Origin of the sequence: Acinetobacter sp. YH16038, from assembly GCF_013417275.1 — a bacterium.
In the GTDB taxonomy this organism is placed as follows: Bacteria; Pseudomonadota; Gammaproteobacteria; order Pseudomonadales; family Moraxellaceae; genus Acinetobacter.
The window spans coordinates 1-115,088 of record NZ_VPEG01000007.1 but is presented as its reverse complement, the minus strand read 5'-3'; the positions used below and the strand labels follow the sequence as shown (position 1 = coordinate 115,088).

Here is a 115,088-nt window from a genome sequence, read left to right as displayed (position 1 = left end):
AAAAACCCTGTGAAATCACAGGGTTTTTATCATTTTCAGCTTAAAGGATTAAGCATCAAACGGATGGCGAAGAATAATGGTTTCTTCACGGTCTGGACCAGTTGAAATGATGTCGATTGGACATTCAATCAATTGTTCAAGACGTTTCACATAGTTAATTGCCGCTTGTGGCAATTGATCTAGTGATTTCGCACCGAAAGTAGATTCTTTCCAGCCTGGCATAGTCTCGTAAATTGGTTTTAAAGTTTCAAATGCAAGCGCATCAGAAGAACCAACACAGCCAGAATCAGCAGCTTCGTAACCTACACAGATTTTCACTTCTTCCAAACCGTCAAGAACGTCAAGTTTAGTCAAGCAAATACCAGACAGTGAGTTCACTTCTACTGAACGACGCAGGATTTCAGCATCGAACCAGCCACAACGACGTTGACGGCCAGTAGACGCACCAAATTCTGAACCTACAGTACCCAGGTGTTTACCAATTGCATCACCTGTATCTGTTGCAGCGTCATACACCAACTCAGTTGGGAATGGACCTGAACCTACACGAGTAGTATACGCTTTAGTAATACCAAGAACGTAGTCAAGGTGTAATGGACCAAGACCTGAACCTGAACTTACGCCACCAGCAGTCGTGTTTGAAGAAGTCACGTACGGATATGTACCGTGGTCAACGTCAAGCAATGAACCTTGCGCACCTTCGAACATGATTTTCTTGCCAGCTTTACGGTAAGCGTGAAGTTCACCAGTCACGTCCATGACCATAGGCTCGATCACTTTGCGCCATTCGTCGCAAAGCGCAAGTACGTCTTCAACTTTAACTGCTTCAACACCGAAGAATTGAGTCAATTGGAAGTTGTGGTATTCAAGCAATTCTTCAAGCTGAGCTTTCAGATGTTCGCCACCACGTACCAGGTCAGCAACACGGATTGCACGACGCGCTACTTTATCTTCATAAGCAGGCCCGATCCCACGACCAGTTGTACCGATTTTCGCATTACCACGTTTTTTCTCACGAGCTTGGTCAAGTGCGATGTGGTGCGGAAGAATCAATGGACAGTTTGGAGAAATGCGTAGACGTTCACGTACTGGCACGCCTTCTTTTTCAAGAATATCCATCTCTTTGATGAGCGCTTCAGGTGAAAGAACCACACCATTACCAATTAAGCACAATACGTTTTCACGTAAAATACCTGATGGAATGAGGTGTAATACAGTTTTCTTACCACCAACCACGAGAGTATGACCTGCGTTATGTCCGCCTTGATAACGAACTACTGCAGCCGCTTGATCTGTGAGCAGGTCGACGATCTTACCCTTACCTTCGTCGCCCCATTGGGTACCAAGTACCACAACATTCTTGCCCATAATAGCCTCATTACATCATGCTGTTAAAGTTGAAAGTCCCACTCAGCGACATGAACACTGAGTAAAACAATTAAAGCGATTAAATCGTTTTGATGGTCCACTCACCGTCCACATTCACTAGCTGGTGAGTTGCATACGGTACCGAGTTTAAATCATCATTACCTAATAACTGAATTACACTTAAGCCTTGTGCACGGGTTGCCTGAATCGCATTTAACAGCGCAGCATCTGTACCCTTAGGTGCTACCACAACTTTAGCTGTAGCAAACTTGCCTGCACTTAAAGCATATAAGTCACAAGAGAAACCAGTTGCCGGACGTGCACGACCAAAATGCTCACCAATGCCATCATAACGGCCACCTTGTGCCAGTGCCGCAGCACGGTTTGGTGCATAAACTGCATACATCAGGCCGGTGTGATAATGGTATGAACGTAACTCGACGACATCAATCCCAATATGCAGATTCGGCCAACGTGCCTGAACTTCATTTTTGGTGGTTTGCAGTGCATCAAACGCCTGTTTGAAGGCTGGATTTTCTAATACTTCAGCACTTAAATTCGTTTTTAAGGCATCCAGGTCACTTGCAAATCGACCAAGCGTATAGAAGTCTGAACCAAACTTAAGATTTGCAGTAAACTCAGCCAGTTCTGGCAATGCTTTACGTTGATAAAGATCAGACAATTGGCGTTCAGTTGCTTTGCTTAAACCGGCTTGTGCAATCAGACTACGGAACAGACCCACATGACCTAAGTCAAGATGGATACCGTCGGCCAGACCCGCTTCTTGAATCAGGCTGATCATCAAGTCAACCATTTCCACGTCAGCATCAATGCTGTCTGAACCAAATAATTCTGCACCTAATTGCAATGGTGCACGTGTGGTATTAAATCCTTGAGGTTTCGTATGTAAAACCGTACCCGCATAACAATAACGAGCTACACCTTCCACTGGATGTACATGCGCATCGATACGAGCCACTTGTGGTGTCATATCGGCACGCACACCAAGCAAACGGCCAGACAGCTGGTCGATCACTTTAAAAGTGGCTAAGTCTAAATCCTGATTCGATTCTGAGAGAGAAGATAGAGATTCAATGTATTCAATAAATGGCGTGTACACCAGCTGATAACCTCGAGATGCGAGGAAATCCAGTGATTGACGGCGCAGGCTTTCGATGACTTGCGCTTGTTCTGGTAATACATCAGCTACACCATCAGGTAATAACCATGTCTCTGAAATGGGCATGTTGTAAACCTAAATTCTTGTCAGCGCGGAATAAACCGCATAAAAAAATCGGGAGCACACCCGATTTCTCCTAGTCTAGCACGATCGTTTAGGCTGTGCATCGCAATTTTGATAATTTTCTCTGACTGAACAAAGGACTTAGATAGATAAACCAAATTATCTCCCTCTTATTAAGAGAAGACAGGTTAAATAGAAGTTAATATACAACTTATTTATTTGATTTTTTAATGTATTTCCCCACCAAAACAATGACAAAAAACTGATTCTTGATTCAATCCTCATCTATCCAAGGGTAAAAATTTATAAAATATCAGGACTAGATACTTAAAAATAATCCTATACAAAAACCCAATATGGGAACTTAAATGACCAAGAAAACAGCATCATTCTGGTAGAGTTTAAAGGCACTGCAAAGACTCCTATATTTCTTATAAACTTTCTTTCTCCTTCTAGAATAAAACCTGATCATCTCATGCCTCCCTTTCAGCCACGTATAACGCCTTCTGATGCCACTCCTCTGAGTGAGTTTCAGCGTGGTGTGAAAGACTGCATACCTTTATTATTGGGTGTAATTCCTCTGGCGCTGGTCTTGGGCGCAACAGCAGCACAAAAAGATTTTAGCCTGCTTGAGGTTCCCTTGCTGACCGGGCTGAACTTTGCTGGCGGTTCCGAGTTTGCAGTTTTAGAAGCTTGGACTGATCCACCGCATCTGCTTACCTTAATCTTTATTAGTTTTCTCATTAACAGCCGCTATATTCTGCTCGGTGCCAGTTTAGTACCTTATTTAAGACATCTTCCAAATCGAAAAGTCTTTCCGGCATTATTCTTTATGGTCGATGAAAACTGGGCCTTAAGCCTGACCGATGCACAGCGTCGACTGGCACAGTTTGGTTATCGATATGCTTTTAGTCTGCCTTATTATGCCGGGCTATGTATTGTTCTTTATCTGGCCTGGGTCGGCTTTACGACACTCGGTGCCCTGCTTGGACCTGTGCTAGGTGATATTAACCGTTTTGGTTTTGATATGGCTTTCCCCGCCATTATGCTGGTCTTACTGAAAAGTATGTGGAAAGGCTTTACTGAAGCCAGACCTTGGCTAATCAGTTTTATTTGTGCTGCTCTGGCTTATAGCTATCTACCAGGTAACTGGTACGTACTAATCGGTGCACTTGCAGGCATTGCCTCTGCCTTCTGGCTCATTCAGGAGAATGAAGCATGATTCAGATGAGCACTTTTATTGCAATCTTATTGGTGGCGCTAACGACTTACTGCACTCGGATACTTGGCTATGTCCTACTCAAAAATAAAACTTTGAGCAAACGTCAGCGTAAAATTCTGGAAGTGATTCCGGGTTGTGTACTGATTTCGATGATCACCCCATATTTTTTACGAGATGATCCAGCTGATCTGATCGCTATAATGGTGACACTATTCGTTGCATCACGCTTTGGCATGCTGCCGACCATTTTGATTAGCATGGCCTCGGCAGTTATTTTAAGAACGTTACTGGTTTAAATCCTTTATATAAGGCTAGGCCAGCATAAAAAGGTCTTATGACTTTGGTTCTACTACTTTAGCGAGCAGATTTACCAGTTCTGCATTTTGCAGTTCAACTTTTTGCAGTTTGGCTGTAGTCTGATCCAGTACTTCCTGCTGCACATGCATCTTTTTCGCCAGATCCTGCATAATTTCCAAGGTCTTTTTTAAATTTTCTTCCAGATGTGCCACTTTTTCCTCAACTGGCACGCCTTCCACACTTTGTGAACTCTCATTATTATTAAATTGCAGCCAGATCAAAAAGATTACAGCCAAGGTTAGTAATATAATAAATCCCCAGATCAACATCATGTGCTTGCTCTTATTCCATTTAATTATCTTTATCTTAACGAAAAAATATCCAGATCATAGAAATATTCGGCATAAATCCAAAGCTTTTCGATCAATTACGTCCAAGTTCTTATTCATTTTCCTCTAATTTTTTAATCTTGCATAAAAAAGCACCCCATTTGGGATGCTTTCAAAATAGCTTAATCTGTGTAAAAGGATTCACAGAGATCCAGTAACCGGTTGGCATAACCCCATTCATTATCATACCAGGCAAATACTTTGGCCTGATGCCCCACTACCAGGGTTTGGGTCAGATCCACAATTAATGAATAAGGCGAATGATTAAAATCGCTAGAAACCAAAGGCTCATCTGTCACAAACATGATTTCAGCAAAATCCTGACGTGCCGCATTAATTAATACTTCATTCAACTGATGATCAGTAATGGGTGACTGAGAAATAAAAGTCAGATCAATGGCCGCGACATTAATGGTTGGAACACGAATCGAATAACCATCAATCCGGTTCTCCATCTTCGGCATTACGCGTTTTAAAGCACCCAAAGCTGAAGATGTGGTTGGAATAATATTTTGCCCGGAAGCACGGGCACGTCTTAAATCACGATGGGCATGATCCAGTACTGACTGATCCGCAGTCACCGCATGAATTTCAGTCATCAGTGCAGTCTCAATCCCAAAGGCATCATCAATGATTTTGACTAGCGGTACCAATGCCTGCGTAGTACAAGACACGCTAGAAATAATCTGGTCACTTTCTTTGACATCACGATGGTTGACGCCATAGACAATTGCAGCATCCACCGTATCAAACGGTGCAGCGCCGATAATCACCCGTTTTGCCCCGGCAGTAATATGCTGAGTCGCTGCTTCACGCGAACGGAACAGGCCGGTACATTCCAATACCACATCAATATTCAATTCCCGCCAAGGCATTTCCACCGGATTCGCCTGTCTTAAAACCTGAACTTTCTGATAAGCATCGCGATAAGTGACATGCAGGTAGGCATACTCATCTTCATACGTCAGATCAACCTGCCCCGGGAAACGGCCATGAGTAGAATCATATTTAAATAGATGCAATAAGGTTTCAACGTCGGCAACGTCATTAATGGCAACGATGTCAAAATTAAAATCTTTCGGATTCTCAAACCATGCACGCAACACATTGCGTCCGATTCGTCCAAAACCATTAATTGCGATACGTTGCATCGACCTTCCCTACTGCGGCATAAAACTTTGTGCGCCTATATTAATGGAATTATCCAGCTGACTGATAACTATTCAGCTAAATCCACTAAAAATTACACAGAATGTCCAATATTTCATCGAAAAATTCATGCTTTAATGAAGGCAATCCGAAGTTTCTGTTACTGAGATTTGAAATAAATTACTGTAATGACAATAGCTTTTGATTTTGCAGGGCATTTTTCTGATTTTTCCAATATTCATTCCTTATAGTTTTATGATCTATAAATATGAAAATCATTGGTTGAACAGGCATTTTCCGTTATAATTTGGCGTTTTTAAATATTTAAGCCCCGCATTGCAGCAAAGAACCAACCTTCTTGTCAGACTGTGATGTTTTTAGCCAAATCGGAAATTATGGAGTGACTTGGTTGTGAGTACTCGTTTTATGACATCAGCTGAAATTCGCGAAGCTTTTTTAAGCTACTTTGAATCGCAAGGGCATACACGTGTCGCGTCGAGTTCTCTGGTTCCTGCCAACGACCCAACATTATTGTTTACCAATGCTGGTATGAACCAGTTTAAAGACTGCTTCCTGGGTCTAGAAAAACGTGATTATGTTCGTGCAACATCTTCACAGAAATGTGTACGTGCAGGTGGTAAACACAACGACTTAGATAACGTTGGCTACACAGCTCGTCACCACACATTCTTTGAAATGCTGGGTAACTTCTCGTTTGGTGATTACTTCAAACGTGATGCGATTAAATTTGCCTGGGAATTCCTGACCGGCGATAAATGGCTGGCACTGCCTAAAGATAAATTATACGTGACTGTGTATCACACTGATGACGAAGCGTTTGACATCTGGAATAAAGAAGTTGGTCTAGATGCCAGCCGTATCATCCGTATCGGTGACAACAAAGGCGAAAAATACGCTTCTGATAACTTCTGGGCAATGGGCGATACTGGTCCTTGTGGTCCATGTTCTGAAATCTTCTATGACCACGGTGAGCACATCTGGGGTGGCCTGCCTGGCACGCCTGAAGAAGATGGCGACCGTTTCATTGAAATCTGGAACAACGTATTCATGCAGTTCAACCGAACTGCGGATGGCGTACTGCACCCTCTTCCTGCACCTTCTGTTGATACAGGTATGGGCCTTGAGCGTATTTCTGCGGTTCTGCAACACGTCAACTCTAACTATGAAATCGACCTGTTCCAAAACCTGTTAAAAGCTGCTGCTGAAATTATTGGTCTTGATACACGTGATTTAGAGGTTGCTGCTCAATTAAAAAATGCACCGGTTGAATACCCTGCTTCACTTAAAGTGGTTGCTGACCATGCACGTTCATGCTGCTTCCTGATTGCAGATGGCGTGAACCCTTCAAATGAAGGTCGTGGTTATGTATTACGTCGTATCATCCGTCGTGCAGTTCGTCACGGTAACAAACTGGGTGCGACTGGTTCATTCTTCCACAAAATGCTTCAGCCTTTAATCGATGTGATGGGCGCAGCTTATCCTGAACTTGAAGCAAACAAAGCACGTATCGAAGCGGCACTTCTTAAAGAAGAAGAACAATTCGCCAAAACACTTGAGCAAGGTCTGAAATTGCTTGAAGGCGAATTAGCAAACCTGAAAGGTTCTGTAATTCCAGGTGAAGTGGTATTTAAACTTTATGATACTTACGGCTTCCCAACTGACCTGACTGCGGACATCGCACGTGAACGTGACTTAACCATTGATGAAGCTGGCTTTGAAAAAGAAATGGCGGCTCAACGTCAACGTGCACGTGATGCCGGTAAATTCGCAATTGACTACAACAGTGTCGTTAAAGTTGAAGGCGAGACTCAGTTTGAAGGTTATGACGCAACAGCAGGTCAAGGTCAAATCATCGCGATTTATAAAGATGGCGAGCAAGTTGACGAAGTAGTTGAAGGCGATGAAGCACTGATCGTATTGAACCAGACTCCTTTCTATGCTGAAAGCGGTGGTCAGATCGGTGATACAGGACTCTTCAAAAACGATACGGGTATTTTCGAAGTTCAAGATACCAAAAAATCTGGTGGTGCATTCGTTCACCAAGGTATCGTGACTATGGGTAACTTGAAAGTTACTCAAAACGTGGAAGCAACGGTTAAAGCCGACATTCGTGCCGCAACTGCACGTAACCACTCTGCAACTCACTTGCTACACGCTGCCCTACGTCAAATCCTGGGTTCACACGTACAACAAAAAGGTTCATTGGTTGCGTCTGACGTATTACGTTTCGACTTTGCTAACGATCAGCCTGTAACGTTTGAGCAACTGCAAGAAATTGAACGTCTGGTAAATGCCGAAGTGATTGCCAACACGCCTGTTACCACTGAACTGCTCGACATCGAATCTGCGAAAGCCAAAGGTGCGATGATGCTGTTCGGTGAGAAATACGGTGAAGAAGTTCGCGTATTGTCTATGGGTTCAGTGATTGACGAAAAAAACTTCTCAATCGAGCTGTGTGGCGGTATTCACGTGAAACGTACAGGTGACATCGGTCTGTTCAAAATCACTTCTGAAGGTGGTGTCGCAGCAGGTGTACGTCGTATTGAAGCCGTAACCGGTACTAAAGCGGTTGAAGCCGTACAGAAAGTCGATCGTGATGTTCAATATATCAATGGTTTGTTAAAAGCACAGAACCATCAAACAGTCGAAAAAGTTGAAGCTGTGGTGGACACTGCGCATCAATTGCAAAAACAGATTGAACAGCTGAATCAAAAATTGGCAAGCCTACAAGCCGGTGAACTTTTAAGCCAGGTTCAAGAGCTTGCTGGTCGTAAAACATTAATCACGACTGTTCAGGGTATGGATGCGAAAGCACTACGTAACCTGCACGATGGTGTGAAATCAAAATTAGAAAATGCAGTCATTGTTCTTGCAGGTGTAGAGGGTGACAAGGTTAGCTTGATTGCATCTGTAGCTAAAGACTTTACTGCTTCTATTAAAGCGGGTGACATCATCAAACACTTGGCAACTGAGCTAGGTGGTAAAGGTGGTGGTAAACCTGACTTGGCACAAGGTGGCGCGCCACTTAACGAGAAGTTTGCTCCAGTGATGGCTGATTTAGCAGCTTGGCTTGAAGCAAAATAAAAACTTCATTTTGTGTAACTGACCCTGATCGGAAAATTAGGGTCATGGTTTATATGGAACAACTATGGCATTAATCGTTCAAAAATATGGCGGTACCTCAATGGGTACTCCCGAGCGCATTCTCAATGTTGCTCGTCGTGTGAAGCGCTGGCATGACCATGGCCACAAGGTGGTTGTAGTCGTATCTGCTATGAGTGGTGAAACCAACCGCTTGCTTGCTCTCGCGAAAGCCATTACCGAAACCCCTGACCCACGTGAACTTGACCAAATGGTTTCTACGGGTGAACAGGTAACGATTTCCATGTTAGCTATGGCGCTGAATTCAATTGGCGTTGAAGCTAAATCTTTAACTGGTCGCCAGGTTGGTATTAAAACTGACAGCGCATTCACCAAAGCACGGATTGAATCAATTGATACTGATGTATTGACTGAAAACCTGGATGCAGGCCGCGTGATTGTAGTTGCAGGTTTCCAGGGCTTTGATGCTGATGGCAATACCACAACTTTAGGTCGTGGTGGTTCAGATACTTCAGGTGTTGCACTTGCTGCAGCGCTTAAAGCGGATGAATGTCAGATTTACACAGACGTTGATGGCGTATATACGACTGACCCTCGTGTTGCTCCTAAAGCGAAAAAAGTAGACCGTATCTCTTTCGAAGAAATGCTGGAAATGGCATCTTTAGGTTCTAAAGTTCTTCAAATTCGCTCTGTAGAATTTGCAGGCAAGTACCAAGTGCCTTTACGTGTACTCTCAAGCTTCGATAATGACACTGATGGCGCATTTGACGAAGACTTCAAAAACAACGTCGGAACTCTTATTACTACTGAACTGGAAGACAACATGGAACAGCCAATTATCTCTGGTATCGCGTTCAACCGCGACGAAGCTAAACTGACTATTCTGGGTGTTCCAGATGAGCCAGGTATTGCATCTAAAATTCTTAAACCAATTGGTGATGCCAATATTGAAGTGGATATGATTATCCAGAACGTTGAAGAAGATGGTACGACTGATTTCACGTTTACTGTAAACCGTGGTGAACTTGCTAAAGCCAAAAAAATCCTTGAAGAAACCGCTCAAGCGATTGGCGCACGTGAAGTTGCAACTCGTGATGACATCGTAAAAGTGTCGATCGTAGGTGTAGGTATGCGTTCTCACGCAGGTGTAGCGAGCAAAATGTTCACTGCTCTTGCTGATGAAGGCATCAATATCCTGATGATCTCTACTTCTGAAATCAAGATTTCAGTAATTATCGAAGAGAATTATCTTGAGCTTGCAGTTCGTTCACTTCACACGGCGTTCGGTTTAGACCGTGAACATGGTGAATCTAGCGCACGCGCTTAAGAGAACTACAAAATACCGTCATTGTCTGACAGTATTTCATTAAATCTCTACAAAAATGCAGGGCCACTATAGTTTTTTTTATAGTGGCTCTGTTATATTAAGCCTAAGGATTTTCAACAGTCTGGATAGCTAACCTCTTCATTTCATGGACAGGACTTTCTATTCAAACTTTAATTATATAATTTTAGGTTGTGTTTTTTTATTACATTCAATAGATTGCAGGTTTTGCATTTTGCAAGGAGAGAAACATGCTGATTTTGACTCGACGCGTCGGGGAAACTTTAATGATCGGAGACCAAGTCAGCGTGACTGTACTTGGCGTAAAAGGCAACCAGGTTCGTATTGGGGTAAATGCTCCGAAAGAAGTCTCTGTACACCGTGAAGAGATTTACCAACGTATCCAGCATGAACGTGCAATGCATGAGCATCTTCAGCATATTGACCAGGATTATCAGCCTTCTTCTTATGAAGATGATAACCAGACACAAAATAACTTTAATCGTTAATTTTGTATGAATATAAAAGCGGCTTTTAAGCCGCTTTTAATTTGTCTAATTTTCAACTGCATAGCAAAATAAACAGACTTTATCCCGCCTGTTGCTGATCAAGTAACGCTGCCAGCACTTTTTTCACTGGTCCAAAACTGCGACGGTGCTCATCAATCACCCCGTGTAAGGCAATCGCTTCAAAATGTGCTTTGGTCGGATAACCCTTATGCTTGGCAAAGCCAAATTGTGGATACTTTTGATCCATCTTCACCATCTGGCGATCCCGGGTTACTTTAGCCAGAATACTGGCTGCTGAAATCTCAGGATGCAAGGCATCACCACCTACGACTGCATCACAGCTCATCGCAAGACCCTGAGGAATCTTGTTGCCATCGACTAGCACATGTTCCGGCTGAATGCTTAATGCTTCCACAGCACGGCGCATTGCCAGCAAAGAGGCTTGTAAAATATTATGCTCATCGATTTCTGCTGCAGAGGCTTCAGCAATGGCCCAAGCCAATGCTTTTTCCTGAATCTCAATAAAAAGTTTTTCGCGCTTCTTCTCGCTTAGCTTCTTGGAATCATTTAAGCCCTCAATCGGGTTATTCGGATCCAATATCACAGCCGCAGCCACTACCGATCCTACTAATGGCCCACGCCCTGCTTCATCTACACCAGCAATATTCATTTTATTTCCCATAAAAAATAGGCTGAACCAGTCAGCCTATTCAAATTTGAATTTGACTTAGTTTACCGCTTCAGCCACACAAGCGTTAATAGTATTTGCAACGACATTGCCTACAATAGTTGCACGTGCTGCTGGGTCAATTGCTGCAGTTGCCAAATCCACCGCAGTCACGTTTTGTGGTGCTTTTTCACTCACGCAACCACAGATTTCAGACTGGATATTCTGTTTTTGTGTTTCTGTCATTAAGCGTGTTGCAGTCTGCCAAGCTGGAATATTGTTCAGTTCAGTGACACATTTTGCGTTGATGGCAATTTTAATGGCTGCAGAACCGAGCTGCTGACCTGTACTTGCTTGAGTTGTGGTGCCTGTACCTTGTGGTGCTACGCAGGCAGAAAGAACAAGTGCTAATGGAGCAACAACAGCCAATAATTTTTTCACGGATTTTATCCTTTTTTCAACTTTTAAAATATGCGGCTATTGTGCCGAAGTTTATCGCAATAAGAAATCTAAAAATGAGTCATGATGTCTAATCTGCACGCAGCCAGACTCATAGCCATCACAGGAAAGAAAACTCACTACTAATTTAAGAGTAAAGTCTGGATAATCCAGCACCCAAAAAATCTTTAATTAATAAACTCGCCCATACAGCCTTTTAAGCTATTGGCAATTGCTTTGCGGGTTAGCTCCTTTTTGGTTTCTTCATCAACAGTTGCTTTTAACAGAGTTTTGGCCGGCACACCTTCCAAGGCATGTTCACCCACACAGCCACATACTTTTTGCTGTAAATGCTGTTTATTGGCTTCAGCCATGAAATAAGTCCCCATTTTCCAGACTTTGGAATCTTTCAGCTCTTGGCCACACTGATATTCAATCACAGGTTTCAAGGCTTTCTGAGTCATTGAGGTATCTGCACAAGCAGGATTGATTAAGCTAACAGCCAGAACAGGCCACAGGAATTTTAATTTCATCTTCGGTTCACAGATCAGATTAAATAAAAAGGCAGAGCGAACTCTACCCTCTTTGGGCTAACAAATTTGCTGAAATGATATTTTAAGCGAGTGCCTGAATCAGGCTGACCCATTTCTGTTTTTCAGCATCAGAAATAAATGAAGCTTCAAAAGAATTAATTGCCAGCTGTTTAAGTTCTTCATTGCTTAAATCCAAAGCTTCAGCAATGGCAGTGAAATTGTCATTCATATAACCACCGAAATACGATGGATCATCTGAATTCACTGTGACATGGACACCCTGCTGCAACAGGCGACGGATATTATGCTGCTGCATATCATCCACAACACACAGCTTTAGGTTTGAAAGTGGACATACTGTAAGCGGCATCTTCTCTGCAATCAAACGCTGCATCAATCCTGGATCTTCTTCAGATCGAACACCATGATCAATACGGTTTACTTTTAATAAATCCAAAGCTTCCCAGACATATTCTGCCGGACCTTCTTCACCCGCATGTGCAACCACCAGAAAACCGGCTTCACGTGCTTTAGCGAAAACACGTTCAAACTTAGATGGTGGATGCCCGACTTCACTTGAATCCAGCCCTACTCCAATGATTTGATCTTTATAAGGCAGTGCTTGCTCTAATGTCTCAAATGCTGCCTCTTCACTAAGATGACGCAGGAAACACATGATCAGATGTGAAGTAATGCCTAATTTAGCTTTTGCATCATCACAGGCTTTCTGCAAGCCATTAATCACGGTTTCAAAGGCAATGCCACGATCAGTATGCGTTTGCGGATCAAAGAACATTTCAGTATGCACGACATTATCATCCGCACATTTTTCAAAATATGCCCAAGCCAGATCATAAAAGTCCTGTTCATGAATCAGAACATTGGCACCTGCGTAGTAGATATCCAAGAAAGATTGCAGATTATGGAAATTATAAGCCTGCTTCACTTCCTCAACTGATTTATAAGGAATGCTAATTTCATTACGCTGTGCAATCGCAAACATTAACTCAGGTTCAAAGGTACCTTCGATATGCACATGCAGCTCAGCCTTTGGCAAGGCCTGAATCAATTCAAGACGGTTCATCGCTACTCCTGATTAAACCTGAGAAAAATAAAAAAGGGTGCAAACTGAGTTTACACCCTTTTGATATTCGACAAAAATTAGCCGCCAAACATCCAGAACTTCAATGCCCATAGTACTGCGATGATCCATACCATGTATGGAACAGTTTTCGCTTTACCTGTCAGCAGTTTAATCAGCGCATAGCTGATAAAACCCATTGCGATACCATCTGCAATTGAATACGTAAATGGCATGAATACAATGGTCAGGAACGCCGGAACCGCTTCAGTAATATCATCCCATTCAATATGAACAATACCCTGAATCATCAATACACCGACAAATAGCAATGCTGGTGCAGTTGCAAAGCCTGGTACAGATTGAGCCAATGGAGCCAGGAACAGGCAGGCAATGAACAGCAAGCCAACCACAACTGCAGTCAGACCGGTACGACCACCTGCTGCAACACCCGCTGATGACTCAATATAAGGTGTAGTTGAAGAAGTACCCAAAGCAGCACCTGCAACAATCGCAGAAGAATCGGCAAATAATGCTTTTTTCAGACGCGGCAATTTACCATCTTTTAACAAACCTGCACGATGTGAAACACCTACTAGCGTACCAGTAGAGTCAAACAGATCGACCAAGAAGAATACGAAGATCACACCGATCAGGCTGGCTGTAAACAGACCTTGAAAGTCCATTTGCAGGAAGGTTGGTGCCAGTGAAGGAATTTGACCCACTACACCTTGGAACTGGTTATAACCTAAAGCAGTAGAAATCGCAGTGATTACCAAAATACTGATAATGATCGCACCACGTACTTTGAAGTGATGCATTACCACCACTAACAGGAAGCCAAGTAGCGCAAGCATAACAGTTGGCTGTTTCAAATCACCCAGACCCACCAAGGTCGCTTGATTATCAACAATGATGCCAGCATTTTTCAGTGCAACCAGGGCCAGGAACAGGCCAATACCACCGCCAATCGCCAGTTTGAGTGACATTGGAATGGCATTGACAATCGCCTCACGTATTTTGAACATACTGATGGCAATGAAGACCAGACCAGATACAAATACTGCACCTAATGCAGTTTGCCAAGGCACACCCATTCCCAGACAGACTGAGTAAGTAAAGAAGGCATTCAGCCCCATACCCGGTGCAAGTGCAATTGGATAATTGGCAATAAGCCCCATTACCAGACAGCCAATTGCGGCTGCAAGACAGGTGGCTACAAAGACAGCCCCATGATCCATCCCGGTTTCGGATAAAATCATCGGATTAACAATAATGATGTAACACATTGTCAGGAACGTGGTTACACCTGCCAGAACTTCTGTACGGAAACTGGTTTTGTTTTCACTCAGTTTGAACAGACGTTCCAGCATATTTTCTGAAGATGGATTAGGAGTCGTCATGACCTAGCCCCTATTGAGTAAACTTTATGCTTTAAGCATGCCGCCGGATTCAGGAAATTTTATAGAAAACTTCATGAATTTTAAGGATCTGTTAGCAACGAATATGCCAGCTTCGCCATTTAGCGGGTCAAAATGTTTCAATAGCGAACAGTAAGAAAACTGCGCTAGAAAAACTCAAAAAACAATCTAAACAAAAAAGCTGCATAACCCCTATGCAGCTTTTTTCATCATTAGAATCAAATACTTAATTTAAGTAAATTTGATCTAACTTTATCTTTTGCAAATTATAACACATTGATTTCTGATTGCTTCTTAGAATTTATATTTTATTAAAAATTAATATAAGTTAGCTCTATTATTATTAAATTTTCTTTTATTTATTATGATTTTATTTTTATCTTTTTACCTGGTTCTCCTGATCAAAGAGCTTAGTGCAAATCTATTACGGTCTGGGCCGATTTGCATTCAGCAATTTAGTTGAATGTTGTACTTCTTTCAGAATCTGATGAAGCTCTTCATGTTTTCTTGTTTCGGCCTGTTGGTGAACACAATAACCGAGTAAACCCACCATCAGCACAAAAATAGGAATCGTATAAATTTTCATTTTTGTAGTTGAGTTGTGTAACAGCATTGAAATTATGCTAACAAAATAACAATAAAATTGTGACATAGTTTACAAATAACCCGATAAAATGCAGTTTTTCAATTATTTAGAGTTTTTATATTCTTCATTTTTTTATACTTCTTATTCAATTAATCATAATTTTTTGAGCCATATTTTTTTATTTTTTAGTCATTTTTTGAATATTAAAAGAAATTAATTGATTGATTCTATTTTTTATTTTTTTAGAAATTTGTCTTTACTATATAAATTTATCGAGTGAAAAATATCTTTTAAAGCTCACTATAGCTTTCATTATATTATTTAGCTTTTCTTCTAAAAAATTTATCCATTTCCTGTCAAAAATTCTTCTAAATAAATGATATTTTGAAAGTTCCTTCCCTATTTTTTAATTTTTATTCAATTCAACCTAATATTGCTAAACTTAAATTTACCCAAGACTTTTAAGAAAATTTCTTCATTCAGTCTTGGGTGAACCTTTTATCTTTAAGCAGCTAGCTGCTCATCACGTTTAAATACCAACTCACCTTTTAGTGAACTTTCAGCATCAAAATAATACCCATCGGTATTAAAGGCTTTTAAGTCTTCAGTTCGTTTAATCTGGTTTTCAATGATAAAGCGCGCCATTAAACCACGAGCTTTCTTGGCATAGAAGCTGATGACTTTATATTTACCATTTTTCTGATCTAAAAATACCGGCTTGATGATTTCAGCCTGAATTTTGCTTTCTTTCACTGCCTTGTAATATTCATCCGAAGCAATATTGACCAGAATTTCAGACCCTGCTGCTGCCAGGTCATGATTGATCAGATCAGTGATGGTATGTCCCCAGAACTCGTAGAGATGAGCACCACGTGGGTTAGTCAATTTGGTTCCCATCTCCAGACGGTAAGGCATCATTAGATCCAGCGGACGCAATAAGCCATAGAGGCCGGATAACATACGCAAATGGTTCTGTGCGTAATGAATCTGATCCTGCTTTAACTGGTAAGCATCCAGACCGGTATAAACGTCCCCTTTAAAGGCAAAGATTGCCTGACGAGCATTGGAAAAATCAAAATCTGGCTGCCAGTCTCTGAAGCGTTCCGCATTCAGATTGGCAATTTTTTCACTGACGCTCATTAAGCTGGCAATTTCAGTTGCTGATAACTTGCGGGCAACTTCTATCAATTCCTGGGAATGTTCCAGCAATCTTGCCTGAGTAAATTGATCTGTAGGTAAAGGCGTTTCGTAATCTAGAGTCTTGGCTGGAGAAATTAAAGCAAGCATAGCAACCTGGTTAAAAAATGATTAATCAAACTATATCAGTAGACTTATTTTAATTCCAATTCATGTTTTTATTTATCATAATCGTTAAAATAGAAAATTCTCCTGCAATTTATCGGTTTTCTATGTCCGAACCAATCTTCCTCCAAGGCCCTGCTGGCCAACTTGAGGTTTTTGTGGATTATCCTCAGGGTGAAGTGAAAGGATTCGCGATTGTTTGTCATCCCCATCCATTACAAGGTGGCACACCACAACATAAAGTTCCGGTGTTACTGGCACAAATGTTTTTAGAGCGTGGTTGTGTTGTCTATCGTCCAAGTTTCCGTGGTTCTGGTCAAAGTGCCGGTCTGCATGATGAAGGCTTTGGCGAAACGGATGATATACTTGAAGTAATTAAATATGCGCGTCGCCAGCATATTGGCCTGCCTTTCTTTGCAGGCGGTTTCAGTTTTGGCGCACATGTCATGGCCAAGTGTTACGCTGCCCTGCCCGTTGAACTGCAACCTTCAAAAGTGATTTTGTGTGGTTTACCGACTGCGACCGTAGCTGGCCTACGTCACTATGTTACCCCACCGATCAAAGGTGATATTTTATTTATTCATGGTGAAGCGGATGATGTCACACTTTTATCCGACATGATTGAATGGGCCAAGCCTCAACGTCATCTGGTCACGATCTTGCCTGGCGCAAACCATTTCTTTACCGGTTATTTAAAGCAGCTTCGGATTGCGATGAGCCGTTTCCTCGCATTAAGCTAATCAAAAAAACCTCATCATTTGATGAGGTTTTTTATTCAGTCATAAAATCTTTAGCGTGTATTTCATAAATTACAGCCCGATATTTAGGCTTATCTAGGTGGCTGGTAATTTTTCCACCCAAGCGCTCTGCAATTTTCCGGCTAGACCAGTTTTCTTCTGCTACCGGATAGCTCAAAACCTTGATCCCTAATGTATTGAAAGCATAGTCCACAATACAACGTACTGCCTCATGTCCATAATGATGACCATGCGCCGTTTCACGAATCCAGATACCCACTTCAGGTATTTCATCATGCAGTCGATGCAAACCACATAGTCCGATAAATTCATGTCTTTCAATATGACGAATCACAAAGATATATTCTTTATGATCAGCCATATTGTTTAGCCAGTTTTGCCAGACTGTTGCAAATACCTGTGTAGATTCCGGTGCATCCCATGCCATAAAACGGGTCAAACTCGGGGTAATCGAGGCATAGGCTTCCGCAGCATCGGATGACTTAAAATAATCTAAAACAAGACGTTCAGTTTGTAGTATTGGTGAAAGCCTTTGAATCGGTTGAACTAGTTTTTCCACTCAAACTCACTAAAACTTTCTTGTTCTTTCAGCGATGCTTCAACGGCTTGTGCCAACTGATTTAATAAACTTTGTTCTGTAATCCGATCCAACCAGTCCTGCTCTTCATCCGGGTAAGAGGCAATTTCACAAATCAGGTGTCCTTCCTGATCTCGTGTCTCACAGCTCACTGATAATGGCAACTCGTGTTCATCGACACTTACGGCCACTTGTGCGCCACTTTGCGCCAAGGTTTTAAAGCCATATTTACAGAGTTCTTCCGTCAGCAGATGTGCCACATATTCCTGAGCCTGCTGACTGCCCTGTAACTGTTCCTGGCTCTGAGGGTTGGCCATAAATTTTAATTTTCGCATTGCTACATCCAAATGGCTTTTTTGTTGTATGGTTTTAGCATAAGCCAATATAAACAAAACAGCCAAGCAAAAGCTTGGCTGTTTCATGTAAATTTTAGAATTATTCTGTCACTTCAATCGTCAGACCGGCTTGAGAAGTCAATTCAGTGAATGTTGGGAAGCTGGTTGCGACGGTTTCAGTCCCAACAATCTTAATTTCACCTGAGTTACGCAGACCTGCAATCGAGAAGCTCATTGCAATACGGTGGTCATGATGCGATTCAATTTCACCGCCAGTAAAGATTGGTGACCAGTCGCCTGTCTTACCTTTACCTTCGATGATGATGCCGTCATCAGTTGGTGTGCAATCAATACCCATGGTTTTCAAACCATCAGCCATCACCTGAATACGATCCGATTCTTTGACACGCAGTTCAGCAGCACCAGTTAGAATCGTTTGGCCTTCTGCACATGCAGCAGCAATGAACAATGCCGGGAATTCATCAATTGCTAGTGGCACTTGGTCTTCCGGCATATGAATGCCTTTTAAGGTACGTGTACCGCGAATACGAATATCTGCAATCGGTTCACCGCCAGCGATGCGTTCATTTTCAACGCTGATGTCGGCTCCCATCTGTTTTAGGATTTCAATCACACCAGTACGGGTCGGGTTAATGCCTACCGCTTCCAAAGTCACGTCAGCATTTTCAGTAATCGCTGCACCGACCATAAAGAAAGCAGCAGATGAAATATCAGAAGGCACCTGAATGTTAGTACCCACCAGTTTTCCACCACCTTGCAGGGAAATACAGTTAGCTTCAGTTTTTACTTCATAACCAAAAGCACGCAACATACGTTCAGTATGGTCACGGGTTGGTTCAGGTTCAGTCACTGAAGTTTCACCTTCTGCCCACAAACCTGCCAACAAAATCCCAGATTTCACCTGAGCAGATGCCATTGGCAAGTCGTATTGAATACCTTTCAGGTTTTGATTACCGGTAATCGATACTGGTGGTGTACCACGTTCACCCGTAGTTTGAATCTGCGCGCCCATCAAACGTAATGGTTTTGCAATACGCTCCATTGGACGTTTAGACAGGGATGCATCACCCGTCATCACCGAATCAAATTTCTGTGCGGACAGCATGCCAGCCAGCAGGCGCATCGAAGTACCAGAGTTACCCATGTAAAGCGCAGACTTCGGTGCTTTCAGACCTTGCATACCCACGCCATGAATGGTCACTTCACCATTTTTAGGGCCTTCAATGCTTACGCCCATATCACGGAATGCCTGTAAAGTTGCAAGTGCATCTTCACCCTCAAGGAAACCCGTCACATGCGTTGTGCCTTCAGCGATGGCACCAAACATGATGGAACGGTGTGACACAGATTTGTCACCTGGCACGGTAAATTTACCCTGGAACGTCTTGGCACCTGGTTGAATGGTAAATTGTTGTGTCACTTTATTTTTCTCCATGAGAGGTTTCTTGGCGAGCATATGATTGAAGTGCTGACGCGCAGCCTGCGCATGCCCCAATAAGCCCATTAAGGCTTGTGAATCTTCATCTTCAATCAGCTTGCGGATAATCGCGAGTTGAGCTTCAAAGCCGTCCACGGCATTGAGAATCGCCTTTTTATTGGCAAAAAAGATGTCATGCCACATTTGTGGATCACTGGCAGCAATACGCGAGAAGTCGCGGAAGCCACCGGCAGCATAACGAAAAATATCCAGATTGTCTTCGCGCTTGGCCAGTTGTTCGACCAAGTTGAAGGCCATCAGGTGCGGAAGATGACTAGTATGTGCCAGCACTTCATCGTGCTTTTCCACATCCATACAAATCACTTCCGCCTTTGCCGCCTGCCACAGTTGAATCAGTTTCTCGACCGCCCATTGTCCGCTGCTTGGCAACGGTGTCAAAATCACCTTGTGATTAGCGAACAGATCCACCTTACCCGCATGTACACCAGTATGTTCTGCACCCGCAATTGGATGCCCCGGCACAAAACCGGCTGGTAGATTTTCACCAAATACGGCTTTGGCTGCTTCTACCACATTACCTTTGGTACTACCCACATCGGTGATAATGGCGCCCTCAGCCAGATATGGCTTGACGGTTTCCAATACCTTTTGCGTTGCACGAACAGGTAAAGCCAGCACCACCAGGTCTGCACCTTGAACAGCTTCTACAGGATCTGCATAGCCGTCTGAAATCAGACCAAGTGCCTTGGCATCTTCTAAGGTTTTTTGTGAGCGGGTCGATGCCACGATGTCATTGGCTAAATGCTCGGCCTTAATGACACGCGCCAGGCTTGAACCAATCAGTCCAAGTCCGATAAAGGCAACTTTTTCAAACAGTGGCTGCGACATAACTTAAGCTTTCGCCTCTAAGCCAAGTACTTTACCTAATGCAGCAAGAAATTTGGCATTTTCAGCTTCAGTACCAATCGATACACGCAGGTGATTTGGAATACCCACTGGACGTACGATCACCCCTTCTTTCAACAACTTGTTAAATGTTTCTGCTGGGTCAGCCTGTACATCGACCAAGATGAAATTCGCGCGTGAAGGTACATAGTTCAGGCCCAAAGCTTTGAAGCCAGCTTCAAGCTGTGCCATACCTGCTTTATTTACTTCACGAGATTTCTCGATGAATGCTTCGTCTTTTAGTGCAGCAACCGCAGCCACCATCGCTAAATGGTTGACGTTGAATGGCTGACGGATACGGTTCAAGTAATCAGTCACTTCAACAGATGCCAAAGCAAAACCAACACGCAGCGCAGCCAGACCATAGCACTTAGACAGCGTACGGCTGACAATCAGGTTTGGATACTGTTTCAGGAATTTCAGGCTATTGAAGTTTTCCGGGAAATATTCCACATAAGCTTCGTCCAGTACCACGATCACATTCGCAGGCACTTTCTGCATAAATGCTTCAAATTCAGCTTCTTCGAACCAGGTGCCTGTCGGGTTGTTCGGATTGGCAATAAAGATCAGTTTGGTGTTGTCTTTTACCGCAGCTGCCATCGCTTCAAGGTCATGCGAAAAACCTTTTGCTGGCACTTCAATCGCTTCAGCATGGATCGCTTGAGTTACCAGAGCATATACTGCAAATGCATGCTGGCTGTAAATCACAGAATCGCTTGAAGAAACGAATGCGCGGGCAAATATTTCAAGTAAGTCGTTTGAACCATTACCCAAAGTAATCTGGTTATGATCAAAACCGAATTGTGTCTTGATCTGATCTTTCAGGATAAAGCCACCGCCATCAGGATAACGGCCAATTTCCGCCAGTTCCGCAGCCACTGCTTCTTTGACTTTATCTGAACAGCCCAGCGGGTTTTCATTTGAAGCCAGTTTCACGATATCAGTGATGCCCAACTCACGCTCAAGTTCACTGATCGGTTTACCTGGTTGATATGGCTTTAATTTAGAGATGCCTTCATTGGCTGGGACAAACGACATTTTATACTTCCGATTTACAGATGAAACAGTGGTTAGCACCCTCGCACTAACCACGAAAGGCTGCTTTTATAAAACAGCTGCAGGATATGAACCAAGCACGCGGACTTCTTTCACAAACGGACGAATTTCTTCGATCGCAGCTTTAACATTTTCCTGCTCAATATGACCTTCAAGATCGATAAAGAATACATAAGCCCATTTTTCAGGAAGTGCAGGTCGAGTTTCAATACTGGTTAGACTAATGTTGTGTTTGGCAAATGGAGCTAAAATTTCCAGCAATGCACCGGCACGGTCATGCGCAGACACCAATAATGAAGTTTTATCATTACCGCTTTGTGGCACTTTCTCGCGACCAATCACCAGGAAGCGTGTTGTGTTCTCTGGATTGTCCTCAATATTGCTGTGCATAATCTCAAGATTATAGATATTCGCAGCAATTTCAGAAGCAATCGCAGCAGAATGCCATTCATTCTGAATACGGCGCGCAGCTTCAGCATTTGAACTGAGTGCCACACGTTCTACACCTGGATAATGAGCATCCAGCCATTTACGGCATTGAGCCAGAGTCTGCTGGTGTGCGTAGATCTGCTTAATACTGTCTTTACGGGTATTTTCAGAGATCAGGAACTGGTGATGGATGGGTAATTCTACTTCGCCAATCACATTCAGATGCGAAGTCTTGAAACAGTCTAAAGTGTGGTTCACTACACCTTCAGAGGAGTTTTCAACAGGCACCAGACCATAATGCGCACTGCCCGCTTCTACTTCACGGAATACTTCATCAATGGTGGGTAATGGACGAACCACAGCATCATGACCAAAATGTTTCAATACTGCTGAGTGTGTGTAGGTACCAACAGGTCCCAAAAATGCAATACTTTGCGGTGCTTCAAGCGCCAAACAAGCCGACATGATCTCGCGGAACAGACGTGCCATCGTCGTATCTGACAATGGTCCTTCATTGCGCTCCATAACATTGCGCAAAACCTGTGCTTCACGTTCCGGACGGTAAAACAGCGGATTTTCTTCAGATGCGAATTTCGCTTTTGCTACAGCCTCAGCCAAACGTGCACGACGGTTAATCAATTGCTGGATTTGTTGATCAACTGAATCGATATCTTCACGAATTTTAGCCAAATCTAAAGAAGCCGTTGTGTTTTGATCGTCGTTGATCATCGTGATGTCGCCCTTCATAAACCTTATCTGTGCAGTATAACAATTAGTGCGCTGCAAATGTTACACAATATAACTTTAGTAGATTAATTCTTAAAAACAGGGATTTGATTTTAACCGTTCATCGCTTTAGTCATATCTGGTAACATTTCTTTCAGCATTTTCGCATCTTTTACATTATCAAATTGTAAACTTTGCCCGCCCATCTTAACTGATTTTTATCAAGATGAAATATCACTATTTCTTAATCTACATAACGATTTTAAGCATAAGAAAATAAAAATAAAGCCATCTCGATTCCTCTAGTTTAACTACTTAAAATCTGAGTGACAGTTCACAATAAAATGCACATAGAAAACTGTTTTTTTGATCATTTTCCTTTGATTTAATTGGATTTTTTACACTAAATCACTATTTGGTTACAAAGCAGAGACGTTTTTTAAACCTTAAATCGCTAGTCTAATTTAAAACTATATTGGGGTGCCTACAATGCCAAAAAGAATAGCGGTACTTGTAACGAATAATTTTGAAGATCTTGAATATACTGAGCCTGTTGCGGCCTTACTTGCTGCAGAGCACAGTATCTGTAATATTGAACTGCATGCCGGAAAAGTCGTACATGGACTCCATGGCCAGTCGAGTGTAATCATTGATCGGGGAATTGATCATATCAGTATTGAGGATTTTGATGCCCTACTCATTCCAGGCGGTGAATCACCAGTGTCCCTCGCCAACGATACGCGAGTCTTACATTTCATTCAGGCTTTTAATGAGGCCAAAAAGACCATCTTCAGTCTTTGTGATGCCTCCTTACTCCTGAGTGAAGCCGATGTTTTAAAGAACCGCATCATTACCAGTATCCGTGCGCATGCACCTCGGGTACAACATGCGGGTGCGACGTATTATGATGTTGAACTGGTCAATGACAATAATCAGCTGATTTCATCTCGAGTGCCAAATGATTTGCCAATTTTTATTCATGAATGTCTGGATGTACTAAAATCTTAAAATAATAAAATATCTAGATTTCAAGAATATTCTTTCTATAAAAAAAGAGTCCATTTCGGACTCTTTTTTTATCTGTTGATTTTTAACGTCCAAGCAGACCACGTACAACAATTTCTTTCATGATTTCATTTGTACCGCCATAGATCCGTTGAATGCGGGCATCAACAAAGAAACGCGAAATCGGATATTCAGTCATATAGCCATAACCACCAAAGAGCTGAAGCAGATTGTCAGCAACTTTCATCTGCATATCAGTAGAGAAACTCTTTAGCGCTGCTGCAGTTTCAACATCCAGCTTGCCTTGCATATACAACTCAACATTCTGGTTATAGAAAGCTGCTGTTGCCAGCTCGTCAATCTTGGCCTGTGCCAGTACAAAACGGGTATTCTGGAACTGGCCAATCGCCTGACCAAAGGCCTGACGCTCTTTGACATATTGAGTCGTTACATCAATCGAGCCACGAATCGCCCCCAGTGCGGTTGCCGCAATAGCGGTACGTTCACGTGGGAGTTCCTGCATCAGATAGACGAAGCCCTGACCTGGCTGACCCAGCAATTGATCTTTCGGTACTTTGACATTATCGAAGAACAGCTCTGAAGTATCCTGTGAATGCAGACCAATTTTGTCCAAGTTCTTGCCTTTTTTAAAGCCTTCCAGATGCGTATCCACCAGCATCAAAGACACACCTTTGGCGCGTGCTTGTGGATCTGTTTTCACGGCTAATACGACTAAGTCAGCATGCTGACCATTGGAGATAAAAGTTTTAGAACCATTTAACAGATAATGGTCACCCTGCAAGATGGCATTGGTTCGCATGGCTTGCAAATCAGAACCTGCACCCGGCTCAGTCATGCCAATCGCACCGACCACTTCACCAGATACCATTTTCGGTAACCAGTATTTTTTCTGTTCTTCAGTACCAATATGCAGGATATACGGCGCTGCGATATCCGAGTGACAAGACAGGCCGGTTGAAATGGCGCTATAGCCTGCTCGAGCTGACTCTTCAATCAACATTAGGGAATAGTGAGTCGGAACACCATAGCCACCATATTCTTCCGGAACATCTACACACAAGAAGCCATTTTCACCCATCGCATTCCAGACTGAACGCGGCATCATGCCTTCACGCTCCCACTCTTCATAGTAAGGCGCTACATGTTCATTCATAAAGCGTTTGAAATTGTCGCGGAAAAGTTCCAGGTCAGCATCGTAAGCCAGCATTCTTTTATCCTTATCGTGTTTATCGTTTTATTTCCTGTGCACAGGCTAACTATTTTTAGAAAGGCTGTCATGTGCCTGACCTGTTTTTTCGCTAACTTCACAGTCAGATAAAAATAAAAAAGGAAGCCGAAGCTTCCTTTTTATGACTTACAAGACAAACTCAAACTTAATGAGCATTATTGCCTTCCTGCGCCATTTTTTCATCAATTTCAGCCGGATTTGCTAATGCATAGTTCAGCTTGTCCATGTCTAACTGACCGACCCATTTTGCTACAACCAGAGTCGCCAAAGAGTTACCGACCAGATTGGTCAAGGCACGGGCTTCAGACATAAAGCGGTCAATACCGAGAATCAAGGCCAGACCTGCAACCGGAATATTACCTACAGCGGCTAAAGTTGCTGCCATCACGATAAAGCCTGAACCAGTTACACCGGCTGCACCTTTAGAAGAAATAAGCAATACGAGAAGCAAAGTAATCTGGTGAGACAAATCAAGTTGCGTATTGGTCGCCTGTGCAATGAAGATTGCCGCCATTGTCAGGTAAATCGAAGTACCATCCAGGTTAAATGAATAACCGGTTGGAATGACCAGACCTACCACTGACTTTTCAGCACCTGCAAGCTCAAGTTTTTTCAACATACGTGGCAATACAGATTCAGATGATGAAGTACCGAGTACAATCAACAGCTCTTCGCGAATCAGGCGAATCATCTTGATAATGCTAAAGCCGGTAAAGCGTGCAATTGAACCCAGCACAATAAAGATGAACAGAAAACAGGTGATATAGAAACAGATGATCAACTGGGCCAATTGCGCCAGAGAACCGATCCCATATTTACCGATCGTGAAAGCCATCGCACCAAATGCACCAATAGGCGCAAGTTTCATGATCATGTTCACGATATTAAAGAACACATGTGAAATCTGATCTACCAGTTTGAGAACTGGCTTACCTTGTGCACCCAGCTTGTGTAATGCAAAACCGAACAGGATCGCAAATAAAAGGACTTGCAGGATTTCGCCTTCAGCAAATGCTCCAACCACCGTATTTGGAATGATATTCATAAAGAAATCAACGGTAGACTGAGAAGCACCCGACTCTACATATTTAGAAATCCCGGCAGTGTCCAGCGATGCCGGATCAACATTCATCCCAACGCCTGGCTTGGCAATATTAATCACCAGAAGACCAATGATCAGCGCCATCGTTGATACGATTTCGAAGTAAAGTAGAGCAACACCACCAGTTTTACCGACTGATTTCATGCTCTCCATGCCTGCGATCCCGCTAACTACGGTACAGAAAATCACAGGTGCGATGATCATTTTAATTAAACGGATAAATGCATCACCCAGCGGCTTCAGTTGTTCGCCCAGACCTGGAACATATTGTTCTGCACCATTAATGATTTGTGTACCACTTGGCGAGAAATGTCCGACGAGGATACCCGCAATAATGGCTACAATCACTTGAAAATAAAGCGACTTATAAATTGGTTTTTTAGCCATAACCTTACTTCACGATATACTTCTAACCAGAAGCAATATTCAGTTTTCACTTATTTTTAAAAAACAAGCGTCCAATACTTCATTGTCTGAAACAAAAAAGTGCCTATGTATCAAGAAATTAATCTGATACTGAAATTAGAATGTGTATGTACGTTTAACAATCACAGGAACACCGATCTTTAAGAAAAATCAGTGCATTGATCAGGAGATGAAGCAAACACAAGAATTGCGTGAAATTTTAACCGCTTTTTAGACTTTTGTTTAACCCGAAATGTTAAATTTGCCTAAATACTAAACAATACCTCTTAGACTATAGTCTTATAAAACTATAATAATTCTGCAAAATAAGAAGGTGAAATACCAATATCAGCGTAAAATATGCCAATACTTGATGAACATGATTGATCTATGCCCATGACCACAAAGCGAAATATTTATAAAGATGCCGAACATCCTTTTGCCCAGTTTATTCGTATTATTGGCAAGGGAAAAAATGGTGCACGTTCTTTAAGCTATGAAGAAGCCTATCAGGCTTTTAGCATGATCCTGAAAAATGAAGTAATGGACGTACAACTGGGCGCTTTTCTGATGCTATTACGCGTCAAAGAAGAATCCGTTGATGAACTCGCAGGCTTTGTGCAGGCGACCCGTGACCAACTGAATTTTAAGGCTCTTGATGTTGATCTAGACTGGTCTTCTTATGCAGGTAAACGCAAACATTATCCCTGGTTCATTCTGGCTGCGCTTACCCTTGCTAAGCATGGCTATAATATCGTGATGCATGGTGCTTCAGGTCATACCTTGAATCGGGTCTATACCGAACAGGTACTTAACTACTTAGGCTATCCGATCTGCCAAAATGATGTTGAGGTGGAACAGCAGCTTAAAGACAAACATTTTGCTTACCTGCCATTGGAGGTGATCTCTCCAATTCTGGCTGAGCTGATCGGGCTACGTAATGTCATGGGCTTACGCTCTCCGATTCATACGCTGGCACGTCTGATTAATCCATTTAATGCCAAAGCAACTTTACAGGCTATTTTCCACCCTGCTTATCGTAGTTCACACCAACAGTCCGCTTATAAGTTAGGTTATCAAAATAGTGCGGTCATTAAGGGTGAAGGTGGTGAGTTCGAACGTAATCCAGATGCCAAAACTTTAATCTGCGGAATTAAGAATGGCGAACTTTATGAGCACGAATTACCAAAACTGACTGACAACCGTAGTCCGATTGAAGAAGAGCTGGATCTGGCTGTATTTAAGCAAGTGTGGGAAGGTCAACGCTTACATGAATATGGGGAAATCGCAGTGGTTGAAACTATGGGCATTGCACTGTATACCATGGGCGAATGTGACAGCTATGAAGCAGCGATGCAAAAAGCCAGAGAACTCTGGAATACCCGTCTTTCAGTTTAATCAAATTCCTATGGCAGATATTAAAAAAGACCACATTTGTGGTCTTTTTTTCGGTTTCGATTAAACGAAACGGATTGGCTTGAATTCCGGCTCATTTTTGTGATGATCATCATCACATTGTTCACCTTCTTCTTTAGTGCCGCGGTCGATATAACCGCTGCGTTCGGTTTCTGGCAGGTTTTTCATTTCCCAGGCATAGACAGCCTGCATACAGGTCTGACGCTGCTCCTGAGTCAGCGCTACACCATTTGGCCACTTGCCAATTTCAATGGCTGTTCTTAAGCGTTCTACAATCTCAGGATTGAGTACGGCAAGCATTTGTTCAATATTCATATTTAATCCTGCTTAAGATAGTCGAAGTCCTGATTCCAGCCCAGTTTGGTTCGACATGCATTATAGAAGTCATAACCTGGCGGATGCAGAAGATTCAGTTTAAAGGGATGCTTACGAATATGGACGCTATCGCCAACATTCAAAGACACACTGTGTTGTCCATCCGCACTCACCATCGGCAGTACGCGATTTTCACGAATCATCAGTTTAATTTCACTATGCCCTCCGACCACAATCGGACGTGAAGACAAGGTATGCGGATGCATCGGCACCAGCACAATTGCATCCATACTTGGATGCACAATCGGTCCACCACCGGAAAGTGCATAGGCTGTCGATCCGGTCGGTGTAGATACAATCAGACCATCACTATGCTGGCGATAGACATATTGTCCATCAATATTCAGCTCGAAATCAATCATGTGTACCGATTTGCCCGAGTGCAAGACCACATCATTCAGGGCAATCGCATCATAGATGATTTCACCTTTGGAGCGAACTTCCATTTCCAGCAAGAAACGGCGTTCTGCCTGAAAATCACCTTTTAATACCTGATCCAGTTTAAAGATGACTTCAGTTGGCTTGATATCTGTCAGGAAGCCCAAACGACCACGGTTCACCCCGATCACTGGCGTATTGTATTTTACCAATGCCCGCGCTGCATGTAACAGTGAACCATCCCCACCTACCACAATGACTAGATCAACCACTTCACCCAACAAGGCGCGGCTAACTGTTTGGGTATTCTGATAAGGAACCAGTTCAGCTGTATCTGCATCAAAAACAGGATGTAGACCTAAATTGAGCAGATGATCGTGGATCAGGCATAAGGTTTCAACCACTGAAGATTTATCCGGGCGTCCAATCAACCCGATATTTCGAAATGTCTTGTGGGAAATTTGCACCAGTGTCGTCGCTCCGCTTCGAATCCTGCTTATCATAACATTAAGCTTGAATAGGATGACAATTTATAACATGACAAAGCTGTGCAGGATTGAATTGAAATAGATTGAAATTAAGGAGAAAATGTGAAGTTTAATTTTAATTTTAATCTCAATAATTGATTAAATATTGCAAAATAATGAAAAGCTTCGCATGATTAGCACAATTTCACAGGGTCTTATCGTCATTTATGAAATCTGAACGAGGTATGGGGTTCATTGCCTTAATCTTCTCCATTCTAGTCATTTCTGCATTTGTAGCATTTAGTATCTATTTGATTAAATTAGATAATATTGTGCGTGAAAAATTTGAAGGCCAACGCTGGGATATTCCGGCCAAGGTTTTCGCACGCCCGATGGAAGTGTATGTAAATGCCCCTGTCAGCCAACAGGATTTCCAACAAGAATTAAAATTACTGGGTTATAAAGGTTCAGACAGCTATACCAAATCGGGCAGCTTTGTCAGCACTGGCAATACCATGTATGTGCATACCCGTGGCTTTGATTTTGGCGATCGCGTTGAACCTGAACAGGTATTGAAAGTCAGTTTTAGTGGCGATCAGATTGCTGAAGTAAGTGCGACCAAGCCCTCTTCTAGCGGGATCGCCCGTCTGGAACCTTTATTGATTGGCGGTATTTACCCGCAGCATAATGAAGACCGTGTGCTGATTAAGCTCAATAAAGTGCCTAAACCGTTAATTGACGCTTTAATTGCTACCGAAGACCGTAATTTCTACAATCACCATGGCGTATCTCCACGCGGGATTGCACGTGCAGTGGTGAGCAATATTACTGGTGGTAAGCGTCAAGGTGGTTCAACCCTCACCCAGCAGCTGGTCAAGAATTTCTACTTAACACCAGAACGCACCTTAAAACGTAAGGTGAATGAAGCCTTTATGGCGATGCTGATTGAATTACATTATGGCAAAGATGAGATTCTGGAAGCTTATTTAAATGAAGTGAATCTGGGCCAAAATGGCAACTATTCTGTAAATGGTTATGGCCTTGCTTCACAATTTTATTTTGGCCTCCCGTTACGTGAACTGAATATTTCTCAACAGGCCTTTTTAGTCGGTCTGGTACAAGGTCCAAGTCTGTACAACCCATGGCGTAATCCTGAACTTGCGAAAAAACGTCGTGATGTGGTTCTGAATAATATGCTGGTAATGGGTAATCTGACTCAAGATCAGTATGAAACAGAAACTGCCCGTCCACTGAATGTCATTTCCAAGCCAACTTTGGGCCCTGCCCGCTTCCCGGATTTTCTGGACATCGTTCGCCGTCAGTTGCGTACCGAATATCAGGAAACTGATTTAACCAATCAGGGTCTGCGTATTTTCACAACCTTAGATCCATTGGCACAAACCCGAATTCAAGACAGCTTTAAGGAAAGTGTAGCCCGTTTAAGCAAAGCCAATCCAGGCCGTCTAAAAGATTTGCAGGGCGCTGTTCTGGTCGCACACCCTGAAAATGGCGAACTGGTTGCAGCGGTAGGTTCTACCCAGGACTTTACCGGTTTTAACCGTGCTTTAGATGCCAAGCGTCAGGTGGGTTCATTACTCAAACCGGTGATTTATCTGACAGCGCTAGAATCGAATCGTTATCACTGGGCAAGTCCAATTGAAGACAGTCAGATCACCATTCAAAGTGATGGCAAACCCTGGACACCGAAAAACTATAGTGGTAGCGCACATGGTGTAGTACCGATGTCTCTTGCCCTGTCACAATCCTATAACCTGTCTGCGGTGCGTTTGGCGCAGGAATTTGGCCTGTCGACCTTTATTAACCATCTGCAAAAATTCGGTGTGACTTCTGACATACCAAATTATCCATCTATTTATTTAGGTGCAGTAGACATGTCACCGATGGAAGTGATGAATATTTACGGTAACTTCGCAACAGGTGGCTTTAAATATCCGGTGAAATCGATTCGTTCTGTAGTCGATGCGAATGGCCGCTCGCTTGAACGTTACAGCTTAAGTGTTCAGCCGACGATTGATCCAGCATCAGCCTATGCTCTGAATTATGGTTTACAACAGGTCATGTCGAGTGGTACTGGTCGTTCTGCCTATAACAGTTTGCCACGCAACCTGAATCTGGCGGGTAAATCGGGTACGACAAACGATACCCGTGATTCATGGTTTGCAGGTTATTCTGGCAACTATATGACAGTGGTCTGGTTAGGTCTGGATGACAACAAAGTCACTGGATTAACCGGTTCTTCAGGTGCACTTCCGGTCTGGACCAATGTCATGAAACAGCTGCATCAGAAGCCGGTGAATCTGGCTCAGCCTAATGAAATTGAATGGCACTGGCTGGACCGTTATACAGGTAAACTGACTGCCCAAGGCTGTGATGGTGCCATGTATATTCCGATTTCACGTCATGCCTTGCCTAATCAGGCAACTGCTTGTGGCATCTCGCATTACGCCACTGAACCTTATACGATTGATTCAGAACCTTCACCAGAAGATGAGGAAGATGATGATCTCAGTCGTTATATACAAGAAAGTGAAACAGAAATAGAACGCGAAGTTGCTAAACAAACCCGTATTATCGCGAGTGGAAGTTATAGCCAATAATTGAGTCTATGTTTATGTTAAGAAAATTGATTCCTGGTCTGCTCATCCTCGGTCTGGTGGGCTGCCAAAGCATGTCGGAGCCAGAACAGCCTGCGGCTCCTACTAAACCTCCGGTTCAGCAGAAACCAAAACCCTCTACACCTGATGGTGTAGTGATTACGCCCTATGATCGACCGGAGATTAAACGTCAGAAGATTGTGATCCCTGAGCAAAAGCCTCAGGCACAAAAGTTTGATGATGGACGTAACTTACCTGCATTTAAAAAATTGATGCAGCAAACTCAGCAGGCCTATAGCAAGCAGCAATATAATCAAGCTGAAACTTCTGCAGTACAAGCTCAGCGTTTGGCGCCCCAAGCTTCAGAAACTTATCTGTATCTTGGCTTGATCGCAAACCGTAAAAACCAGCCGGCCCGTGCAGATGCTTTCGCCTTACGTGGTTTGAGCTATGCGCAGACCAATGCAATGAAAAAGCAGCTCTGGCAGGTGCGCCTGAAAGCAGCTCAACTGCAAAAAAACACCAAAGCCATTCAGCAAGCTCAGCAGGCCTTAAAGAAATTTTAAGGCCCTGGCGTGAGCCCGGTTATTTATAATAAGTTTCTGACTTAAACATAACGGATCCCTGCAATCCCATAAGCATGCTGGTTTTGAGCATGGTCTAGATCTTCAGCTTTTATACCGCCTAAGGCAAATACAGGAATCTGTACCTGTTCAGCCATCTGTTTAAATTTTTCCCAGCCTAAAGCTGCGGTATCAGGATGTGTTTCTGTTGCCAGTACCGGGCTGAGTAAAGCTGCTTCACAGCCTATGTTTTCTGCATGTTTTAATGCTTCCAGATCGTGACAGGCTGCAAGATAACGATAGCCACCAGCTAACTCCCCTTTTTGCAGTTGCATCAATTGAGACTGTTTCAGGTGAAGCGTACGAATGGTTTGCTGCTGCAATTCATTCAATTGTGACCAAAGTTCCTGATTAATGATCAATCTGGATAACTGATCGACTGGAATCTGCTGTAACTGGCTAATGTGTTCAGGGCTGGCCATTACTCGCCAATACAGCATCTGGTCTGTTTCCAGATTATTCAGGTGACTCAAGTCTTCAGAAATTTTGATCTTTCTCGGCCATTGCAGCTTTTGAATCATGGCCTGATTGGCTTTAGGAAAATTTAGTTCACTGAGTTCATCCCGGCTATACCAGCGCCAAGGCTGCTTGATTCCAGCTAATTGTTCTGGCTGAACCGAAGCATGGAAAATATGCAGATTGACGATGACATCTTCATATTCATGCGAAATAAAATCAAAAGCCTGCCATTGTTCGATGTCAATTCCGACTTCTTCAATCACTTCACGTCGACATGCCTCTATAGGCAATTCGCCCTGTTCTACTTTTCCGCCTGGAAACTCATATTTATTGCCCTGATGCTGTTTAGCTTCACGCCAACCGACCAGAACCTGATTGTGATGAAATAAAATAGCGATTGCGACATGAATTGTGGCTTTAGACATAATGTTCTGAACTATTGAAGTTTTACAGATTGTAAGCAAATTAGAGTTTTTTATAAATGCAGCAATTATTCGTTGACAGATCTATTCGATAATGATTATCATTTAAATCAATCCAAAACACACCACGGAGTCGACGGAATGAACGCACCATTTAGCCTATTTACCCGCAATAATGATACTCAGCATGCGCTACCGATGTTGCATTCGAACAATTTATTTGCGCTAGGACGAGAAATCCGGATCATGCATGCGGGTGAAGAATACCGTCTACGTTTGACTCGTAACAATCGTCTCATCCTGACTAAGTAATTTAAATACTCCAAAAATAATAAACGTGGGAACAGGCAGTATGAATCAGCGCATACTGCTTTTTTTAATTGCTATATCTAATATCTTTATTCTTCAGATTGAAAAATTAATGAAACTTTAAGCCCACCCAAAACTGACGGCGCATAATCAATCTTGGCCGTATGTAACTGCATAATCTTTTGACAAATCGACAATCCCAAACCTGAACCTTGTGTTCGCGTGCCCAAGGCGCGGTAAAAACGCTCACCTAAACGTTGAACAACTTCTTCCTGAATTCCCTCTCCCGAATTTTCAATCATAAGTTGTAGATTCTGACCTTCAACTATCGTCCTGATTTCGACCTGTCCCTGCATCGGCGTATAACGAATGGCATTATCAACCAGATTGCGGATACAGCTAAAAATCAGCTCTGCATTTGCTTCAATCACTGCATCTTCAAGTTTTAAGTTCCAGTGGATCTCTTTTTCCTGAGCAAAAGGTTGTAAAGCTTGTAAAACCTCCTGAACCAGAACTTTAAGATTAACCTGTTGTTTGGGAAGCTGCTCTGCATGTTCTGGATCGAGCCGAGCCAATAGCAGTAAGTTTTCCAGAATCTGCGTACCACGGTTGACGTCATTCTGGATCATCTGTAACGCTTGCCTAAGTTGGGCATCTTCCTGATATTTACGTTTAAGCACCTGTAAACGCATTTGAATGGCAGACAATGGGGAACGCAACTCATGTGAAGCATCGGCAGTAAAACGTTGCTCGGCAGCCAATGACTTTTCCAGCCTGCTCAACATGGCATTCAGCTGACGGATAATCGGTTGCAATTCAGTAATCTCAGGATCAGGACTTTGAACCGGAGTGAGATCCTGTGCAGATTTAGAACCAATTTCTCGGGAAATTTTATTTAAAGGTCTTAATTGCCGCTTAATGGCAAAACGTAAAATCAGCCACTGTAATATCCATAGGATAAATAAAATCCCGGCGAAACCTAAAGTCGTTTGCCAAAGCTCATCAAAGCGTACCGAAAGCGGTTGTACCACTTTCACTTTCAAGTCTTGATCTTCAGCAATCAGAATTCGAATAAAATGACCATTTTCATAATCAAAGTGAAACCCGTTTTTCTGTGCAACTGGTATCTCATTAATCAGTTCATCATCAATTGAAGTGGTCAGTACCTGCTGATTCAGTAGTAAGGCATATTGAATATCAAACTGCTCACTGATTTCATCAACCTGCGTATTTTTGGCTTGATTAACATCTCCCAGAAGTAACTCTGAAATTTCCTCCATCAGGTCATCATGCAAATCAATCGCCTGATAGCTGGAAATTCCCAATAACAGCAGCCACGCCAGAAATCCTGCCAGTATGGAACTGAACATGGCATGTTGAGTCAGCCGACTTTGCAGGGAAATAGGTGCCTTCATATGGAGGCCTCAGGTTTATGCATCCGGTAGCCCAAGCCACGAATAGTTTTGATCATCTGACTGCCGATTTTTTTACGTAGCTGATAAATAAAGACTTCAATCGCATTGCTTTCGATTTCGTCTCCCCAGGCATAGAGTGATTCCTCCAGCTGTTCCCGGGTAATGATATGTTCTGGTTTTTGCATCAGCTTATATAAAATCTGGAATTCTTTTGCAGTCAGATTAATGCTCTGTCCCGCCTTCATTACAGTCTTGGCTTGGGTGTCCAGACTAAGATCCTGCCATTGCAGGATATGATTTGGCATTTGCTGTTTTTGTCTGAGCTGGGCACGCACGCGAGCGGAAAGTTCTTCCAGACTAAAGGGTTTTACCAGATAATCATTGGCACCCAAATCGAGTCCTGCGACCCGGTCATAAATACTGTCCTTGGCGGTAATAAATATAACGGGCGTATCTTTCTGTTTATTGCGCAAGCTTTTAAGAATGTCATCTCCAGTTGCATTCGGCAAGCCACGGTCCAGCAAAATACAGTCGTATTGATGCTGTTCAATCGCCAGAATGGCATGATCTCCACGATCAACCCGATCAATCACATAACCATCCATTTCCAGCCAGGTTTGAATACTTTCCGCCTGAGATTCATCATCCTCTGCCAAAAGAATACGCATGCTATGCTCCGCTTATTTTATCTTTCTATCTTGCCTTGAAAAAGTTCCAGACTCAAAAAAAAACCACATGCTTTTTGGTAACTTGCATGTGGTTTTTTGTTGCTGTCTTCAGATTCAGTTCAGGAAATTATGCTGAAATTAGAACTGAACTTGGTCGACATCAATTTCAACACGTTTCGCAGGTTTATAGTCAATGTCTACTTCACCAATGATTACCACAGGTGTTTTAGCTGATACAGGTTTACCCTGCCAAAGTTCATCATCAATTTCGACAGTGATGGTGCCAGTATTGTCACGGAACTGGTATTTTTCATCACCGACAGCTTTTACCACATAACCTTTCAACTGAACCTTGCTGTCATCTTTCATGGTCAACGCTTGCTTAACTGTAGTCGTTTTAGCAAATGCAGCCTGATTCACCGCAGTTTCACTACTCGCAACTGCGACAGTCCCAATTGAACCCATTAATGCTGCTGCTAAAACAGTATTCATCATCATTTTCATTGCAGTTACCTCTTTTTAAAGTCTTGCCCTGTTTCGATAATGCTATTAAAACAGCTGAAGATGAATTGAATCTTAAGAAATCTTCATTTTTTAAAAATGTGTTTTAAAAATTAATTCAGTGGCACCACACGCAGCACTTCTTCAAGCGTCGTCACGCCTTCAATGACTTTTCGAGCACCCGCGATTCTGAGGGGCTCTACACCCTCTTTTTTCGCCTGAGCACGCAACTGGTTCAGGTTAGCATCTGCACCAATGAGTTGCTTGGTTGCCAAACTGAGTGGCATAAACTCATAAATTCCTACACGTCCTTTATAGCCAGTATGACGACATTCTTCACAACCGACTGGACGGAACACGAATTCTGGGCGGGCCAATGGATAATCGGCAGTTAAATGCTGCCACTCCTGCTCATCCATAAAGCCTTCTTCTTTACAGTGTGGACAGAGTTTACGTACCAGACGCTGCGCCAATACACCCAGGATCGTCGCTGCAGTCAAGAACGGTTGCACACCAAGATCATGCAAACGAGTCAGACTCGACGGCGCATCATTAGTATGTAAGGTGGATAATACCAGATGCCCAGTCAAAGCTGCCTGAATTGCCATATTCGCCGTATCCTGATCACGAATCTCACCGACCATGATGATGTCTGGATCCTGACGCATCAGCGCCCTTACACCATCGGCAAAGCCCAGCTCAATTCCGTTATTGACCTGCATTTGGTTAAAGCTTGGCTCTAGCATCTCAATCGGATCTTCAATGGTACAAACGTTAACCTCTTCCGTTGCCAATTGCTTTAAAGTCGAATACAAAGTCGTAGTTTTACCCGAACCGGTCGGTCCGGTGACCAGAATAATCCCATGACTATGACTGGTTAACGCGTTCCATTCATTCAGTAAATGCCCTTCAAAGCCGAGTTGCTGGAAGCTGCGTACCAAGACTTCCGGATCGAAAATACGCATCACCAACTTTTCACCAAAAGCTGTCGGTAAAGTCGATAAACGCAGCTCAGTTTCCTGCCCTTTAGGTGTACGAGTTTTTAAACGACCATCTTGCGGCTTACGCTTTTCGGCCACATTCATCCGACCGAGAATTTTAATCCGCGAAATGACGGCAGTCAGCGTATTGGCTGGCATGTTGTAAATGGTATGCAGAACGCCATCAATACGGAAACGGATTTTCCCGGTATCTTTGCGTGGTTCCATATGAATATCACTGGCACCCTGCTCAAAGGCAAACTGCAGCACCCAGTCCACCAGTTTAACAATATGCTGATCATTGGCATCTGGGTTTTGTGAATCACCGAGCTGTAAGAGTGCTTCTACACCTTTGTTTTCACGGTCATAGGCTGAAGATTTCTGTGATCCACTGACTGCCCGACTAACCTGATAATATTCGACAATATAGCGCTGCAACTGTTCTGGATTGAGCAGTACCCGCTCGATGCGGCGTGGGCTGATATTCTGCTGCAGATTCGACATCCATTCAGTTTTATAAGGCTGATCTGTAGCAATCAGAATTTTATCGGGTTGGATTTCAACAGCGAGAATACGATTACGCAGTGCATATTCCTGTGACATCACTGCGGTCAGTGCCTGAACATCCGCTTTTAAAGGATCAATAATATAAAAAGGCAGATTGGTTTTTTCTGACAGCCATTGGCATAAACGGTTCAAAGTAAGGGTGCTTTGAGGATGGGAACGATCGACCAGATTAAAATTGGCAATCCACTGTAAAGGATGCCATTTCAGTTGTTCACGCTGACGATGTGTGGTCTGAACTCGCATCCGGTCACGTTCAGTTATTTTTCCGTCTTTTAAAAGCTGATCCAAACACCAGCCTGTATCAATTTCAAAATCAAATTTCATGATCGATGGTCCCCAAAACTGCCTCCACTATAACAAGTTTTTCCTGTTTTTCGCATTCCATCGCGACTTCCAAACTTAAAAGCAATATTGTTTCTCATAAATGATAAACACATCACATGGGTTTTAGGTCATAACCTTTTTCTGCTTGTCGATGTGTCAATTTTTCGCCTATATTTCAATCAGGATATCTTATTCAATCGCTGAGACCGGGTATGGATTTAAACGTAGTTCCCTTAAATGAAAGTAGTTCCTTTCATGAGCTGCTTACCCTCCTGACCGCCGCTTTAGGATGTGGCTTATTGATTGGTCTGGAACGTGAACGGCATAAACAGCGTGAAGAACAGGCCAGTTTTGCCGGGCTACGCTCTTTTGCGATCTGTGCTTTATTAGGCGCATTGTGCTTTTTATTCGGAATGGCAATGGGTCTGGCCGGTGCACTCATTATTGGCGGTATTGTCATTTTTTCTATTAGAAACCAGATAGAAGATCCGGGGATTACCACCGAATTGGCCTTTATCATGACCTATTTTATTGGGGCGATTTGTTTATGGAATATTCCTCTGGCTGCAGGACTAGCAGTTCTGATCACGATAATTTTAATGGCCAAACACTCTATGCATAATATTGCCGGACAGTGGATTACTGAGGCTGAATTTAGGGATGGATTACTATTATTAGCCTTGATTCTGATTGGTTTACCGCTAACCCCTGACCGGCCTTTATGGGGTGAAGTGCTGAACCCTTATCTGATTTTAAAATTAGTAACTCTAATACTGGTAGTTCAAGCTTTGGCACATATCGCTAAACGTTTCTTTTCAACTAAAAATGCTTTGATGCTGTCTTCAATTGCTTCAGGTTTTGTTTCCAGTACCGCAACTATTGCTCAACTGGGGATACAGGTGCGCAAAGGTGAAATGGATGCAAAATCCAATGCTGGCGCTGCCCTGATGTCATGCATTTCGACATTAGTTCTATTGTTTATTGTAGTAGGAGGCGTTTCCTGGGATTGGCTAAAAATTCTGCTCCTCCCTTCATTGGTCGCTATGCTTATTCTGGCTGCATGTGCATTTATATTATTACATAAAGCTGAACCTGCTAAAAATCAGGAGTCTCCGGAATCTTCTGACAGTAAGATGTTTAGTCTCAAAGAAGCTGTGATTATCGCTGCCGCATTAACCCTGATTCAGGCTGGAGTTTACGGTCTGGAAATATTACTGGGCAATGCTGGTCTTCTTGCTGGTACTTTATTTGCATCCTTATTTGAAATTCATGCCGCAATGGCAAGCGTGGTCATTCAAGGAGATCCATCCAATACCCGGCTGATCTATGCCCTGCTTTTGGGGCTGGGCGCACATGCTGTAGCCAAGTCAGTCAATGCTGCTGTAACAGGTGGTTTCAAATTTTCCCTGTACTTTGCGCCAGTACAGATTTTGCATATGGCGGTGTTGATTGGTATTTTGTGGTGGATGGTATTTTGATTGTTAAGTATATTTAAATAGTTAATTTTTATATATTTTGCAAATTTAATTTTTATATTTATTCGCTATAATTAGTCTGCTTTATTTTAAAAAACAATTTTATTACTACGATTTTTTATAGGGATTTTTATGAAATTTAAGAATTTATCACTCGCAATTTTTAGTGCATTCATGCTAAGTGCTTGTGGTGGGGGCTCCTCTTCTTCTGATTCAAACCCTGGAACTGGAACTGGAACTGGAACTGGAACTGGAACTGGAACTGGAACTGGAACTGGAACTGGAACTGGAACTGGAACTGGAACTGGAACTGGAAATACTACAACAAATGATTCTGAATGGTCTGCCTATTCTCCTTCATATTTTACTGGCTCCGATTATTTATTCGACAAACTCACTTTTACGAGTAAAGGAGATACGCAGTATGTCCGTGTAGACTATTTAAGCAACCTAAAAGATATGGAAAATCTTGATATAAATGAACTGTATATTTTTGGTGATTACTTAACCAATGAAGGTCTGTACGAATTAGAGTTAAATAAAGATCCTGAATTAGGCTATAAAATTGGATCACTTCTAAAAAACTCGGTGACTGAGAAAACTTATATTCCATCCTCTAAAATTGGACATACAGGCCTTCAATTAACTGAAAAATATGAGTTAGTCGATCTATCGGGTAAACTATTGGGTGAATACATAGATACTCATCTGTATCTAGTCTCTTTAGAACCTAAGCTGGATAATTATGGTGATTTCGCACAATTTTATCTTTCCAAACTTAAAGGCAAGACATTTCCAAATGGCTCAAAGTGCTTAAGAGGATTAAGTTTATCTTCGAGTAAAGACTTCATTATGATGTATAAAAATCCATATGAGACTTATGATAGTTTCCAGAACATATTCTCTGAAGGATATAAAACTATAAATTTAGGTAGTTATAACGCTTTCATCTCGAATTCAATTTACCCAAATGAATATATTAGTGCTCTTGTGCAAGTTGATAATAAATATCGTATGGGCGAGTACAATAAATCAGGTATCTATTACTCTTTAAATAAAGAAATTGAAATTGAAACACAAATTTTAAAAGACCTTAAGTCTGATAAACTTACAGATGCAGAAGAAATTTTAGAACAAGAGTTATATATTCAATCTTTACAAAAAGAATGTACTGTTTTCAACTCTACTGCTAGTCAAGAAATTGATAAATATCGTAAATTGAAGTAAAATATGACTAGAGATAAGCGTATATAAGATACGCTTATCTTAGTTTCTTCAATCACAATTCAATATATTCTATTTCTGATATATAAACAGATAACTCTCTTACCAAAAACCTCACATCTAAATCCGCAAACTTCATTCCATAAACCCGTTCCTGATCATCCTGATAAGCAGGTCTCGGATCTAAAGAGAGAACTTCTTCGAGTTCTTGCAGTATTTGTGGAGAAACTTTTCCCTTATTCATGAACTGCTGTTTTTGCTGCTCCGCCTCTTCTGTCCAAATTACCGATTTACGTTGTGGCTCATCCTGTGCATAACCACTTTGTGCCTCAATCACGGCATCTGAATACTGAATATAGGGCTTGATATCGACAATCGGAGTACCATCTAATAAATCACTACCATTCACATATACACGTATCGATTTCCCTACTTTTCTAACTTCTTTAAGCTTTACCACAGATAAACCAATGGGTGCAGGACGGTACATACTACGTGTCGCAAACACCCCGATTTTCTGGTTTCCGCCTAAACGGGGTGGACGAACCTGCGGACGAAATTGCTGGCTCTGCTGATTTTTATTGTCATGAAACTGCCAGACTAACCAGAGATGACTAAACTCTTCGATGCCTTCAAATGCGAGTAAATCATTATATGAACCGGTCATTTCAATATAGCTTTCAACCTGTACCAAATTAGGCTGACGCGGGATGCCAAACTTTTCTTTATAGGGAGAATGCATATAGCCAATAATCGGCAGAGTGAGTTCGGTCATAATCACTTTTTTTGATAAGCTCAATTAAATATATTCAGTTTATAGAGAATGAATTTAGATTAGAATAGCAACCTGTTCTAATTTGATAACTTATTGAGACCTTTAATGGCTGCTTTTAACGTCGAAAAGATTACTCACGTCCACCATTGGAATGACACTTTATTCTCTTTTAAAACGACTCGTGATACTGCATTACGTTTTAAAAACGGTCAGTTTGTGATGATCGGTCTTGAAGTCAATGGCAAGCCGTTAATGCGTGCATATTCAATTGCAAGTGCAAACTATGAAGAAGAGCTGGAATTCTTCTCAATCAAAGTGCCAGATGGTCCTCTTACTTCTATCTTGCAAAAAGTAAAAGTTGGCGACGAAATCCTGGTTTCTAAAAAACCTACAGGCACACTGGTTCTTGATGATTTAAACCCAGGTAAAAACTTGTACCTGCTTTCTTCGGGTACTGGTCTTGCACCTTTCCTTTCTGTAATCCGTGATCCAGAAACTTATGAACGTTTTGAAAAAATCATCGTGGTTCACGGTACACGTTTCATCTCAGAACTGGCTTATCAAGATTTGATTCTTAACGAAATTCCAAACCACGAATTCTTTGGTGAATTGGGTGCTAAAGAAAAATTAGTGTATTACCCAACTGTTACTCGTGAAGAGTTCCATACGCAAGGTCGTGTAACCACTGCGATTGAATCTGGTCAATTATTCGAGAAAATCGGACTACCACGTTTCAATCCTGAAACTGACCGTGCAATGCTCTGTGGTTCTCCTGCATTCCTGGACGACGTTGCTGCACTGCTAGATCAACACGGTCTGAAAGAATCTCCACGTATGGGTGTTCTGGGCGATTACGTGATTGAACGTGCATTCGTAGAAAAATAATCTGCAAAAATGCTTTTGCAATCCTAAAACGCATGCTTAAAGCATGCGTTTTTTATATCCAGTAAGTCTTAATCTGAAAGAATTAACCCAAGCTATTCTTTACTTAAAATTTCTTATAATTAGCGTATTTATAAAAATTTAATTACTTAAAACAGTAAAATAAATGATAAATATCAATACTCACATTATATTTTTTAGTCAAAAAATCTTCTTAAATGTTAGAATATGTAACTGTAATTGATTTCTCCTGAGGATTTATCCTCGCTAAAAACTTAGTTACATAAACTCTGTAAACTTTTAATTCGATCTGTTTTGATCCCATTCTCCTGTTTCACCGTTTATGCAACCAAGCCGTTTTTTATAGGCAAGGTATGAGCACTGAACAACCCTCCTCTATCGAGCGTACAGGGTCTAAAGTCTATCGATATTTTGTTGTCGTACTGACTTTACTTGTTGCGCTGTACTTGATCATTCAAGGCGCTAAATTACTCAGCCTCGGTGGTACAAGCTATTATCTCATTGCAGGGATTGCCTATGTTGCAATCGCCATTTTATATGCGATGAAAAAAGCCTTTGGTTTCTGGCTTTCTATTGTTACTTTTATTGCAACCCTCCTCTGGTCTATTGCTGAAGTTCAAGGTTTGAGCTTCTGGCAATATATCCCACGTCTGGTGGTTCCAACTATTCTGTTTGTCCTCAGCATGTGGGCAAGCAAAAGCCTGCCAGCACTCAATGCTGCAAAAATCAAAGCTGCCAATCTTGTTGGCTTTGCCGGTTTCTTTGCCTGTGTCGCAGCCCTGATTGCTGCGTTCTTCCCACACGGCAAAATCCTCAATCCTGTTGATATCGTACAAGACCCTGCACTGGCTAAACCGAATGCAGAAAACCCGGACAACTGGGAATATTTCGGTCGTAATGGTAACGGTACCCGCTTTGCACCGTACACTGACATTACCCCTGAAAATGTCAAAGATCTAAAAGTGGCTTGGACTTATCACACTGGTCGTGATACTTCTGCCGGTGTCGATGAAAATACACCAATTCAAATTGGTAGTACTTTATATTCATGTACACCGACTAACATCATTTCAGCAATTGATGGTGACAGTGGTAAAGCACTTTGGAAATATGATCCACATGCAAAAACTGCAGAGCATATCACTTGCCGTGGTGTTGGTTACTATGATGCAACTACAGACAAATCTTTAACTGCAGCAGACTTACAAGCACCGGGTATTAAAGCTTGTCCACAACGTATCCTGACTTCTACTGTTGATGGCCGTTTAATTGCTTTGAACGCCAAAACAGGTGCTTTATGTCCTGAGTTTGGTGTGAATGGTCAAGTCGATGTCTTGCATGACATGGGCTCAACTGAACAAAGTAAACGTTATCACCCAACCTCGACCCCACTGATTGCGGGTCATGTCGCTGTATTAGGCGGTTGGGTACGTGATATTGTGCATGGTGAACCTTCTGGTGTTGTCCGTGCTTATGACGTTCGTACTGGTCAATTGGCTTGGGCTTGGGATGTCGGTAATCCTGAACTGGTTGGTGAACCTAAAGATGGCAAAGGCTTTACTTTAGAAACACCAAACATGTGGACCATCCCGACTTATGACAAAGACCTGAATCTGGTTTACTTGCCTACAGGTAATGGTCCTCCTGACTACTGGGGCGGCGACCGTGACGCAGCCAAAGAAAAATTTGGCTCTGCCATTGTTGCGGTAAATGCTTTGACTGGTAAAACTGTTTGGTCTTATCAAACTGTTCACCATGATGTCTGGGATTATGACTTGCCGTCACAACCTGTGCTTTACGACATGACTGATGATCATGGCAAAAAAGTGCCTGCGTTGATTCAAACTACCAAAATGGGTCAAATCTTCGTTCTTGACCGCCGTACTGGTAAACCAGTCACTAAAGTTGAAGAACGTCCAGTCGACACCAATGGTGCTGAAGGTGAAAAACTTTCTCCTACCCAACCATTCTCTGTTGGCATGCCACAAATTGGTAATGCGACATTGACTGAACAGGATATGTGGGGCATCTCAACCTTTGACCAACTGGCTTGTCGTATAGACTTTAAAGACTCTGTCTACAACGGTTTATATACTGCACCTGGTGAAAAACCATATATCGAATGGCCTAGCCTGCTCGGTGGCTTCAACTGGGGCGGTATCTCCATTGATGAATCTACTGGCATGATGTACGTCAACGATATGCGTATGCCACTTCGTATGTCATTGGTTCGTAAAGAAGATATGAGTAAATATCATATCTCAACTGACGAAGTACCAGGATTCATGGGTACAGTACGTCCACAACTGGCTGGTCCTTATGCGGGTGTGAAAATTGACATCATGCAGTCTAAACTGGGTGTTCCTTGTAACAAACCACCGTTTGGTACCATGACTGCCATCGACTTAAAATCTAAAAAAGTCGTTTGGGAAGTACCAATGGGTACAGCCAAAGAATTAGGTCCATTAGGTGTGAAAACCCATATGCCAATTCCTTTAGGTATGCCTACACTGGGTGGTCCTACTTCAACCGCTTCTGGTCTGGTGTTCTTCGCAGGTACTCAGGATTATTACCTACGTGCGCTGGATTCAAAAACTGGTAAAGAAGTGTGGAAAGCTAAGCTTCCTGTTGCTGCTGTTGCTGCACCGCTGATTTATAAATCTCCAAAAACTGGCAAACAATATGTTGTGATTTCTGCAGGTGGTGCAAGCCATTCTAAAGATGTTGGCGACTATATTATTGCCTTTGCTTTACCTGATCAAAAATAATTTTTTGATGAATAAGGAAAAAACCGAAGCTTAGGCTTCGGTTTTTTATTGCAATCGTCATTAAAAATTAACGATCGCGACCTTCCTGATTTGCAGAACCTGAACAGCCTGCACCACCACCGATAATAAAACCGCTTTCTGCTTTGCATGAACCGATCATACGGCCATGTGAGTCAAATGTAGTCACTGTTGATGCACAACCAGTTAGTACGATAGTCGCTGCTAATGCAATAAGTGCTGATAATTTCATGATATTCCCCTCTATGATTTATGGTGCTAAATGAATCTGATTTTGACTTGGTGGTACTGGCAATAAACCTGTTTTAGCATCCACCGTATTGTAGTTCACACCAATTGCATTGCCTGATCCATTACAATGAGCACTAGCAGTTGAAAGCAGACCACGTGTAGCTTTACATGATCCAATCACCTGACCAGATGCGTCATAAGTGACGACCATAGAACTACACCCAGTCATCAGTATAATAGTTGAAAGTGAAAGTAGTTTTATGAAGCTCATTGCTCCCCCTCAAAAACACTAAAAAATTTAAATTGTTTAGTTATATGAATCTTTTCTAAATTTCTCGCATGATTCTTCCTAAATTTATCGCATTTGTAAAGCTTTATTTTTCATCTATTTTTTAGACTTATGGCTAATGGAAAAGCTGCCTGATCAGCAGCTTTTTCATAATTAAATTTAATATTAAGGATCAGGCTGACTCATGCTTCAATACTCGTTCAGCTAGAGCCTGTTTCACCACATGATATCCAGCGCTTAAGCCTAGACTTGCCATAATGAATGCAACAATAACATCTGGCCATAGACTGCCAGTGCCAAAGACTCCCACTGCTGCAAAAATGACGGCCACATTGCCGATTGCATCATTACGGCTGCACAACCAGACTGATTTCATATTGGCATCGCCATCCCGGAAAGCATATAAAATTATGGCTGTGACAACGTTTGCGATTAAGGCCAATACCCCGATGATCCCCATCGTAATGGCTTCAGGTGGAATACCTTGCATAAAGGCATAAATTACTTTGCCAATGACGACCAGACCAAATACTGCCATGGTCAATCCTTTAATCAGAGCAACTGTTGCACGCCAATACAGACTTGCACCAATCACCGCCAGAGAAATACCATAATTCACAGCATCTCCAAAGAAATCTAGCGCATCTGCCCATAACGCTGATGAATGTGCATAAGCACCGCCGATCAGCTCCACACCAAATAAGGTCAGGTTAATCAATAATGCAATCCATAAAGCTGTTTTAAATTTGCTATTAGATTTGGGCGGCGCGGGTTCATGACTACAACTACAGGCCATATTATTCTCCGATGATTTTTTATCCTGAATGCGATAAAGTCATTAGAAACTATAGAGTCACTCCAAGGTCAAGCCTGAGGTATTTATGTCACATTATTTGATTTCTGATATAGCCAAGAAAGCTGATTTAAGTACTGATACCATTCGATTTTATGAGAAAAGAGGTTTGATTCAGCCGAATTTTCGAGCAAGTAACCAGTATCGTTATTATGGCGACGAGGCCTTAAAACGCTTGATTTTTATCAAACGCTGTCGTGCTTTAGGTATGTCTTTAAAAGAAATTGAATACCTGATTCAGCTGGAACAGAATCCTGAACAGGATTGCTGTGAAGTTAACCAGATGATTGATCAGCACCTTATAGATATTTCAAATAAAATTAAAGAATTACAATTATTTAAACAGCAGTTAATGGCACTTCGCGAAAGCTGTAATACCCCAACCACGATTAATCATTGCCAGATTTTAAAAACACTGGAATCTATTGAAAATAGCTGAAATATTTATGGATATTTTAAATCGTTTACTGTTTATCTTTTAACTTGAAATTGAGTTAAATTATGCCAATTCCGAGTTATTTACTAGGTTGAATCCTGATTTCAGATGACTAGAATAAAGACGTACTTTTTATATGTCTTTCGATTTCATCATGAGCATTTCTCACGTTACCGAACTTCTCTCACCTGCTGGCTCCCTAAAAAACATGCGTTATGCCTTTGCTTATGGTGCAGATGCAGTCTATGCCGGCCAGCCACGTTATAGCTTGCGTGTTCGTAATAATGAATTTGACCATGACAATCTGGCGATTGGCATCAAAGAAGCGCATAAGCTTGGCAAAAAATTCTATGTCGTGGTGAATATTCAGCCACATAACTCCAAACTGAAAAATTTTATTCGTCACCTTGAACCAGTCGTGGCAATGCAGCCAGATGCGCTGATCATGTCCGATCCTGGTCTGATCATGCTGGTGCGTGAGCATTTCCCGCACATGGACATTCACCTGTCTGTACAGGCCAATGCTGTGAACTGGGCAACTGTAAAGTTCTGGAAGAATATGGGACTTACTCGCGTAATTTTGTCACGTGAACTGTCCATCGAAGAAATTGAAGAAATCAAACAGCAAGTTCCAGATATCGAAATCGAAGTGTTCGTACATGGTGCGTTGTGCATGGCCTACTCTGGCCGCTGCATGCTGTCTGGCTATATGAACAAACGCGATGCCAACCAGGGCGCCTGCACCAATGCCTGCCGCTGGGAATACCAAGTACTGGATGCCAAGGAAGATGAAACGGGCGATGTGATCCCGGTTAAAAATATTGATTCTGGCTGTTGTTCAAAAGATGCTGATGAGTCACATATGCAAGTACAACATCAGTTTGATGAACCCGTGTTATTGCAACGTAATGACGAAGATATGTTTGCTGCTGAAGAAGATGAGCACGGCACTTATTTTATGAATTCCAAAGACCTGCGTGCTGTACAGCATGTGGAACGCCTGACCAAGATTGGCGTACACTCCCTGAAAATTGAAGGTCGGACCAAATCTTATTTCTATTGTGCGCGTACTGCGCAGATTTACCGTAAAGCCATTGATGATGCGCTTGCTGGTAAGCCATTCGACCCTTCATTGATGACTCAATTAGAAGGTCTGGCGAATCGTGGTTATACCGAAGGCTTCCTACGCCGTCATGTACATAGTGAATATCAAAACTATGAAAATGGTTCATCGAGTTTCGATCATCAGCAGTTCTGTGGGGAAGTATTAGAGCGTAATGGTGACTATATCAAGATTGATGTGAAAAACCGTTTTGTCGTTGGTGACTCACTAGAGCTGATGACCACTAAAGGCAACATCACTTTTACCTTAACTGAGATCAAAGACCGTCAAGGCAATCTGATTGAAGATGCTAAAGGTTCAGGTCATATCGTTGAAATTCCAATACCAGCAGATGTCGATATGCAGTATGCCCTGCTGATCCGTAATCTGCCATCATCATCTGTAGACATTTCAGCCTCTTCATTGGCTTATCAGGCGAGTTAAAAAATGGCGCTCTTGATTACCGATAAATGTATCAACTGTGATATGTGCTTACCGGAATGCCCAAATGAAGCAATTTATGAGGGCGAGAAGTTTTATGAAATTGATGTCAATCGTTGTACCGAGTGTGTGGGTTTCTATGATCATCAAACCTGTATTGCCGTCTGTCCGATTGAATGCATTGTGCCGCATCCCGAGCATCGGGAAACGCAAGAACAGTTAATGGAGAAATTTAAAGGTTTGAATCTGTTCAAAGCTTGAATGATGCATGAAGTCTGATGACTTCATCTAAGAACAACCTTGGGGAAAGATAAAAATAAGGGTTGAAAACAAAAACTGTCCAGAGGAAAGGAACAGCTAAAAGCGATTGGGGACGCTTTTGGCTGATCTAACAATAACTAAAAAAAGGAACCCGGGTGTTAGCATCCTGAGTTCCTATAAAGCGAAAATAATAATAGGTGTTTGAGATGAAGCACCTGGAATGTGGGGATTCCAGGTGCTCTTTTTTTTTACTGACCAGAGCGAATGATGTAATCAAAGGCAGATAATGATGCTTTGGCACCTTCACCAGTCGCGATGATGATCTGTTTGTAAGGAACAGTGGTACAGTCACCTGCAGCAAACACACCTTTGACATTGGTTTCATTGCGCTCGTTAATCACAATCTCACCACGGTTAGTTAGCTCAACATCGGTTCCTTTCAGGAAGTCAGTGTTCGGCAACAAACCGATCTGAACGAAGATACCTGCCAATTCAACAGTGTGCTCTTCATCAGTTGCACGGTCTTTGTATTTCAACGCTGTGACTTGTGAACCATCACCGATCACTTCGGTAGAAAGTGCATTTTTGATCACAGTCGTATTTGGCAAGCTGTTCAGTTTGTCCTGCAATACCTGATCCGCACGAAGTTTAGTATCGAACTCAACCAGCGTTACATGCTCAACAATACCTGCAAGGTCAATCGCAGCTTCTACACCGGAGTTACCACCACCAATTACCGCTACACGTTTACCTTTGAACAAAGGACCATCACAGTGTGGGCAGTAAGCCACGCCACGAGTTTTGTATTCCTGTTCACCTGGAACATTCATCTCTCTCCAGCGTGCACCGGTAGATAAAATCACAGTTTTAGATTCAAGTTTCGCACCATTTTCTAAAGTCACTTCTACCAGACCATTGGCTGTGCGATCTGCACCTTTAATGTCAGAGACACGTTGCAGGTTCATGATGTCAACACCGTATTCACGCACGTGTGCTTCCATTTCAGCCGCAAATTTTGGACCTTGGGTTTTTTGCACTGACGTATAGTTTTCAATGTCCATGGTATCCATGACCTGACCGCCCATGCGTTCAGCCACGATCCCAGTTTTGATGCCTTTACGTGCTGCATAGATCGCTGCAGTATTCCCTGCAGGTCCGCCACCAATTACCAAGACATCAAATGCATCTTTGGCATTGAGTTTTTCAGCATCTTTGGCTGCAGCATTGGTATCCAGTTTGGCAATGATTTCTTCCAGTGTCATACGACCCTGACCGATATGTTCATTGTCCTGAAACACCATTGGTACGGCCATGATTTTGCGTTCTTCCACTTCGTCCTGGAAGAAAGCCCCATCAATCATGGTGGCTGTTGTACCCGGGTTATAGATGGCAATCAGGTTCAATGCCTGAACGACATCCGGACAGTTATGACAGCTGAGTGATACGAATACATCAAAGTCAGATTTGATCCCCAAACCTTTAATTGATTCCAGAACTTCGGCAGAGACTTTTGGTGCATAGCCTGAAGTTTGCAGCAATGCCAGAATCAGGGAAGTAAACTCATGGCCCATCGGCAAGCCTGCAAAGAACACACGAGGCTGTTCACCGGCTTTTGCCACACCAAAGCTTGGTGCACGTTTGTTGGTACCGTCAAAACGGGCAGTCACTAGATCAGAAAGCTGGGCGATTTCCTCAACCAGTTCTTTGATTTTGGCTGATTTGTCAGAGCCATCCAGAGTTGCCACTAATTCAATCGGGCCCTCCAAACGTTCAAGTAGTGTTTTTAATTGAGCTGAAGTATTTTGATCTAACATTGCTAACGTCTCCAAGGGAGTAAATATTTATTCGATGAAGCTATATTAAGTGAATAACAAAAATAGGTAAAACAGTTTGTTTTTATCTTAATGATCGTTTTTATAGATCAAAAACCATCTCCTCATTTAATTTTTTATTATCGCTAGAATTTATGCCTTTTATCCCAAAGAAACCGAATATAGATTGGAAAATAAAAATGCTCCTTTTAAAGGAGCATTTTTAAGTTTAGAAGATTCGCTGTTCAATACGTAGCGAACGCCCCTTAATTGAATTAGCTAGTACAAATATGATTAAGCTAAGCAAGGCAAATAAGATGGCAATGCCAATAATGATGACATTGGTAATCTTGCTGACTTGTTCGGCTTGCTGGGCTTGACGATCTACACTTTGTGCCACAGGCGTTAGACTTTTGCCATAGACCTGTTGCTGCATGGTCCAGATCTGTTCCGGTTTAAATCCGTATTGTTCAAATTTGTTATCCTGCCGCTCTGCTTCAACTACTTGTGCGACATAAGGTCTGGCTGCGGATAGATCCACAGGCTTATGCAAGAGTGCAGTTTGGGCAAGTAAATAAGATTTCACCGGTGAAGCAATATCGGAATCAACCAGATAACGAGCCACTTCACTATCATTGATATTACTATCGTAATAGACCACTTGCTGATAAGCGTCTTCACGGTCATTTCTCAGGTCATATTGCCAATAAGTCAGTCCTGACCAGATCACGATAAAGGAAATCAGCCAGCCTACAAACTTCAATATGAAAGACTGAAAGCGCACATAGAAGAAGCGAAACTTCTTCAGCAATCCAACCAGAAAAAATGCACCAATAAAAGAGGCAAAGATTTTCAGAATCAGCCAGCCAAACCAGCTTAATAGAGCAAAGAAATAATCCGGACTATCCCCAATACTGGCCAGATTAGCATCGACACTGACTGGTAAATGCAGCTGTTGAAGCTGAGTACTCAGGCCAAAAAAGCCATAAACCATTTCCTGCTGAAAGAATAGACCTATCACGGATGCAATACAGACCGTAGAGGTGGTCAGTCCCAAAAGCATCAAATTACGTTGACGCTTTTTGAGTGCGACGACCCCTTGCTTGATTTCCTGAGGATTTACAGCATATTCATCTAAGGGCGGCAATCTCTACTCCTTTTTTTAGATCTTGGCCCTACTGCATTTAGTTGGGTTTAGATCCACTGGTACTTGATTCAATCACCAAATGATTCAGATTATCTTGTAAGGCTCTTAAACGTACCGTTGCTTCAGTACGTTTCTGTACACCTTCTTTCTGGATCTGAATCACATCATTAACAGTTTTAATGAGGGTATTTTGCACATGTTCAAGCGTTTCAATATCAATAACAGAACGCTGGTTGGCTTTTGCCGTATCGACCGAGTTTTGATGCAATAAATCTGCATTACGGCGTAAAAGCTCATTGGTCGCATCATCAATGGTATTGGCCAGCTGTACGCTGTTCTTCTGTTCATTCAGTGAAATGGCCAGACTGATCTGGTTTTTCCATGCTGGCAATGTGATATTTTTAATGGCATAGAATTTATCCACCAGCATCAGGTTATTGGACTGAATAATCCGGATCATAGGCAAAGTCTGCATCGCAGATTGCTGCAATACCTGTAAATCACTGATGCGTTTTTCCAGATTATTGGCTAGATGATTTAGGTCATAGATTTTTTGCGTGGTGCTCTGATCTTGTGGCAAAGCTGTAAGCGCAGCAATTTCCTGCTGCAATTCCTGTTCACGTAAACGTCCAGCTGCAATATGAATACCCAGCTGCTTGTATTCTTCCTGCACCCCATCGAACATTTTATCCAGGGTATCAACGCGGGCTTTTAATCCAGATTGTGAAGTTTCAATTTCCTTGACCAGTACATCAATCTGTTCTTTAGTGGTATTGAAATGCGAGTCAAAATTATCTTTCACGCCCTTAAATTTGCTGATGATATTGCCCAGAAATCCTGAACTTTTTTTCTTGTTCAAGATACTGCTGGTATTCAGTTGCTGTGCCACCTGCACCACCTGATTCAGCTTTTGACCGGTTGCATCCAGATCTTTATTTTGTACCAGATTCAGCAATTCATCGGTATAGCTTGAAGTTTTGGTGGCTATATTTTTGCCATATTCGGCCACACTATTATGACTCATATTCTGCAGTTCTTTACGTGCTGCCAAGACCCCCTGAAAATCGGCAGGCTGCAAGCCCAGCTCTTTGAGATCCATTTGCTGAAACTTCTGTTCAGTCAGTTCAGTTGAGCTTTCGACAGGTAAATTTACTACATCAGATTTGGTCATGTTTCACCTTATATTGTTATGTATTCGAGGGTTTCTCGAGTGACTTTTTTAACGTTTTAATCAGATTGTCCCGGCTATTATCAAGTTTTTCCAGATCACTTGTCGAGTGTTTCGTCTGGCTTTGTTTGACATGATATTGCCAGGCCGGAATCAGCACCTGTTGTGCTTCTTTAAACCGATCCAGTAGGCTATAAGACAGTTGCTGGGACAATTGCATCTGGGTAATGGCAATGTCATTACTGCTTTGCAAGGTTCTTAAGGTATGCACCTTTTTTGACAGCCGCTCAGAAAAATTATCCAGTGGATGCTGATTCCTTACAAACTGCGGATATTCAGATAAAAATTCTTCTGCTGCCACAATATGCTTGGCCATTTGCTCACGTAAACCGATCAGCTGTTGGAATCGCGATTGGGATTTCTGGATTTCAATTTGCAACTTACGGCTAAGGTGATCTGCCTGATCCAGTAAATAGTCCAGTTTTTTATAGTATTCAACCTGACTTGAGCCATAGTCCAGATCAATACCCAGCCATTTCTGCAAGGCATTAAATTTACGTTTTTTCAGATATTTTTTTGATTGAGCCAACATCTGAATCAGCTGTTCAATCGTCTGGCTCAGTTGTTGGGTCAGATGCGGATCTACCCCATTTAATAGTACGGACTGCGCCTGAATAAGTGGGTCAGCATAATGATTCAGCTTGTATTGATCGTGGAGTAAAGGCACAAGTTCGTTGCGCTTGATACTTAGAATCTCGCTCTGCTCTACTGCAATGTCTTGGATTGGAATCAAAACATCTATCTGTGACATGGCCCTTTAAACTCAGTAAATTCGATTTTTATAGTACGTCTTTTCATTCAACATAACATGTAGCATTTTGCAAAGGAATGCTTCAGGCCATAGAATTTTATTTATATAAGTTGAAGATATTGTTGGAATTAAGTTTGGCATACAGTCATTTCTTGTACAAATTATTTTGACTATAACCTGCTGTTTTTCTCTAGAACCTTTTCCATCGGTCTCAAATAGGCTAATAACCAACTAAATAAGAATAAGCATAATAAATGCCAAGTTATTTTATGGTCTTAATTAAGATTTTTTAAAATTAAGAATATTTATAAGGCATTATAAAACATAAATAATTCTCGAATTTTAAGCATGAATTATTTATGATCAAGATCAACAATAAAGTAGGTAACCTGAGAATAAAATGGAACGTTTTTTTCATAATACGATGTATGCCGCACGCTGGATCTTGGCACCTGTCTATTTTGGTTTATCATTCGCTTTATTATTACTGGCCTTAAAATTCTTTCAGGAAGTCATTCATGTCCTGCCGCATATCTTTGAATATACTGAAGCTGACCTGATCTTGGTAATTCTCTCCCTGGTTGATATGACCATGGTTGGTGGACTTATTGTGATGGTGATGTTTTCAGGTTATGAAAATTTTGTTTCGCAACTCAAAATTGATGAAAATAAAACCCGCCTGAACTGGCTCGGCACTATGGATGCCAATTCGCTTAAACTCAAAGTTGCTGCTTCTATCGTAGCTATTTCTTCGATTCATTTACTGCGTATTTTTATGGATGCCCGCAACGTCGAGAATGACAAAATCATGTGGTACATCATTATGCATCTGACTTTTGTGATTTCTGCATTTATTATGGGTTATCTGGATAAACTCACCAAGCATTAAAACACAGACATTAAAAAGCCCCGATTATAGGGGCCTTTTTATATTGGCGAATTAACTAAAAAATTATAGATAGTCACCTTCTCGTTCCGGCTGATACAGCACTTTTTCAATCGTGACTTTCATCAACTGACCATCAGGTTGTGGCCATTCAATGGTCTGTCCTTCTGCCAAGCCCAAGATTGCAGTTCCAATCGGTGCTACGACATTCACTTGCCCTTTTTCACCTTTAAACTCATGCGGGTAGACTAAGGTGATTTCTACAGGCTCCATTGATGGTGCAATCGTCAGCAATACACGCGCATGCATGGTCACCACATTGCTTGGCATGTCCTCTGGCTTGACCACTTCAGCACGAGCCAGTTCATCTTCCAGTTGAAGCATGGTCTCACTGAGCTTGTCCTGATTTTCAAGCATGGTTTCGAGACGCTCCACATCCTGTTCAGATAAAATAATTTTTGGTTTAGCCATTCTTACTACCTTGTTTAATGAATGATTGAATAGTCTTTAAAAAGCGAATGAATCTAGGTTCTAAGTGGTTAATCAGATTAAATTAAGTTCAAATATAAAAAATCTATTTTTAGCTGCTAAAAAAATTGTGTCTTAACTCAACTTATAAAACTGTTTTTCAAAGAATGTAACCAGTTTTAGAAAAACTCAATACTCTTTTCGAAATCAGATTTATAGGATCTGTATTTCTCAACTTGGTTTTATAAAAGGATGAGTATTTTCTATATAGGATTGATTAAGCTTTGATCTTATCTTCCCTTTTAACTCATCGTAAAAGCTAGCAGCAGAAGATGAGTCAGAAAAAATATCACCCAATAAAAAAGCCCCCTTGAGGGGGCTTTTCTCAAGTTAGGCTTATTTTGCGTAAACAGGGAATTTAGCACAAACAGCAGCAACTTTTTCTTTAACAGCAGCGATCACAGCTTCATCGCCTTTAGCATCAAGGATATCAGCGATCCAACCAGCAAGTTCACGAACTTCTGATTGACCGAAACCACGAGTCGTTACAGCAGGTGTACCGATACGGATACCTGAAGTCACGAATGGAGAACGTGGATCATTTGGTACAGAGTTTTTGTTCACAGTGATGTGTGCAGCACCCAACCAAGCGTCAGCATCTTTACCAGTGATGTCTTGTTTGATCAGAGACAACAAGAACAGGTGGTTTTTAGTGCCGCCAGATACAACATCGTAACCGCGTTCGATTAGAACTTCAGCCATTGCTTGAGCATTCTTAACCACTTGTTGTTGGTATGCTTTGTATTCAGGTGCCATTGCTTCTTTGAAGCAGATTGCTTTAGCAGCAACCGCGTGAACCAGAGGACCACCTTGGTTACCTGGGAATACAGCTGATTGAAGTTTTTTCTCGATTTCTTCGTTTGCTTTTGCAAGGATCAGACCTGAACGAGGACCACGAAGAGTTTTGTGAGTAGTTGTTGTTGTTACGTCAGCAATTTGAACTGGGCTTGGGTAAACGCCAGCAGCAACCAGACCAGCAACGTGAGCCATATCTACAAACAGGTAAGCGCCAACTTTATCCGCGATGTCACGGAAACGTTGCCAATCTACGATTTGGCTGTATGCAGAGAAACCAGCTACGATCATACGTGGTTTGTGTTCTACAGCTAGACGTTCAACTTCTTCATAATCGATCTCACCAGTTTCTGGATTCAGACCATATTGAATTGCATTATAAGTTTTACCTGAGAAGCTTACTTTCGCACCGTGAGTCAAGTGACCACCGTGAGCCAAGCTCATACCCAATACTGTGTCGCCTGGGTTAAGCAGCGCTAGGTAAACTGCAGAGTTTGCTTGAGAACCAGCATGTGGCTGAACGTTAGCATAATCAGCACCAAATAATTCTTTAGCACGGTCAATTGCCAATTGTTCAATGACATCTACATATTCACAACCGCCATAGTAGCGTTTGCCTGGGTAGCCTTCTGCATATTTGTTAGTGAGTTTTGATCCTTGAGCTTCCATTACTGCTGGTGAGCAATAGTTTTCAGAAGCGATCAACTCGATGTGCGCTTCTTGGCGAGCATCTTCGTTAGAGATTGCTTGAGCGATTTCTGGATCAAATTCAGCAATAGAGATATTGGCAAACATTAGCGAGGTCCTATTAAATTAGGGCTTTTAAGCCGTGCTAAGATTGGCGCGTATTGTAACATGAACTTTGCCAATTTCGATCATGAACTTTATTCAGTTTGCAATAAAAATAGCTCATGCTTAAAAAAACATGAGCTATAGAGATAAAAATAAGTTATTGAATTGGCATTAGAGATTTTACATCTGAAATAATATTAGCGATATTCAGTGCATAGACGCTACCATGATCCCATGAACCGTCCGTAATATATCGTACCGAGGTTTGTTTCTGATTCGCCAAGCTAACCAAAACATCTGTTGCAGCCTTTGGAACAGTACTATCCGCCTCTCCCTGATAAATAATCACAGGTGTAGACACTTTAACCTGTAAAGGCTGAGAGTCTTTATCCAGGAAATTCTTCACTACCGGAATACTCATAAAATTAGCTTGAGTACGCGGGTATCCTTCCAGATTTCCATTGGTTTGAGCATAAGCCCCCATTGCCGTACCGAATTTGTTGCCTAATACATCATAACAATCTGTTTCAGCATTCTTGGCAATCTCGTCTGTTGGTGCTTTAAACACCTGACTATATTGCAGATTTGGATTCGGATTACGCAATCCCGCGACGATCAGCGCGGTAAAAGTATCTAAAGATGCTAGAGTTTGAATCTTTTTATTCAGATCTGGTTCTTGTCCAGCTTGAGCCTCTCCACCTGCCAAAATTAGACTGAAATTAGAAGCAGGAGCTAAAGCTACCGTACCTTTATAAGTCATTTGAGAAGCACGTGCTGCATATTGGGCAGCGCCTAAAGCCGCTTGACCACCTTGAGAATGTCCGACAGCCATCCATTGATTAGAGGCATCCGAACCTAAATAGTCTTTTGCTGCGACTACAGCATCGGTAATCGAATAAGCTTCACTCTTAAGGTTAAGGAAAGGATGAAGTTCTTTTCCACCCGGCTCACCCAAACCTTCATAATCAGGTGCAACGACCACATATCCAGCTTGAAGAAATCCGGCAATCATATTTTTGATATAAGGATTTATTTCATTGCGACTTGGTGCACACTGATCGGCCACACCCGTTGTACCATGTGCCCATGCCACTATCGGCCAACCTTTTGCAGGAGGCGTTCCTTTTGGAGTGAAAAGCAGTGCCGTCGCTTGGGTTTCCTTATTATTAATACCCAACATCTTATAGGTCATGACCACACTTTCATCAGCAACAGCAGTCAGATCTGTTTTGGTATAGGCTACAGGTGTGGTTACGACTGGATTGTCGATATTATTTACGGGAATAGCGGGTTTGGATTCATAATAACGATCATCATCGCTATCATTACAGGCAGTTAAAGCTACGCTCAGCGCGAGTAGAGAACCAGTCAATATATGACGTTTCATCGATCTTATCCTTGTCTTAATTATTATCTCTCATGATTTTTATAGTTTTATCTTTATCCGTTGATAAAACTAGACCATAATTTCCCAAGTTATTCCATTAAATACAAGAGATTATTTTGTTATTTTTCTAATAAATAGCGATTTAATTTATGATCATTCCGATACAATAAATTTAAGTTTTGGAAATATTTACATAAACTTTAAAAACTTTTATTTATGAGTCTAAATTACAAATGTTCTGTATCAGACAAAAAGTCTGCAATTAAAGATGAAATCCGGCATTTCAATTGTCAGGATCGAAACAATAATGTTAGATTTTGATATCCACTTTTTTTCAGGCATATTTTCGTCATGCAGGCTATCATTCTCGATACTGAAACCCATACCTTGAATGGTCAACCCATTGAAATTGCCTATGCGCCTGTAGAGATCATAGATCATAAAATCAGTCTGGATAAAAGTCGCTTGTTTGATCAACTTTATTCATGCGACGAACCGATTTCCTTTGCAGCAATGGCTGTACACCATATTCTGCAATCTGATTTGGAAGGACAACCTCACTACAGCAGTTTTGAACTCCCGCAAGAAACTATTTATATCATTGGCCATAATATTGATTATGATATTCGTGCCTTAGAAAAATGTGGTGTAGATTCATCGAATATTAAAGCAATTTGTACCCTTGCCCTTGCCCGCCGAGTTTGGCCAGAGGCAGAAGCGCATAATATCTCTGCATTAATCTATATGATTACCAAAGGCAGTGAACGCGCCCGAGAAATGATCCGTAAAGCTCATCGCGCCGATATGGATATCATTTTGACAGCAAACATTCTGATGCATATTGTGCATCACCTGAAAATCAGCAGTATTGAAGAACTCTATGAGGCATCTGAAGATGCGCGTATTCCACGAACCATCAATTTTGGTAAGCACCGTGGTACTGCGATTGCCGATCTTCCTGCTGACTATATTCAGTGGTTACTTCGTCAGGATGACTTAGATCCTTATCTACGCAAAGCATTAGAAAATACCGCGATCCTTACGCTATAAATGAAATCTTTTCTTCCCTCTCTAAATATGGAGAGGGATTTTTAACTAATAATATTTTTTTATTCAGCAAGAGAAATAAAGTATTTTATAGATGACTACCTTAGTCTTTAAAGCTCTTAACTAATCGCTATTCAGAATAAAAATAGATGCAAATCAATATTAATTTATTGATTTTTAATAATTCGATATTTAATCCTTTCTCACGCCTAACTATTCTTATACTTTAGCGTGATAGAACACACCTCTAAACAAGTGCATATAGGAAATAATATAAATTAATACTCTTTCTTCCCATGCAACATTATCTTGAATTCGATGCCTTCGATAATCCCATGCAGCTCAGTAAAGTGGGTAATTGGGTAATCACTTTTTTGAGTCCAGCTGAAGAATTGGACACTATACAACTTGCGATTACTTATGTACTGCCCCGTCAGATCAGTGACGCATTACAGCCACGACGGGTATTAATTCAAAAGAGTTCAATCGAACATCATTGGCTAATTCAAACAATTGAATGTTTTGACAGCGCGACCAATCAGGAAGTACATATTAGGCCTGCAGATGAACTCGGACAGCAAACACTTCATCAAATTCTGGACGAGTTTGACCGTTATGATGTAAATGTCACATTAAAAAATTTCTGAAATAATACTTTTATCAGAGCGTATTTTTGAAGAAGTTCATTTAGATCATACATATATGTAGATAGCTTGATATTATTTAACATAAAAAATTAAGAAACTGAGAAATGATAGAAGTTTATCCAATCTCTTTGAATTAAATTTATCAGTTTTTATTCTGCATCAAACTATTTAATAAAGAAGCTGAACTAAGATATCAAAATCAAGCTCATCATTGGATGAGCTATATCATTTTTAAGGGTCGCAAAGCAGCTTAATGAATTCCGGATCCTTATTTAGGGTCCAAAACACGATAGATACAGTCGGTCTGCTCACTGGCAAATAACAGTTCAATCGTTGGCCGGATAATCTCATCATCCACTACAATATATTCGACTTGCTGTTCCAAACGCTGGGACGGATCACTATGCTGAGCACCAGCACGTAGTAATGCTTTTACATTCAGGACTTTGCCATACTGGTTTTTGACTTGCACTTCAATTAAATCTTTTGTCATCGTCATACCTCCCTTTATTGGCATTATTAAATTTGCTTGTCTGAATTCTTATAACATAGTTATTTGAAAGGCTTTCAAACGAATATGTAAGATTTTTTAGCGAGCACCTTTTATTGACTATATATTGTCGCTAATGAAGAATGGGCTATACAAATAAATGAGTCAAAATTATTAACAACTCTCGCTTAAAATTTTGCATTAAAAAGCCCGCATCGCTGCGGGCTCTGTGTTGGATGGCTAGTGCTAGATTTATTGCCTGAACCTAAGTTCGAGCTCAACTAACTGTCATTGATCCGTCCAACTTATTGGTAGCGTCGTTTCGTTTTATGACCTACCATGAGTTCAATATAGCAGGATTTTTTTCACCTACAATACGCTTTTACACTTCTAAAAGAAGACTTATACAATATTTAAATTGTGCTTTTTCAAAAGCAGATTAGAATATTTTGGCTGGATCCAGGAAGCGCTATAAATAACTCTATTCTTTTCTATTCCCACATTCTATCTATATAAATTTTAATAAAAATATTTTTTATTTACGTGAAAAATGAATAATTTTATCTAAATACAATTTCAAGTCTTAAGTAAAAGAGTTCGCTATGAAGGCGATTGATTAGCCACTAAAAGTAATAGCGAAAACCAAATTGATAAGTAACCCCATTCAAGTCCAGATCATCACTCTTGCCAGAGACACATGCGCCATTCATGCAAATCTTGGTATCACGGTTAAACATCCATTGATAACCAAAAGATCCAAATAAATCTGCTTCAGGAGCAACTTTATAACCGACTTCCAATGCAACGGGAATTGTAAAATAATCCAATTCAAGATCGATTCGACCAAGATCTGCATCCGTTTCACTTTCATCTACCCAGCTCATTCCCAGACCTATAGAAACTGCTGAATAAAGCTGATCATTTTCCAGAAATTTATTTTTTATCCCAACTGCAACTTGATTGTAATCAATATCTGAACTTTGAAATTTGTATTCGGCCCATAAGCTGGTAGTCGAATGGGATTGATATTCACCATTAATAAACAGCCCATCGAATGATTCGGTACCCAAAAAACTGTCCGACCCTATTTTTGAACCGGCATAGCCAAAAGCCAAAGAGTACTGACTTATTAGGTTTTCTTGAGCATGATAAGATGTAGTTGTAATTACTGCTTTATCTATTGGAACAGGATTACCATATTGAATAGCTAATGGTGTATTCGCTCCAGCAACTGAAGAAGCCCCAATCATTACCCCAATGAATAATAATTTTTTCATATCTATATCTCATTTTTATTGTGAACATAAGATACTAATTTTTTAAGAGAAAAACTACTCAGCACATCTATTTATAGGAACAACAATTTATGAGATTAAACAAACTATAAATACAACAATGTAATTTACCTACTTTTATAGAATAAGAGGTCCAAGAGCATCTTCTACAGACATTATTACTTATATTTCCAAGAGGTAATTCCCAATGGCTAAACCAGATGAAGAACTGAATGAAGAGTTTCCAGAAGAAGAATTAGATCCACAAGAGAAACAGGATCGAGAGATTCAACGCGGTCAGTTAGGGGTGAATCAAGACCCTCAGGTTAAAAGAGATCAAATACGTCAAAAACATCAGGATGAAGAGGAAGAGAATCCATAATTTATTTTATAGATCTGAAATTGATTTTTTAATCTAATGAGGAAAGTGAACTTATAAAATGATGGTGCGGCCAGCGGGACTCGAACCCACGCCACAGGCTTCGGAGACCTGTACTCTATCCAGTTGAGCTATGGCCGCAGCTTTTTGGAATGCGCACATCATAACAAAAATTCGCATAAGGTAAAGCAACTATCTATAACTTCGTTATTTTTATGCCTATCCTTTATACAGTGTGCCAAAACAGCAACAGAGAATTCCATGTGAATGACTTGGTTTATTCTGCAAGATCACTCACAATATCTCAACTTTTCACCATTTGAGATCTCTATGACTGATGCGCTGACATTAAGGGATTTGTCGAAGACCTATGGAAATGGTTTTCAGGCACTTAAAGGAATTAACTTAACTGTACCTGAAGGTGAATTCTATGCCCTGTTAGGACCTAATGGCGCGGGCAAGTCCACTACTATTGGTATTATCAGTTCATTAACAAGAAAAACTTCTGGAACCGTTGAAATTTTTAGTCACAATCTGGATACCCACCCTTCTGAAGCCAAACAATGTTTAGGCGTGGTACCCCAAGAATTTAACTTCGCCCAGTTTGAAAAAACCTTTGATATTCTGGTCACTCAAGCCGGTTATTACGGTATTCCTAAAAAAATTGCCCAAGCGCGTGCTGAAGAATATTTAAATAAACTGGGTCTTTGGGAAAAACGCTCTACTCAAGCTCGTATGCTTTCAGGGGGTATGAAACGTCGCCTGATGATCGCTCGTGCGATGATGCATGAACCAAAATTATTGATTCTGGATGAACCGACCGCCGGTGTAGATATCGAATTGCGTCGTTCCATGTGGGATTTTCTTAATGAAATGAACGGTAATGGTACTTCTATTATTTTAACGACTCATTATCTGGAAGAAGCAGAGATGTTGTGTCGTCGGATTGCGATTATCGACCGTGGTGTGATCAAAGAAGATACCACCATGAAGAACTTCCTGAATCAGCTTAATGAAGAATCCTTTATCTTCGATCTGGCTGCGCCTATTGAGCCATTAAATATTGAAATTATTGGTGTGAAATTTAATTTAGTTGATTCAATGACCCTAGAAGTGACACTGGATAAAGCCCATTCCATGAATGATTTGTTCCAGTTACTGGAATCACAGAACATTCAGGTACGCAGCATGCGTAACAAGTCAAATCGCTTAGAAGAACTGTTTGTGAAAATGGTCGAGAAAAATCTGGATGGAGCTGCACAATGAATATAAATCAGCTCGGCGTCGCCTTATATACCATCGTTCATAAAGAAGTTCGCCGCTTTATGCGGATCTGGCCACAAACTCTGTTGCCACCTGCCATTACCATGAGTCTATATTTCGTGATCTTCGGTAATCTGGTCGGTTCACGTATTGGGGAAATGGGCGGCTATAGTTATATGGAGTTTATTGTCCCTGGTCTGATTATGATGGCGGTGATTACTAATAGTTATGCCAACGTTTCTTCCAGCTTCTTTAGCTCAAAATTTCAGAAAAGCATTGAAGAGCTAATTATGAGCCCTGTACCTTTACATGCCATTTTATGGGGCTATGTATTGGGTGGTGTAATTCGTGGTCTGTTTGTTGCCATTATTGTCAGTGCCATGAGCCTGTTTTTTGCAGACCTTTATATTACTAACTGGTTTGTGACTATATATACAGTACTCATTACCTCGCTATTATTCTCTCTAGGCGGTTTTATTAATGCTGTCTATGCCAAATCTTTTGATGATATCTCGATCATCCCGACTTTTGTACTTACACCACTGACCTATTTAGGCGGTGTATTTTATGCGATTTCAGCCTTAAGTCCGTTCTGGCAAAATCTCTCTTTAGTTAACCCGATCGTGTATATGGTCAATGCGTTCCGTTTCGGCATTTTAGGTCATAGTGATGTCAATGTTTCCGTTTCATTGGTCGTGATTACTTTCTGGTGTGCCGTGCTTTACGGTATTGCTTACTATTTATTGTCTCGTGGTTCAGGAATGCGTGAATAATGAGTGTAGAACATTCTCTCCTTGGTAAAGACACCAACTACCCAACAGAGTATCAACCCGATATTTTGTTCCCAATTTCTCGTGCGCCTGCCCGTGAAAAATATGCCCATGTTGAAGCTATTCAGCAAGGCAAAGACTGGTGGCATGTTTTTGAAATTTCATGGTTAAATTCTGTTGGCGTACCTCAAGTAGCTAGTGGTCGGATTACCCTGCCAGCATCTTCCCCAAACCTCATTGAATCAAAGTCTTTAAAGCTATATTTCAATAGTCTGAACTTTGCCAAGTTTGATTCGAAAGAGGCCTTTATTGCAACTGTAGAAAAAGACCTCTCAAAAGCTGCCGGTGCTGAAATCACACTGGATCTTTTCCATGTTGATGAACTTGAAATTTCCAAGCCTGAAGGTATCTGTATTGATGACCTGACTCCGGAACGCCTGGAAAATCATCCAGATGCTTCTTTATTGTCTTTAGATCAGTACAGCGATGAAAATATCGAAGTACAACTCTATTCACATTTATTAAGAAGTAACTGCCCAGTCACTGGACAACCGGACTGGGGTACAGTATTTATACGCTATCAGGGCAAAAAACCTTGTTATAAGAGTATTTTGGCTTATATTATTTCGTATCGTCAGCACAACGGTTTTCACGAACAATGTGTGGAACAGATGTTTGCCGATATCTGGCAAAATCTGAAACCGGAAAAGCTGATGGTATATGCGACCTATACACGCCGTGGTGGATTGGATATCAACCCTTGTCGTGTATCGGATTCCACATGGATGCCTCGCCCTATTCGTTTAGCGCGACAATAAAAAACATTGAGGTTTAAGAATGCCTTTTTTTGGTTTTATTCCTTCTGCAGAACTATTAAATACAATTCAGACTGCACAGAAAAATAAAAGCTCGAGTGAACCGCTTTATCCACTGCGGGATAAAACTGCATTAATGATTAATGATGAAATTATTGATGCAATTCTCACGGAACTGGTACGCCGTTTTCCTGCAAGCGAAAAACGCGATACGGCAGAAAAACTGGCAGGCTATATCAAGTCTACTGTGGCAGTGTTACTGAAACAGTTACTGAGTAAAGCACCAAATGAAGTCGTCAAGGAGTCGATTGCTTTTTCTGAACGCAGCCTGTTTAAAGATCCGGAAGGAAATTTCCGTATTGGTGAACCTCTGGATGCCAATCTGGTCACCAATCTAAAACACCATTATGCAGAATTAAAAACTGGCCAAAGTGTCGATAAGCAGAGTCTCAGCAATCTGTACAAACAGTTTGGTGAAGCGACTGTACGTCATTTCATGGTCGACTTTAATAAAACCTTAGATTTAGGCATGATTAAACGCAAGGCTGCTGATATTGGTGCTTCAGCGGTAATCAAAGCGATTAATATTGCAGCAGATAAAATCATCCTGAATTTAAATAAGGATGAACTTCAGGCAATGGCAGAATATCACGACACCCTATTCTTTACTGAATAAAGCCGCATATTTATTCAAATAATGCAGATTAAGCCTGACTTCGGTCAGGCTTTTTTGTGGCTTAAGAAATAGCTTGTTACAGTTATTGTGAACTAAAATACAAAATGCTGAAAAAACAACCAACCCTTTCCTGTTTTTAAGGGAGTTTATATGACTCCTATTCATCAGAATGTTATCTTTAATATTGCCTCTAATGCCAGAAAATTGAGAAAAGTGAATTGATCTTTTTCATGGCACGATTCAAATGACATAGCCACAAACCTATCAAAAAATTGGAAATCATACCAAGATGTTGAAATCGAATTTTTATAAAAAATTGAAGCAGCTTTCGATCCTTGTCAGTGCATTCGGACTCAGTAGTTTAAGCCTGGCCAACGATTTTCAATATCATCCCTCTTATGCCAGTTTCAAGCAAAACACTATGCAGACCTATGGTCTAAGTGCCCAGCAAGTAGACAGTGCAATGACGGGAGCAAAAAATCTTCCAAATATTATCAATATCATGAATCGTCCAGGTGAAAGTAAGCCTTGGTATGCCTATAAGACCAATTTTCTGTCTGAAGGTACGATTCAACATGGTGTACGTTTCAAGCAGCAATATGCTGCAACACTAAATCGCGCTGAGCAGCAGTTTGGTGTACCACAATCGATCATTTTGGGTATTTTGGGGGTAGAGACCGGTTTTGGCAGCAACAAGGGTTCATTTGTGACCCGTGATGCACTGGCAACTCTTGGCTTTGGTTATGAACGTCGTGCGCAATACTTCCAGGATGAACTGGCGGCATTGATCGCATGGTCATATAAAGATGGTGTGTCAGCATCCTCGATCGTGGGTTCTTATGCAGGTGCTGTGGGCTATCCGCAGTTTATGCCAAGTAATATTCCAAAGTATGGGGTCGACTATGATGGCAATGGCCATATCGATCTGCGCAATTCTGCGGTAGATGCGATTGGTTCAATTGCAAACTATCTGGCTCAAAATGGCTGGCAACGTGATCAGCCAATTGCCTTCCCTGCCCGTTATAGCGGTTCGAATCCTGATTCTGTCATCGCCAAAGATCTGACTCAGCCAACACCTTATGGAGTAATCAAAACCCAAGGAATCAGTCCGATGAATCCGATTGTTCGTATTGATGATCTTGATATGGTCAATGTCATTCAATTACAAGAAAATTACGGACCGATTTACTATATTACTTATCCGAATTTTCAAGTGATTACCACGTACAATCGTAGTCGTATGTATGCCACTGCATTGTGGCTTTTAGGTACAGAAATTACGAGCCGATAACAGTAAAAATTCCTGTAAATGATTAAAGTCAAGATTTTTATTAAACAAAATGCCTAAATTTTAGGCATTTTTTACTCCTTGTTACAATATTGATTATTTTTTAATCACTCATTGTTTATTTTGCGTACTTTTTTTAACTATTTTAATTAAATACTAGACAGCCAGTTGCCAGCATGAATATTATCCAATTCGTTAAATGTAGTTGCATAAGTTAAATATCAGGCATGTTTATAGGGTTATCAGCTACTTAGGCCCAATCTAATGAAACATGCTGTTAGGAGTTGATTCAATGCATTCTTCTTTTCTGAAGTATTTTATGGCCATTGCCGCGACCGTTACCCTAACGCAATCGCAAGCAGATATGGTCCAGTCATCATCATTCAATAATGATCATGACAATTCGCGTCTTGCAGCGCGTGTATTAAACAAAGAAGCTCAAAGCTTCAATTCAAACTTCACAAATTTGAACAGCCTTTCAATCACTGAGCGTTCTGGCGATAAAGTTCGTCGTCAAACTATTGCAGCAAAAATTGCAATTCCTGCAGAAGAGCCTTCAGTGATTGAGAAACTGAACAATGTTGCTTCAAACACAGTTCGTAAATTCAGTCAGACAGGTACAGCATCTTGGTATGGTCGTCAGTTCCATGGCCGTAAAACTGCCAGTGGTGAAACATTCGATATGAATGCAATGACTGCTGCACACCGTAGCCTGCCATTAAACTGCTTTATCCGCGTGACCAACAAAAACAATGGTAAGAGTGTGGTTGTGAAGGTGAATGACCGTGGTCCATTCCATGGCAATCGTGTTCTAGATTTATCTTACGGTGCTGCTAAACAGCTTGGTATTACCAATGCTGGTACTGCACATGTCAATATTGAGCGTGTAGATGGGCCAAACTCATAAGATTTGACCGCTCTACATTTAACTCAAAAGCCACAGTCATGTGGCTTTTTTATTTGGTGATGTAGAGCAAGCATTCGAATTGCTTTTATCCTTAATACTGTCGATGTTATTCCATTCAGGTATGAGCCTTCATGAGCTTTTACTCACCCGCTATCGATTTCATTTTGACCATACCTCCAAACTGTTTTATATTTTGAAAACTGACAGTACGTTCATGGATGGGAGCGATAGAATGAAAACAATATCCGAATGGTTAGATGAATATAGTGAAAGTCATCAAAACAAAACCAACAAACTGATCCATTGGGTCTGCGTGCCTACCATCTATTTTTCCATTATTGGCATCATGGCGCACTTTAGCGCTTTACTAACTGCCCTGCTCCTGGTTCTGGCTTTTGTGTTTTATGCACGTTTAGATATCGTACTGGCTGTGGCAATGGCAGCGCTAACCCTGATGATGGCTTGGTTCATCTGGATCTTGCCTGTAGGGATCGGCTTCTTTATTGCCTTGTTTGTTTTTGCCTGGATTGGGCAATTTTATGGACACAAAGTCGAAGGTAAAAAGCCTTCTTTCTTCAAAGACCTTCAATTCCTTCTCATTGGCCCGTTATGGTGCATGGATGCCTATTTAGGCAAAGTCCTACCTAAATGGAAATCTCGTCAATCTGAGGCAATACAGTGCGCTTAAAGCGTATGTAATATCATTACATTTATAAAACCAAGGAAAATTCCCTTATTGATAGGTTTTTCCTTGGTGTTTTAACCAACCGCTGATGTGCTTATTGGATGGATCATGATGGGTCCAATGAATCACCCCGCCTTTTTCGCTATATTCATACTCACCAAAAAACACAACCTGATCCCCTTTTTGAATATTCTGGATGCGTGGTGCCAGATCAATATTGTGCGCAACCAATACAGTTTGACCAGTGGATAACTCCAGAATAAATTTCTGATGACGGGAACCTTCATTATCATCTTTTAATAACGCTACCACCTTACCGCTCGCCTGAACCTGAAGATCACTTTGTCTTTGCTGGTAAGCTTGCTCTATACGCTGGGTATCATCAGAAACCTTATGCGTACTTTTTTGAACATTAGGCTGCTCTTGAATCGCAACTTCTGCTGAAGGTACAAAAGTATTGGTCTGTTGTTTAGATTCTGATAAATCCAGACCTAAATAAGCAGCCACCAAAAGTGCAATGACAGCCCCGATCCCCATATTGGTTTTATTTGCCATAATTTCTCCTTGATCATTCTTTATTTAGTCATAAAAAAAGCCCCATTCGGGGCTTTTTTCTAATTCGTTACCGAATTATTTTGCAGCAGCCTGAGCAGCAGCAACTTCTTCAGCGAAAGAAAGCTCAGCTTTCTTCTCGATACCTTCACCCACTTCGAAACGAACGAAGTTAGCAACAGTAGTACCAGTCGCTTTAAGAACTTCAGCAACTTTCTTGTCGTTGTCGATTACGTATTGTTGACGCTCAAGAACAACTTCGTTCAGGTATTTCTCAACAGAACCTACAACCATTTTCTCAACGATGTTTGCTGGTTTGCCAGATTCAAGTGCTTTAGCTTCAGCGATTTCTTTTTCTTTCGCGATAAGGTCAGCAGGAACTTGTTCAGCGTTTACAGCAACCGGATTGAATGCAGCAATGTGCATTGCCAAGCCTTTACCAGTTTCAGCATCACCTGAGTAAGATACAACAACACCGATACGAAGACCGTGTTTGTAAACAGCCAGGTTTTCACCTTCAACAATTTTCGCACGACGTACTTGGATGTTTTCACCGATTTTTTGAACTAGCGCAATACGAGCTTCTTCTACAGTAGCGCCATCTTCAAGTTTAAGTTCAGCGATTTTAGCAGCGTCAGTTTCGTTTGCAGCAAGTGCAGCAGCAGCAACTTTCGCAGAGAAACCAGCAAAGTTTTCGTCTTTAGCAACGAAGTCAGTTTGGCAGTTTACTTCTAGAAGGATTGCTTTGTTGCCTTCTTGAGCAATTGTGATCGCGCCGTCAGCAGCAATGTTACCAGCTTTTTTAGCTGCTTTTGCTTGACCAGATTTACGAAGGTTGTCGATCGCTAATTCGATGTCACCACCAGCTTCTGTCAAAGCTTTTTTACATTCCATCATTGCTAGACCAGTACGATCACGCAGTTCTTTAACCATGCTTGCTGTAACTGCAGTCATGTTTATCTCCTAAATTCGGTAGAAAATGAATTCTTTTTAGAACAGAAACGGCCCAGAGGATTCTCATGGGCCGCCTGCATACATAACGCTTACTTTGCCACCATCACGTGTCGCAAAAATGACAAGCTAGCGTCTAACGCATTAAGCCTCAGAAGCAGGAGCTTCTTCTGCTTTAGCTTGTGCATTTGCTTGTGATTGAGCATATTCTTTACCAGCAAGAATCGCATCAGCCATAGCAGAAGCATAAAGTGTTACTGCACGGATCGCATCGTCGTTACCCGGAATAACGTAATCTACGTTGTCTGGGTTAGAGTTAGTATCAACGATACCGATTACAGGAATACCAAGGTTTTTAGCTTCTTTAATTGCAATCGCTTCGTGATCAACGTCGATTACGAATAATGCGTCAGGTAAACCACCCATGTTTTTAACGCCGCCTAAAGCACGTTCAAGTTTTTCCATCTCACGGCTACGTTCTAAAGCTTCACGTTTAGTAAGTTTAGCGAAAGTACCGTCTTGAGATTGAGTTTGAAGGTCTTTTAAACGGTTGATAGATTGGCGAAGAGTTTTCCAGTTCGTCAACATACCACCTAACCAACGGTGATCTACGTATGGTTGACCAGCGCGTTGAGCTTGTTCACGGATGATTGCAGAAGCAGCACGTTTAGTACCAACGAACAAAACTTTGTTCTTTTTGCTAGCCAATTGGTTAGCGAAGTTCAAAGCATCATTTAACGCAGGAACAGTGTGCTCAAGGTTGATGATGTGAATTTTGTTACGCGCGCCAAAGATGTATTGACGCATTTTTGGGTTCCAGAAACGAGTTTGGTGACCAAAGTGCGCGCCAGCTTGTAGAAGGTCGCGCATGCTTACGTTGTAATCTGCCATTTTCTTTACCTTAAAGTTTGGGTTAGGCCTCCATATATCCGCATTCTCCACCCTTGCGGGCACCCAGAGTAATGTGACGATATATGTGCGGATTTTTAATACACCATTCAATCAGCCTCGCAAATATATTCACGAAAAAGCATTTGATAAAATGGGCGGCTATTTATACCATAGTCACATACAAATTTCCAAAAGTTTTTAGAGATCATGAACACTACTTATCAAGCTCCCCGTCGTTTAATCAAATCCGCTGAAGATATCGAAAAGATGCGTATCGCTGGACGACTGGCTGCAGAAGTGTTGGATATGATCAAACCGCATATCAAACCCGGCGTAACGACACTGGAATTGGATACGATTTGTCATGACTATATTGTAAATGTGCAGAATGCCATTCCTGCATGTTTAGGTTATGGTGCAGCGCCTGGCCGCCCTGCTTTCCAGCATACAATCTGTACATCTGTAAACCATGTGGTCTGTCACGGGATCCCATCTGAAAACAAGATCCTGAAAAAAGGCGATATTTTAAACATTGACGTCACTGTCATCAAAGATGGTTTCCATGGGGATACCAATATGATGTACATCGTGGGTGGTGAAACTTCAATCCTGGCAAACCGTCTGTGCAAAGTCGCTCAAGAAGCCATGTATCGTGGTATGGCTGTGGTGAAACCAGGTGCAACGATTGGTGACATTGGTCATGCGATTCAAAAATATGTTGAATCTGAACGCTTTAGCGTTGTCCGTGAATACTGTGGCCATGGCATCGGTACGACTTTCCATGATGAACCACAAGTTCTGCACTATGGTCAACCAGATACCGGTATGGTTCTTGAAGAAGGTATGACTTTTACGATTGAACCAATGGTGAATGCCGGTGTTTGGCAAACCAAACTGCTGGGTGATAAATGGACTGTGGTCACTAAAGACCATAAATTATCGGCTCAATATGAGCACACTCTTTTGGTAACAAAAAATGGCATTGAAGTGCTGACTGCCCGTCCTGAAGAAGATTTGTCACGTTTTAGTGCATAACAACAACACTTTCTCACATAAATGGCCACTTTAAAGTGGCCATTTTTAGTTTATATTTCCCCTATTATTCTCATCCTCAAAGCATATTCTTAGTTCATGTCTATCTAAACTACCTATCGATGTTCAAGATAAGGTTGCACTGATTCAGCATTTTTTCGTATATTTTTCCAAATTCTTTTGCCCAATGTGCACCATTTTAGGCTAAGATAATGTGCTTTTTATTTTTTAATCCCTATAAGAAGGAATACTGCCGTGGACGTACGTCTCTCTGATCGTGTGAATGCCATCAAACCGTCCCCTACGCTTGCTGTGACAAACAAGGCTGCTGAACTGAAAGCTGCTGGTCACAACGTTATTGGTTTGGGCGCAGGTGAGCCAGATTTTGATACCCCTCAACACATCAAAGATGCAGCAATTGCAGCAATTAACAACGGTTTCACCAAATACACCGCTGTTGATGGTACGCCAGGTCTTAAAAAAGCAATTATTGCTAAATTAAAACGTGACAATAACCTTGATTATCAAGCGAACCAAATCCTGGTTTCTTGTGGTGGTAAACAGTCTTTCTTTAACTTGGCACTTGCTTTGTTAAATAAAGGTGATGAAGTGATCATCCCTGCTCCATTCTGGGTAAGCTATCCAGATATGGTGATCATTGCTGAAGGTACACCAGTAATCGTGAAATGTGGTGAAGAACAACGTTTTAAAATTACTCCTGAGCAATTAGAAGCTGCGATCACTGACAAAACTCGTCTAGTTGTATTAAACAGCCCTTCTAACCCGACTGGCATGATCTACACTAAAGCTGAATTAGAAGCTTTAGCTGCAGTACTGCGTAAATACCCAGAAGTATTCATCGCATCTGATGACATGTACGAACCAATCCGCTGGGAAGATGAATTCTACAACATCGCAACTGTTGCCCCAGACCTTTACGACCGCACTATCGTATTAAACGGTGTGTCTAAAGCATATGCAATGACAGGCTGGCGTATCGGCTATGCAGCGGGCCCTGCTAAACTGATCGGTGCGATGAAAAAAATCCAGTCTCAGTCAACTTCTAACCCAACTTCTATTTCACAAGTTGCTGCAGAAGCTGCATTGAATGGTCCTCAAGACGTTCTTGTACCAATGGTTGAAGCATTCAAACGTCGTCATGACCTGGTTGTGAATGGCTTGAATGACATTAAAGGTATTTCTTGCCTACCTGCTGATGGTGCATTCTATGCATACGCAAACATCAAACCATTGATTCGTGCGAAAGGCCTGAACTCTTGCACAGAATTCTCTGCTTGGTTACTGGAAGAAACTGGTGTTGCAGTCGTTCCTGGTGATGCATTCGGTCTAGGTGGTTTTATGCGTATCTCTTACGCAACTGCTGACGAAGTATTAGTTGATGCGCTTGCACGTATCAAAAAAGCTGCTGATTCTATCGAAGGCGTTGATGAGGCGATTGCTTCTATCGAAGCTGAAAAAGCTGCGAAATAATCTAATTGATTAGATAAAAAAACCCGCGATGATCGCGGGTTTTTTTATGCAGTTTGTAGATGCTTACGGTATTTAAGTCCCAAGCAAAGCAAGCACATCAATGCGGCAAAGGTATAGGAAATAGCCAGCATCCACCAGAAACCACTTATTCCTGAAACATCCAGGTTGAGATTGAAGAGCGACACTGGATGATAAGCCAAATACCAACCTCCACCCAATCCACCTAATAGCAGTACTCCACTAAAAATAAACATGGGGGAAGACTACCACTTTCCAGCAGCGCAGCATATTGACGCTAATCACCAGAATCGCATCAAAAATATGCATCCAGCACAATAAGAACATCAATGCCAGACTCACCCTAAGCACATCCGTATGATCACTAAATAGCGCCACAATCGGTTTTTGAAAAATTACGAGCAAGATCGCCAAAACAATTGCGCTTGCGACCACCACACGTAACGCTTTAAAAGTTAAATCCCAGGCAGATTGCACTTGATTTGCACCAATCCTGGTAGAGACCAGAATGCTAAAAGCAGAGCTCATCGAAAATGGCACCATAAACAGCAGGCCAGCCAAACCCATCGCTACTTGATGCGCATTCACTATTATCTCCCCCAAAGGCAAGATCAATAATGCAATCGCACTAATTGTAAAGACATCAATAAATACGACAATTGCTGAGGGTAAGCCTATTCTTAAGATTTTTAGCAAAGTCTTAAAATGGAAGAATTGTCCGGACCAGTGCACACGCAACTGCTTTTCTAGAAATATCAGGTAATACACCACTAATAGTGCCCATTGAACAGTCAGATGAGCAATGAAAGCTCCCTTAACCCCATAGGCAGGTACATAACCCTGAATCCCAAAAATCAGGCAATAGGCCAAACTCACTTTGAATATCAGATAAAAAATATTGGCATAGAACACACGCTTCGCCTCACCACAGGCTTGCGTTAAAATATATAAAATACGTACTAACAAATGTGCTGGAAGCGTCCAAGCCAGTAACCATAAACAAGGTTGAATCAAAGCCTGTAATGCACTATCTGCTTTTAACAGATGTAGCAAAGGATCTGCATGAGTTAATAGCCATCCTGCAAATACAGACAGGACGATGACAATAAGGATGCTCTGTTTCAGAATTTTTTGAATATTATCAAAAGCACGTCGCCCATATGCTTCAGCAAGTTCCTGCATCATACCCTGCAAAATCCCCGTCCCCGAAACAAATAATAAAGAATAAATAGATAAACACACAGCCATAGCAGCCACATGTTGCGGTGAGTAATGAGACAGGAAAATCATGTCAAATATTCCGACCAACATTATGATGCTATTACTCAAAAAAATCGGTACCCAAAGATGCAAAAACTGTTTCATTGCAAAATCACTCTATTCTTAATTCTTTTCTCGGGTTTTATTTTTAAACTGAATTATTTAAAACTGAGATATACAGTGGAAATCACATACAATCCTTGTGCCATAAATCTTTATATTTATTGATTTTTATAGAAAAGTTTAGTTTCTATCTTTAGTTCGCTTATAGAAAATAATAATTTATTGAGCTCAGAAACTATGAGTTTTTTTCGTTCCAATTTAACAATTTAATCAAAAGAAAGAATGATCATGACATGAAAAGCAGGATGCTATTTGAAATACGAACCTGCTAATCAGTATTTTTATTTAATGATATATATGCACTTATATAGTGTTCTTAATTTTAAAAAGATTATTTTCATCAGATCAAATTATGAGACTTACTCTTCCTTTATCTGATTATATTTATTTCAAGAATCAGGTTGCTGAAACATGGCAATGACTTCAGCTTCTGTCATTTTTTTGGTTTGATTGTTAAATGAATAAAATGCTGGCTGATGATCTATATAAATTTCTAAATTGAAATCCAGATCCTCTGGCAGTTGCTCCAAAGTAAATACATTAATATTGGCAAAGGAATGATCTTTGGTCCGCCAGAAAATAAAAGTACCACAGGCATTGCAAAAACCACGCTCTGCCCATTCAGAAGTACTTGCAACAGATAAATGCTGCTGATCAATAAAGTGAATATTTTCTATATCAATCGACATTAATGGTCCACTTGTCTGGCGACGGCACATGGAACAATGACAGGCAGCAACTTCATGATTTCTGAGCTGAACTTCAAATCGAGTCGCTCCGCATAAACATCTCGCTTTCATGATTATTCTTCTTCGGTATTATTATTTTTAATCATTTTACCGGATTCATCATAAGTAAAAGGCTTTGTACATTTCCTCATACAATTTTTTATTGCTGATCGAAGCACCATCTGCCTAAACTTGTCATTCAAATCCAGTATTTAAAATAATAAGGACAAGCTATGGATCTCAAGAATCTTTCAGGTTTGCAGATTATGCAAAAGATGCTTAAGGGCAACCTGCCTATGCCTTCTATGGCAACCACCATTCCCATGTCTGCTGGCGAAGTCGAACCGGGACATGTGACCTTTTTTATAAAAGCTGATGAACGCCATCTGAATCCTATGGGAGGTGTACATGGCGGTTTTGCTGCAACTGTTTTAGATACGGTAACAGGCTGCGCGATTCATACTTTACTTGAAGCCGGTGTCGGTTATGGCACAATTGATCTGAATGTAAAAATGTGCCGTCCAATTCCTAACAACCAAGAACTAAAAGCGATCGGAAAATCAATTAATCTCAGTAAAAACCTAGGTATTTCCGAAGGTCAAATTCTGGATGACGAAGGTCGTATTTATGCCCATGCCACAGCAACCTGCATGATTTTTCACAATTCTGACTGTTAAGGTGTTTAAGCCTTAAAGTACGCCCCATTTCCCTTGCGGTGCTTTTACCAGCTTCGGTTGGGTCAAAGCCCGATATTCAAAATAATGCTTGGAAACATTTGCCACACTCAGTTCCCGAATTTCTTTAGCAGAAGCCTGCCACACTTTAGACTGGTTCGATCCGGTCAGAAGATTACCAGCAAGCGCATAGATATAATGATCTTTTTGCTGTGCTTCAGGCGTGTTCAGAAAGATCTCAAAACTAAATTGGCGTTCTTGTTCGACCAGCCACTTTTCTGCAAACCATAATTGCAGCAAGTCACCCAGATACAATTGTTTGGTCGCCAAGGGCCATAAACTGATTTCTGCACCAGCCACAGGGGTAAAGTATTGAGCTGAATCTTGAATAATATCGAGATAATGATCTTGATAAAAAGACAGTTGAGAGAAGATTTGAGGGATAGTGAGCGTATTCATTCGCTTTCTCCGGTTTAGCCATTTTTGTGCTGGCAAGTAGGTTTAAATCCACACTGTTTGACCATTCGGTCAAACGACTTTATGTTTTCAATCTAGCAAGTGAAATTTGTTCTGACAAGCATTTTTTAAGAATTTAATGCAATCGTTTAAATTAAAATCAGATAAGTGCAATTTGTAGTAAATATGACAGTTTTTGCTTGACCCTTGGTAAAATCTCTCTATAATCGCATTCAGATTCTCCCATAGCTCAGTCGGTAGAGCGACGGACTGTTAATCCGCAGGTCCCTGGTTCGAGCCCAGGTGGGAGAGCCAAATTCAAGAAAGCCCGCAGCATTAAAGCGGGCTTTTTTATTGCCTGAAATTTCAATTATGAAATGATTCAATTCTTCTTTTCTCTTATATATTCTCACCCTGCCCTTTTATTTATCTAGTGAGATTGGCTTATATTTTCATTTAATCAAATGTGTTGTTATAAGCCGTTATTCTAAAATTGACGACAGCTTTTGCTATCTTGCACTTCAAGTTTTTCCTTCTAATCAAATTTTAAAATGCTTAGGCTATTTTAAATCCTTTCAATAGATAAATAAGCTAGGTAGCGAATCTTATATTTATAAAAAAATCCCCCGATTTGGAGGATATTTTTTAATGTCTTAATTGAGTAGCTTTTTAAGCTGCTTTTGCAGGCACACCACTGTGGAAACGGAACATTTCATCTGGACTAAGAATCAGATTCTTTTCTACTTCACGGATATGCTCAATTCGGCTTTGAATATCTTCTTGTGGATTTTTCAGTTTAGCGGTTTTTGCCACATCTAAAGCTAAGGCCAAGTAGTCCTCAAAATGGCGAGATTCAGATTTAAGCAAGTAACGGTAGTAACGCCCTAGTTCTTCATCTACCAGCGGTGCAAGCGCATAGAAACGCTCACAAGAACGTGCTTCTACAAAAGCACCAATCACCAGCACATCAATCAGCGCCTCTGGCTCATAGGTACGGATTTCCTTACGCAAACCACCTGCATAACGCCCTGCACTGAGTCCAATCCATTGCTGGCCACGCTTATTCATGAATTCCAGCACCTGTTCATAGTGCAGCATTTCTTCACGGACCAGTTGCGCCAGTTTCACCTGTAAATCTACGAAGAAGCTATAGCGGAACATCAGGTTCATTGCTGTACTGGCTGCTTTCTTCTCACAGTTGGCATGATCCTGCATCAGAATTTCCAGATTCTGTAATGCCTCATCGAGCCAGGCTTTTGGTGTTTCACAACCTAAGAAGCCAATAACAGGCTTCATCAGTTCATCATAATCAATATTTGACATATATCTTTTGCAATCTTAACGCGCAGCTTTAATTGCAGCCTTCATTTGTTGTACAGCTTGCGCCAGTCCAACAAAAACTGCATCTGCAATAATCGAGTGACCAATATTTAATTCATGAATTTGAGGAATCGCAGCAATTGGAGTGACATTATCCAGGTTCAGACCGTGACCTGCATTGACCACCAGACCTTTAGAAGCCGCATACTCTGCCCCTTTGATAATGCGATCCAGCTCAACTTGCTGTGCTTCTGGCGTGTCAGCATCGGCATAAGCACCTGTATGAAGCTCAATTGTAGGTGCGCCACAAGCGACTGCCGCATCAATCTGGGCAATGTCTGCATCAATAAATAGCGACACGTCACAGCCAATCGCAGACAGTTCCTGGGTGGCTTTTTTCACATCTTCAAAATGACCAACCACATCCAGACCACCTTCAGTCGTCACTTCCTGACGCTTTTCTGGTACAAAGCAGACATGCTGCGGCTGGATTTCTTTAGCAATCGCCACCATTTCATCAGTTACGGCCATTTCCAGGTTCATATGGGTAGTTAATACCGGACGCATACGACGTACATCTTCATCCTGAATATGTCGACGGTCTTCGCGCAAATGCAGGGTAATTCCCTCTGCACCGGCCTGCTCACAGATCAATGCAGCATTGACTGGGTCTGGGTACGTCGTACCACGTGCTTGTCTTAAAGTTGCGACATGGTCAATATTGACACCAAGTAATGCAGCCATAATATTTTCCTAACTACGATTGAGATTGAGAATTTTGGATCCACAATTGTCGACTTTTCAGTGGTCGGTCACCAAGCAAAGCAGTGATCACCTGTCGATATAGCTTCGTCAGTAATTGTAACTGTTCTGGATTAAAATCCCTACCATTTTCATAGTGCTGCATTGTTAAAATCTGCTGGCCTGACATGGTTGAGCGCAGGGCCTTGGCCGAAGGCATAAAACCTTCATTCAACTGAAAATAGTAATGTTGCAAGGGATTGATTTGTGCCTGATTGGCATCGACTGAAAAATCCAGTTCATAGCCAAGTTCTTCTAATAAGATATGTTCAAACTGGCGCAGAACCTGTTTTAAATAAGTATTGGGATTTTCCTGATCGGAGAGTTTTTGCAAGGCGGTCAACGTTTCGCCATATTTGGCAAAGGTCAGCGGCATTTGCACTTCAAGCGGACATAAACGCAACAGGATTTCATTCAGATAAAAGCCAGAAAAGAAGGCATCACCGAAAAAAAAGATCGGCTGATTAACAATTTCTAATTTGGTGAAGTTTTTCAGTTCAGATTTGCCTGAAGCTAACAAGCTGATGGGCTGATATTGGGGTGGAGGATTTTGTCTCAGTATCCCGTCGATACGGCCATATTCCTGGGTAAATAAATGCACAATATGACTGCGATCGCGATATTTACGATGATGAATCAGGTATCCATGCAGCACTTCATTACGCATAGGCTGCTTCTTTAATCTTTATTCTTTTTTGAGTTTTTCTCGTCTTCTTCGTCATCTCCATCAGGAATGGCGGCACCCACAACAGCCGCGGTCCCTTTGACCGCGTACTTTGTGGTTTTATAGGCAACTTTGGCAGGAACGGTCACTACTTTATGAATACAGCCCTGCAAAAATAAAACACATGCAATGACTGCCAGAAATTTCATCATGATCCGTTCCTATCCAATTTAAATGTCGCTATAACCTAGACTTTTCAATGCCCGCTCATCATCAGACCAGCCGCCTTTGACTTTCACCCAAAGCGTTAGCATGATTTTCTGCTCGAACATTTTTTCCATATCGACACGTGCGTCCATACCGATTTTTTTCAGCTTGGAACCTTTTTCACCAATCACAATAGCCTTTTGGCCAGCACGATCAACGAAAATAGTGGCATCAATATAAGTACATGCCGGCTTCATACGACCTGTTTTTTCATTCAGGGTCGGCTCTTCAGTTTTGAAAGATTCGATCTGAACAGTTAAATCGTATGGTAGTTCTTCACCTAACTGACGCATGATCTTTTCACGGATAATTTCAGAGGCCAGGAAACGCTCTGAACGATCGGTAAGCTGATCCAGTGAATATAGCGGCGGCTGGAATGGCAGATACTTGGCAATCGTATCGCGTAAGTGTTCGAGGTTGGCACCACGAAGTGCAGACACCGGTACGATTTCAGCAAAGTTCATCAGTTTGGCACGTTCACGAATCAGCGGTAAGGCCTCATTCTTGTTCTCGAACGTGTCCAGCTTGTTGATCACCAGAATGACTGGCATATCCGCATTTTTTAATTTTTCCAGAACAAGCTCATCGTTCTGGGTCCATTTTTGTGCATCAACTACAAACAGCACCAAGTTCACGTCACGCAATGCAGAGTGCGCAGCTCGGTTCATCATTTTATTGATGGCACGCACTTCTTTTTTATGCATCCCCGGTGTATCAACAAATACCGCCTGAGATTTTTCACGTGAATCAATCCCTACGATTTTATGACGTGTAGTTTGTGGCTTACGTGAAGTAATTGAAAGTTTCTGACCCAGTAAGTGGTTCATCAAGGTTGATTTACCCACGTTTGGACGTCCGACAATCGCCACGAAACCGCTACGATAATCAGAAGGAATTTCAGTACCCTGTGCACTGAAAAATTGACTAATCAAGTCATTGCTGTCGCTTTGCGACTCGTGATCAGCATCAATGTGATCGGAATGAGTAGTCATTAAGACTTATGCTCCAAATGTTTTAAAATATCTGCCGCAACCGCCTGTTCAGCGAATCGTCGGCTTGAACCTTCACCGGCCATGACCGGCAAGCCTTCTACCTGGCATTCCACTTTGAAATGCTGGTTCGGGGCATCACCCTGAATATCTACAACCTCGTAAACTGGGAGAGGTTTTTTACGTGCTTGTAAATATTCCTGTAGGCGTGATTTAGGGTCTTTCAGCTGGTCAGTTGGCTCTATATTGTCTAAATACGGCTCGTACCATTTTAGCACAATCGCCTGTAGTACAGTGAGATCACCGCAATCCACATAGATCGCACCAATGATGGCTTCGACCGTATCCGCAAGTATAGACTCACGATGATGACCACCCGATTTCAGCTCACCCGTACTGAGAATCAGGTTCTGACTCAATTTTAGATCATTGGCAATTTTCCCTAGCGCTTCCTGTCGGACAAGAGTCGCACGCATACGCGTCAGACGGCCCTCATTTTCCTGCGGGTAAGCAGTAAAGAGATAATTGGCTATGATCATTCCTAAAAGAGAATCGCCTAGAAATTCTAGGCGTTCATAGTTGTGTTTATGACTGACTGAACGATGGGTCAATGCCAGTTTTAACAGATCAGCTTGTTTAAACTGATAGCCGATCCGTTTGGCAAGACGTTCATCATTTAGTTTTGACTGTGCTTTGATCAAAATCTTTCTCAAACTTCATCACTAAATCTATATTCAATATAAAATTCTTGCGAATTTCATAATTCTTGTGCACCTGTAAACCATCAGTGTTAGTTACTTTAGCAATTTCATCAAACTTCAGATCGCGAATATTGTTCATTTCTAAACGCTGACCCATCTGCTGACGAAATTTTTCTGGCGCAATATTTGCCGGAGAACTCTTTAAAAGTTCCTCAATCTGATTGTCCACCATACGATCATCAAAGTATGGCCCCCAAACTGCAATCGCCACTTTGGCAAGAAAAGCAAACCCCACGATTGCAAATAAAATTCCAATATACGAAGCACCTTGTTGATGTTTCATTTTTTATTTTCCTAACTGAAATAATTAATCGATTATTCCGTTTCGACTAAACGATGGCAGTTTAAAGCCAGGTTCTTTATGCATCCAGATATAGAATGCGCGACCTGTTAAGTTTTCTTCCGGAACAAAGCCCCAGAAACGACTGTCAGCACTTTGATCGCGATTATCCCCCATCGCAAAGTAATGACCTTCTGGTACTTTCACTTCCCAATATAAACCATTTTCAGTTGAAAACTTACCATTTTCTATATAGTTAAGGAATGGAGCCTGACGAGCTACATTGACTCCTTCCAGCTCACGCATAGTGAAGGTATGTTCGCCAATGGTTTCTTTATGATAAATCGAATTTGGCGTGTCCAGGCGATCTTTTTCACGACTGAATTCTACTGGAACTTTTGCTACTTTTTCACCATTAATAGTTAACTGGCCATGATCATAAACAATATGATCACCTGGCAAACCAATTACACGCTTAATATAGCTAATCGTTGGTTGTGGCGGATAGCGGAAGACCACGACATCACCACGTTCCGGGCTACCTGTATCCAGAATTTTTGTATTTACAATCGGTAATTTCACGCCATAGTCAAACTTATTGACCAGGATAAAATCACCAGTTTCCAGCGTTGGAACCATAGAGTCTGATGGAATATTGAAAGGTTCGTACAGGAAAGAACGCAATACTAAAACGACGGCCAAAACCGGCCAGAAATCATAAGCCCAAGTAATAATGAAGTTTTCATTGCCCTTGCCTTTGGTCTGTCGTTGTTTCAGAACAAATTTATCCAGCAACCAGACCGCGACGAAAAATAAGGTCGCAGGAACAAGAATCAAATTAAAATCAAAATCCATGGGCTTATTATCCTTATAGTATTAGCGTTCAACTTTCAGTACAGCTAAGAACGCTTCTTGTGGAATTTCAACACTACCCACCTGTTTCATACGTTTCTTACCTTCTTTCTGTTTTGCAAGAAGTTTCTTCTTACGTGATACGTCACCACCATAACATTTTGCCAATACGTTTTTACGCATTGCTTTTACAGTAGAACGGGCAATAATTTGCGCACCAATGGCCGCCTGAATTGCCACATCAAACATCTGACGAGGAATCAGGTCTTTCATTTTTTCAACCAGTGCGATCCCACGATGACGTGCATCCTGACGGTGGCAAATCATTGCGAGTGCATCGACTTTTTCACCGTTGATCAGGACATCCACTTTCACCAGTGATGAACTTTCAAAACGCACAAAGTTGTAATCTAGTGACGCAAAACCACGTGAACAAGATTTCAATTTATCAAAGAAATCCATCACCACTTCAGCCATTGGAATTTCAAAAGTAACGGATACTTGATTCGCCATGAACTTCATGTCTTTTTGTACACCACGGCGCTCAATACATAAGGTCATGACATTACCCAGGTATTCCTGTGGCACGAGGATATGACATTCTGCAATTGGTTCACGCAGGTCTTCAACAGTTGAGCCATCTGGCATTTTTGATGGGCTGTCGATGTAAATGGTATTGCCATTTTTCATCACTGCTTCATAAATTACCGTTGGTGCTGAAGAAATCAGATCCAGATCGTATTCACGTTCTAGACGCTCCTGTACGATCTCCATGTGCAGCATACCCAAGAAGCCACAGCGGAAACCGAAGCCTAGAGCATCAGAACTTTCTGGTTCGAAGAACAACGCAGAGTCATTGATTTGCAGTTTATGCAATGCTTCACGGAAAGGTTCAAAATCACTGGAATCGATTGGGAACAGGCCCGCATAGACCTGTGGTTTTACTTTTTTGAAGCCAGGTAATGTTGGAACTTCTGGAGTAGTTGCCAGTGTAATGGTATCACCCACTGGTGCGCCAAAAATGTCTTTAATACCGGCAATCACGAAACCAACTTCACCCGCTTCAAGGATATCGGTTTCAGTATGCTTCGGATTGAAAATACCGACTGAAGTGATGATATGTGTCTGACCAGTCGATTTCACCAGCATCTTGTCGCCCTTGCGAACACGACCCTGTTTCACACGAACCAGAGATACTACGCCCAGGTAGTTATCGAACCATGAGTCAATAATCAACGCTTGCAGCGGTGCATCACGTTCACCTGTTGGTGCAGGAATGACATTCACCAGCGTTTCAAGCACACCTTCAATACCTAGGCCAGTTTTTGCTGAACAGGTCGGTGCTTCAGTCGCTTCAATCCCGATAATATCTTCAATTTCCTGAATTACACGTTCAGGTTCAGCTTGTGGCAAGTCAATCTTGTTCAGTACTGGTAAAACTTCCAGACCCTGCTCAATGGCGGTATAGCAGTTTGCAACAGACTGCGCTTCTACCCCTTGTGCTGCATCCACAACGAGAAGTGCACCTTCACAGGCCGCCAAAGAACGTGAAACTTCATAAGAGAAATCCACGTGTCCCGGGGTATCAATGAAGTTCAACTGATACTCTTGGCCATTTGGATGGGTATAGTACAAGGTGACCGAAGCCGCTTTGATGGTAATCCCACGTTCGCGTTCAAGTTCCATAGAATCAAGAACTTGAGCCTGCATTTCACGATCCTGCAAACCACCACAAGTTTGAATAAAACGATCTGCCAGAGTCGATTTACCGTGGTCAATATGCGCAATAATCGAGAAGTTACGAATGTTTTTAATATCAACAGATTTTTTAGCTTGCGCCATGGGCTACCTTGAGAAAAAAACGCGTCATGCAATTTAAAAAGTCATTGCATAACAAAAGCCGAATAGAAATTGCCGAGGATTATAGCAGAATGGAGATACAGAAAAAGAATTATCTTTCTTCTCTCTCGCTTATCTTAAATACGTAACTGCTTTATTTTTTATTTTCTTTTCCTCAGCTTTTTTCCAAGAAAACAGCTTGTTAAATGGGCTGCTTCCTATTTGGTAGCTAACTTCTATTCAATCTCGATATCATCACCTTATTAGATTGATTCTTCTCTTATCACCTTTGCTTCTTCACTCAAATATAAAGTAGAAAAATCATAAGGGTTAATACTGTCTGAGAGGGGCTGATAAGCTTGGGTAAAACTTGGCGACATACGCTTCGGTCGACCCGACGCAATTTCGATACAGGCCCACTGCGTGCTACCGGTAAATAGGACATTCTGATCCTTTGGACGATAAAAAGCATACTGTCTGAATGAATACAAGGCATTCAGATCACTTAACCAGGTTCTTAAAATCAGTTCATCCCCTTCAAATGCCGCTTTGCGATACTGGACATGATGTTCAACTGCAACCATGGCATGTTTAAGTTGCAAATATTCATTTAAACCGAGTCCTAATTGCTCGATATGGGCCGAGGCCACATCCTGCATCCACTGCACATAAACTACGTTATTTACATGTCCTAAACGATCAATATGTTCAGGTTGTACCTTTAAAACTTGGTCAAAAATACCGGTCACTTTTCTCTAATCCTTTATCGCAATTTTTTCTATGTACAGAGTCTACAGAAATTATGCCTCGGGTAAATTGCGAAAAATAAAAAACCGCCTATACAAGCGGTCTTTTATTGAAGATTCATTTATTTTATGAAATGCGCATCCCGACAATGGCACGTTGACCCTGACGAATCAGACCGACACGGGCAACACTGCCTTTTTTCAAATCTGCTACAGCTTCCACAAACTGGTTACTGTTCAAGATTGCTTTACCATTGATTTGAGTCACGACATCATTTGGCATAATCCGTGCCTGAGCTGCGATCCCGTCTCTACGGACGTCCTGAATGACTACACCACCCTTAATCTCTAAACGCTCTTTTTCAGCCGGGCTTAATTCACGAATAGTAACGCCTAATACCGGACCTTTATTTGGCTGAGCCTGGTTACCTGCTTTGGCTGGCGTTTCATCTGGCGCAGTCGTGAGTGTTGCATTGATATTACGGCGTTTATCATCACGTAATACTTCTAACTGGATCTGCTGTTTAGGTGCAGAACGGTTCAAATAGTTCAGCAACTGACTAGTGCGTGAAATATCAGTACCATTGTATTTTAAAATCACATCACCGGCTTGCAGACCCGCTTTAGCCGCTGGCGAGTTTGGTGCCACCTGGGTAATTAAAGAACCTTCTGGCTTAGATAATTTATAAGATTCAGCCAAAGTACGGTCGATATCTTGCAGGCTTACACCCAGATAAGAACGGGTCACCTTACCATCACGTTTCAGCTGGTCAGCCACTTCCATAGCGACATCAATGGGAATCGAAAATGACAGGCCCATATAACCGCCAGTACCACTGAAGATTCGTGAGTTCACCCCAACCACTTCACCGCGCTGATTAAATAATGGTCCACCCGAGTTCCCCGGGTTAAGGGCAACGTCAGTTTGAATAAATGGTACGGCTGTTTCGCCCATCATGTTACGCATCTTGGCACTGACAATGCCGGCAGAAGCGGAGTAGTCAAAACCAAAAGGCGAACCGATTGCTAGTACAGGCTCACCTACACGTAATTTATCAACATCACCAGTACGCAGTTCCGGGAAACCTGAACCATTGACTTTCAATAAAGCGACGTCAGTACGCTCGTCGCTTCCTACGACTGTCGCATCAATTTCCCGACGATCATTCAAGGTAATTGTCACTTTAGACGCATCTTCAACTACGTGGTGGTTGGTCAGCAGATAGCCATCCTTACTAATGAAGAAGGCACTCCCATATCCAGTTTTTTCCTGCGGTACACGTGGCTGCGGAATAATCACCTGATTACCAAAGAAACGGCGTAAAATTTCAGGAACCTGTTGTTGCAAGAGCTCTTCTTCGCTCATTTTCTTGACAACACTCACACTGACAACTGCCGGACTGACCTGATCAACCAGGTTAGAAAAATCGACGGGTGTTACTGCCTGTAACTGAGCAGCACTCATGGTAACAGTCGCTGCAAATAATCCTTTTTTTAAATCCAGAATTTTCATATAAATTATTCACCCAAATTGTTGATAAATTTATGTAAATAGGTTTTATCACAAACTTCATATATTTTAAGTAAAAATATGTTCGAAAGCTTGAATGTTGGCAACCTTTAATTTTTCTAAAGCATTAAGTTAAAGCTTTTATTAATTTTTTTCATCAATAAATGAGCACTTAAACGCTTGCCTTTTGTACAAAAAAGCGCTCTGATTAACGGACTTTTTTCAATTAGCTGATGGACATGTCTAATTTTCCCCTTACCCATCATTTTGACGTGATCATTGTGGGCAGTGGTGGTGCCGGTCTTAGTCTAGCACTTTCTTTGCCTGAACATTTTAATATTGCAGTTCTTGCCAAATCCACCCTGACCGATGCCAGTACCTATTATGCACAAGGCGGCGTTGCAGCAGTACTGGATGAGACAGACTCAATTGAACAGCATATTGATGACACCATGATTGCAGGTGTACATCTGTGTGAAATGGATGCGGTGAAGCAGACGGTTGAAGGTGGTAAGCCTTCGGTGGATTTTCTGCTGAAACACGGCGTCCAATTTACCTTGGATGAGCAGGAACAATTACATTTGACCCGTGAAGGCGGCCATTCACAGCGCCGAATCATTCACGCAGCTGATGCGACTGGGCGTGCCATTTCTACCACGTTGGTACAGCGCGCTCAGGAAAAAGAAAATATTACCATCTTTGAAAATTACATTGCGATCGACCTGATCTGCTCACAAAAACTGGGCTTAGATGATGAAAATCGCGCTTTAGGTTTATATGCACTCAATGAAGCAAGTGCACAAGTCCACACTTTCTTAGCACCATCTACTGCTCTGGCTTGTGGCGGTGCTATGAAAGCTTATCTTTATACTTCCAATCCGGATATCGCGACCGGTGATGGAATTGCGATGGCTTATCGTGCCGGTTGCCGGGTTGCCAATATGGAATTCAACCAGTTCCATCCGACCTGTTTATATCATCCGCAAGCCCGTTCATTCCTGATCACAGAAGCTATGCGTGGTGAAGGTGCGTATTTACGCCTACCTGATGGTGAGCGTTTTATGCTGCGTTTTGATGAGCGTGCTGAACTGGCACCACGTGATATTGTGGCACGCGCGATTGATTATGAAATTAAACGTCTGGGCATTCGTCATGTCTGGCTAGACATTACCCATAAAGATGAAAGCTTCATCAAGGAACACTTTCCAACCTTATATGCACGTCTGCTAGAGCTTGGCATCGACATCACCAAGGAAATGATTCCTGTGGTTCCTGCTGCGCATTATACCTGTGGCGGTGTAGTTGTAGATGAAAATAGCCAGACCGATATTGCCGGACTCTATGCCATTGGTGAAACGTCCTATACCGGCTTACATGGCGCTAACCGTATGGCCAGTAACTCACTTTTAGAATGTTTTGTATATGGCATGAGTGCTGCCAAACATATTCAGGAAAATTTCAAGGCGGATCAAGCTATCCCTGAAGTTCCGGAATGGGATGATTCTCAGGTGACCAATCCTGATGAAGATGTGGTTATTCTGCAAAACTGGGACGAGCTGCGTCAGACCATGTGGAACTATGTCGGTATTGTTCGCACCACTAAACGTCTAGAACGTGCCCTGCACCGGATTGAGATGTTGAAAAAAGAAATTACCGAGTATTATCAGGATTATCAGGTGAGCAAAAACTTGATCGAGCTGCGTAATCTGGTACTCGTTTCAGAGATGATTGTGCGTTGTGCCATGCAGCGTAAAGAGTCCCGTGGCCTGCATTTCACCCTGGATTATCCAGAATTGTTGCCTGAGCTACGCAAAACTGTACTGATTCCACCAAGTTTTGAAGTAGAAACTCCTTTGGTGAATGCTTAAAGATATAAATAAGGCAGTTAATATTTTTAAATATCATCTGCCTTTTCTTTGGCTGTGATTTTTTTAAGTTTTTAGAATAATCAGGTTATTTAAATAAAGCATATGATTTGTATGAGTTAATCAGCATTTTAAGGAGTGTATGGGTTCTTTACGTGGTGGAACCGAATAGGTCGCTGTCACATGGGCAACCGGCTCTTCCTGATCAATCGAATAAATCCAGACTTCTCCCACAATAAGCGCCTTCCCCACTTTCATCAATTTACTTTCCCCTCGCAGATCGACCCCGCCTGAAGGCTTACGCAGAAAATTGATATTTAAGTTCGTTGTCACTGCCAGACCAACCAGTCCAATCTCACCGAGAATGGCAATATATAAAGCCAGATCGGCCAAGGTCATCATGGTGGGCCCAGATACCGTGCCGCCGGGGCGCAGTTCCTGTTCACTGACTCGATACAGTATGGTTGCACCCTGAGGCACTACAGCTTCGATCTGACACTTTTCCAGGCTCTGCGGAAATTCCTGCTGTAAAAACTGGATGATTTCTTCTCTTGTACTTTTCATCATGTCTTATCTTCCTGATTTATTCCAATATAGAAGATTCTTCCTTGAAATAACTAGAGAAAAGTATGCCAAAAATATCTTTAGAATAAAATTATTTTAAATAAGACAGCGCCTGTTCAAACACCTGATCCGGTGTTTGAGTTGCATCCAGACATTTAATCCGCTCTGGATGACGCTGGCATAGTGTTGCATATCCAGCGCGAACTTTCTCAAAGAAAGTAACTTTCTCTTGCTCAAACCGATCCAGCGCACCTCGGGCACGAGCGCGATTCATACCCAGTTCAATCGGTGCATCCAGCCAGAACGTAATATCTGGCATACGTTCCACAAAATTTTGATTTAACAGATTCAGCTTGTCTTCACTGAGTCCACGTCCTGCACATTGATAGGCAAAACTGGCATCACTGAAGCGATCACATAAGACAATTTTTCCAGCATTTAAAGCGGGTAAAATCACTTGTGCCAGATGCTGGGCACGTGCCGCATACATCAGCAATAACTCTGTATCATGGCACATCGCTTCTTCGTGGTTTACGGCCAATAACAGCGAACGAATCTGTTCTGCCATTGGTGTGCCACCCGGCTCGCGGGTCAACACGACCTCTTTACCTTGAGCAATAAAATCATCATAGATACGACGAATGAGTGTGGTTTTCCCTACACCCTCAGTGCCTTCAAAGCTGATAAACATGCTCATTCCTTATTTTTTGAACGTAAAACAGAAAGATACTCTTGCACTGCTCTATTGTGGTCTTGCAGACTGCTGCTGAATTTATGCCCACCATTACCCGTTGCAACAAAATAAATATTTTGTGAATTGTCCGGATGCATCGCTGCTTCAATGGCTTTCTTGCTTGGCAAGGCAATCGGTGTCGGTGGTAAGCCAGCCATGGTATAGGTGTTATAGGGTGTTGGAGTGCGTAAATCCTGACGAGTAATATTACCTTTGTAATTCTCACCCATACCATAAATCACGGTTGGATCTGTCTGTAGACGCATGCCAATTTTCAAACGGCGCACAAATACGCCAGACACCTGTTGTAACTCGCTATCCAGACTGGTTTCTTTTTCAATGATCGATGCCATGATCAGCGCTTCATATTTATTCTGATATGGCAGATCTGAAGCACGTTTTTCCCAAGCCTGATCCAGAGACTTCATCTGGCGCTGATAAAGATCGGTTAGGATCTTGCGATCCGTTTCACCTTTGGCAAAGAAATAGGTATCCGGAGCAAACAGACCTTCAGGATGATTGAATGGAATATTGAGTTCTTTGAGCAATTGATCGGTTGGCAAATTCACCACTTCTTTAGTCACCAGATCATCTTTCTTTAAGGCATCAATCAGCTGTTTAAAAGTCGTGCCTTCAATCACTAATATCCGGTTCATCTGAGCATTTTCTGCATTGGAAATCATGTCCAGTACTGCACGGATACTCATACCTTGAGGAATTTCATAAACACCCGCCTTCATGGTGTCATGAATCATGATGCGCTGATACAGCTTTAAAATAATCGGAAAGCTGACATAATTTTCTTTGGCCAGCCGATCAATAAATCCAGAATAGGTTTCACCGTTACTAATTGCCAGTAACTGTTTTTGACCTTCTACAGGATAATCTTTCCATAGGCTAGCTTTCAGGATCAACCCTAGAACCAGGAGTATCCCGATTAGAAATAAAACTATCCCTTTCATGAAACCAGGGCGTTTGGCATTATTTTTCTTTTTGGTTTTAGACTTGGAAGCTGACATATTAATAAGGCATCTGATTCAATCGAAGACGGTTAAAAAGTTCAATACAAGCATCTACATTTAAAGCACGCTGCTCAAATTGAGTGGCAATTTTCATCGGACTGAGCGCATTGCAGAAAAACAGACTGTCGATATGGGGAATTTCATCCATTTTCACATCACGCTGCTGACAGATAATGCCCTGATCCTGCATACGTTGCAAAATTTCTGCACGCATCACACCGAAGACGCCATTATAACGAAGTTCTGGTGTAATCCATGTATTGTTTATACGAATGAAGCAATTACTGCTCACCCCTTCAACAATTGTACCCTGCACATCAGTTACCAGTGCTTCCGGCCAGCCATGCTGATCCGCTTCCTGTTTAAGCAAAACCTGTTCCAGACGGTTTAAGGTTTTCAGCCCCACCAGATTCGGCATACTGAGACCAATGGCCTGTTGCAATACACCCGTCTGAATCTGTTCATAACTGAAGTCCTGTACAGTTTTCGGATAATAGAACACCCAAAGATCTGCCGGATGGTCTGGCAGGCTATAACCACGCTGTCCTATACCACGACTCAGTACAATCTTTAAGGTGCCGTTCAGTTCAGCTTCTGATTTTAATAACGCTTGCAAACTTTTTTCAATCAGGTCCAGATCAGCCTGCAAACTTAATTTTTGCTGGCTCATTCTTAAACGGGCTAGATGACGGTCTGCTAACTCGATCCGGTTTCGACGGATGCGCGCGGTAGTAAAGCAACCATCACCATAATGAAAGGCACGATCCAGCACATCTATATCTTTGACGGGTTGAGCATTTTTTAAATACAGCATGCTTTTAAGGTCTCTCTGGTGACGGATAGAGCGATGAAATATAAGCTCTGTCTATATATCTGTTTTACTCACATAAAATTCGTTTTTAATTATTTTTTATGCAAAAAATCTCCAGCTATTCTTGCCCCATCCAACAAAACAAAGAAACATTTGAGGCAAATATGAACATCCGTAAATTAAAAATTGGGGTATTGGCAGCACTTATTTCAGCAACCGCTTTTAACGTATCTGCAAAAGACTTCCTGAACGTGTCTTATGACCCAACTCGCGAATTGTACGATAACTTTAATAAAGAATTCAGTGCTTACTGGAAAAAATCTACTGGTCAGGATGTGAACTTTAAACAGTCACATGGCGGTTCAGGTAAACAGGCACGTGCTGTCATTGATGGTCTGGATGCGGACGTCGTGACTTTGGCCCTAGCTGCAGACATTGATGAAATCGCTGCTCGTGGCCTGCTACCTAAAGACTGGCAAAAGAAATTCCCACAAAACTCAACACCTTATACCTCAACCATCGTTTTCCTGGTGAAAAAAGGCAACCCTAAAGGCATTAAAGACTGGGGCGATCTGGTGAAACCTGGCGTAGAAATCATTACACCAAACCCGAAAACCTCTGGTGGCGCGCGCTGGAACTATTTAGCAGCTTGGGCTTGGGCGAAACATCAGCCAGGCGGCAATGATACTAAAGCTCAAGACTTTGTTCGCCAGATCTACAAACAAACTAAAGTACTCGACTCAGGTGCACGTGGTTCAACCACCACTTTTGCTGAACGTGGTATCGGTGATGTATTGCTGGCTTGGGAAAATGAAGCACATCTGGCGATTCGTGAACAGCCTGGCAAGTTTGAAATCATCACTCCTTCTTTGTCGATTCTGGCTGAGCCACCAGTGGCAATCGTTGAAAAGAATGCTAAAAAAGATGGCAATGAAAATCTGGCTAAAGCTTATTTGAACTACCTGTACTCACCTGCAGGTCAAACGGTTGCTGCAAAGAATTTCTACCGCCCACGTAATGCGGCAGTATTAAAACAATACAGCAATATCTTTAAATCGCTGAAGCTGGTGACTATTGATAAAGAGTTTGGCGGTTGGGACAAGGTACAGAAAAAACACTTTGCCAATGGCGGTATCTTTGATCAGATCGTAAAGGCAAATAGCACAAAATCGTAATAATAAATGTCTATGCAATGGCCTTATTGAATAAGGCTATTGTTGTTTCAAATACTTATAAAATCTTTTATCTTATATTTTCATATAAAATTCATTTTTAATTATTTTTTATGCATAAAGAATAGGTTTATTCTTCACTCATGTTACAAAACGTGTAAGAGTTTGAGGTTCACATGAGCATTTCAACAAAACTAAAACTAGGGGTTCTTGCTGCTGTTATTTCAGCAACTTCGTTTTCTGCTGCAGCGCGCGACTTTCTGAATGTCTCTTATGATCCGACGCGTGAACTCTATGAAGACGTCAACAAAGAATTTGGTAAATACTGGAAAAGCCGTACTGGCCAAAGCATCAACTTTAAACAGTCACATGGCGGTTCAGGTAAACAGGCACGTGCCGTGATTGATGGTCTGGATGCCGATGTCGTAACTTTGGCATTAGCCGCTGACATTGATGTACTGGTTGAAAAAGCCAAACTGTTACCTGCAGACTGGCAGAAAAAATTACCACAAAACTCAACACCATATACTTCTACTATTGTATTCCTGGTACGTAAAGGAAATCCAAAGGGCATCAAGGATTGGGGTGATCTGGTAAAACCGGGTGTAGCGATTATCACACCAAATCCTAAAACCTCAGGCGGTGCACGCTGGAACTATTTAGCAGCTTGGGCATATGCAAAACACTTACCGGGCGGTAACGACAAAACTGCACAAGAATTTGTTCGTAAAATCTATAAACAAACCAAAGTACTTGATTCAGGTGCGCGTGGTTCAACCACCACTTTTGCTGAACGTGGCATCGGTGACGTATTACTGGCGTGGGAAAATGAAGCACATTTAGCCCTTCGTGAACAACCGGGCAAGTTTGAAATTGTGACTCCTTCCCTGTCAATTCTAGCTGAGCCACCCGTGGCAATTGTTGAAAAGAATGCCAATAAAAAAGGTAACAAATACCTGGCCCAGGGTTATTTAAACTTCCTTTACTCACCACTGGGTCAGGAAATCTCAGCACGTAACTTCTATCGCCCACGTAATGAAAAAGTACTGACGAAATATAGCCAAGTCTTTAAGCCATTAAAACTGGTGACTATTGATCAGGAGTTTGGTGGCTGGGATAAAGTACAGAAAGCCCACTTTGAAAATGGTGGTGTTTTTGACCAGATCGTTAAAGCTAACAGCGCAAAAAAATAATTTAAGCTGATTTCATACAGGAGCATCGACATGACTCATACGCTTATTGTTCCCGGTGTAGGTGGCAGTGAATACAATCACTGGCAAACCTGCCTGCAACACCGGCTCATGCGTTGCTCCCGTGTGCAGCAAAAAGACTGGAATCATCCGGTACTGGAAGTATGGGTCGCAGAATTTGTTAAAACCCTGCAAGCCATTCCAGATGATGTACAAATTGTGGCACATAGCTTTGGCTGTTTGACCAGCGTGGCAGCACTGGCCCAGTATCCTGAACTGAATACTAAAGTCAAAAATCTGGTTCTGGTTGCACCTGCCAATCCTGCACGTTTTGGGGAAAATGGTTTTGCCCGTGATAGCCAGATGGATTACAGCGCCTATTTTCAGCAGCTCAAGATTCAGGCTCCAACGACTTTGCTGATCAGTGAAAATGATCCTTGGCTGAGTTTTGAAGATGCCCAGGTTCTGGCGAAAGCCTGGAAGATCAAACCGGTTAATCTGGGAGCTGTAGGCCATGTCAATGTTGCTTCCGGTTTTGGTCCTTTCCCTGAAATTGAACAATATTTGATTTCAGAAAAGGCTATGCACCATATCAGCAAAGTTGATGAGAGCAAGTATTATTTTAAATTTGCATTTTAGTCCCTGCAAATTATGCTTGTGCCGATTCTATTTTCTAATTTTCGCTGGTTAACTTTAACCAGCATTCTCTCTTTTGAGGAGTAATCATGTCGCAGCGATCCCGAGTGCTGCCAGGATTTGGTCTTTCTCTAGGCTTTACCCTAGCGTATTTGTCATTAATCGTTCTGATCCCGCTCTCTGCCGTTTTTATTAAATCACTCGGCATTGGCTGGGAAGGCTTATGGGAAATCCTGAGCTCTGAACGTATCTTGAAATCATTACAGCTAAGCTTTAGTTCAGCCATTATCGCTGCTTTGATTAATGTAGTTTTTGGCCTGTTACTGGCATGGTGTCTGGTGCGTTATAGCTTTCCGGGCAAACGTATTGTCGATGCACTGGTCGATCTGCCTTTTGCCCTGCCAACCGCAGTTGCCGGTATTGCTCTGACTTCTTTATATGCACCGACTGGCTGGATTGGTCAGTATTTAGATCCAATTGGCATCAAGGTGGCTTATACCCCGATCGGTATTACCCTGGCCTTGATCTTTATCGGTATTCCTTTTGTGGTCCGTACGGTACAGCCGGTTCTTTCTGATTTAGAAACCGAACTGGAAGAAGCAGCATCTGCACTCGGTGCGAACCGTTTTCAGATCGTCACCAAAGTCATTTTCCCAATTCTGCTGCCAGCACTGATCACAGGTTTTGCTTTGGCCTTTGCACGTGGTGTCGGTGAATATGGCTCGGTGATCTTCATTGCCGGTAACCAGCCTTTTGAAACTGAAATTGCACCGCTGATGATTATTTCCCGTCTGGAAGAATATGACTATGCAGGTGCGACCACAATTGCTGTAGTGATGCTGCTCATTTCCTTTGTAATGCTCTTCCTGATTAACTTATTGCAAGCTTGGGCGAGCCGCCGTACCGGGAGAACTGCACGATGAGTTTAAATACCAACAGCAATGCGCTGGCTGAAAAATTGCAATCCCGCGATGCGACCCGTGAGCCGACCTGGGTACGTTATACCCTGATTGCGATTGCACTGATCTTCTTTTTAAGCTGCCTGATTCTGCCTTTAGTTCTGGTCTTTGTTGAAGCGTTTAAACAAGGCGTTGGCGTTTATACCCAAGCCCTTGTTCATCCAGATACTTTATCTGCGGTCAAACTGACTTTACTAACGGCTGTGATCGCAGTACCAATGAATGTAGTATTCGGTGTAGCTGCAGCCTGGTCAGTGGCGAAGTTTAATTTCCCGGGTAAATCAATTTTAACCACCATTATCGATATGCCTTTCTCGGTATCACCTGTTATTGCAGGTTTGATGCTGGTACTGATTTTCGGTACTCAAGGCTGGATGGGTGGCTGGTTGATGGATAATGACATCAAGATCCTTTACGCCGTTCCTGCGATTGTTCTGGCAACGATCTTCATTACCGTACCTTTTGTAGCACGTGAGCTGATCCCTTTAATGGAAGCGCAAGGTACTGAAGAAGAAGAAGCTGCGATTGTACTCGGTGCATCTGGCTGGCAAACCTTCTGGAAAGTGACCCTGCCAAATATCAAATGGGGTCTGATTTACGGCGTAATTCTGTGTAATGCCCGCGCCATGGGTGAGTTCGGTGCAGTATCAGTGGTTTCTGGCCATATCCGTGGTGAAACCAATACTTTGCCGCTACACGTCGAAATTCTATATAACGAATATACCTTTAGCGCTGCGTTTGCCGTGTCATCGCTCCTGGCTCTCCTCGCAATTGTGACTCTGGTTCTGAAAACCTGGGTCGAACTGCGCCAGGAAAAACAAGACAAACGTAATGACGATTCAACAGTTTCTTAAGGAATGCCCACATGAGTATTCAAGTTAAAAATATTGAAAAACACTTTGGTGCATTCCATGCACTGAAAAACATTTCCCTAGATTTCCCAGACGGCCAGTTAGTTGCCCTGCTCGGTCCATCCGGCTGTGGCAAAACTACCCTGCTGCGTATCATCGCAGGTCTGGAATCTGCTGACGGTGGTCAGGTAATTCTGGAAGGTCAGGATGCAACCAATGTTCACGTTCGTGAACGTGAAGTGGGTTTTGTATTCCAGCACTATGCCCTGTTCCGTCATATGACTGTATTCGATAACGTGGCTTTTGGTCTGCGTGTACGCCCACGTTCAACCCGTCCATCGGAAGCAGAAATTAAAAAGCGCGTGACTCGTTTGCTTGATCTGGTTCAGTTAGGTTTCCTGGCAGACCGTTACCCGGCTCAGCTTTCTGGTGGTCAGCGTCAGCGTATTGCTTTGGCTCGTGCACTAGCCGTTGAGCCACGTGTACTGTTACTGGATGAACCGTTCGGCGCGCTAGATGCCAAAGTCCGTAAAGAACTGCGCCGCTGGTTACGTACCCTGCATGATGAACTGCACATTACTTCAATTTTCGTCACTCACGATCAGGAAGAAGCCTTAGAAGTTGCAGATCAAATCGTAGTGATGAACAAAGGCAATGTAGAACAGATCGGTTCACCACGTGAAGTGTATGAAACACCGAAAACCCCATTCGTGTTTGATTTCCTGGGACAAGCCAACCGTTTCGAAGGTCAAAATAATGGCGGCATTATTCAGCTAGGTGAAGACCGTATCCAGTTTGATGCCGCTAAACAGGCAGCTCAGGGTAATGTCATTGTCTTCGCTCGCCCGGATGAACTGCGTATTCATGCACAACCACAAGAGAATGCGATTCAGGCCACGTTCATTCGTGAACTCTGGATTGCAGGAAAAGTCGTTGCAGAATTGAATGACCGCCAAGGCAATCTGATTGAAATTTCACTGACACCAGAAGAAGCCCGCGCTCATCAATTCCGTCCGGATCAAACTGTTTGGTTGAGTGCATTAAATCTGCATTTATTTGAAAACCAGGTCGCGTAAGACTGCAAGATGGGGCTTTTAAATGCCCCATCCTCTTATAGAGTAAAGAATTATGAATTTCCAACAACTAAGAATTATTCGAGAAACTGTTAGACAGAATTTTAACTTAACTGAAGCTTCAGCCGCGCTTTACACTTCGCAGTCAGGTGTCAGTAAGCATATTAAAGATTTAGAAGATGAGCTTGGTGTACAGCTATTTATCCGTAAAGGTAAACGCCTATTAGGACTGACTGAACCAGGTCAGGCACTTCTTGGTATTGTAGAACGTATGCTGGTTGATGCAGACAATATTAAACGTCTTGCAGATGACTTTAACAAGGTCGATGAAGGTACATTAACGATTGCAACGACGCATACCCAAGCACGTTATGTATTACCGCCGATCGTGAATCAGTTCAAAAAAGAATTTCCGAAAGTTCATCTGATTTTGCAACAAGCCAGTCCAATGGAAATTACTGAAATGCTACTTCAGGGTGAAGCAGATATCGGGATTGCGACTGAAGCCTTAACGACTGAAGAAAATCTGGCGAGTGTGCCTTATTATAACTGGCAGCACAGTATTATTACGCCGCAAAATCACCCGCTAAATAGCAAAGAACAGATACGTATTGAAGACCTCGCTGGCTATCCGATTATTACTTATCATGGTGGTTTCACAGGCCGTTCTAAAATCGACTCAGCCTTTGAAGAAGCCGGTGTAGATGTTGATATTGTCATGTCAGCTCTGGATGCCGATGTGATTAAAACTTATGTCGAGCTCAACATGGGTGTCGGTATTGTCAATGATCTGGCTTATGATCCAGAACGTGACTATCGTTTGAAACAAATTAAAACTGATATTTTTGGGGTAAATACTACCTGGATCGCCGTACGTAAAGGCCACTTATTACGTGGTTATGGTTATGAGTTTATTTCTTTATGCTCACCAGATGCGGACATCAAGGCACTGAAAAAAGTGGCTTATCCAGATGAATAATATGGATTATGCTTTCTAAATTGAAGAGGCGTATTGCCTCTTTTTTTAATTTTAACAGTAGATTATTTCATTAAAAATCAAGCATAATTACAGTATAATTCAATAAATTATATTAATGATGAGCTACAAATTTTCCCTCTTGGGATATGGACTGATTTTTTCCGGGACAAGTTTTGCAGCAGCTTTTGAGCAATCCAATCAAACTATCCAGTCCTTTTTTGAAAAGGAGCATTATGTCGAAGTATCATTTGCCTGGACAAATCCTAATGTCAGCGGTCAGGTGCAGCATACCGAAGTATTAGAACAATTAGGTATTCAGGATTTTTCCACGGGTCAGCTTGCGAATAATCAGTTGGTTGCGAATGCTGCATTAAAATTACAGCTTCATCCACAGATCTCTTGGGGTCTTATTTACGATCAGCCCTTCCATGTCGATGTTGCATATCAATATAGTCCAATTTTTGCAGGTAAGCCTACAGAGATTGAAGCAGCCGATATTGAGTTTGATAGTCATAATCTGACTTCCATTCTTGGATATCAGCCTGATCCAAACTGGAATCTCTATGCAGGACTGAGTTATCAGACCTTAGAAGGTAATTTAAGTTTGGTAGGTGAATCTTTTTCAGTCTTTAATGGTTATCACGTTCAGCTTGAACAAAATGCTGACTGGGGTTGGCTCGCTGGAATTAGCTATCAAACTCCTGAGTATTTCTTTAGAAGTTCGCTGACTTATCGTTCAGCCATAAATCATCAACTGCAAATCACAGAATCACTTATAGTCGGCACAACTACGCCCAGCTTTACGAAAATACAAACACCTCAATCTATTAATTTAGATATTCAGAGCGGACTTCCCTCCCAGAATATTTTTTATGCAGGATTACGCTGGGTAAACTGGCAAGATTTTGTCATTCAACCACCAAAATTCGGTGCAGTGATTGATTATGCCGCTTTGGAGTTTCCTGAAGTGAAAGATATCAAGATGATTGATTATCAGGAGGATCAATGGTCGGCTAAATTTGGAATCGCCCATCAATGGCCTTCTTCTGTTATTCATTCTTTTGAAATCTTATGGGACTCAGGTACGGGAAATCCAGCTTCTACCTTGAATCCGAGTGACGGCTATTGGGGAGTGGGTTTGGGCTATTTTCAGAATTTTCTAAAACACTGGGATTTCGCTACAGGAATGTATTATTTAAAATTCCAAAAGCCTAAAACAGATACAAACGCTGCTATACCCCAGTTCGTAGGCTTATCTGCAGTGGATGATAACAATGTTTGGGTGGTCGGTATGAAGTTGGGCTATCACTTTCAATAGTTTTTAATAAATAAAAAAAAACGAGCCGAAGCTCGTTTTTTTATTAGGCTTAGCAGCTACAGCTTAGAAACGGAAGCTTACACCTAGTTTAGCCACTGGTAACCATTCGTATTTATTATCGTTACGAAGTGCATCTCGCTCATCAGCTAATGCTTGCTCTAAAGAACGACCATCTTCAGCAAGACCAACTGCTGCATATGCTTCTGGATTAGCTGTTAGATCTACTGTTGGATTACCATTGTAGTATGCGCCGATTTCACCAAATACACCCCAACGATTAGTAATTGCTGGAGAGAAACCGATACCTACATAAGGTGCAATATTATTTTTATATGATAAATCACCATTGATACGAACATCTGCACCAGTTGGGTTGCTAAAACGTGCGCCATCCACTGTGAATGAAGCATTCGTGCCTGGTCGACGTTCTAAGCTATAATCATTATCAATATAAGCGACACCTGCTGCCATATAGAACCAGTTCGCCCAAGGACGAATCTCAGCATTTAAGTAAGTCAGGTTATTGTCCATATCTAGGTCATATTTTGTACCATTGATTGATAAATCATCAGTCCAAGAAATATCACCACCATTATAACCTAGAGTAACACCTACATAAGGGTTAGCATTCCAAGAGATCGCGCCACCGTAACCGGTAGTACCGACTTCAGCACGAACGGCTGCAGGTTTAAAGAAAGAGAATTCAGCTACGCCTTCATCTGTTACAATTGTTTCATCAGCAGCCATGACAGATCCAGCTGTGGCAGCTAGAACGGATACTGCTAAAAGTTGATATAAAGCTTTCATTATTTCTCTCCTCAAAAGAACTTTTTTTTCATCAATAGTTATTCGTGATGAGCTCAATATAAAGGAGCCAATGAATATTTTTTATTCGTGTTTTGCTGAGCTTTTGTTATTTTTTGATACATATTAATTTTTCTTGTTGAATGATAAGCCTTTTTTAAACAATGTTTGTACATATCTAAAATACGAAAAGGATACTAATCACTTTACTTGCGAATTTAATTCAGGACCCTTCCTAGTTTTCCATCTTTTTAGAGCAATATAGTGTAAAATATCGGAAATTTTTTTCTGGAAGGAAGATCATGTCTCAGCTTTCAACAATCATTGAACAAGCGTTTGAAGACCGTGCGAATTTCACAGCAGCAGACTGTCCTGCTGAAATCCGTCAAGCAGTTGAGGAAGTAATTGCTGGCCTGGACAATGGTACTTTACGTGTTGCTGAAAAAATCGAAGGTGAATGGGTTGTTCATCAATGGATTAAGAAAGCGGTATTGTTATCATTTAAATTAAACGATAACAAACCAATGGAAGCTTGTGATCTTCGCTTCTACGACAAAGTAGATACTAAATTCTCTGACTGGACTGACGAGCAGTTTAAAGCTGCTGGCGTACGTGTTGTTCCTCCGGCGGTAGCGCGTAAAGGTTCTTTCCAGGCGAAAAACGTGGTACTGATGCCTTCTTATGTGAACATCGGTGCTTATGTAGATGAAGGTACGATGGTTGATACTTGGGCAACTGTAGGTTCATGTGCTCAAATTGGTAAAAATGTTCACTTGTCTGGTGGTGTAGGGATCGGTGGTGTTCTTGAACCGCTTCAAGCTAATCCAACTATTATTGAAGACAACTGTTTCATCGGTGCACGTTCTGAAATCGTTGAAGGCGTAATCGTTGAAGAAGGTTCAGTCATTTCAATGGGCGTATTCATTGGTCAATCTACCAAGATTTATGACCGTGAAACTGGCGAAATTCATTATGGCCGCGTACCTGCTGGTTCTGTTGTGGTATCAGGCAGCCTGCCATCTAAATGCGGTAAATACAGCTTATATGCAGCTGTAATCGTGAAAAAAGTAGATGCGAAAACTCGTGCTAAAACTAGCCTGAACGATCTGCTACGCGAAGACTAAGATGTCTTAACTTAGAGGGTACATTTTGTTCCCCGGAGCTTCAACCGCTCCTCGTCTCTACGGTCAGCAATGATCGTAGGGATTTTTATTTTTATACATTGTTATTTATTTTTCAGTGGTTAATGTTGTTATGAATACGCTTCGATCTTCCGCAATTCCAGTTTCTGATCCGTCTGCGGGCTTACGCATTACGGAGATCTTCTATTCATTACAAGGTGAAGCCAATACTGCAGGTTTACCGACCGTATTTATCCGCTTAACCGGATGTCCACTGCGCTGTACCTATTGTGATACTACGTATTCTTTTGAAGGTGGCGTACGCAAATCTTTAGATGACATCATTCAGACCACGCTTGATTTTAAAACGCCTTATGTCTGTGTGACCGGAGGTGAACCATTGGCGCAACCGAACGCCCTGCCTTTGATGCAGCGACTTGCAGATTTAGGCTGTGAAGTCTCTTTAGAAACCAGTGGTGCGTTAGATGTTTCTAAAGTGGATGCACGGGTATCCAAAGTTCTGGATTTAAAAACGCCAACTTCAGGTGAAGTTGCACGAAATTTGCTTACAAATCTGGATCATTTGACTCAGCATGACCAGATTAAGTTTGTGATCTGTAATCGTGAAGATTATGAATGGTCAAAACAGCAGGTAGAACAGTACCAGTTGAATGAAAAAGTCAGTACAGTCTGGTTCTCCCCTGCATTTGCAGTTGAAAAAGGAGCTGCACGCTTGCCACAATTGGCACGTGATCTGGCTCAATGGATTATAGAAGACCATCTCCCTGTTCGTTTCCAGCTGCAGCTGCACAAGTTGTTATGGAATGATGAAACTGGTCGTTAATTTTTGTAAATTTACTATATTGGAGTATTTGTTATGCGCCCTCGTGCCATTGTATTGTTATCTGGCGGATTAGATTCAACAACCTGTCTGGCTTGGGCGCAGGCACGCTATGAATGTATTGCACTGAGTTTTATGTATGGCCAACGCTCTACTACAGAACTTGATGCAGCTCGTGCACTGGCTCAACGCTCGGGTGTAGAACATCGTGTCATCAATATTGATTTAGGTAATTTAGGTGGCTCAGCCCTTACTGATCATAGCATTGAGGTACCAGACCAATTGCAGGAAGGTATCCCGGTAACCTATGTGCCTGCACGAAATACCATCTTCTTATCTTATGCTTTGGCTGCTGCAGAAGTGTTCGGTGCTGAGGCAATTGTGATCGGGATTAATGCGGTGGATTATTCAGGTTATCCAGACTGTCGCCCGGAATTTATTGAAGCTTTTGCCAACATGGCACGACTTGCAACCAAGGTCGGTGTTGAAGGTCAGGCCCTGAAATTTGAAACACCTTTGTTACATTTATCCAAAGCAAATATCATTCGCTTAGGCCTAGAACATGGCGTAGACTACAGTCAAACGGTATCTTGCTACCAAGCAGATGACCAAGGACGTGCGTGTGGAACATGTGACAGTTGTCGTTTACGCAAGCAAGGTTTTGCTGATGCAGGTGTTGAAGACCCGACACGTTATTACCTTTAAAATCAATCAAGGTTATAAATCCATATTATGAATATTAAAGCCAAATTACTTGCGACTAGCCTACTCTCTTTGTCTGCCCTATTTTCAACTGCATCTTTTGCAAATAATGATCAAGCTAAGGCAAAAGCAGAATTTGAGGCAATGAAAAAAGAATACACAACTGCCATGAAAAATGCTGGAAGCAGTTCAAATGTACGTGACGGTTTAATTAAAGCCTGTGCTATTCCATACAAACAGGCAGTGAAGTACAAAAAACTGACTCAGTCTGATGTGAATAAGCTTTGTACATGTGAAGTAGATGCAGAAGGTAAATTGACTCAAGCTCAGAAATGGCAGATTCAAAGCACCATTAACCAGAAGAAAAACCCTGCAACTTTAGACTTTGTTAAAAAACAAAGCCAGAATGTGCAGTCTTGTGTAGGCCCACAGCTCGCAGGTAAATTAAATTCACTTGCTGCAGAAGCCAATAAAGCCGCTCAAAAGAAATAATCCTGACGGATGTTTTTCTAGAATAAGCCACTATAATGTGGCTTATTTTTTTGAAAAAATTTAGAAAAATTGGAGAGACCATGTCTGAGATCAGCTTACCTGAGCACACTTTTTCAACCACTACAGGTGAAATTAATTTGGCCCAACTGGATGCAGAATGGCTGGTTATCTATTTTTATCCTAAAGATTCGACACCTGGCTGTACTACTCAGGCAGTCGGTTTCTCTTGTTTAAAAGATCAGTTCGATGCACTCAATACGACTATTCTGGGCGTATCACGTGATTCGGTTAAAGCGCACCAGAACTTTACTGAAAAACAGAATCTGACTATCAATCTGATCAGTGATAAAGAGGAAGTGTTATGCAAACACTTTGATGTCATTAAAGAAAAGAATATGTATGGCAAGAAAGTCATGGGCATTGAACGCTCTACCTTCATTTTCCATAATGGCAAGCTGGTCAAAGAATACCGCAAGGTAAAAGCTGCTGGCCATGCTGAACAGGTTTTAGAAGATTTGAAAGCATTACAAGCTGCTTAAGATCTTTCATAAAATCAAAAAAAGGCATGAATAGAAATATCATGCCTTTTTCTTTAGAGTTGCTGCAAAGAACAATTCAGTTCACTAAAGAAACTGCAATTGACCACATTACACAGCCAATGAGTACATCCAGTATTTTCCAGGCTTTTGGACGCTGAAAAATAGGTTGCAAATAACGTGCTGCATAGCCCAATCCAAAAAAGAATACAAAGGACGCACTAATCGCTCCCAAGGCAAATTGTATCTGCGCATTGGAATATTGGGTGGAGATGGAACCAATCAAGACCAGTGCATCCAGATAAACATGCGGATTGAGCCAGGTCAGCATCAAACAAATCAGCAAAACCTTATATAAAGAAGGTATATCTTTTTGATCTGTGTCCAGACGCTGCTCATTCTTCCAGGCCTGATAAAAATGCTGAGCGCCATAGATCGCCAGAAAAGTTGCACCCAGATATTTCGCCATATTGATCCAGTGCGGATTGACCAGCATCAATTGTGAAAACCCCAAAACACCGGCAAAAATTAATATTGCATCAGATAAGGCACAACACATACAGATTGCAAAGACATACTGCTGTTTCAAGCCCTGCTTCAATACAAAAGCATTTTGTGCACCAATGGCAATAATCAGGCTAAAGCCTACTGCAAGACCTTGTATATATGCATTTAACATTGGAATATCATGGAATTATAAAGATGGGGATCATTATCTATGTTATTCTTTTCAATTAAATATAATTAAGAAAATATCATTTAGACTAAATTTTATTTAGGTAAGCTATGCCACTTAATTCTAAAAACTGTGATGCTTTTCTGGCTGTTGCAGAAACCCAAAGTTTTGATGCTGCCGCAAAAGTATTAAATATAACGGCTTCGGCAGTCACTTTAAGAGTGCAAAATCTGGAAAGAGATTTGGGGCAAGTTTTGGTGCTACGTGAGCGTCCTTGTAAAGTGACCAATGCTGGTCAAACCTTACTGAATTATTTGCAGCATCAACGCCTGTTACAGCAGCAATTGATCCAGCAATTAAATGGTCAAAATAAAGCAGAATTTAGCTCGATTCATATCGCGGTAAATGCGGATTCACTCGCGACCTGGTTATTTCCCTGTCTGAACACCACCCTGCTTGCAGAAAAAATCACGTTGAATCTTCAGGTTGCTGTTCAAAGTGAAACTCATAAGCTTCTAGAGCAGGGTCAAGTCAATGCCTGTATTAGCAGTGAGAGTGAAGCCATGCCGGGCTGTAAGGCTCATTTTATTGGACAGATGCATTATAGAATGGTCGCAACACCTGCCTTTGTGCATTCCTGGTTTAAACAAGGCATTCACCGGGAATCACTGCGTAAGGCACCCGCTGTGATTTATAATGATCAGGATCATTTACATAGCCATCTACTGTTAGCTCAATTTGGCTTAAACCAGCAATGTTTTCCTTTTCACTATATTCCCTCCTCGACCGCCTTTGCGGACGCTATTTTTTCTGGATTAGGATATGGTTTGGTGCCGGATTATCAAATTGCGAACCGGATTCAAAATGGGACATTGATCGACATACTACCTGAATGCAATTGTGATGTACCTTTATATTGGCATCACTGGAAACAGCAATCTCCCGCTCTAAAACAGTTAACCAAAGTCATTCTGGAACAGGCAGAACAGTGCATGAATAGTCCAATTCAATAAACAGTTCTATATGTCCTGCCGAATTCACAGAAATTGAATATCACATTATTGGGTTTTCCACTGCCCCATTAGGTGAATATTAACCTTTTCACCTACGCCTGCAGTGGCCTTCTTCATCCCAAAATCTGAGCGATTAATTACCGTGGTTGATTTCACATCGAGTAAATTAGGATTAGCCTTGTTCGGTGTCAGAGTGGTATCGAATACCACTGGTCGAGTAACACCTCTTAGAGTGAGTTGACCCATGACCTGATAACGATTCGTACCATTTGGCTTAAACTGGGTACTTTTGAAATTGATTGTTTTATAGCGCGATGCATGAAACAGATCCTCACCCATAATCATATTTTTAAGGCTGGGCTTGGAAACCTCCAGGCTATCCACCTGCATAGTGAACTCAGTAGATGACTGTTGTGGCCGATCGGGATCAAAATGCATGGTTGCCTTGAACTCTTGAAAATTTCCCTTTACCACATTTAAACCCAAGGAGTTAATGCTAAAGCCGACACTACTTTGAGGCGTCAATGTCCAGCTTGTAGCATACGCAGCCGATATACACATAGCAGATAGAGCACCCGCATAAGCTATATTTTTCAGGAATAGATTCATTGTGTTCATCCTTAACAATCAAATGAACTCACTACCTTAAAACGGTTTTAGCCCAGATTTGTTTTATCATTTAGTTCAAACTTGTTGACCAATTGTTGATAAATCTCATTATTTTTAAATTTATGTAAAAACTCACTGGTGCCTAAAGGAAAAGCCGATTCCACCACTTCACCGCGATAATACGCTTCACGTAAAGGAGTGGCGGATATAGCGCCGACCAAGCTATCGAGTTCCACCATTTCCCATTCCGGGAACAAACTTAAATAATAAGAAGATTCATCTTTAAAGTGTCCAATTAGACCAACTTTTGCTTCTGCTTCAACTACTTCAGACACCAGCGATTTCACCAGTTTTTGCCATTTTTCATCATTATAGACATCAATGACATGGACAAATTTAATGCGCTTCTGATCTGCTTCAGAAAAATTCGACAGGATCATTTCTTCACGTTCAGTGGCCAGAAATGGATTTTTAATATTGCGTTCTTGCTGTGCTGAGCCTAATGCCAGAATCACCTGCTGGCTCTGCTGCAAGGCAATTTTAATCGTTTGCATATGGGCCAGATGGAAAGGTTGAAAACGACCAATAAACACCAGGTAATCAAATTTATACTTCATAGCACATCTTACTTTTATGAACGCATCAGTTATGCCGCAGGGAATTTTTTGCGACATAATAAGCGCCAATAAATTCATATTAATAAAGCAAGGATAGTACGATGACACTGAGCTGTATTCAACAACCGCATCAGCATTTAAATGCGAATTTAGACCATGGCGTATTGACCTTAGCCATTCACCGTCCCGAGGCAAAAAATGCGCTTTACGGCGAACTATATCTATGGATCGCACAGGCACTGGATGAAGCGGATCAGGATAGTAGTGTGCGTGTCGTGATTCTACGTGGTCAAGACGCAGACTTTAGTGCCGGCAATGACATGCAGGACTTCATGAAGTTTATTCAGACACCTCTGCAAGCTAAGGCTGGCGATACCCCTCCTTTTGTCCTGTTGAAGTCTGCTGCAAAATTTTCCAAGCCTTTAATTGCAGCCGTTCGTGGCGTTGCGATTGGTATCGGGGTAACGATTCTGCTGCATGCTGATCTGGTTTATAGTGACAATACTGCCCTGTTCCAGATTCCATTTGTTAGTCTTGGCCTGTCTCCTGAAGGTGCTTCAAGTAAGCTGTTAGTACAACAAGCTGGCTATCATAAAGCGGCTGAGCTATTGCTTACGGCACAACGGTTTAATAGTGAAAAAGCATTGGGCGCAGGTCTGGTAAATAGCATTGAGGAAGATGTCTATGCTGCTGCTGAAAAACAGGCACAAACTTTGGCTGCTTTACCACTTGCTTCCATTAAGCAGACCAAAGCATTAATGAAACATAATCTGGCTGAAATTATCGAATGTATTGATGATGAAGCTGAGATATTTATGAAACGTGTCGGTTCACCTGAAATGACAGAAGCTGTTCAGGCCTTTATGCAAAAACGGAAACCTGATTTCACACAATTCAACTAATTCTGAAACTTATCTTTTAATTGAGGCAGTTTAGACTGCCTCAATCTTTTATTTTTTTGAAAGAATCTAGCTTATGACTAATGAAAACTCCCAAACGACTTCTCAAACAACCGATAGTTCAAATCCTGAAAAGAAACGTTACTACGAACCTGCACCTCAGGATATTGATGTAGACAATTTCCGAAAGGTCATCGAAAGCCGACGTTCTGTACGTAAATTCACTAAAAAGCCAATTCCTGCCGAGGTTCTCGATGCCTGTCTGGATTTGGCCTTGCTGGCACCAAACTCTTCAAACCTGCAGCCGTGGACATTTTATGTGGTGCAAAACCCCTCCAAGAAAAAACGTCTGGTTAAAGCATGTATGAGCCAGCTTGCTGCTAAAACGGCTTCAGAACTGATTGTCTGTGTGGCACGTACTGACCGTGTAGATGAAATGGCTAAACTGAATATCAGCGAGTTTCCATTTCCTGAGGCTCCACCAGCCATTAAAAAGTACTATAAGTACATTCCATACAACTACAAGACCGGTTATTTGAATGCCTTTGGTAACTTTAAGAAAGTTGCTTTCAAAGTAGCACGTACACTCGATAAACAAATGCCAGTGTCTGCATTTAGCCCTGCTGATGCGAAACTTTGGGCAAGTAAAACCACAGCACTAGCATGTGAAAATCTGGTACTGGCTTTACGTGCTTATGGTTTTGATAGCTGTATGATGGAAGGCTTCGATGAACCAATGGTTCGTGAAATTATGGACCTGAATGATCAGCAATATCCGGTGATGGTGATTGGTGCTGGTGAACGTGCCAAAGATGGCGTGTTCTTCCCGCAGTATCGTTTTGATCGAGAGTTGTTTATTCAAAAGGTTTAAGTTTAAAAGTAGTATGTGAAGGATTTAATAATATTAATTTACTTAATATTTGATGACATGGATGTCGCTTAATTAAGTATATTAGAAAAATCTAAATAATAATTTTATAGTTTCCTCATATAAGTATTTCATAATGATTTTATTCTTATAAAGAAGCATTTAAAACAAAAAATTTTAAATCATAAATTATCTTAACTGGATCAAAGCCAATTACGGGACAACACTTACTTTTAATGCAGGAAGTGGAGTTAAAGCAAAATGAAAATAAAATTTTTAACAATTAGTAGCTTATTTCTTTTAAATGGTTGCCAAGCAACAGTACCAACTATGAAAAATAGAATTAGTTTTGAAATGGATAATCAATATTGGCCGATCCATAGCATAGTATACAAAAACAATTGGCCTGAATGTGGCAACTTATCAGGAACACCAGATGTGATAAAAAAGCAAAAATATATTACAACTTATAGTAGCTGTAAGGTATCTCCTGAAGGTTATGTTCCTCAACAAATTATTATTGAATATGCGCCTTGGTTAACAATGGAACAAGTAGAAAAAATCTTAGGAGACTATCCTCAAAAAGCTTTAAGCGACATAGTTTTAGGTTTTGCTAACGAGCAACAAAAGACGGAATTGAAAATATGGAATTTAAAGCAAGAGGAACTTATAGAAAAAATTCCAACTAATGCATGGAAACGTATTGTACTTTCCCCCCCTAAAGAAGTAGAAAAATATAAATATCAAGTTCCTGAAGGAAAAGGCCATCGAAGTCGAGGTAAAGAGATCCATTACATCATTTCTCTGAATCCCGATGGTAGTTACAATATAGAAACCAAATTGTACTGGGTCTCAAAATATCAAGAAAAATGGAATTGATATTTTATTGTAAGTATATGGTAATGATCAGGAGACTTTAAAAACTACCCCATCTCCTGTTTAAATCCATCTTTCCTTAGATTTTTCTTATAAATAAATGAATATTTTTCTTTAAATGGAAGTGTTTATGATCAAACTCTTGAAATTTAAATAATACAAACACAAAAATACCTAGACTGGATTAAAGCCAATTACGGGACAACACTTACTTTTAATGCAGGAAGTGGAGTTAAAGCAAAATGAAAATAAAATTTTTAACAATTAGTAGTTTATTTCTTTTAAATGGTTGCCAAGCAACAGCACCAACTATGAAAAATAGAATTAGTTTTGAAATGGATAATAAATATTGGCCGATCCATAGCATAGTATACAAAAACAATTGGCCTGAATGTGGCAACTTATCAGGAACACCAGATGCGATAAAAAAGCAAAGATATATTACAACTTATAGTAGCTGTAAAGTATCTCCTGAAGGTTATGTCCCTCAACAAATTATTATTGAATACGTGCCTTGGTTGACTTATGAAGAGCAGATAAAAAAAGGATATGGTGTTCCTGAAGAATTACGTTACGCTCAAGGAGAAGCAGCAGCAAAAAAAAGACTAGCTATAATGGCAGCACAACAGGAGAGTATATCAAAACTCCCAATCACAGCATGGAAAAAAATTGTACTTACTCCCCCTAAAGAGGTAGAAAAATACAAATATCAAATTCCCGAAGGAAAAGGCAATCGAAGTCGAGGTAAAAATATCCACTACATCATTTCCCTTAATCCCGATGGTAGCTATGATATAGAAACCAAATTGTACTGGGTCTCAAAATATCAAGAAAAGTGGAATTGAAGATTTATTTAAGCATCTAGTAAAGTCCGTTTGATTTCACACGGACTTAAATAAACTAAAATTTTTCCTAAATATAATTTTATTTTACTTTCAACTTCCGATAATCAATCCAATTACAATGAAAACCAACTGGCACTTGAACGGGTAAATAAATCGTGGCAATTGGCCCATCCTTAATATGTTGTGCATCCAAAATCACAACTTTCGAAGGGCCACAATCTAAAGCATGCACATAAGACATCAGCCAACCATCATTTTCAGCTTGTGCACCCTCTCTTTCGACGTAAATAGCCTCACCTGTGACCCAATTTTCTCCAAATGAATAACTTTCTATGGTCGTAGTTTCTAAATCATGACCCAACAGGCTATTACTGCTGACATGGTAAGGATCATCAAATTCGCCAAAGGAAATGCTATAAGCATAACGATATGGCCGCCCGGTATAAGCTTCATTAATGCGTGGAAATTCCTGTTTAACATCCGATAAGATTGTCCGTTTCACTTCCCCTGTTCCTTTTTCGAAGATAAATCTTTCTAATCGAAGATCCTGATCTTCAATTGGACCTTGAATAGAACGTACCATCGGACCATGTTTGACTGGAATCTCAACATGATTTTTCAGTTTGCCCTTGGCATCGATATGCAGATAAAAGACTTTATTATGGGTTAGCCCATCATAACAAACCGCATGAATATCACCGGTATCCGGATCAATATGTGGATGTGCAGTAAATGGTAAGTCTGGATCATCATTCTCAAACAGATGATGGCACTTAGATTCCAGTTCACTATTCACTTCGATGGGATAAGCACCCGCTTCGACCAATGCCCAGATTTTCCCAGCAAAATTGATGATATTGGTATTTACTGGATCAGCTACGCCACGACTTTTTCCCGAAATCACTGGTCGATGTAATTTCTTCTGTACACTATCCGCACCGACATATTGGCTTTTGTACCAGTGCGCTTCCCCTTCTTTAAGCCGTAACGCATGAATCATCCCATCACCGGTGAACCAGTGATAAATTTTTGGATTTTTCACTGTAATGGGATTCGGGCCAATTCGCATCAAAGCGCCATCTAATTCTTTCGGGATCTGCCCTTCTACCTTCAATTGAGTTGAAAAATGCTCCTGCCGCTGCGGTGCAAAAATACCATCCAGATAAGGATTATCATGGGAATATGGAATACGGTTATGTAGGATTTCTGCGCCGTATTGAATAGATTTATTCAGCGTATTTTTGAGCATGCTATTCAGCGGTTTTGGCAACTGCATTGTTATATTCCTTGTTTTATTCTTTTATTTGAGTTGTTCTGACGAATTTTATAATAATAAAAGCAGATTAGGTGTTTTTATATATAGATAGACGGCACATTAACACTAATGCACCGTCGGTTTATATCAATTTTAAAATTTAAACTTTTATATCTAAAAGCTGGATAAATTCAAATGCCGGTTCTTCATAAGGATGACTTTCTTTTAGAGCTTTCGCCACTTCAACCGCCTTTTCATCAGGTACAAGAATTTCGACCCGCCATTCTTCCACATTTTCCAGCTGGCCAATTTCCCCAATATGAGGATCTGCGCCTTGCTGGGGCTTAAATTGTCCAGTTCCCAGCACTTGCCAGGCACAGTCGGTATATTCACCAATCCCACCCGCACCTGCTGCAAAGATGGCCTTCTTGGTTTCCTCTAGGTTTTCATCTGGTACGTAATAAATCAGTTTAAGCATATATCCCTACAATTTTTTCAAGCATTTACCGTATTGTTAAGGGCTTCGGTAATAATATTCAATGCTGGATTTTGAGAGTTCTTGTTAAATGTTGCATATAGTTCTACCTGGGGTAAAGGTCGATCTGTCTGGATCACTTTCACTTCATCATTCAGGAAACGTAATAAATAATCGGGAGCAAAACTGAAACCCATCCCCATATTGATCAGGTTAATATGCTGTAGCACATTGGTCGCCCATAGCACCTGATCGTGCTTTAGCTGATCAAAGAACATCAAGGCATTCAGTCTTTCGTAAAATATGGGTGATGCATTCTGATCACACATAATAATTGTATGATTTTTCAGTTCCTGTAATTTCAGTATTCGATCGGTTGGGTGCAAATGCTTGGCTGCAACCAAGTGAATTTGCTCCGTCAATAAATGAATATTGTCAAAATCTGGATGATCCATCTGAAAACGGGTAATACTTAGATCTAGTTCAGCATTTTTTAGACGTTGAAGCTGTTCCAGACAGAACAGGCTATGCAGATGAATTTTCAGATCTGGCATGGTCTTTTTCAACTTGGCCAAAATATGTGGCATGACTTTTAGTTCGGCAACATTCAGAAAACCAATATGAATCTGGTTATTTTTCTGCTGGGCCACCTGTCGTGCTGACGCAACGGCCAATTTGGCATTTTCTAGAGCTTTTTCTGCATAGATTAAAAAGGCCTTACCTTCATCGGTTAACTGTATTTTTCGTGAAGAACGCTCAAACAGGTTAACGCCAACTTCCTGCTCCAAATCTTTAATCTGCTGGCTTAAAGAAGGTTGAGCCGTAAACAGCTTTTCAGCAGCCCTAGTGAAACTCTGCTCCTGCGCCACGGTAATAAAATAGCGTAAATGTCGAAGTTCCATAGATTGCTCACTTCAAAAAACAGGTGCTTATCATACGATTTAGGCCAACGTATTGAAAATACTAATAGATCAATAGCTTATACGAAAACTCATATAATTACCTTCTATGCATGACCAGACTTTGCACCTCATACATTTATTCCTGTTTCAGGTATACACATGGTGTCTTGCATGACGCAGTATTCGACAATGAATCGGGTGAAGGCTGGAAACAGGCGGCTGATTCACTGAACTTACCATATCTGGAGGTGATTTAAATTACTTCTCATAATGTGTATAGCACCTAGATGGCCAAGCCTGAAATTCATGAATCTGTGGCAATTCTGGTTAGGTCGGATGATTAATCGTTTGGCGTGATCAGGACAGTATTAATAATGCTTTTGATTATGTGAATACGCTGAAGGTGGGGTTAAAGGAAATTCAACTGGCTGTGTAAGTATCCTGTCAAAGACCATTAAAAGTTAGTCTGTTTTATGTCTTTTCTTTTTTCATTTCCCAAGTAGAAAATAAAAAAACTGCCATTGTTCCTGCTAAATTTACTGCAAACTCAGCATGTCTAGGAGAAGGCTTCACATTATTTTTGCCTTGACCATGAGCATCACTGATTTTATTTCTTAATGAGCCTAAACCTTCAACTATCGCACTACAGCCACCTAAGATTTGCTTAAATACCTGCTCTGTATGCTGTGATGGAGACAAGTTTAAATTACTACTGACTAATCTATACAACTGGTTTATATCTGGAGCATTACCGTATTCTACACTTAGCTCATCTAGGATATGTTTGCATGTTGACTCTAAAAGAGTTCTAGACAGAGTAATTGCACCATCTGGATCAGTCGTTCTTCTTTCTAAGGCTTTGTTCCAGATTGTATGGATATAATCTGAATCTATATTTTGAACGACATTCTTTATAATTTGATCAGAAGGGACTTCCTACTAAATTCTAGTTTTTCTAATATGGGTTGAAAGGACTTCCAAATGAAATCCCGTCTTTCAGCATATGTTGCATATTCAAATTTAATAAATTGCCAAAATTGCTGTAGATTCCTACACGTTAGAATGTATTTTGGTAATAAATTTTTAATATCAGCTTCTTTTAATAAATAGAATCTTAAAGTTTCATATTCGCTAGTATTTTCATTACTACCTGTAGCATGAGCTATAAGTAAATTCTGAATAATTTCTATTTTTATTAGGGTCTGTTGACACTTACTGTTCATAATTAACCCTATAAAGGTAGCCATAAAAATATACAGGCTAAAGCAACAGAACTTTGATAATTTCTTTTCAGCTTGTCATATCGAGTAGCTATTCCTCTAAATTGCTTTAATCTGCAAAACATATTTTCAACTAAATGCCTGATTTTATATAAATACCAGTCCATATGGTCATTGTTCGATTGGCTATTCGTTTTCTTTGGTATATTCGCTTTAGTCCCTGTTTTCCTAATCTGTTCACGCAGTGGTTCTGAATCATAGCCTTTATCTGCGCATACCACTTTTGTCTCTTTTAAATCTAATGTTGATATTAAATCAGGCGCAACTTTAACATCATGTGTGGTTCCATCGGTAATCATGAAATCAATAGGATTGCCATGTGCATCAACAATCAAATGTA

At 41.5% G+C, this 115,088-nt stretch carries 119 protein-coding genes, 2 tRNA genes and 1 pseudogene; 52 read left to right on the top strand and 70 right to left on the bottom strand.

Translation table 11 applies throughout. The annotated features are described in order from the left end of the window. Window positions 1–48: 48 nt before the first annotated feature. Together FTV34_RS04615 and FTV34_RS04610 are read right to left on the bottom strand one after the other, a co-directional pair. On the bottom strand, window positions 49–1,368 hold the full coding sequence (locus FTV34_RS04615) for an adenylosuccinate synthase (RefSeq protein ID WP_004784184.1): 1,320 nt from the start codon (window positions 1,366–1,368) through the stop codon (window positions 49–51). 79 nt (window positions 1,369–1,447) lie between these two features. Then, window positions 1,448–2,614, bottom strand: a complete 1,167-nt coding sequence (locus FTV34_RS04610) for an ATP phosphoribosyltransferase regulatory subunit (RefSeq protein WP_180034206.1) — start codon at window positions 2,612–2,614, stop codon at window positions 1,448–1,450. A 472-nt stretch (window positions 2,615–3,086) separates the two neighbouring features. On the opposite strand from FTV34_RS04610, the gene FTV34_RS04605 reads away from it, so the two are divergent. Together FTV34_RS04605 and FTV34_RS04600 are read left to right on the top strand one after the other, a co-directional pair. Further along, a complete protein-coding gene (locus FTV34_RS04605; protein WP_180069028.1) occupies window positions 3,087–3,833 on the top strand; it encodes an AzlC family ABC transporter permease in 747 nt (248 codons plus the stop codon). Beyond that, on the top strand, window positions 3,830–4,129 hold the full coding sequence (locus FTV34_RS04600) for an AzlD family protein (protein ID WP_180069026.1): 300 nt from the start codon (window positions 3,830–3,832) through the stop codon (window positions 4,127–4,129). Before FTV34_RS04605 ends, FTV34_RS04600 begins: the two co-directional genes overlap by 4 nt. A 36-nt stretch (window positions 4,130–4,165) precedes the next feature. On the opposite strand, the gene FTV34_RS04595 is transcribed toward FTV34_RS04600, so the two are convergent. Continuing rightward, entirely contained in the window at window positions 4,166–4,462 is a 297-nt protein-coding gene (locus FTV34_RS04595; RefSeq protein WP_005236433.1) for a hypothetical protein, read from the bottom strand. Window positions 4,463–4,641: 179 nt separating this feature from the next. Beyond that, window positions 4,642–5,670, bottom strand: a complete 1,029-nt coding sequence (locus tag FTV34_RS04590; RefSeq protein WP_180069024.1) for a type I glyceraldehyde-3-phosphate dehydrogenase — start codon at window positions 5,668–5,670, stop codon at window positions 4,642–4,644. A gap of 409 nt (window positions 5,671–6,079) precedes the next feature. On the opposite strand from FTV34_RS04590, the gene alaS reads away from it, so the two are divergent. The 3 genes from alaS to csrA all read left to right on the top strand — a co-directional run bounded on the left by alaS (window position 6,080) and on the right by csrA (window position 10,624). Then, the gene (gene alaS, locus FTV34_RS04585) at window positions 6,080–8,773 is read left to right on the top strand and encodes an alanine--tRNA ligase (protein ID WP_180069023.1); all 2,694 of its coding nucleotides are present in this window, start codon (window positions 6,080–6,082) and stop codon (window positions 8,771–8,773) included. A gap of 64 nt (window positions 8,774–8,837) precedes the next feature. Next, complete coding sequence (locus FTV34_RS04580) at window positions 8,838–10,118, top strand: aspartate kinase (RefSeq protein ID WP_004784201.1); 1,281 nt, start codon at window positions 8,838–8,840, stop codon at window positions 10,116–10,118. 248 nt (window positions 10,119–10,366) lie between these two features. Continuing rightward, a complete protein-coding gene (gene csrA, locus FTV34_RS04575; RefSeq protein ID WP_004784202.1) occupies window positions 10,367–10,624 on the top strand; it encodes a carbon storage regulator CsrA in 258 nt (85 codons plus the stop codon). Window positions 10,625–10,703: 79 nt separating this feature from the next. On the opposite strand, the gene rnhB is transcribed toward csrA, so the two are convergent. From rnhB to yaaA, 7 genes are all read right to left on the bottom strand, one after another. Next, window positions 10,704–11,294, bottom strand: coding sequence for a ribonuclease HII (rnhB, locus tag FTV34_RS04570; protein WP_180069021.1), 591 nt, complete (start codon window positions 11,292–11,294; stop codon window positions 10,704–10,706). Window positions 11,295–11,351: 57 nt separating this feature from the next. Next, window positions 11,352–11,732, bottom strand: coding sequence for a hypothetical protein (locus FTV34_RS04565; RefSeq protein ID WP_180015140.1), 381 nt, complete (start codon window positions 11,730–11,732; stop codon window positions 11,352–11,354). A 185-nt stretch (window positions 11,733–11,917) separates the two neighbouring features. Further along, window positions 11,918–12,262: a hypothetical protein gene (locus FTV34_RS04560; RefSeq protein WP_180011669.1), complete on the bottom strand. Its 345-nt coding sequence runs from the start codon at window positions 12,260–12,262 to the stop codon at window positions 11,918–11,920. 82 nt (window positions 12,263–12,344) lie between these two features. Then, window positions 12,345–13,346 carry an adenosine deaminase gene (locus FTV34_RS04555; RefSeq protein WP_180069019.1) on the bottom strand — a complete coding sequence of 334 codons (1,002 nt, stop codon included), beginning with the start codon at window positions 13,344–13,346 and terminating at the stop codon, window positions 12,345–12,347. A gap of 77 nt (window positions 13,347–13,423) precedes the next feature. Next, entirely contained in the window at window positions 13,424–14,746 is a 1,323-nt protein-coding gene (locus FTV34_RS04550) for an NCS2 family permease (RefSeq protein ID WP_004815389.1), read from the bottom strand. A gap of 442 nt (window positions 14,747–15,188) precedes the next feature. Continuing rightward, window positions 15,189–15,377 (bottom strand): hypothetical protein, encoded by a 189-nt coding sequence (locus FTV34_RS04545; protein WP_004784216.1) that lies wholly within the window; start codon window positions 15,375–15,377, stop codon window positions 15,189–15,191. 477 nt (window positions 15,378–15,854) lie between these two features. Beyond that, window positions 15,855–16,637, bottom strand: a complete 783-nt coding sequence (yaaA, locus tag FTV34_RS04540) for a peroxide stress protein YaaA (protein WP_180069017.1) — start codon at window positions 16,635–16,637, stop codon at window positions 15,855–15,857. 122 nt (window positions 16,638–16,759) lie between these two features. Between yaaA and FTV34_RS04535 the strand changes: the two genes are divergently transcribed. Beyond that, window positions 16,760–17,392, top strand: a complete 633-nt coding sequence (locus FTV34_RS04535) for an alpha/beta hydrolase (RefSeq protein ID WP_179993205.1) — start codon at window positions 16,760–16,762, stop codon at window positions 17,390–17,392. A 31-nt stretch (window positions 17,393–17,423) separates the two neighbouring features. Here FTV34_RS04535 and FTV34_RS04530 read toward each other — a convergent pair whose 3' ends face one another. The 5 genes from FTV34_RS04530 to pheA form a co-directional block, all read right to left on the bottom strand. After that, the gene (locus tag FTV34_RS04530; protein ID WP_180069015.1) at window positions 17,424–17,969 is read right to left on the bottom strand and encodes a GNAT family N-acetyltransferase; all 546 of its coding nucleotides are present in this window, start codon (window positions 17,967–17,969) and stop codon (window positions 17,424–17,426) included. Then, complete coding sequence (locus tag FTV34_RS04525; RefSeq protein WP_180004049.1) at window positions 17,957–18,322, bottom strand: hypothetical protein; 366 nt, start codon at window positions 18,320–18,322, stop codon at window positions 17,957–17,959. Before FTV34_RS04525 ends, FTV34_RS04530 begins: the two co-directional genes overlap by 13 nt. Window positions 18,323–18,422: 100 nt before the next feature. After that, the gene (locus tag FTV34_RS04520; protein WP_180069013.1) at window positions 18,423–20,669 is read right to left on the bottom strand and encodes a bifunctional prephenate dehydrogenase/3-phosphoshikimate 1-carboxyvinyltransferase; all 2,247 of its coding nucleotides are present in this window, start codon (window positions 20,667–20,669) and stop codon (window positions 18,423–18,425) included. 3 nt (window positions 20,670–20,672) lie between these two features. Next, a complete protein-coding gene (gene hisC / locus FTV34_RS04515; protein WP_180069011.1) occupies window positions 20,673–21,764 on the bottom strand; it encodes a histidinol-phosphate transaminase in 1,092 nt (363 codons plus the stop codon). 66 nt (window positions 21,765–21,830) lie between these two features. Then, complete coding sequence (pheA, locus tag FTV34_RS04510) at window positions 21,831–22,940, bottom strand: prephenate dehydratase (protein ID WP_125279073.1); 1,110 nt, start codon at window positions 22,938–22,940, stop codon at window positions 21,831–21,833. A 486-nt stretch (window positions 22,941–23,426) separates the two neighbouring features. Between pheA and FTV34_RS04505 the strand changes: the two genes are divergently transcribed. Further along, the gene (locus FTV34_RS04505; RefSeq protein ID WP_180069009.1) at window positions 23,427–23,945 is read left to right on the top strand and encodes a DJ-1/PfpI family protein; all 519 of its coding nucleotides are present in this window, start codon (window positions 23,427–23,429) and stop codon (window positions 23,943–23,945) included. A gap of 82 nt (window positions 23,946–24,027) precedes the next feature. Here FTV34_RS04505 and FTV34_RS04500 read toward each other — a convergent pair whose 3' ends face one another. Next, on the bottom strand, window positions 24,028–25,170 hold the full coding sequence (locus tag FTV34_RS04500) for an acyl-CoA dehydrogenase family protein (RefSeq protein WP_180069008.1): 1,143 nt from the start codon (window positions 25,168–25,170) through the stop codon (window positions 24,028–24,030). A 166-nt stretch (window positions 25,171–25,336) separates the two neighbouring features. After that, window positions 25,337–26,680, bottom strand: coding sequence for a dicarboxylate/amino acid:cation symporter (locus tag FTV34_RS04495; protein ID WP_180069006.1), 1,344 nt, complete (start codon window positions 26,678–26,680; stop codon window positions 25,337–25,339). Window positions 26,681–27,094: 414 nt separating this feature from the next. Here FTV34_RS04495 and FTV34_RS04490 point away from each other — a divergent pair, with 414 nt between their 5' ends. Continuing rightward, a complete protein-coding gene (locus FTV34_RS04490) occupies window positions 27,095–28,096 on the top strand; it encodes a glycosyl transferase family protein (RefSeq protein ID WP_180069004.1) in 1,002 nt (333 codons plus the stop codon). Between the two features lie 60 nt (window positions 28,097–28,156). Here the strand turns inward: FTV34_RS04490 and FTV34_RS04485 are convergent, their stop codons facing one another. Then, complete coding sequence (locus tag FTV34_RS04485; protein ID WP_004784238.1) at window positions 28,157–28,429, bottom strand: YeaC family protein; 273 nt, start codon at window positions 28,427–28,429, stop codon at window positions 28,157–28,159. Between the two features lie 2 nt (window positions 28,430–28,431). Further along, on the bottom strand, window positions 28,432–29,370 hold the full coding sequence (locus FTV34_RS04480; protein WP_125279078.1) for an NAD(+) kinase: 939 nt from the start codon (window positions 29,368–29,370) through the stop codon (window positions 28,432–28,434). A 191-nt stretch (window positions 29,371–29,561) separates the two neighbouring features. Here FTV34_RS04480 and mrcB point away from each other — a divergent pair, with 191 nt between their 5' ends. Beyond that, window positions 29,562–31,952, top strand: a complete 2,391-nt coding sequence (mrcB, locus tag FTV34_RS04475; RefSeq protein ID WP_180069002.1) for a penicillin-binding protein 1B — start codon at window positions 29,562–29,564, stop codon at window positions 31,950–31,952. 14 nt (window positions 31,953–31,966) lie between these two features. Beyond that, window positions 31,967–32,515 carry a tetratricopeptide repeat protein gene (locus tag FTV34_RS04470; protein WP_180069000.1) on the top strand — a complete coding sequence of 183 codons (549 nt, stop codon included), beginning with the start codon at window positions 31,967–31,969 and terminating at the stop codon, window positions 32,513–32,515. A 41-nt stretch (window positions 32,516–32,556) separates the two neighbouring features. On the opposite strand, the gene FTV34_RS04465 is transcribed toward FTV34_RS04470, so the two are convergent. Further along, window positions 32,557–33,456: an NUDIX domain-containing protein gene (locus tag FTV34_RS04465; protein ID WP_125279081.1), complete on the bottom strand. Its 900-nt coding sequence runs from the start codon at window positions 33,454–33,456 to the stop codon at window positions 32,557–32,559. A 138-nt stretch (window positions 33,457–33,594) separates the two neighbouring features. Here FTV34_RS04465 and hemP point away from each other — a divergent pair, with 138 nt between their 5' ends. Beyond that, window positions 33,595–33,765, top strand: coding sequence for a hemin uptake protein HemP (gene hemP, locus FTV34_RS04460; RefSeq protein ID WP_004784247.1), 171 nt, complete (start codon window positions 33,595–33,597; stop codon window positions 33,763–33,765). Between the two features lie 86 nt (window positions 33,766–33,851). Here hemP and FTV34_RS04455 read toward each other — a convergent pair whose 3' ends face one another. The 4 genes from FTV34_RS04455 to FTV34_RS04440 all read right to left on the bottom strand — a co-directional run bounded on the left by FTV34_RS04455 (window position 33,852) and on the right by FTV34_RS04440 (window position 38,217). Continuing rightward, entirely contained in the window at window positions 33,852–35,177 is a 1,326-nt protein-coding gene (locus FTV34_RS04455) for a HAMP domain-containing sensor histidine kinase (RefSeq protein ID WP_180068998.1), read from the bottom strand. Next, the gene (locus FTV34_RS04450) at window positions 35,174–35,845 is read right to left on the bottom strand and encodes a response regulator transcription factor (RefSeq protein WP_180068996.1); all 672 of its coding nucleotides are present in this window, start codon (window positions 35,843–35,845) and stop codon (window positions 35,174–35,176) included. Before FTV34_RS04450 ends, FTV34_RS04455 begins: the two co-directional genes overlap by 4 nt. Before the next feature lie 138 nt (window positions 35,846–35,983). Then, a complete protein-coding gene (locus FTV34_RS04445) occupies window positions 35,984–36,349 on the bottom strand; it encodes a NirD/YgiW/YdeI family stress tolerance protein (RefSeq protein WP_034170733.1) in 366 nt (121 codons plus the stop codon). 110 nt (window positions 36,350–36,459) lie between these two features. Next, complete coding sequence (locus tag FTV34_RS04440; RefSeq protein ID WP_180068994.1) at window positions 36,460–38,217, bottom strand: GspE/PulE family protein; 1,758 nt, start codon at window positions 38,215–38,217, stop codon at window positions 36,460–36,462. 212 nt (window positions 38,218–38,429) lie between these two features. Here FTV34_RS04440 and FTV34_RS04435 point away from each other — a divergent pair, with 212 nt between their 5' ends. Together FTV34_RS04435 and FTV34_RS04430 are read left to right on the top strand one after the other, a co-directional pair. Further along, window positions 38,430–39,695 (top strand): MgtC/SapB family protein, encoded by a 1,266-nt coding sequence (locus FTV34_RS04435; protein ID WP_180068992.1) that lies wholly within the window; start codon window positions 38,430–38,432, stop codon window positions 39,693–39,695. 129 nt (window positions 39,696–39,824) lie between these two features. Next, on the top strand, window positions 39,825–40,919 hold the full coding sequence (locus FTV34_RS04430; protein WP_180068990.1) for a hypothetical protein: 1,095 nt from the start codon (window positions 39,825–39,827) through the stop codon (window positions 40,917–40,919). Between the two features lie 52 nt (window positions 40,920–40,971). Here the strand turns inward: FTV34_RS04430 and tsaA are convergent, their stop codons facing one another. Further along, window positions 40,972–41,691 carry a tRNA (N6-threonylcarbamoyladenosine(37)-N6)-methyltransferase TrmO gene (gene tsaA, locus FTV34_RS04425; RefSeq protein ID WP_180068988.1) on the bottom strand — a complete coding sequence of 240 codons (720 nt, stop codon included), beginning with the start codon at window positions 41,689–41,691 and terminating at the stop codon, window positions 40,972–40,974. A 105-nt stretch (window positions 41,692–41,796) separates the two neighbouring features. Between tsaA and FTV34_RS04420 the strand changes: the two genes are divergently transcribed. Both FTV34_RS04420 and FTV34_RS04415 read left to right on the top strand, forming a co-directional pair. Continuing rightward, window positions 41,797–42,576: a ferredoxin--NADP reductase gene (locus FTV34_RS04420; protein ID WP_005236496.1), complete on the top strand. Its 780-nt coding sequence runs from the start codon at window positions 41,797–41,799 to the stop codon at window positions 42,574–42,576. Window positions 42,577–42,947: 371 nt separating this feature from the next. Next, on the top strand, window positions 42,948–45,362 hold the full coding sequence (locus FTV34_RS04415; protein WP_180068986.1) for a membrane-bound PQQ-dependent dehydrogenase, glucose/quinate/shikimate family: 2,415 nt from the start codon (window positions 42,948–42,950) through the stop codon (window positions 45,360–45,362). 67 nt (window positions 45,363–45,429) lie between these two features. On the opposite strand, the gene FTV34_RS04410 is transcribed toward FTV34_RS04415, so the two are convergent. The 3 genes from FTV34_RS04410 to FTV34_RS04400 form a co-directional block, all read right to left on the bottom strand. After that, window positions 45,430–45,612 (bottom strand): hypothetical protein, encoded by a 183-nt coding sequence (locus FTV34_RS04410; RefSeq protein WP_005236502.1) that lies wholly within the window; start codon window positions 45,610–45,612, stop codon window positions 45,430–45,432. Window positions 45,613–45,630: 18 nt separating this feature from the next. Beyond that, window positions 45,631–45,822, bottom strand: coding sequence for a hypothetical protein (locus tag FTV34_RS04405; RefSeq protein WP_227607384.1), 192 nt, complete (start codon window positions 45,820–45,822; stop codon window positions 45,631–45,633). Between the two features lie 250 nt (window positions 45,823–46,072). Then, window positions 46,073–46,696 (bottom strand): cation transporter, encoded by a 624-nt coding sequence (locus tag FTV34_RS04400; protein ID WP_180068984.1) that lies wholly within the window; start codon window positions 46,694–46,696, stop codon window positions 46,073–46,075. 85 nt (window positions 46,697–46,781) lie between these two features. Here FTV34_RS04400 and FTV34_RS04395 point away from each other — a divergent pair, with 85 nt between their 5' ends. The 3 genes from FTV34_RS04395 (at window position 46,782) to FTV34_RS04385 (ending at window position 48,993) form a co-directional block, all read left to right on the top strand. After that, window positions 46,782–47,192 (top strand): Cd(II)/Pb(II)-responsive transcriptional regulator, encoded by a 411-nt coding sequence (locus FTV34_RS04395; protein WP_180068982.1) that lies wholly within the window; start codon window positions 46,782–46,784, stop codon window positions 47,190–47,192. Window positions 47,193–47,325: 133 nt separating this feature from the next. Beyond that, entirely contained in the window at window positions 47,326–48,735 is a 1,410-nt protein-coding gene (gene yegQ, locus FTV34_RS04390; protein WP_180068980.1) for a tRNA 5-hydroxyuridine modification protein YegQ, read from the top strand. A gap of 3 nt (window positions 48,736–48,738) precedes the next feature. Beyond that, on the top strand, window positions 48,739–48,993 hold the full coding sequence (locus tag FTV34_RS04385; protein ID WP_159123203.1) for a YfhL family 4Fe-4S dicluster ferredoxin: 255 nt from the start codon (window positions 48,739–48,741) through the stop codon (window positions 48,991–48,993). Between the two features lie 248 nt (window positions 48,994–49,241). Here FTV34_RS04385 and ahpF read toward each other — a convergent pair whose 3' ends face one another. The 4 genes from ahpF to FTV34_RS04365 form a co-directional block, all read right to left on the bottom strand. Next, window positions 49,242–50,807, bottom strand: coding sequence for an alkyl hydroperoxide reductase subunit F (ahpF, locus tag FTV34_RS04380; RefSeq protein ID WP_180068978.1), 1,566 nt, complete (start codon window positions 50,805–50,807; stop codon window positions 49,242–49,244). A 226-nt stretch (window positions 50,808–51,033) separates the two neighbouring features. Next, a complete protein-coding gene (locus FTV34_RS04375) occupies window positions 51,034–51,951 on the bottom strand; it encodes a hypothetical protein (RefSeq protein ID WP_166135984.1) in 918 nt (305 codons plus the stop codon). 37 nt (window positions 51,952–51,988) lie between these two features. Further along, complete coding sequence (locus tag FTV34_RS04370) at window positions 51,989–53,122, bottom strand: toxic anion resistance protein (protein ID WP_179993421.1); 1,134 nt, start codon at window positions 53,120–53,122, stop codon at window positions 51,989–51,991. Between the two features lie 16 nt (window positions 53,123–53,138). After that, a complete protein-coding gene (locus FTV34_RS04365) occupies window positions 53,139–53,930 on the bottom strand; it encodes a tellurium resistance protein (RefSeq protein ID WP_180068976.1) in 792 nt (263 codons plus the stop codon). 400 nt (window positions 53,931–54,330) lie between these two features. Here FTV34_RS04365 and FTV34_RS04360 point away from each other — a divergent pair, with 400 nt between their 5' ends. Beyond that, on the top strand, window positions 54,331–54,819 hold the full coding sequence (locus FTV34_RS04360) for a TIGR00645 family protein (RefSeq protein WP_005236522.1): 489 nt from the start codon (window positions 54,331–54,333) through the stop codon (window positions 54,817–54,819). A 63-nt stretch (window positions 54,820–54,882) separates the two neighbouring features. Here FTV34_RS04360 and rnk read toward each other — a convergent pair whose 3' ends face one another. The 3 genes from rnk to FTV34_RS04345 all read right to left on the bottom strand — a co-directional run bounded on the left by rnk (window position 54,883) and on the right by FTV34_RS04345 (window position 58,318). Beyond that, window positions 54,883–55,287 carry a nucleoside diphosphate kinase regulator gene (rnk, locus tag FTV34_RS04355; protein ID WP_180068974.1) on the bottom strand — a complete coding sequence of 135 codons (405 nt, stop codon included), beginning with the start codon at window positions 55,285–55,287 and terminating at the stop codon, window positions 54,883–54,885. 393 nt (window positions 55,288–55,680) lie between these two features. After that, the gene (gene glyA / locus FTV34_RS04350; protein WP_180068973.1) at window positions 55,681–56,934 is read right to left on the bottom strand and encodes a serine hydroxymethyltransferase; all 1,254 of its coding nucleotides are present in this window, start codon (window positions 56,932–56,934) and stop codon (window positions 55,681–55,683) included. A gap of 154 nt (window positions 56,935–57,088) precedes the next feature. Next, window positions 57,089–58,318 (bottom strand): alpha/beta fold hydrolase, encoded by a 1,230-nt coding sequence (locus FTV34_RS04345; RefSeq protein ID WP_180068971.1) that lies wholly within the window; start codon window positions 58,316–58,318, stop codon window positions 57,089–57,091. Window positions 58,319–58,669: 351 nt separating this feature from the next. On the opposite strand from FTV34_RS04345, the gene FTV34_RS04340 reads away from it, so the two are divergent. Together FTV34_RS04340 and FTV34_RS04335 are read left to right on the top strand one after the other, a co-directional pair. After that, window positions 58,670–59,368 carry a DUF3820 family protein gene (locus FTV34_RS04340; protein WP_180068969.1) on the top strand — a complete coding sequence of 233 codons (699 nt, stop codon included), beginning with the start codon at window positions 58,670–58,672 and terminating at the stop codon, window positions 59,366–59,368. 293 nt (window positions 59,369–59,661) lie between these two features. Continuing rightward, the gene (locus tag FTV34_RS04335) at window positions 59,662–60,012 is read left to right on the top strand and encodes a hypothetical protein (RefSeq protein ID WP_180068967.1); all 351 of its coding nucleotides are present in this window, start codon (window positions 59,662–59,664) and stop codon (window positions 60,010–60,012) included. Window positions 60,013–60,280: 268 nt separating this feature from the next. Here the strand turns inward: FTV34_RS04335 and FTV34_RS04330 are convergent, their stop codons facing one another. Continuing rightward, window positions 60,281–60,505 (bottom strand): hypothetical protein, encoded by a 225-nt coding sequence (locus FTV34_RS04330; RefSeq protein WP_180068965.1) that lies wholly within the window; start codon window positions 60,503–60,505, stop codon window positions 60,281–60,283. Window positions 60,506–61,125: 620 nt separating this feature from the next. Beyond that, entirely contained in the window at window positions 61,126–61,779 is a 654-nt protein-coding gene (locus tag FTV34_RS04325; RefSeq protein WP_180068963.1) for a hypothetical protein, read from the bottom strand. A gap of 205 nt (window positions 61,780–61,984) precedes the next feature. Between FTV34_RS04325 and FTV34_RS04320 the strand changes: the two genes are divergently transcribed. After that, window positions 61,985–62,158 carry a hypothetical protein gene (locus tag FTV34_RS04320; RefSeq protein ID WP_179993406.1) on the top strand — a complete coding sequence of 58 codons (174 nt, stop codon included), beginning with the start codon at window positions 61,985–61,987 and terminating at the stop codon, window positions 62,156–62,158. Window positions 62,159–62,220: 62 nt separating this feature from the next. Here the strand turns inward: FTV34_RS04320 and FTV34_RS04315 are convergent. Beyond that, window positions 62,221–62,296 (bottom strand) — tRNA-Arg (locus tag FTV34_RS04315). Between the two features lie 189 nt (window positions 62,297–62,485). Here FTV34_RS04315 and FTV34_RS04310 point away from each other — a divergent pair. From FTV34_RS04310 to FTV34_RS04280, 7 genes are all read left to right on the top strand, one after another. After that, the gene (locus tag FTV34_RS04310; protein WP_180068961.1) at window positions 62,486–63,421 is read left to right on the top strand and encodes an ABC transporter ATP-binding protein; all 936 of its coding nucleotides are present in this window, start codon (window positions 62,486–62,488) and stop codon (window positions 63,419–63,421) included. After that, the gene (locus FTV34_RS04305) at window positions 63,418–64,191 is read left to right on the top strand and encodes an ABC transporter permease (protein ID WP_159124083.1); all 774 of its coding nucleotides are present in this window, start codon (window positions 63,418–63,420) and stop codon (window positions 64,189–64,191) included. The genes FTV34_RS04310 and FTV34_RS04305 overlap by 4 nt, the downstream gene beginning before the upstream one ends. Then, on the top strand, window positions 64,191–65,006 hold the full coding sequence (queF, locus tag FTV34_RS04300) for an NADPH-dependent 7-cyano-7-deazaguanine reductase QueF (protein WP_180068959.1): 816 nt from the start codon (window positions 64,191–64,193) through the stop codon (window positions 65,004–65,006). The genes FTV34_RS04305 and queF overlap by 1 nt, the downstream gene beginning before the upstream one ends. A 19-nt stretch (window positions 65,007–65,025) precedes the next feature. Next, the gene (locus FTV34_RS04295) at window positions 65,026–65,679 is read left to right on the top strand and encodes a hypothetical protein (protein ID WP_180068957.1); all 654 of its coding nucleotides are present in this window, start codon (window positions 65,026–65,028) and stop codon (window positions 65,677–65,679) included. A gap of 289 nt (window positions 65,680–65,968) precedes the next feature. After that, window positions 65,969–66,970, top strand: coding sequence for a lytic murein transglycosylase B (mltB, locus tag FTV34_RS04290; RefSeq protein WP_180068955.1), 1,002 nt, complete (start codon window positions 65,969–65,971; stop codon window positions 66,968–66,970). Window positions 66,971–67,259: 289 nt separating this feature from the next. Next, on the top strand, window positions 67,260–67,874 hold the full coding sequence (locus FTV34_RS04285) for a septal ring lytic transglycosylase RlpA family protein (protein WP_004784482.1): 615 nt from the start codon (window positions 67,260–67,262) through the stop codon (window positions 67,872–67,874). Window positions 67,875–68,106: 232 nt separating this feature from the next. After that, a complete protein-coding gene (locus tag FTV34_RS04280) occupies window positions 68,107–68,562 on the top strand; it encodes a DUF962 domain-containing protein (protein WP_159124079.1) in 456 nt (151 codons plus the stop codon). A 45-nt stretch (window positions 68,563–68,607) separates the two neighbouring features. Here the strand turns inward: FTV34_RS04280 and FTV34_RS04275 are convergent, their stop codons facing one another. From FTV34_RS04275 to rpsB, 3 genes are all read right to left on the bottom strand, one after another. Then, entirely contained in the window at window positions 68,608–69,114 is a 507-nt protein-coding gene (locus tag FTV34_RS04275; RefSeq protein ID WP_180068953.1) for a DUF3465 domain-containing protein, read from the bottom strand. Between the two features lie 75 nt (window positions 69,115–69,189). After that, a complete protein-coding gene (gene tsf, locus FTV34_RS04270) occupies window positions 69,190–70,065 on the bottom strand; it encodes a translation elongation factor Ts (protein WP_004784491.1) in 876 nt (291 codons plus the stop codon). A gap of 141 nt (window positions 70,066–70,206) precedes the next feature. Next, window positions 70,207–70,953, bottom strand: a complete 747-nt coding sequence (gene rpsB / locus FTV34_RS04265) for a 30S ribosomal protein S2 (RefSeq protein ID WP_004784492.1) — start codon at window positions 70,951–70,953, stop codon at window positions 70,207–70,209. A gap of 207 nt (window positions 70,954–71,160) precedes the next feature. On the opposite strand from rpsB, the gene map reads away from it, so the two are divergent. Together map and FTV34_RS04255 are read left to right on the top strand one after the other, a co-directional pair. Then, complete coding sequence (gene map, locus FTV34_RS04260; RefSeq protein ID WP_004784494.1) at window positions 71,161–71,988, top strand: type I methionyl aminopeptidase; 828 nt, start codon at window positions 71,161–71,163, stop codon at window positions 71,986–71,988. A gap of 252 nt (window positions 71,989–72,240) precedes the next feature. Next, window positions 72,241–73,476: a pyridoxal phosphate-dependent aminotransferase gene (locus tag FTV34_RS04255; RefSeq protein ID WP_005236666.1), complete on the top strand. Its 1,236-nt coding sequence runs from the start codon at window positions 72,241–72,243 to the stop codon at window positions 73,474–73,476. A gap of 44 nt (window positions 73,477–73,520) precedes the next feature. On the opposite strand, the gene FTV34_RS04250 is transcribed toward FTV34_RS04255, so the two are convergent. The 3 genes from FTV34_RS04250 to FTV34_RS04240 form a co-directional block, all read right to left on the bottom strand. Continuing rightward, the gene (locus FTV34_RS04250) at window positions 73,521–73,676 is read right to left on the bottom strand and encodes a hypothetical protein (RefSeq protein WP_180068951.1); all 156 of its coding nucleotides are present in this window, start codon (window positions 73,674–73,676) and stop codon (window positions 73,521–73,523) included. A gap of 40 nt (window positions 73,677–73,716) precedes the next feature. After that, on the bottom strand, window positions 73,717–74,784 hold the full coding sequence (locus FTV34_RS04245) for an MATE family efflux transporter (RefSeq protein WP_257226102.1): 1,068 nt from the start codon (window positions 74,782–74,784) through the stop codon (window positions 73,717–73,719). 482 nt (window positions 74,785–75,266) lie between these two features. Next, window positions 75,267–75,677 (bottom strand): GFA family protein, encoded by a 411-nt coding sequence (locus FTV34_RS04240; RefSeq protein ID WP_159124076.1) that lies wholly within the window; start codon window positions 75,675–75,677, stop codon window positions 75,267–75,269. Window positions 75,678–75,838: 161 nt separating this feature from the next. On the opposite strand from FTV34_RS04240, the gene FTV34_RS04235 reads away from it, so the two are divergent. Then, the gene (locus FTV34_RS04235) at window positions 75,839–76,282 is read left to right on the top strand and encodes a PaaI family thioesterase (RefSeq protein ID WP_180068947.1); all 444 of its coding nucleotides are present in this window, start codon (window positions 75,839–75,841) and stop codon (window positions 76,280–76,282) included. A 12-nt stretch (window positions 76,283–76,294) separates the two neighbouring features. On the opposite strand, the gene FTV34_RS04230 is transcribed toward FTV34_RS04235, so the two are convergent. Further along, entirely contained in the window at window positions 76,295–76,738 is a 444-nt protein-coding gene (locus FTV34_RS04230; protein ID WP_180068945.1) for a hypothetical protein, read from the bottom strand. 236 nt (window positions 76,739–76,974) lie between these two features. Here FTV34_RS04230 and FTV34_RS04225 point away from each other — a divergent pair. Further along, a tRNA-Asn gene (locus FTV34_RS04225) sits at window positions 76,975–77,050 on the top strand. A gap of 354 nt (window positions 77,051–77,404) precedes the next feature. On the opposite strand, the gene FTV34_RS04220 is transcribed toward FTV34_RS04225, so the two are convergent. The 11 genes from FTV34_RS04220 to FTV34_RS04170 all read right to left on the bottom strand — a co-directional run bounded on the left by FTV34_RS04220 (window position 77,405) and on the right by FTV34_RS04170 (window position 86,767). Next, entirely contained in the window at window positions 77,405–78,058 is a 654-nt protein-coding gene (locus tag FTV34_RS04220) for a tRNA-(ms[2]io[6]A)-hydroxylase (protein WP_180054104.1), read from the bottom strand. A 15-nt stretch (window positions 78,059–78,073) separates the two neighbouring features. Next, window positions 78,074–78,799 (bottom strand): pyridoxine 5'-phosphate synthase, encoded by a 726-nt coding sequence (gene pdxJ / locus FTV34_RS04215; RefSeq protein WP_034171229.1) that lies wholly within the window; start codon window positions 78,797–78,799, stop codon window positions 78,074–78,076. Between the two features lie 13 nt (window positions 78,800–78,812). Next, window positions 78,813–79,523, bottom strand: a complete 711-nt coding sequence (locus tag FTV34_RS04210; protein ID WP_180068943.1) for a DNA repair protein RecO — start codon at window positions 79,521–79,523, stop codon at window positions 78,813–78,815. An 11-nt stretch (window positions 79,524–79,534) separates the two neighbouring features. After that, window positions 79,535–79,732 carry an NF038104 family lipoprotein gene (locus tag FTV34_RS04205; RefSeq protein ID WP_034593121.1) on the bottom strand — a complete coding sequence of 66 codons (198 nt, stop codon included), beginning with the start codon at window positions 79,730–79,732 and terminating at the stop codon, window positions 79,535–79,537. 18 nt (window positions 79,733–79,750) lie between these two features. Beyond that, window positions 79,751–80,779 carry a GTPase Era gene (gene era, locus FTV34_RS04200; RefSeq protein WP_004784513.1) on the bottom strand — a complete coding sequence of 343 codons (1,029 nt, stop codon included), beginning with the start codon at window positions 80,777–80,779 and terminating at the stop codon, window positions 79,751–79,753. Continuing rightward, window positions 80,779–81,477, bottom strand: a complete 699-nt coding sequence (rnc, locus tag FTV34_RS04195; protein WP_004784515.1) for a ribonuclease III — start codon at window positions 81,475–81,477, stop codon at window positions 80,779–80,781. The genes era and rnc overlap by 1 nt, the downstream gene beginning before the upstream one ends. Further along, a complete protein-coding gene (locus FTV34_RS04190) occupies window positions 81,449–81,820 on the bottom strand; it encodes a DUF4845 domain-containing protein (RefSeq protein WP_034703931.1) in 372 nt (123 codons plus the stop codon). The genes rnc and FTV34_RS04190 overlap by 29 nt, the downstream gene beginning before the upstream one ends. 24 nt (window positions 81,821–81,844) lie before the next feature. Then, window positions 81,845–82,672: a signal peptidase I gene (gene lepB / locus FTV34_RS04185; protein WP_159124070.1), complete on the bottom strand. Its 828-nt coding sequence runs from the start codon at window positions 82,670–82,672 to the stop codon at window positions 81,845–81,847. 21 nt (window positions 82,673–82,693) lie between these two features. Continuing rightward, window positions 82,694–84,511, bottom strand: a complete 1,818-nt coding sequence (lepA, locus tag FTV34_RS04180) for a translation elongation factor 4 (protein ID WP_004784519.1) — start codon at window positions 84,509–84,511, stop codon at window positions 82,694–82,696. Window positions 84,512–84,771: 260 nt separating this feature from the next. After that, window positions 84,772–85,257, bottom strand: a complete 486-nt coding sequence (locus tag FTV34_RS04175) for a thioesterase family protein (RefSeq protein ID WP_180068941.1) — start codon at window positions 85,255–85,257, stop codon at window positions 84,772–84,774. Between the two features lie 124 nt (window positions 85,258–85,381). Beyond that, entirely contained in the window at window positions 85,382–86,767 is a 1,386-nt protein-coding gene (locus FTV34_RS04170; protein WP_034171221.1) for a Do family serine endopeptidase, read from the bottom strand. A gap of 236 nt (window positions 86,768–87,003) precedes the next feature. On the opposite strand from FTV34_RS04170, the gene nadB reads away from it, so the two are divergent. Beyond that, window positions 87,004–88,632, top strand: a complete 1,629-nt coding sequence (gene nadB, locus FTV34_RS04165) for an L-aspartate oxidase (RefSeq protein ID WP_180068939.1) — start codon at window positions 87,004–87,006, stop codon at window positions 88,630–88,632. Window positions 88,633–88,752: 120 nt separating this feature from the next. On the opposite strand, the gene FTV34_RS04160 is transcribed toward nadB, so the two are convergent. The 4 genes from FTV34_RS04160 to pabC all read right to left on the bottom strand — a co-directional run bounded on the left by FTV34_RS04160 (window position 88,753) and on the right by pabC (window position 91,762). Further along, window positions 88,753–89,193: a PaaI family thioesterase gene (locus tag FTV34_RS04160; RefSeq protein WP_180002873.1), complete on the bottom strand. Its 441-nt coding sequence runs from the start codon at window positions 89,191–89,193 to the stop codon at window positions 88,753–88,755. Window positions 89,194–89,284: 91 nt separating this feature from the next. Then, window positions 89,285–89,884: a dTMP kinase gene (gene tmk, locus FTV34_RS04155; protein WP_125279347.1), complete on the bottom strand. Its 600-nt coding sequence runs from the start codon at window positions 89,882–89,884 to the stop codon at window positions 89,285–89,287. A 2-nt stretch (window positions 89,885–89,886) separates the two neighbouring features. Then, window positions 89,887–90,945 (bottom strand): endolytic transglycosylase MltG, encoded by a 1,059-nt coding sequence (mltG, locus tag FTV34_RS04150; protein WP_166138328.1) that lies wholly within the window; start codon window positions 90,943–90,945, stop codon window positions 89,887–89,889. A 1-nt stretch (window position 90,946) separates the two neighbouring features. After that, window positions 90,947–91,762, bottom strand: coding sequence for an aminodeoxychorismate lyase (gene pabC / locus FTV34_RS04145; RefSeq protein WP_180068937.1), 816 nt, complete (start codon window positions 91,760–91,762; stop codon window positions 90,947–90,949). Window positions 91,763–91,923: 161 nt separating this feature from the next. On the opposite strand from pabC, the gene FTV34_RS04140 reads away from it, so the two are divergent. From FTV34_RS04140 to FTV34_RS04105, 8 genes are all read left to right on the top strand, one after another. After that, window positions 91,924–92,934, top strand: a complete 1,011-nt coding sequence (locus FTV34_RS04140) for a sulfate ABC transporter substrate-binding protein (RefSeq protein ID WP_180068935.1) — start codon at window positions 91,924–91,926, stop codon at window positions 92,932–92,934. Between the two features lie 173 nt (window positions 92,935–93,107). Beyond that, window positions 93,108–94,124 carry a sulfate ABC transporter substrate-binding protein gene (locus FTV34_RS04135; protein ID WP_180068933.1) on the top strand — a complete coding sequence of 339 codons (1,017 nt, stop codon included), beginning with the start codon at window positions 93,108–93,110 and terminating at the stop codon, window positions 94,122–94,124. 30 nt (window positions 94,125–94,154) lie between these two features. Next, window positions 94,155–94,760 carry an alpha/beta hydrolase gene (locus FTV34_RS04130; RefSeq protein ID WP_180068931.1) on the top strand — a complete coding sequence of 202 codons (606 nt, stop codon included), beginning with the start codon at window positions 94,155–94,157 and terminating at the stop codon, window positions 94,758–94,760. An 86-nt stretch (window positions 94,761–94,846) separates the two neighbouring features. Continuing rightward, window positions 94,847–95,680, top strand: a complete 834-nt coding sequence (gene cysT, locus FTV34_RS04125) for a sulfate ABC transporter permease subunit CysT (RefSeq protein WP_004784537.1) — start codon at window positions 94,847–94,849, stop codon at window positions 95,678–95,680. Continuing rightward, on the top strand, window positions 95,677–96,570 hold the full coding sequence (gene cysW / locus FTV34_RS04120; RefSeq protein ID WP_034171212.1) for a sulfate ABC transporter permease subunit CysW: 894 nt from the start codon (window positions 95,677–95,679) through the stop codon (window positions 96,568–96,570). Before cysT ends, cysW begins: the two co-directional genes overlap by 4 nt. An 11-nt stretch (window positions 96,571–96,581) precedes the next feature. Next, complete coding sequence (locus FTV34_RS04115; RefSeq protein ID WP_125279340.1) at window positions 96,582–97,643, top strand: sulfate/molybdate ABC transporter ATP-binding protein; 1,062 nt, start codon at window positions 96,582–96,584, stop codon at window positions 97,641–97,643. 52 nt (window positions 97,644–97,695) lie between these two features. Then, on the top strand, window positions 97,696–98,619 hold the full coding sequence (locus FTV34_RS04110; protein ID WP_179992692.1) for a CysB family HTH-type transcriptional regulator: 924 nt from the start codon (window positions 97,696–97,698) through the stop codon (window positions 98,617–98,619). Window positions 98,620–98,734: 115 nt separating this feature from the next. Continuing rightward, window positions 98,735–99,937 (top strand): outer membrane protein transport protein, encoded by a 1,203-nt coding sequence (locus FTV34_RS04105; RefSeq protein WP_180068929.1) that lies wholly within the window; start codon window positions 98,735–98,737, stop codon window positions 99,935–99,937. Between the two features lie 63 nt (window positions 99,938–100,000). Here the strand turns inward: FTV34_RS04105 and carO are convergent, their stop codons facing one another. After that, window positions 100,001–100,744, bottom strand: a complete 744-nt coding sequence (gene carO, locus FTV34_RS04100) for an ornithine uptake porin CarO (protein ID WP_180068927.1) — start codon at window positions 100,742–100,744, stop codon at window positions 100,001–100,003. A gap of 299 nt (window positions 100,745–101,043) precedes the next feature. On the opposite strand from carO, the gene dapD reads away from it, so the two are divergent. From dapD to FTV34_RS04075, 5 genes are all read left to right on the top strand, one after another. After that, a complete protein-coding gene (gene dapD / locus FTV34_RS04095) occupies window positions 101,044–101,865 on the top strand; it encodes a 2,3,4,5-tetrahydropyridine-2,6-dicarboxylate N-succinyltransferase (RefSeq protein ID WP_004784553.1) in 822 nt (273 codons plus the stop codon). 130 nt (window positions 101,866–101,995) lie between these two features. Beyond that, window positions 101,996–102,706, top strand: a complete 711-nt coding sequence (queE, locus tag FTV34_RS04090; protein WP_180068925.1) for a 7-carboxy-7-deazaguanine synthase QueE — start codon at window positions 101,996–101,998, stop codon at window positions 102,704–102,706. Between the two features lie 33 nt (window positions 102,707–102,739). After that, a complete protein-coding gene (gene queC, locus FTV34_RS04085) occupies window positions 102,740–103,408 on the top strand; it encodes a 7-cyano-7-deazaguanine synthase QueC (RefSeq protein ID WP_034704975.1) in 669 nt (222 codons plus the stop codon). Window positions 103,409–103,435: 27 nt separating this feature from the next. Further along, complete coding sequence (locus FTV34_RS04080; RefSeq protein ID WP_034171206.1) at window positions 103,436–103,897, top strand: hypothetical protein; 462 nt, start codon at window positions 103,436–103,438, stop codon at window positions 103,895–103,897. An 80-nt stretch (window positions 103,898–103,977) separates the two neighbouring features. Continuing rightward, window positions 103,978–104,436 carry a peroxiredoxin gene (locus FTV34_RS04075; RefSeq protein WP_159124055.1) on the top strand — a complete coding sequence of 153 codons (459 nt, stop codon included), beginning with the start codon at window positions 103,978–103,980 and terminating at the stop codon, window positions 104,434–104,436. Between the two features lie 76 nt (window positions 104,437–104,512). On the opposite strand, the gene FTV34_RS04070 is transcribed toward FTV34_RS04075, so the two are convergent. Further along, entirely contained in the window at window positions 104,513–105,118 is a 606-nt protein-coding gene (locus tag FTV34_RS04070; RefSeq protein ID WP_368856406.1) for a LysE/ArgO family amino acid transporter, read from the bottom strand. A gap of 101 nt (window positions 105,119–105,219) precedes the next feature. Here FTV34_RS04070 and FTV34_RS04065 point away from each other — a divergent pair, with 101 nt between their 5' ends. Then, a complete protein-coding gene (locus FTV34_RS04065) occupies window positions 105,220–106,122 on the top strand; it encodes a LysR family transcriptional regulator ArgP (protein WP_180068921.1) in 903 nt (300 codons plus the stop codon). 45 nt (window positions 106,123–106,167) lie between these two features. Here FTV34_RS04065 and FTV34_RS04060 read toward each other — a convergent pair whose 3' ends face one another. Both FTV34_RS04060 and FTV34_RS04055 read right to left on the bottom strand, forming a co-directional pair. Next, window positions 106,168–106,731 carry a YceI family protein gene (locus FTV34_RS04060; protein WP_180069045.1) on the bottom strand — a complete coding sequence of 188 codons (564 nt, stop codon included), beginning with the start codon at window positions 106,729–106,731 and terminating at the stop codon, window positions 106,168–106,170. Between the two features lie 47 nt (window positions 106,732–106,778). After that, a complete protein-coding gene (locus tag FTV34_RS04055; protein WP_004784571.1) occupies window positions 106,779–107,348 on the bottom strand; it encodes a nicotinate-nicotinamide nucleotide adenylyltransferase in 570 nt (189 codons plus the stop codon). Between the two features lie 101 nt (window positions 107,349–107,449). Here FTV34_RS04055 and FTV34_RS04050 point away from each other — a divergent pair, with 101 nt between their 5' ends. The 4 genes from FTV34_RS04050 (at window position 107,450) to FTV34_RS04035 (ending at window position 110,836) form a co-directional block, all read left to right on the top strand. Then, window positions 107,450–108,250 carry an enoyl-CoA hydratase gene (locus tag FTV34_RS04050; protein WP_180033798.1) on the top strand — a complete coding sequence of 267 codons (801 nt, stop codon included), beginning with the start codon at window positions 107,450–107,452 and terminating at the stop codon, window positions 108,248–108,250. A gap of 73 nt (window positions 108,251–108,323) precedes the next feature. Next, complete coding sequence (locus FTV34_RS04045) at window positions 108,324–109,118, top strand: nitroreductase family protein (RefSeq protein ID WP_180068919.1); 795 nt, start codon at window positions 108,324–108,326, stop codon at window positions 109,116–109,118. Window positions 109,119–109,376: 258 nt separating this feature from the next. Beyond that, on the top strand, window positions 109,377–109,994 hold the full coding sequence (locus FTV34_RS04040) for a hypothetical protein (protein ID WP_180068917.1): 618 nt from the start codon (window positions 109,377–109,379) through the stop codon (window positions 109,992–109,994). Window positions 109,995–110,233: 239 nt separating this feature from the next. Further along, entirely contained in the window at window positions 110,234–110,836 is a 603-nt protein-coding gene (locus tag FTV34_RS04035) for a hypothetical protein (protein ID WP_180068915.1), read from the top strand. A 79-nt stretch (window positions 110,837–110,915) separates the two neighbouring features. Here FTV34_RS04035 and FTV34_RS04030 read toward each other — a convergent pair whose 3' ends face one another. The 5 genes and pseudogenes from FTV34_RS04030 to FTV34_RS04010 all read right to left on the bottom strand — a co-directional run. Further along, window positions 110,916–112,112, bottom strand: a complete 1,197-nt coding sequence (locus FTV34_RS04030) for a carotenoid oxygenase family protein (protein ID WP_180068913.1) — start codon at window positions 112,110–112,112, stop codon at window positions 110,916–110,918. A 139-nt stretch (window positions 112,113–112,251) separates the two neighbouring features. Next, the gene (locus tag FTV34_RS04025; RefSeq protein WP_180015653.1) at window positions 112,252–112,569 is read right to left on the bottom strand and encodes an NGG1p interacting factor NIF3; all 318 of its coding nucleotides are present in this window, start codon (window positions 112,567–112,569) and stop codon (window positions 112,252–112,254) included. Between the two features lie 17 nt (window positions 112,570–112,586). After that, window positions 112,587–113,468: a LysR family transcriptional regulator gene (locus tag FTV34_RS04020; protein ID WP_180068911.1), complete on the bottom strand. Its 882-nt coding sequence runs from the start codon at window positions 113,466–113,468 to the stop codon at window positions 112,587–112,589. Between the two features lie 471 nt (window positions 113,469–113,939). Further along, window positions 113,940–114,167, bottom strand: coding sequence for an abortive infection family protein (locus FTV34_RS17895; protein WP_257226101.1), 228 nt, complete (start codon window positions 114,165–114,167; stop codon window positions 113,940–113,942). 532 nt (window positions 114,168–114,699) lie between these two features. After that, window positions 114,700–115,088 (bottom strand): annotated as a pseudogene (locus FTV34_RS04010) (IS5-like element ISAba31 family transposase); the annotation flags it as partial.

Bases quoted from the DNA above. Each gene is read 5' to 3' on its own strand.
- FTV34_RS04370 (WP_179993421.1), bottom strand. From the start codon at position 53,122: ATGACCAAATCTGATGTAGTAAATTTACCTGTCGAAAGCTCAACTGAA.
- tsf (WP_004784491.1), bottom strand. From the start codon at position 70,065: ATGACTGCAGTTACAGCAAGCATGGTTAAAGAACTGCGTGATCGTACT.
- FTV34_RS04245 (WP_257226102.1), bottom strand. From the start codon at position 74,784: ATGATTTTCCTGTCTCATTACTCACCGCAACATGTGGCTGCTATGGCT.
- FTV34_RS04395 (WP_180068982.1), top strand. From the start codon at position 46,782: ATGTCACATTATTTGATTTCTGATATAGCCAAGAAAGCTGATTTAAGT.
- FTV34_RS04190 (WP_034703931.1), bottom strand. From the start codon at position 81,820: ATGAAACATCAACAAGGTGCTTCGTATATTGGAATTTTATTTGCAATC.
- FTV34_RS04335 (WP_180068967.1), top strand. From the start codon at position 59,662: ATGCAACATTATCTTGAATTCGATGCCTTCGATAATCCCATGCAGCTC.
- FTV34_RS04160 (WP_180002873.1), bottom strand. From the start codon at position 89,193: ATGAAAAGTACAAGAGAAGAAATCATCCAGTTTTTACAGCAGGAATTT.
- FTV34_RS04320 (WP_179993406.1), top strand. From the start codon at position 61,985: ATGGCTAAACCAGATGAAGAACTGAATGAAGAGTTTCCAGAAGAAGAA.
- queF (WP_180068959.1), top strand. From the start codon at position 64,191: ATGAGTGTAGAACATTCTCTCCTTGGTAAAGACACCAACTACCCAACA.
- FTV34_RS04605 (WP_180069028.1), top strand. From the start codon at position 3,087: ATGCCTCCCTTTCAGCCACGTATAACGCCTTCTGATGCCACTCCTCTG.
- FTV34_RS04030 (WP_180068913.1), bottom strand. From the start codon at position 112,112: ATGCAGTTGCCAAAACCGCTGAATAGCATGCTCAAAAATACGCTGAAT.
- FTV34_RS04430 (WP_180068990.1), top strand. From the start codon at position 39,825: ATGAAATTTAAGAATTTATCACTCGCAATTTTTAGTGCATTCATGCTA.
- FTV34_RS04480 (WP_125279078.1), bottom strand. From the start codon at position 29,370: ATGATAAGCAGGATTCGAAGCGGAGCGACGACACTGGTGCAAATTTCC.
- lepB (WP_159124070.1), bottom strand. From the start codon at position 82,672: ATGGATTTTGATTTTAATTTGATTCTTGTTCCTGCGACCTTATTTTTC.
- FTV34_RS04240 (WP_159124076.1), bottom strand. From the start codon at position 75,677: ATGAAAGCGAGATGTTTATGCGGAGCGACTCGATTTGAAGTTCAGCTC.
- FTV34_RS04610 (WP_180034206.1), bottom strand. From the start codon at position 2,614: ATGCCCATTTCAGAGACATGGTTATTACCTGATGGTGTAGCTGATGTA.
- FTV34_RS04220 (WP_180054104.1), bottom strand. From the start codon at position 78,058: ATGTCAAATATTGATTATGATGAACTGATGAAGCCTGTTATTGGCTTC.
- FTV34_RS04525 (WP_180004049.1), bottom strand. From the start codon at position 18,322: ATGCGAAAATTAAAATTTATGGCCAACCCTCAGAGCCAGGAACAGTTA.
- FTV34_RS04130 (WP_180068931.1), top strand. From the start codon at position 94,155: ATGACTCATACGCTTATTGTTCCCGGTGTAGGTGGCAGTGAATACAAT.
- FTV34_RS04455 (WP_180068998.1), bottom strand. From the start codon at position 35,177: ATGAAGGCACCTATTTCCCTGCAAAGTCGGCTGACTCAACATGCCATG.
- era (WP_004784513.1), bottom strand. From the start codon at position 80,779: ATGACTACTCATTCCGATCACATTGATGCTGATCACGAGTCGCAAAGC.
- FTV34_RS04020 (WP_180068911.1), bottom strand. From the start codon at position 113,468: ATGGAACTTCGACATTTACGCTATTTTATTACCGTGGCGCAGGAGCAG.
- hemP (WP_004784247.1), top strand. From the start codon at position 33,595: ATGAACGCACCATTTAGCCTATTTACCCGCAATAATGATACTCAGCAT.
- FTV34_RS04330 (WP_180068965.1), bottom strand. From the start codon at position 60,505: ATGACAAAAGATTTAATTGAAGTGCAAGTCAAAAACCAGTATGGCAAA.
- FTV34_RS04545 (WP_004784216.1), bottom strand. From the start codon at position 15,377: ATGCTGTTACACAACTCAACTACAAAAATGAAAATTTATACGATTCCT.
- rpsB (WP_004784492.1), bottom strand. From the start codon at position 70,953: ATGGCAGATTACAACGTAAGCATGCGCGACCTTCTACAAGCTGGCGCG.
- mrcB (WP_180069002.1), top strand. From the start codon at position 29,562: ATGAAATCTGAACGAGGTATGGGGTTCATTGCCTTAATCTTCTCCATT.
- FTV34_RS04600 (WP_180069026.1), top strand. From the start codon at position 3,830: ATGATTCAGATGAGCACTTTTATTGCAATCTTATTGGTGGCGCTAACG.
- pheA (WP_125279073.1), bottom strand. From the start codon at position 22,940: ATGATCAACGACGATCAAAACACAACGGCTTCTTTAGATTTGGCTAAA.
- FTV34_RS04045 (WP_180068919.1), top strand. From the start codon at position 108,324: ATGACTAATGAAAACTCCCAAACGACTTCTCAAACAACCGATAGTTCA.
- FTV34_RS04275 (WP_180068953.1), bottom strand. From the start codon at position 69,114: ATGGCAAATAAAACCAATATGGGGATCGGGGCTGTCATTGCACTTTTG.
- carO (WP_180068927.1), bottom strand. From the start codon at position 100,744: ATGAAAGCTTTATATCAACTTTTAGCAGTATCCGTTCTAGCTGCCACA.
- FTV34_RS04420 (WP_005236496.1), top strand. From the start codon at position 41,797: ATGGCTGCTTTTAACGTCGAAAAGATTACTCACGTCCACCATTGGAAT.
- FTV34_RS04450 (WP_180068996.1), bottom strand. From the start codon at position 35,845: ATGCGTATTCTTTTGGCAGAGGATGATGAATCTCAGGCGGAAAGTATT.
- FTV34_RS04345 (WP_180068971.1), bottom strand. From the start codon at position 58,318: ATGAAACGTCATATATTGACTGGTTCTCTACTCGCGCTGAGCGTAGCT.
- FTV34_RS04115 (WP_125279340.1), top strand. From the start codon at position 96,582: ATGAGTATTCAAGTTAAAAATATTGAAAAACACTTTGGTGCATTCCAT.
- FTV34_RS04465 (WP_125279081.1), bottom strand. From the start codon at position 33,456: ATGTCTAAAGCCACAATTCATGTCGCAATCGCTATTTTATTTCATCAC.
- rnk (WP_180068974.1), bottom strand. From the start codon at position 55,287: ATGGCTAAACCAAAAATTATTTTATCTGAACAGGATGTGGAGCGTCTC.
- map (WP_004784494.1), top strand. From the start codon at position 71,161: ATGAACACTACTTATCAAGCTCCCCGTCGTTTAATCAAATCCGCTGAA.
- FTV34_RS04310 (WP_180068961.1), top strand. From the start codon at position 62,486: ATGACTGATGCGCTGACATTAAGGGATTTGTCGAAGACCTATGGAAAT.
- lepA (WP_004784519.1), bottom strand. From the start codon at position 84,511: ATGGCGCAAGCTAAAAAATCTGTTGATATTAAAAACATTCGTAACTTC.
- yaaA (WP_180069017.1), bottom strand. From the start codon at position 16,637: ATGCTTGCTTTAATTTCTCCAGCCAAGACTCTAGATTACGAAACGCCT.
- glyA (WP_180068973.1), bottom strand. From the start codon at position 56,934: ATGTTTGCCAATATCTCTATTGCTGAATTTGATCCAGAAATCGCTCAA.
- FTV34_RS04405 (WP_227607384.1), bottom strand. From the start codon at position 45,822: ATGGTCGTCACTTATGACGCATCTGGTCAGGTGATTGGATCATGTAAA.
- FTV34_RS04210 (WP_180068943.1), bottom strand. From the start codon at position 79,523: ATGCGTAATGAAGTGCTGCATGGATACCTGATTCATCATCGTAAATAT.
- dapD (WP_004784553.1), top strand. From the start codon at position 101,044: ATGTCTCAGCTTTCAACAATCATTGAACAAGCGTTTGAAGACCGTGCG.
- FTV34_RS04520 (WP_180069013.1), bottom strand. From the start codon at position 20,669: ATGTCGCAGCCACTGTTTGAAAAAGTTGCCTTTATCGGACTTGGACTG.
- FTV34_RS04325 (WP_180068963.1), bottom strand. From the start codon at position 61,779: ATGAAAAAATTATTATTCATTGGGGTAATGATTGGGGCTTCTTCAGTT.
- FTV34_RS04385 (WP_159123203.1), top strand. From the start codon at position 48,739: ATGGCGCTCTTGATTACCGATAAATGTATCAACTGTGATATGTGCTTA.
- mltB (WP_180068955.1), top strand. From the start codon at position 65,969: ATGTTGAAATCGAATTTTTATAAAAAATTGAAGCAGCTTTCGATCCTT.
- FTV34_RS04485 (WP_004784238.1), bottom strand. From the start codon at position 28,429: ATGAATATTGAACAAATGCTTGCCGTACTCAATCCTGAGATTGTAGAA.
- FTV34_RS04505 (WP_180069009.1), top strand. From the start codon at position 23,427: ATGCCAAAAAGAATAGCGGTACTTGTAACGAATAATTTTGAAGATCTT.
- cysW (WP_034171212.1), top strand. From the start codon at position 95,677: ATGAGTTTAAATACCAACAGCAATGCGCTGGCTGAAAAATTGCAATCC.
- pabC (WP_180068937.1), bottom strand. From the start codon at position 91,762: ATGCTGTATTTAAAAAATGCTCAACCCGTCAAAGATATAGATGTGCTG.
- FTV34_RS04470 (WP_180069000.1), top strand. From the start codon at position 31,967: ATGTTAAGAAAATTGATTCCTGGTCTGCTCATCCTCGGTCTGGTGGGC.
- FTV34_RS04445 (WP_034170733.1), bottom strand. From the start codon at position 36,349: ATGAAAATGATGATGAATACTGTTTTAGCAGCAGCATTAATGGGTTCA.
- FTV34_RS04105 (WP_180068929.1), top strand. From the start codon at position 98,735: ATGATGAGCTACAAATTTTCCCTCTTGGGATATGGACTGATTTTTTCC.
- FTV34_RS04075 (WP_159124055.1), top strand. From the start codon at position 103,978: ATGTCTGAGATCAGCTTACCTGAGCACACTTTTTCAACCACTACAGGT.
- FTV34_RS04025 (WP_180015653.1), bottom strand. From the start codon at position 112,569: ATGCTTAAACTGATTTATTACGTACCAGATGAAAACCTAGAGGAAACC.
- rnhB (WP_180069021.1), bottom strand. From the start codon at position 11,294: ATGAATATTGCTGGTGTAGATGAAGCAGGGCGTGGGCCATTAGTAGGA.
- FTV34_RS04280 (WP_159124079.1), top strand. From the start codon at position 68,107: ATGAAAACAATATCCGAATGGTTAGATGAATATAGTGAAAGTCATCAA.
- FTV34_RS04365 (WP_180068976.1), bottom strand. From the start codon at position 53,930: ATGTCACAGATAGATGTTTTGATTCCAATCCAAGACATTGCAGTAGAG.
- FTV34_RS04595 (WP_005236433.1), bottom strand. From the start codon at position 4,462: ATGATGTTGATCTGGGGATTTATTATATTACTAACCTTGGCTGTAATC.
- FTV34_RS04080 (WP_034171206.1), top strand. From the start codon at position 103,436: ATGAATATTAAAGCCAAATTACTTGCGACTAGCCTACTCTCTTTGTCT.
- FTV34_RS04050 (WP_180033798.1), top strand. From the start codon at position 107,450: ATGACACTGAGCTGTATTCAACAACCGCATCAGCATTTAAATGCGAAT.
- FTV34_RS04360 (WP_005236522.1), top strand. From the start codon at position 54,331: ATGGAACGTTTTTTTCATAATACGATGTATGCCGCACGCTGGATCTTG.
- FTV34_RS04060 (WP_180069045.1), bottom strand. From the start codon at position 106,731: ATGAATCTATTCCTGAAAAATATAGCTTATGCGGGTGCTCTATCTGCT.
- FTV34_RS04590 (WP_180069024.1), bottom strand. From the start codon at position 5,670: ATGCAACGTATCGCAATTAATGGTTTTGGACGAATCGGACGCAATGTG.
- FTV34_RS04305 (WP_159124083.1), top strand. From the start codon at position 63,418: ATGAATATAAATCAGCTCGGCGTCGCCTTATATACCATCGTTCATAAA.
- FTV34_RS04285 (WP_004784482.1), top strand. From the start codon at position 67,260: ATGCATTCTTCTTTTCTGAAGTATTTTATGGCCATTGCCGCGACCGTT.
- queC (WP_034704975.1), top strand. From the start codon at position 102,740: ATGCGCCCTCGTGCCATTGTATTGTTATCTGGCGGATTAGATTCAACA.
- FTV34_RS04135 (WP_180068933.1), top strand. From the start codon at position 93,108: ATGAGCATTTCAACAAAACTAAAACTAGGGGTTCTTGCTGCTGTTATT.
- FTV34_RS04065 (WP_180068921.1), top strand. From the start codon at position 105,220: ATGCCACTTAATTCTAAAAACTGTGATGCTTTTCTGGCTGTTGCAGAA.
- nadB (WP_180068939.1), top strand. From the start codon at position 87,004: ATGTCTAATTTTCCCCTTACCCATCATTTTGACGTGATCATTGTGGGC.
- cysT (WP_004784537.1), top strand. From the start codon at position 94,847: ATGTCGCAGCGATCCCGAGTGCTGCCAGGATTTGGTCTTTCTCTAGGC.
- FTV34_RS04580 (WP_004784201.1), top strand. From the start codon at position 8,838: ATGGCATTAATCGTTCAAAAATATGGCGGTACCTCAATGGGTACTCCC.
- FTV34_RS04340 (WP_180068969.1), top strand. From the start codon at position 58,670: ATGCAGGCTATCATTCTCGATACTGAAACCCATACCTTGAATGGTCAA.
- FTV34_RS04415 (WP_180068986.1), top strand. From the start codon at position 42,948: ATGAGCACTGAACAACCCTCCTCTATCGAGCGTACAGGGTCTAAAGTC.
- FTV34_RS04615 (WP_004784184.1), bottom strand. From the start codon at position 1,368: ATGGGCAAGAATGTTGTGGTACTTGGTACCCAATGGGGCGACGAAGGT.
- tsaA (WP_180068988.1), bottom strand. From the start codon at position 41,691: ATGACCGAACTCACTCTGCCGATTATTGGCTATATGCATTCTCCCTAT.
- FTV34_RS04055 (WP_004784571.1), bottom strand. From the start codon at position 107,348: ATGAAGTATAAATTTGATTACCTGGTGTTTATTGGTCGTTTTCAACCT.
- FTV34_RS04495 (WP_180069006.1), bottom strand. From the start codon at position 26,680: ATGGCTAAAAAACCAATTTATAAGTCGCTTTATTTTCAAGTGATTGTA.
- mltG (WP_166138328.1), bottom strand. From the start codon at position 90,945: ATGTCAGCTTCCAAGTCTAAAACCAAAAAGAAAAATAATGCCAAACGC.
- FTV34_RS04295 (WP_180068957.1), top strand. From the start codon at position 65,026: ATGCCTTTTTTTGGTTTTATTCCTTCTGCAGAACTATTAAATACAATT.
- tmk (WP_125279347.1), bottom strand. From the start codon at position 89,884: ATGTTTATCAGCTTTGAAGGCACTGAGGGTGTAGGGAAAACCACACTC.
- yegQ (WP_180068980.1), top strand. From the start codon at position 47,326: ATGTCTTTCGATTTCATCATGAGCATTTCTCACGTTACCGAACTTCTC.
- FTV34_RS04400 (WP_180068984.1), bottom strand. From the start codon at position 46,696: ATGGCCTGTAGTTGTAGTCATGAACCCGCGCCGCCCAAATCTAATAGC.
- pdxJ (WP_034171229.1), bottom strand. From the start codon at position 78,799: ATGGCTGCATTACTTGGTGTCAATATTGACCATGTCGCAACTTTAAGA.
- FTV34_RS04235 (WP_180068947.1), top strand. From the start codon at position 75,839: ATGGATCTCAAGAATCTTTCAGGTTTGCAGATTATGCAAAAGATGCTT.
- queE (WP_180068925.1), top strand. From the start codon at position 101,996: ATGAATACGCTTCGATCTTCCGCAATTCCAGTTTCTGATCCGTCTGCG.
- FTV34_RS04555 (WP_180069019.1), bottom strand. From the start codon at position 13,346: ATGAACCGTCTTGAATTGATTCAGGCCTTGCCAAAGGCTGAGCTGCAT.
- FTV34_RS04560 (WP_180011669.1), bottom strand. From the start codon at position 12,262: ATGAAATTAAAATTCCTGTGGCCTGTTCTGGCTGTTAGCTTAATCAAT.
- FTV34_RS04440 (WP_180068994.1), bottom strand. From the start codon at position 38,217: ATGAAATTTGATTTTGAAATTGATACAGGCTGGTGTTTGGATCAGCTT.
- FTV34_RS04035 (WP_180068915.1), top strand. From the start codon at position 110,234: ATGAAAATAAAATTTTTAACAATTAGTAGTTTATTTCTTTTAAATGGT.
- FTV34_RS04040 (WP_180068917.1), top strand. From the start codon at position 109,377: ATGAAAATAAAATTTTTAACAATTAGTAGCTTATTTCTTTTAAATGGT.
- FTV34_RS04435 (WP_180068992.1), top strand. From the start codon at position 38,430: ATGGATTTAAACGTAGTTCCCTTAAATGAAAGTAGTTCCTTTCATGAG.
- FTV34_RS04230 (WP_180068945.1), bottom strand. From the start codon at position 76,738: ATGAATACGCTCACTATCCCTCAAATCTTCTCTCAACTGTCTTTTTAT.
- FTV34_RS04170 (WP_034171221.1), bottom strand. From the start codon at position 86,767: ATGAAAATTCTGGATTTAAAAAAAGGATTATTTGCAGCGACTGTTACC.
- FTV34_RS04110 (WP_179992692.1), top strand. From the start codon at position 97,696: ATGAATTTCCAACAACTAAGAATTATTCGAGAAACTGTTAGACAGAAT.
- ahpF (WP_180068978.1), bottom strand. From the start codon at position 50,807: ATGTTAGATCAAAATACTTCAGCTCAATTAAAAACACTACTTGAACGT.
- FTV34_RS04205 (WP_034593121.1), bottom strand. From the start codon at position 79,732: ATGATGAAATTTCTGGCAGTCATTGCATGTGTTTTATTTTTGCAGGGC.
- FTV34_RS04140 (WP_180068935.1), top strand. From the start codon at position 91,924: ATGAACATCCGTAAATTAAAAATTGGGGTATTGGCAGCACTTATTTCA.
- csrA (WP_004784202.1), top strand. From the start codon at position 10,367: ATGCTGATTTTGACTCGACGCGTCGGGGAAACTTTAATGATCGGAGAC.
- hisC (WP_180069011.1), bottom strand. From the start codon at position 21,764: ATGTCGTTTGTCCCAGCCAATGAAGGCATCTCTAAATTAAAGCCATAT.
- FTV34_RS04490 (WP_180069004.1), top strand. From the start codon at position 27,095: ATGACCACAAAGCGAAATATTTATAAAGATGCCGAACATCCTTTTGCC.
- FTV34_RS04410 (WP_005236502.1), bottom strand. From the start codon at position 45,612: ATGAAATTATCAGCACTTATTGCATTAGCAGCGACTATCGTACTAACT.
- FTV34_RS04500 (WP_180069008.1), bottom strand. From the start codon at position 25,170: ATGCTGGCTTACGATGCTGACCTGGAACTTTTCCGCGACAATTTCAAA.
- FTV34_RS04535 (WP_179993205.1), top strand. From the start codon at position 16,760: ATGTCCGAACCAATCTTCCTCCAAGGCCCTGCTGGCCAACTTGAGGTT.
- FTV34_RS04550 (WP_004815389.1), bottom strand. From the start codon at position 14,746: ATGACGACTCCTAATCCATCTTCAGAAAATATGCTGGAACGTCTGTTC.